This window comes from Candidatus Microbacterium colombiense, from assembly GCA_029203165.1.
GTDB classification, from domain to species: Bacteria; Actinomycetota; Actinomycetes; order Actinomycetales; family Microbacteriaceae; genus Microbacterium; species Microbacterium colombiense.
Genome location: CP119308.1, coordinates 2,803,074 through 2,917,658, shown reverse-complemented (window position 1 = coordinate 2,917,658; position 114,585 = coordinate 2,803,074). Strand labels below are relative to the sequence as shown.

107 protein-coding genes, 1 tRNA gene and 5 pseudogenes (2 of these 113 running past the window's edge) are annotated in these 114,585 nt (G+C 68.4%); 75 read left to right on the top strand and 38 right to left on the bottom strand.

Annotated features, from left to right (window positions below; genetic code table 11):
- Positions 1-10: the 3' portion of a PucR family transcriptional regulator ligand-binding domain-containing protein gene (locus P0Y60_14095; protein ID WEK60433.1), read on the top strand. Its footprint begins 1,535 nt before the window's first position; only the last 10 of its 1,545 coding nucleotides appear in the window; its start codon lies beyond the left edge, outside the window; it ends in the stop codon at positions 8-10.
- Between the two features lie 32 nt (positions 11-42).
- Here P0Y60_14095 and P0Y60_14090 read toward each other — a convergent pair whose 3' ends face one another.
- From P0Y60_14090 to P0Y60_14065, 6 genes are all read right to left on the bottom strand, one after another.
- Positions 43-1,437, bottom strand: a complete 1,395-nt coding sequence (locus P0Y60_14090) for an aspartate aminotransferase family protein (protein WEK60432.1) — start codon at positions 1,435-1,437, stop codon at positions 43-45.
- Positions 1,434-1,901, bottom strand: a complete 468-nt coding sequence (locus tag P0Y60_14085) for an Lrp/AsnC family transcriptional regulator (protein ID WEK60431.1) — start codon at positions 1,899-1,901, stop codon at positions 1,434-1,436. Before P0Y60_14085 ends, P0Y60_14090 begins: the two co-directional genes overlap by 4 nt.
- Before the next feature lie 87 nt (positions 1,902-1,988).
- Entirely contained in the window at positions 1,989-3,149 is a 1,161-nt protein-coding gene (locus tag P0Y60_14080) for an acyl-CoA/acyl-ACP dehydrogenase (GenBank protein WEK60430.1), read from the bottom strand.
- Positions 3,146-3,904, bottom strand: coding sequence for an alpha/beta hydrolase (locus P0Y60_14075; GenBank protein WEK60429.1), 759 nt, complete (start codon positions 3,902-3,904; stop codon positions 3,146-3,148). Before P0Y60_14075 ends, P0Y60_14080 begins: the two co-directional genes overlap by 4 nt.
- 44 nt (positions 3,905-3,948) lie before the next feature.
- Positions 3,949-4,848 carry a sugar kinase gene (locus P0Y60_14070; GenBank protein ID WEK60428.1) on the bottom strand — a complete coding sequence of 300 codons (900 nt, stop codon included), beginning with the start codon at positions 4,846-4,848 and terminating at the stop codon, positions 3,949-3,951.
- 17 nt (positions 4,849-4,865) lie between these two features.
- Positions 4,866-6,074 carry an MFS transporter gene (locus P0Y60_14065; GenBank protein WEK60427.1) on the bottom strand — a complete coding sequence of 403 codons (1,209 nt, stop codon included), beginning with the start codon at positions 6,072-6,074 and terminating at the stop codon, positions 4,866-4,868.
- Between the two features lie 391 nt (positions 6,075-6,465).
- Between P0Y60_14065 and nrdH the strand changes: the two genes are divergently transcribed.
- The 6 genes from nrdH to P0Y60_14035 all read left to right on the top strand — a co-directional run bounded on the left by nrdH (position 6,466) and on the right by P0Y60_14035 (position 11,955).
- Positions 6,466-6,699, top strand: a complete 234-nt coding sequence (gene nrdH / locus P0Y60_14060) for a glutaredoxin-like protein NrdH (protein ID WEK60426.1) — start codon at positions 6,466-6,468, stop codon at positions 6,697-6,699.
- A gap of 6 nt (positions 6,700-6,705) precedes the next feature.
- The gene (gene nrdI / locus P0Y60_14055; GenBank protein WEK60425.1) at positions 6,706-7,155 is read left to right on the top strand and encodes a class Ib ribonucleoside-diphosphate reductase assembly flavoprotein NrdI; all 450 of its coding nucleotides are present in this window, start codon (positions 6,706-6,708) and stop codon (positions 7,153-7,155) included.
- 20 nt (positions 7,156-7,175) lie between these two features.
- A complete protein-coding gene (nrdE, locus tag P0Y60_14050; GenBank protein ID WEK62928.1) occupies positions 7,176-9,296 on the top strand; it encodes a class 1b ribonucleoside-diphosphate reductase subunit alpha in 2,121 nt (706 codons plus the stop codon).
- 31 nt (positions 9,297-9,327) lie between these two features.
- A complete protein-coding gene (gene nrdF / locus P0Y60_14045) occupies positions 9,328-10,305 on the top strand; it encodes a class 1b ribonucleoside-diphosphate reductase subunit beta (GenBank protein ID WEK60424.1) in 978 nt (325 codons plus the stop codon).
- Between the two features lie 166 nt (positions 10,306-10,471).
- Positions 10,472-10,936, top strand: a complete 465-nt coding sequence (locus P0Y60_14040) for a hypothetical protein (GenBank protein ID WEK60423.1) — start codon at positions 10,472-10,474, stop codon at positions 10,934-10,936.
- Complete coding sequence (locus P0Y60_14035; protein WEK60422.1) at positions 10,933-11,955, top strand: hypothetical protein; 1,023 nt, start codon at positions 10,933-10,935, stop codon at positions 11,953-11,955. Before P0Y60_14040 ends, P0Y60_14035 begins: the two co-directional genes overlap by 4 nt.
- Before the next feature lie 2 nt (positions 11,956-11,957).
- Here P0Y60_14035 and P0Y60_14030 read toward each other — a convergent pair whose 3' ends face one another.
- On the bottom strand, positions 11,958-12,569 hold the full coding sequence (locus tag P0Y60_14030; GenBank protein ID WEK60421.1) for an NAD(P)H-dependent oxidoreductase: 612 nt from the start codon (positions 12,567-12,569) through the stop codon (positions 11,958-11,960).
- A 139-nt stretch (positions 12,570-12,708) separates the two neighbouring features.
- Between P0Y60_14030 and P0Y60_14025 the strand changes: the two genes are divergently transcribed.
- Positions 12,709-12,912 (top strand): hypothetical protein, encoded by a 204-nt coding sequence (locus P0Y60_14025; protein WEK60420.1) that lies wholly within the window; start codon positions 12,709-12,711, stop codon positions 12,910-12,912.
- A gap of 3 nt (positions 12,913-12,915) precedes the next feature.
- Here P0Y60_14025 and P0Y60_14020 read toward each other — a convergent pair whose 3' ends face one another.
- The 3 genes from P0Y60_14020 to P0Y60_14010 are packed head-to-tail and all read right to left on the bottom strand — an operon-like array spanning position 12,916 to position 14,385.
- Complete coding sequence (locus tag P0Y60_14020; GenBank protein ID WEK60419.1) at positions 12,916-13,518, bottom strand: GNAT family protein; 603 nt, start codon at positions 13,516-13,518, stop codon at positions 12,916-12,918.
- Between the two features lie 41 nt (positions 13,519-13,559).
- Positions 13,560-14,000, bottom strand: a complete 441-nt coding sequence (locus P0Y60_14015) for an ImmA/IrrE family metallo-endopeptidase (protein WEK60418.1) — start codon at positions 13,998-14,000, stop codon at positions 13,560-13,562.
- 7 nt (positions 14,001-14,007) lie between these two features.
- Positions 14,008-14,385, bottom strand: coding sequence for an XRE family transcriptional regulator (locus tag P0Y60_14010; GenBank protein WEK60417.1), 378 nt, complete (start codon positions 14,383-14,385; stop codon positions 14,008-14,010).
- 94 nt (positions 14,386-14,479) lie between these two features.
- Between P0Y60_14010 and P0Y60_14005 the strand changes: the two genes are divergently transcribed.
- The 4 genes from P0Y60_14005 (at position 14,480) to P0Y60_13990 (ending at position 17,156) form a co-directional block, all read left to right on the top strand.
- On the top strand, positions 14,480-14,716 hold the full coding sequence (locus P0Y60_14005) for a helix-turn-helix domain-containing protein (protein ID WEK60416.1): 237 nt from the start codon (positions 14,480-14,482) through the stop codon (positions 14,714-14,716).
- 115 nt (positions 14,717-14,831) lie between these two features.
- Positions 14,832-15,761: an aldo/keto reductase gene (locus P0Y60_14000; GenBank protein WEK60415.1), complete on the top strand. Its 930-nt coding sequence runs from the start codon at positions 14,832-14,834 to the stop codon at positions 15,759-15,761.
- A gap of 41 nt (positions 15,762-15,802) precedes the next feature.
- The gene (locus P0Y60_13995; protein ID WEK60414.1) at positions 15,803-16,174 is read left to right on the top strand and encodes a PLD nuclease N-terminal domain-containing protein; all 372 of its coding nucleotides are present in this window, start codon (positions 15,803-15,805) and stop codon (positions 16,172-16,174) included.
- 1 nt (position 16,175) lies between these two features.
- The gene (locus P0Y60_13990; GenBank protein WEK60413.1) at positions 16,176-17,156 is read left to right on the top strand and encodes a DUF1731 domain-containing protein; all 981 of its coding nucleotides are present in this window, start codon (positions 16,176-16,178) and stop codon (positions 17,154-17,156) included.
- Here P0Y60_13990 and P0Y60_13985 read toward each other — a convergent pair whose 3' ends face one another.
- On the bottom strand, positions 17,157-18,353 hold the full coding sequence (locus P0Y60_13985; GenBank protein ID WEK60412.1) for an ROK family protein: 1,197 nt from the start codon (positions 18,351-18,353) through the stop codon (positions 17,157-17,159).
- A 115-nt stretch (positions 18,354-18,468) separates the two neighbouring features.
- On the opposite strand from P0Y60_13985, the gene P0Y60_13980 reads away from it, so the two are divergent.
- Genes P0Y60_13980 through P0Y60_13940 form a run of 9 tightly spaced genes read left to right on the top strand, consistent with a single transcriptional unit; the run spans position 18,469 to position 28,451 of the window.
- On the top strand, positions 18,469-19,581 hold the full coding sequence (locus P0Y60_13980; protein ID WEK60411.1) for a Gfo/Idh/MocA family oxidoreductase: 1,113 nt from the start codon (positions 18,469-18,471) through the stop codon (positions 19,579-19,581).
- A 16-nt stretch (positions 19,582-19,597) separates the two neighbouring features.
- Entirely contained in the window at positions 19,598-21,082 is a 1,485-nt protein-coding gene (locus P0Y60_13975; protein WEK60410.1) for a GMC oxidoreductase, read from the top strand.
- A gap of 56 nt (positions 21,083-21,138) precedes the next feature.
- Complete coding sequence (locus P0Y60_13970; protein ID WEK60409.1) at positions 21,139-22,449, top strand: extracellular solute-binding protein; 1,311 nt, start codon at positions 21,139-21,141, stop codon at positions 22,447-22,449.
- 8 nt (positions 22,450-22,457) lie between these two features.
- The gene (locus P0Y60_13965) at positions 22,458-23,414 is read left to right on the top strand and encodes a sugar ABC transporter permease (protein WEK60408.1); all 957 of its coding nucleotides are present in this window, start codon (positions 22,458-22,460) and stop codon (positions 23,412-23,414) included.
- Positions 23,411-24,238: a carbohydrate ABC transporter permease gene (locus tag P0Y60_13960; GenBank protein ID WEK60407.1), complete on the top strand. Its 828-nt coding sequence runs from the start codon at positions 23,411-23,413 to the stop codon at positions 24,236-24,238. Before P0Y60_13965 ends, P0Y60_13960 begins: the two co-directional genes overlap by 4 nt.
- Positions 24,239-24,255: 17 nt before the next feature.
- The gene (locus tag P0Y60_13955; GenBank protein ID WEK60406.1) at positions 24,256-25,203 is read left to right on the top strand and encodes a sugar phosphate isomerase/epimerase; all 948 of its coding nucleotides are present in this window, start codon (positions 24,256-24,258) and stop codon (positions 25,201-25,203) included.
- A 30-nt stretch (positions 25,204-25,233) separates the two neighbouring features.
- Positions 25,234-26,193 carry a sugar phosphate isomerase/epimerase gene (locus P0Y60_13950; GenBank protein WEK60405.1) on the top strand — a complete coding sequence of 320 codons (960 nt, stop codon included), beginning with the start codon at positions 25,234-25,236 and terminating at the stop codon, positions 26,191-26,193.
- Positions 26,190-27,203, top strand: coding sequence for a sugar phosphate isomerase/epimerase (locus P0Y60_13945; protein WEK60404.1), 1,014 nt, complete (start codon positions 26,190-26,192; stop codon positions 27,201-27,203). Before P0Y60_13950 ends, P0Y60_13945 begins: the two co-directional genes overlap by 4 nt.
- Before the next feature lie 12 nt (positions 27,204-27,215).
- The gene (locus P0Y60_13940; protein ID WEK60403.1) at positions 27,216-28,451 is read left to right on the top strand and encodes an MFS transporter; all 1,236 of its coding nucleotides are present in this window, start codon (positions 27,216-27,218) and stop codon (positions 28,449-28,451) included.
- On the opposite strand, the gene P0Y60_13935 is transcribed toward P0Y60_13940, so the two are convergent.
- Together P0Y60_13935 and P0Y60_13930 are read right to left on the bottom strand one after the other, a co-directional pair.
- A complete protein-coding gene (locus P0Y60_13935; protein ID WEK60402.1) occupies positions 28,448-29,419 on the bottom strand; it encodes an NYN domain-containing protein in 972 nt (323 codons plus the stop codon). The genes P0Y60_13940 and P0Y60_13935 overlap by 4 nt on opposite strands.
- Entirely contained in the window at positions 29,412-30,419 is a 1,008-nt protein-coding gene (locus P0Y60_13930; protein WEK60401.1) for a Gfo/Idh/MocA family oxidoreductase, read from the bottom strand. Before P0Y60_13930 ends, P0Y60_13935 begins: the two co-directional genes overlap by 8 nt.
- Positions 30,420-30,525: 106 nt before the next feature.
- On the opposite strand from P0Y60_13930, the gene P0Y60_13925 reads away from it, so the two are divergent.
- From P0Y60_13925 to P0Y60_13890, 8 genes are all read left to right on the top strand, one after another.
- On the top strand, positions 30,526-31,935 hold the full coding sequence (locus tag P0Y60_13925) for an NtaA/DmoA family FMN-dependent monooxygenase (protein ID WEK60400.1): 1,410 nt from the start codon (positions 30,526-30,528) through the stop codon (positions 31,933-31,935).
- Between the two features lie 152 nt (positions 31,936-32,087).
- The gene (locus tag P0Y60_13920) at positions 32,088-33,722 is read left to right on the top strand and encodes a TIGR04028 family ABC transporter substrate-binding protein (protein ID WEK60399.1); all 1,635 of its coding nucleotides are present in this window, start codon (positions 32,088-32,090) and stop codon (positions 33,720-33,722) included.
- Positions 33,723-33,738: 16 nt separating this feature from the next.
- Entirely contained in the window at positions 33,739-34,725 is a 987-nt protein-coding gene (locus tag P0Y60_13915; protein ID WEK60398.1) for an ABC transporter permease, read from the top strand.
- Positions 34,722-35,615: an ABC transporter permease gene (locus P0Y60_13910; GenBank protein WEK60397.1), complete on the top strand. Its 894-nt coding sequence runs from the start codon at positions 34,722-34,724 to the stop codon at positions 35,613-35,615. Before P0Y60_13915 ends, P0Y60_13910 begins: the two co-directional genes overlap by 4 nt.
- Complete coding sequence (locus P0Y60_13905) at positions 35,612-37,240, top strand: ABC transporter ATP-binding protein (GenBank protein WEK60396.1); 1,629 nt, start codon at positions 35,612-35,614, stop codon at positions 37,238-37,240. Before P0Y60_13910 ends, P0Y60_13905 begins: the two co-directional genes overlap by 4 nt.
- The gene (locus P0Y60_13900) at positions 37,237-38,259 is read left to right on the top strand and encodes a putative FMN-dependent luciferase-like monooxygenase (protein ID WEK60395.1); all 1,023 of its coding nucleotides are present in this window, start codon (positions 37,237-37,239) and stop codon (positions 38,257-38,259) included. Before P0Y60_13905 ends, P0Y60_13900 begins: the two co-directional genes overlap by 4 nt.
- Positions 38,256-38,882 carry a CMD domain protein gene (locus tag P0Y60_13895; protein ID WEK60394.1) on the top strand — a complete coding sequence of 209 codons (627 nt, stop codon included), beginning with the start codon at positions 38,256-38,258 and terminating at the stop codon, positions 38,880-38,882. Before P0Y60_13900 ends, P0Y60_13895 begins: the two co-directional genes overlap by 4 nt.
- Positions 38,879-39,487 (top strand): alkylhydroperoxidase domain protein, encoded by a 609-nt coding sequence (locus P0Y60_13890; protein WEK60393.1) that lies wholly within the window; start codon positions 38,879-38,881, stop codon positions 39,485-39,487. The genes P0Y60_13895 and P0Y60_13890 overlap by 4 nt, the downstream gene beginning before the upstream one ends.
- A 52-nt stretch (positions 39,488-39,539) precedes the next feature.
- Here P0Y60_13890 and P0Y60_13885 read toward each other — a convergent pair whose 3' ends face one another.
- From P0Y60_13885 to P0Y60_13870, 4 genes and pseudogenes are all read right to left on the bottom strand, one after another.
- Complete coding sequence (locus P0Y60_13885) at positions 39,540-40,484, bottom strand: NADP-dependent oxidoreductase (GenBank protein WEK60392.1); 945 nt, start codon at positions 40,482-40,484, stop codon at positions 39,540-39,542.
- A 47-nt stretch (positions 40,485-40,531) separates the two neighbouring features.
- Positions 40,532-42,286 carry a DUF3418 domain-containing protein gene (locus P0Y60_13880; GenBank protein ID WEK60391.1) on the bottom strand — a complete coding sequence of 585 codons (1,755 nt, stop codon included), beginning with the start codon at positions 42,284-42,286 and terminating at the stop codon, positions 40,532-40,534.
- A gap of 37 nt (positions 42,287-42,323) precedes the next feature.
- Positions 42,324-42,746 (bottom strand): annotated as a pseudogene (locus P0Y60_13875) (oligonucleotide/oligosaccharide-binding fold domain-containing protein).
- Positions 42,747-43,294: 548 nt separating this feature from the next.
- Positions 43,295-43,612 (bottom strand): helicase-related protein, encoded by a 318-nt coding sequence (locus tag P0Y60_13870; protein WEK60390.1) that lies wholly within the window; start codon positions 43,610-43,612, stop codon positions 43,295-43,297.
- A 430-nt stretch (positions 43,613-44,042) separates the two neighbouring features.
- On the opposite strand from P0Y60_13870, the gene P0Y60_13865 reads away from it, so the two are divergent.
- The 9 genes and pseudogenes from P0Y60_13865 to P0Y60_13825 all read left to right on the top strand — a co-directional run bounded on the left by P0Y60_13865 (position 44,043) and on the right by P0Y60_13825 (position 52,198).
- Positions 44,043-44,414 (top strand): hypothetical protein, encoded by a 372-nt coding sequence (locus tag P0Y60_13865; GenBank protein WEK60389.1) that lies wholly within the window; start codon positions 44,043-44,045, stop codon positions 44,412-44,414.
- An 890-nt stretch (positions 44,415-45,304) separates the two neighbouring features.
- Positions 45,305-45,724: a hypothetical protein gene (locus P0Y60_13860; GenBank protein ID WEK60388.1), complete on the top strand. Its 420-nt coding sequence runs from the start codon at positions 45,305-45,307 to the stop codon at positions 45,722-45,724.
- Between the two features lie 9 nt (positions 45,725-45,733).
- Positions 45,734-46,570, top strand: a complete 837-nt coding sequence (locus P0Y60_13855; GenBank protein WEK60387.1) for an aldo/keto reductase — start codon at positions 45,734-45,736, stop codon at positions 46,568-46,570.
- Positions 46,571-46,643: 73 nt separating this feature from the next.
- On the top strand, positions 46,644-47,213 hold the full coding sequence (msuE, locus tag P0Y60_13850) for an FMN reductase (GenBank protein WEK60386.1): 570 nt from the start codon (positions 46,644-46,646) through the stop codon (positions 47,211-47,213).
- A 37-nt stretch (positions 47,214-47,250) separates the two neighbouring features.
- Positions 47,251-47,301, top strand: a pseudogene (locus P0Y60_13845) (hypothetical protein).
- Positions 47,302-47,365: 64 nt separating this feature from the next.
- Positions 47,366-49,063 carry a DUF255 domain-containing protein gene (locus P0Y60_13840; GenBank protein WEK60385.1) on the top strand — a complete coding sequence of 566 codons (1,698 nt, stop codon included), beginning with the start codon at positions 47,366-47,368 and terminating at the stop codon, positions 49,061-49,063.
- Between the two features lie 177 nt (positions 49,064-49,240).
- The gene (hisC, locus tag P0Y60_13835; GenBank protein ID WEK60384.1) at positions 49,241-50,317 is read left to right on the top strand and encodes a histidinol-phosphate transaminase; all 1,077 of its coding nucleotides are present in this window, start codon (positions 49,241-49,243) and stop codon (positions 50,315-50,317) included.
- A complete protein-coding gene (locus P0Y60_13830) occupies positions 50,314-51,702 on the top strand; it encodes an amino acid permease (GenBank protein WEK60383.1) in 1,389 nt (462 codons plus the stop codon). Before hisC ends, P0Y60_13830 begins: the two co-directional genes overlap by 4 nt.
- A 7-nt stretch (positions 51,703-51,709) precedes the next feature.
- Entirely contained in the window at positions 51,710-52,198 is a 489-nt protein-coding gene (locus P0Y60_13825) for an Lrp/AsnC family transcriptional regulator (protein WEK60382.1), read from the top strand.
- Between the two features lie 18 nt (positions 52,199-52,216).
- On the opposite strand, the gene P0Y60_13820 is transcribed toward P0Y60_13825, so the two are convergent.
- Positions 52,217-53,770 (bottom strand): phospholipid carrier-dependent glycosyltransferase, encoded by a 1,554-nt coding sequence (locus P0Y60_13820; protein WEK60381.1) that lies wholly within the window; start codon positions 53,768-53,770, stop codon positions 52,217-52,219.
- Between the two features lie 35 nt (positions 53,771-53,805).
- On the opposite strand from P0Y60_13820, the gene rsmI reads away from it, so the two are divergent.
- From rsmI to P0Y60_13770, 10 genes are all read left to right on the top strand, one after another.
- Entirely contained in the window at positions 53,806-54,627 is an 822-nt protein-coding gene (rsmI, locus tag P0Y60_13815; protein WEK60380.1) for a 16S rRNA (cytidine(1402)-2'-O)-methyltransferase, read from the top strand.
- A gap of 6 nt (positions 54,628-54,633) precedes the next feature.
- A complete protein-coding gene (locus P0Y60_13810; protein WEK60379.1) occupies positions 54,634-55,740 on the top strand; it encodes a LacI family DNA-binding transcriptional regulator in 1,107 nt (368 codons plus the stop codon).
- Between the two features lie 176 nt (positions 55,741-55,916).
- A complete protein-coding gene (locus tag P0Y60_13805; protein WEK60378.1) occupies positions 55,917-57,581 on the top strand; it encodes an ABC transporter substrate-binding protein in 1,665 nt (554 codons plus the stop codon).
- Entirely contained in the window at positions 57,578-58,558 is a 981-nt protein-coding gene (locus P0Y60_13800; GenBank protein WEK60377.1) for an ABC transporter permease, read from the top strand. Before P0Y60_13805 ends, P0Y60_13800 begins: the two co-directional genes overlap by 4 nt.
- Entirely contained in the window at positions 58,555-59,469 is a 915-nt protein-coding gene (locus P0Y60_13795; GenBank protein WEK60376.1) for an ABC transporter permease, read from the top strand. Before P0Y60_13800 ends, P0Y60_13795 begins: the two co-directional genes overlap by 4 nt.
- Complete coding sequence (locus tag P0Y60_13790) at positions 59,466-61,178, top strand: ABC transporter ATP-binding protein (GenBank protein WEK60375.1); 1,713 nt, start codon at positions 59,466-59,468, stop codon at positions 61,176-61,178. The genes P0Y60_13795 and P0Y60_13790 overlap by 4 nt, the downstream gene beginning before the upstream one ends.
- 18 nt (positions 61,179-61,196) lie before the next feature.
- Positions 61,197-62,366, top strand: a complete 1,170-nt coding sequence (locus P0Y60_13785) for a family 1 glycosylhydrolase (GenBank protein ID WEK60374.1) — start codon at positions 61,197-61,199, stop codon at positions 62,364-62,366.
- A gap of 48 nt (positions 62,367-62,414) precedes the next feature.
- Positions 62,415-63,956 (top strand): molybdopterin-dependent oxidoreductase, encoded by a 1,542-nt coding sequence (locus P0Y60_13780; GenBank protein WEK60373.1) that lies wholly within the window; start codon positions 62,415-62,417, stop codon positions 63,954-63,956.
- A gap of 39 nt (positions 63,957-63,995) precedes the next feature.
- Entirely contained in the window at positions 63,996-65,573 is a 1,578-nt protein-coding gene (gene metG, locus P0Y60_13775; protein WEK60372.1) for a methionine--tRNA ligase, read from the top strand.
- A gap of 3 nt (positions 65,574-65,576) precedes the next feature.
- Positions 65,577-66,449, top strand: coding sequence for a TatD family hydrolase (locus P0Y60_13770; GenBank protein WEK60371.1), 873 nt, complete (start codon positions 65,577-65,579; stop codon positions 66,447-66,449).
- Here the strand turns inward: P0Y60_13770 and P0Y60_13765 are convergent.
- Complete coding sequence (locus tag P0Y60_13765) at positions 66,428-67,693, bottom strand: MFS transporter (GenBank protein WEK60370.1); 1,266 nt, start codon at positions 67,691-67,693, stop codon at positions 66,428-66,430. The two genes, P0Y60_13770 and P0Y60_13765, sit on opposite strands and share 22 nt — an antisense overlap.
- A gap of 88 nt (positions 67,694-67,781) precedes the next feature.
- On the opposite strand from P0Y60_13765, the gene rsmA reads away from it, so the two are divergent.
- The 3 genes from rsmA to P0Y60_13750 are packed head-to-tail and all read left to right on the top strand — an operon-like array spanning position 67,782 to position 70,661.
- Entirely contained in the window at positions 67,782-68,651 is an 870-nt protein-coding gene (rsmA, locus tag P0Y60_13760; protein WEK60369.1) for a 16S rRNA (adenine(1518)-N(6)/adenine(1519)-N(6))-dimethyltransferase RsmA, read from the top strand.
- Positions 68,648-69,715 (top strand): L-glyceraldehyde 3-phosphate reductase, encoded by a 1,068-nt coding sequence (gene mgrA, locus P0Y60_13755; protein ID WEK60368.1) that lies wholly within the window; start codon positions 68,648-68,650, stop codon positions 69,713-69,715. The genes rsmA and mgrA overlap by 4 nt, the downstream gene beginning before the upstream one ends.
- 13 nt (positions 69,716-69,728) lie before the next feature.
- On the top strand, positions 69,729-70,661 hold the full coding sequence (locus P0Y60_13750) for a 4-(cytidine 5'-diphospho)-2-C-methyl-D-erythritol kinase (GenBank protein ID WEK60367.1): 933 nt from the start codon (positions 69,729-69,731) through the stop codon (positions 70,659-70,661).
- 162 nt (positions 70,662-70,823) lie between these two features.
- Here P0Y60_13750 and P0Y60_13745 read toward each other — a convergent pair whose 3' ends face one another.
- Positions 70,824-71,489: a DUF998 domain-containing protein gene (locus P0Y60_13745; protein WEK60366.1), complete on the bottom strand. Its 666-nt coding sequence runs from the start codon at positions 71,487-71,489 to the stop codon at positions 70,824-70,826.
- 320 nt (positions 71,490-71,809) lie between these two features.
- On the opposite strand from P0Y60_13745, the gene P0Y60_13740 reads away from it, so the two are divergent.
- The 4 genes from P0Y60_13740 (at position 71,810) to chvE (ending at position 77,043) form a co-directional block, all read left to right on the top strand.
- Complete coding sequence (locus tag P0Y60_13740) at positions 71,810-72,823, top strand: LacI family DNA-binding transcriptional regulator (protein ID WEK60365.1); 1,014 nt, start codon at positions 71,810-71,812, stop codon at positions 72,821-72,823.
- Positions 72,824-72,977: 154 nt separating this feature from the next.
- A complete protein-coding gene (gene gguA, locus P0Y60_13735; protein ID WEK62927.1) occupies positions 72,978-74,498 on the top strand; it encodes a sugar ABC transporter ATP-binding protein in 1,521 nt (506 codons plus the stop codon).
- On the top strand, positions 74,495-75,865 hold the full coding sequence (gguB, locus tag P0Y60_13730) for a sugar ABC transporter permease (GenBank protein ID WEK60364.1): 1,371 nt from the start codon (positions 74,495-74,497) through the stop codon (positions 75,863-75,865). Before gguA ends, gguB begins: the two co-directional genes overlap by 4 nt.
- A gap of 59 nt (positions 75,866-75,924) precedes the next feature.
- Positions 75,925-77,043, top strand: a complete 1,119-nt coding sequence (chvE, locus tag P0Y60_13725; GenBank protein ID WEK60363.1) for a sugar ABC transporter substrate-binding protein — start codon at positions 75,925-75,927, stop codon at positions 77,041-77,043.
- A 92-nt stretch (positions 77,044-77,135) separates the two neighbouring features.
- Here chvE and P0Y60_13720 read toward each other — a convergent pair whose 3' ends face one another.
- A complete protein-coding gene (locus P0Y60_13720; GenBank protein ID WEK60362.1) occupies positions 77,136-78,062 on the bottom strand; it encodes a hypothetical protein in 927 nt (308 codons plus the stop codon).
- Positions 78,063-78,106: 44 nt separating this feature from the next.
- Positions 78,107-79,555 carry a DUF222 domain-containing protein gene (locus P0Y60_13715; GenBank protein ID WEK60361.1) on the bottom strand — a complete coding sequence of 483 codons (1,449 nt, stop codon included), beginning with the start codon at positions 79,553-79,555 and terminating at the stop codon, positions 78,107-78,109.
- Positions 79,556-79,647: 92 nt separating this feature from the next.
- Between P0Y60_13715 and P0Y60_13710 the strand changes: the two genes are divergently transcribed.
- Positions 79,648-81,471: an ABC-F family ATP-binding cassette domain-containing protein gene (locus P0Y60_13710; protein WEK60360.1), complete on the top strand. Its 1,824-nt coding sequence runs from the start codon at positions 79,648-79,650 to the stop codon at positions 81,469-81,471.
- A gap of 138 nt (positions 81,472-81,609) precedes the next feature.
- Entirely contained in the window at positions 81,610-83,361 is a 1,752-nt protein-coding gene (locus P0Y60_13705; protein ID WEK60359.1) for a Na+/H+ antiporter, read from the top strand.
- Between the two features lie 12 nt (positions 83,362-83,373).
- Here P0Y60_13705 and P0Y60_13700 read toward each other — a convergent pair whose 3' ends face one another.
- The 3 genes from P0Y60_13700 to P0Y60_13690 are packed head-to-tail and all read right to left on the bottom strand — an operon-like array spanning position 83,374 to position 85,265.
- Entirely contained in the window at positions 83,374-84,315 is a 942-nt protein-coding gene (locus tag P0Y60_13700) for a pseudouridine synthase (protein WEK60358.1), read from the bottom strand.
- 19 nt (positions 84,316-84,334) lie between these two features.
- Positions 84,335-84,829, bottom strand: a complete 495-nt coding sequence (locus P0Y60_13695) for a MarR family transcriptional regulator (GenBank protein WEK60357.1) — start codon at positions 84,827-84,829, stop codon at positions 84,335-84,337.
- A 7-nt stretch (positions 84,830-84,836) separates the two neighbouring features.
- A complete protein-coding gene (locus P0Y60_13690) occupies positions 84,837-85,265 on the bottom strand; it encodes a GNAT family N-acetyltransferase (GenBank protein WEK60356.1) in 429 nt (142 codons plus the stop codon).
- Positions 85,266-85,349: 84 nt separating this feature from the next.
- Here P0Y60_13690 and P0Y60_13685 point away from each other — a divergent pair.
- From P0Y60_13685 to P0Y60_13655, 7 genes are all read left to right on the top strand, one after another.
- A tRNA-Gln gene (locus P0Y60_13685) sits at positions 85,350-85,421 on the top strand.
- Position 85,422: 1 nt separating this feature from the next.
- Complete coding sequence (glmU, locus tag P0Y60_13680; protein WEK60355.1) at positions 85,423-86,853, top strand: bifunctional UDP-N-acetylglucosamine diphosphorylase/glucosamine-1-phosphate N-acetyltransferase GlmU; 1,431 nt, start codon at positions 85,423-85,425, stop codon at positions 86,851-86,853.
- Positions 86,854-86,860: 7 nt separating this feature from the next.
- Positions 86,861-87,895, top strand: a complete 1,035-nt coding sequence (locus P0Y60_13675) for a ribose-phosphate diphosphokinase (protein ID WEK60354.1) — start codon at positions 86,861-86,863, stop codon at positions 87,893-87,895.
- A 96-nt stretch (positions 87,896-87,991) separates the two neighbouring features.
- Entirely contained in the window at positions 87,992-88,465 is a 474-nt protein-coding gene (locus tag P0Y60_13670; protein ID WEK60353.1) for an FMN-binding protein, read from the top strand.
- A 22-nt stretch (positions 88,466-88,487) separates the two neighbouring features.
- Positions 88,488-89,366, top strand: coding sequence for an FAD:protein FMN transferase (locus P0Y60_13665; GenBank protein ID WEK60352.1), 879 nt, complete (start codon positions 88,488-88,490; stop codon positions 89,364-89,366).
- 15 nt (positions 89,367-89,381) lie between these two features.
- Positions 89,382-90,956, top strand: a complete 1,575-nt coding sequence (locus P0Y60_13660; protein ID WEK60351.1) for a flavodoxin reductase — start codon at positions 89,382-89,384, stop codon at positions 90,954-90,956.
- 249 nt (positions 90,957-91,205) lie between these two features.
- Positions 91,206-92,036, top strand: a complete 831-nt coding sequence (locus tag P0Y60_13655; protein ID WEK60350.1) for a DUF559 domain-containing protein — start codon at positions 91,206-91,208, stop codon at positions 92,034-92,036.
- Positions 92,037-92,147: 111 nt separating this feature from the next.
- Here P0Y60_13655 and P0Y60_13650 read toward each other — a convergent pair whose 3' ends face one another.
- Together P0Y60_13650 and P0Y60_13645 are read right to left on the bottom strand one after the other, a co-directional pair.
- Entirely contained in the window at positions 92,148-93,635 is a 1,488-nt protein-coding gene (locus P0Y60_13650; protein ID WEK60349.1) for an ATP-binding protein, read from the bottom strand.
- Between the two features lie 47 nt (positions 93,636-93,682).
- Positions 93,683-94,411 carry a response regulator transcription factor gene (locus tag P0Y60_13645; protein WEK60348.1) on the bottom strand — a complete coding sequence of 243 codons (729 nt, stop codon included), beginning with the start codon at positions 94,409-94,411 and terminating at the stop codon, positions 93,683-93,685.
- Positions 94,412-94,609: 198 nt separating this feature from the next.
- On the opposite strand from P0Y60_13645, the gene P0Y60_13640 reads away from it, so the two are divergent.
- Together P0Y60_13640 and P0Y60_13635 are read left to right on the top strand one after the other, a co-directional pair.
- Positions 94,610-96,094 (top strand): ABC transporter permease, encoded by a 1,485-nt coding sequence (locus tag P0Y60_13640; protein ID WEK60347.1) that lies wholly within the window; start codon positions 94,610-94,612, stop codon positions 96,092-96,094.
- Between the two features lie 59 nt (positions 96,095-96,153).
- Entirely contained in the window at positions 96,154-96,879 is a 726-nt protein-coding gene (locus P0Y60_13635; protein ID WEK60346.1) for an ABC transporter ATP-binding protein, read from the top strand.
- Between the two features lie 72 nt (positions 96,880-96,951).
- Here P0Y60_13635 and gndA read toward each other — a convergent pair whose 3' ends face one another.
- Positions 96,952-98,400, bottom strand: coding sequence for an NADP-dependent phosphogluconate dehydrogenase (gene gndA, locus P0Y60_13630; GenBank protein WEK60345.1), 1,449 nt, complete (start codon positions 98,398-98,400; stop codon positions 96,952-96,954).
- 171 nt (positions 98,401-98,571) lie between these two features.
- Between gndA and P0Y60_13625 the strand changes: the two genes are divergently transcribed.
- Both P0Y60_13625 and P0Y60_13620 read left to right on the top strand, forming a co-directional pair.
- The gene (locus P0Y60_13625) at positions 98,572-99,630 is read left to right on the top strand and encodes a D-2-hydroxyacid dehydrogenase (protein WEK60344.1); all 1,059 of its coding nucleotides are present in this window, start codon (positions 98,572-98,574) and stop codon (positions 99,628-99,630) included.
- A 51-nt stretch (positions 99,631-99,681) separates the two neighbouring features.
- A complete protein-coding gene (locus P0Y60_13620; protein ID WEK60343.1) occupies positions 99,682-100,176 on the top strand; it encodes a gluconokinase in 495 nt (164 codons plus the stop codon).
- 10 nt (positions 100,177-100,186) lie between these two features.
- Here P0Y60_13620 and P0Y60_13615 read toward each other — a convergent pair whose 3' ends face one another.
- On the bottom strand, positions 100,187-100,312 hold the full coding sequence (locus P0Y60_13615) for a hypothetical protein (GenBank protein ID WEK60342.1): 126 nt from the start codon (positions 100,310-100,312) through the stop codon (positions 100,187-100,189).
- A gap of 224 nt (positions 100,313-100,536) precedes the next feature.
- Here P0Y60_13615 and P0Y60_13610 point away from each other — a divergent pair, with 224 nt between their 5' ends.
- Both P0Y60_13610 and pth read left to right on the top strand, forming a co-directional pair.
- Positions 100,537-101,145, top strand: a complete 609-nt coding sequence (locus P0Y60_13610) for a 50S ribosomal protein L25/general stress protein Ctc (protein WEK60341.1) — start codon at positions 100,537-100,539, stop codon at positions 101,143-101,145.
- 104 nt (positions 101,146-101,249) lie between these two features.
- Positions 101,250-101,831, top strand: coding sequence for an aminoacyl-tRNA hydrolase (gene pth, locus P0Y60_13605; protein WEK60340.1), 582 nt, complete (start codon positions 101,250-101,252; stop codon positions 101,829-101,831).
- Positions 101,832-101,853: 22 nt separating this feature from the next.
- Here the strand turns inward: pth and P0Y60_13600 are convergent, their stop codons facing one another.
- Together P0Y60_13600 and trpS are read right to left on the bottom strand one after the other, a co-directional pair.
- Positions 101,854-102,531 (bottom strand): hypothetical protein, encoded by a 678-nt coding sequence (locus P0Y60_13600; GenBank protein WEK60339.1) that lies wholly within the window; start codon positions 102,529-102,531, stop codon positions 101,854-101,856.
- Positions 102,532-102,555: 24 nt separating this feature from the next.
- The gene (gene trpS, locus P0Y60_13595) at positions 102,556-103,560 is read right to left on the bottom strand and encodes a tryptophan--tRNA ligase (GenBank protein WEK60338.1); all 1,005 of its coding nucleotides are present in this window, start codon (positions 103,558-103,560) and stop codon (positions 102,556-102,558) included.
- A gap of 75 nt (positions 103,561-103,635) precedes the next feature.
- Here trpS and P0Y60_13590 point away from each other — a divergent pair, with 75 nt between their 5' ends.
- From P0Y60_13590 to P0Y60_13580, 3 genes are read left to right on the top strand one after another with little or no spacing between them, the layout of a single operon-like run.
- Positions 103,636-104,295, top strand: coding sequence for an SRPBCC family protein (locus tag P0Y60_13590; GenBank protein ID WEK60337.1), 660 nt, complete (start codon positions 103,636-103,638; stop codon positions 104,293-104,295).
- Positions 104,292-104,972 (top strand): DUF4166 domain-containing protein, encoded by a 681-nt coding sequence (locus P0Y60_13585; GenBank protein ID WEK60336.1) that lies wholly within the window; start codon positions 104,292-104,294, stop codon positions 104,970-104,972. The genes P0Y60_13590 and P0Y60_13585 overlap by 4 nt, the downstream gene beginning before the upstream one ends.
- A complete protein-coding gene (locus P0Y60_13580) occupies positions 104,969-105,592 on the top strand; it encodes a DUF4166 domain-containing protein (protein ID WEK60335.1) in 624 nt (207 codons plus the stop codon). The genes P0Y60_13585 and P0Y60_13580 overlap by 4 nt, the downstream gene beginning before the upstream one ends.
- Here the strand turns inward: P0Y60_13580 and P0Y60_13575 are convergent.
- The 7 genes and pseudogenes from P0Y60_13575 to P0Y60_13545 all read right to left on the bottom strand — a co-directional run bounded on the left by P0Y60_13575 (position 105,586) and on the right by P0Y60_13545 (position 112,622).
- Positions 105,586-106,425, bottom strand: a complete 840-nt coding sequence (locus tag P0Y60_13575) for an exodeoxyribonuclease III (protein ID WEK60334.1) — start codon at positions 106,423-106,425, stop codon at positions 105,586-105,588. The two genes, P0Y60_13580 and P0Y60_13575, sit on opposite strands and share 7 nt — an antisense overlap.
- A gap of 10 nt (positions 106,426-106,435) precedes the next feature.
- A complete protein-coding gene (locus P0Y60_13570) occupies positions 106,436-107,644 on the bottom strand; it encodes a YihY/virulence factor BrkB family protein (GenBank protein ID WEK60333.1) in 1,209 nt (402 codons plus the stop codon).
- Positions 107,645-107,692: 48 nt separating this feature from the next.
- A complete protein-coding gene (locus tag P0Y60_13565; GenBank protein WEK60332.1) occupies positions 107,693-108,460 on the bottom strand; it encodes a succinate dehydrogenase iron-sulfur subunit in 768 nt (255 codons plus the stop codon).
- A gap of 2 nt (positions 108,461-108,462) precedes the next feature.
- A pseudogene (gene sdhA / locus P0Y60_13560) lies at positions 108,463-110,291 on the bottom strand (succinate dehydrogenase flavoprotein subunit).
- Between the two features lie 69 nt (positions 110,292-110,360).
- Positions 110,361-110,757: pseudogene (locus P0Y60_13555) on the bottom strand (succinate dehydrogenase hydrophobic membrane anchor subunit).
- A pseudogene (gene sdhC / locus P0Y60_13550) lies at positions 110,757-111,105 on the bottom strand (succinate dehydrogenase, cytochrome b556 subunit). Before sdhC ends, P0Y60_13555 begins: the two co-directional pseudogenes overlap by 1 nt.
- Positions 111,106-111,365: 260 nt before the next feature.
- The gene (locus P0Y60_13545; protein ID WEK60331.1) at positions 111,366-112,622 is read right to left on the bottom strand and encodes an FG-GAP-like repeat-containing protein; all 1,257 of its coding nucleotides are present in this window, start codon (positions 112,620-112,622) and stop codon (positions 111,366-111,368) included.
- Between the two features lie 59 nt (positions 112,623-112,681).
- Between P0Y60_13545 and P0Y60_13540 the strand changes: the two genes are divergently transcribed.
- Together P0Y60_13540 and P0Y60_13535 are read left to right on the top strand one after the other, a co-directional pair.
- A complete protein-coding gene (locus P0Y60_13540) occupies positions 112,682-113,797 on the top strand; it encodes a mannose-1-phosphate guanylyltransferase (GenBank protein ID WEK60330.1) in 1,116 nt (371 codons plus the stop codon).
- A 155-nt stretch (positions 113,798-113,952) separates the two neighbouring features.
- On the top strand, positions 113,953-114,585 hold the 5' portion of the coding sequence (locus P0Y60_13535) for a BMP family ABC transporter substrate-binding protein (GenBank protein WEK62926.1). 441 nt of this gene lie beyond the right edge of the window; only the first 633 of its 1,074 coding nucleotides appear in the window; the start codon lies at positions 113,953-113,955; the stop codon falls past the right edge of the window.

Genomic DNA, 114,585 nt, shown 5'->3' with positions numbered 1-114,585 from the left:
CCCCCGCTGAGCGAGGAGCCGTCGAGACGTGCGCGCGAGCGCCTAGAGCACCGACTGGGCGCGGGTCAGCACGTCGCGGAGGATCTGCTCGATCTCACGGAACTCCGGCTGACCGATCGTGAGCGGCGGAGCCAGCTGGATCACGGGGTCGCCGCGGTCGTCGGCGCGGCAGTAGAGACCGGCCTCGAACAGGGCAGGGGAGAGGAAGCCGCGCAGCAGTCGCTCGGACTCCGCGTCGTCGAACGTCTCCTTGGTCGCCTTGTCCTTGACGAGCTCGATGCCGAAGAAGTAGCCGTCGCCGCGCACATCGCCCACGATCGGGATGTCGAGGAGCTTCTCGAGCTCGGCTCGGAACAGCGGGGAGTTCTCGCGCACGCGCTGGTTCAGCCCCTCTTCGTCGAAGATGGCGAGGTTCTCGAGGGCGACCGCCGCCGACACCGGGTGACCGCCGAACGTGTACCCGTGGGGGAACGACACGTCGCCCTTCGAGAACGGCTCGTAGATGCGGTCGCTCACGATCGTGGCGCCGATGGGGGAGTATCCGCTCGTCATTCCCTTCGCGCAGGTGATCATGTCGGGCACGTAGCCGAGTCCCGTGCAGGCGAAGGTGTGGCCGAGTCGACCGAACGCGCAGATGACCTCATCGGAGACGAGCAGCACGTCGTGGCGATCGCAGATCTCGCGCACGCGGGCGAAGTAGCCGGGAGGGGGCGGGAAGCATCCGCCGGAGTTCTGCACCGGCTCGAGGAAGACCGCGGCGACCGTGTCGGCGCCTTCGAAGAGGATCATCTCCTCGATGCGATCGGCAGCCCAGCGCCCGAACGCCTCGATGTCGTCAGCGGGCCCACCCATCTCCGCCGCGCGGTAGAAGTTGGTGTTCGGCACGCGGAAGCCGCCGGGGGTGACCGGCTCGAACATCGATTTCATCGCGGGGATGCCGGTGATCGCGAGAGCGCCCTGCGGGGTGCCGTGGTACGCCACCGATCGGGAGATGACCTTGTGCTTGGTGGGCTTGCCCTGCAGCTTCCAATAGTGCTTGGCGAGCTTGAACGCGGTCTCGACGGCCTCGCCGCCACCGGTCGAGAAGAAGACGCGGTTCAGGTCACCCGGGGCCTCATCGGCGAGGCGGTCGGCGAGCTCGATCGCGGCGGGGTGCGCGTACGACCACAGTGGGAAGAACGCCAACTCCGACGCCTGCTTCGCGGCGGCTTCGGCGAGACGTCGGCGCCCGTGCCCGGCGTTCACGACGAAGAGCCCCGCGAGACCGTCGAAGTACTTCTTGCCCTTCGCATCCCAGATGTGGTGCCCGTCGCCCTTGACGATGATGGGCACTCCGGACTTCTCCATCGTGGACTGTCGAGTGAAATGCATCCAGAGGTGGTCCTTGGCCATCGCCTGGAGCTCGGCCTCGGATGCCTGCGTACGTTCGGTGCTCATCTGGTCCCCCAGTTGTAGAGCTGCTTCTGCAGCTTGGCGTATATGAAGGTCTCGGTGGAGAGGACCCCGTCGATGGGGCGGATCTTGTCGTTGATCAGGGCGAGCAGATCCTCGTCGTCCTCGCAGACGACCTCGGCGAGCACGTCGAAGGCCCCGACCGTGATGACGACGTAGTCGATGGCTTCGATCGCCGCGACCGCTTCGGCGACGAGCCGGGCATCGCCGGAGACGCGGATGCCGATCATGGCCTGCCGGTGGAAGCCGAGCTGCATCGGATCGGTCACCGCGACGATCTGCATGATGCCCGACTCGGTGAGGCGCTGCACCCGTTGGCGCACCGCCGCCTCACTGAGGCCGACGACGCGGCCGATGTCGGAGTAGGAGCGGCGCCCGTCCTCCTGGAGCAACTCGATGATCGTCTTGGACACCTCATCCAGCGTGGGATGTTTTTTCGACGCACTCATGGTGCGATCTTCGCACTCGAGACGTCGTTCAGCAACCGATTCCGCGCTTTGGGTTCTCTGTGCCTGCGGAATCGTCAGTGTGGGCGCTCAGGATTCGAGCGGCCCCAACCACGCACCGGCGGCGGTCGCGTGCGCGGATTCCGGGTCGGACGGATGGAAGGCCCCGGCGAGGACATCGCGATAGAGGCGCGAGAGTTCGTTCGCGGAGAAGTAGGAGCCGCCTCCGGCGACCAGCATGGCCTGATCGACCACCTGCTTCGCCATGCTGATCGCCCGGTGCTTGAGCCCAGACAGCAGCGTGAACCACCGTGCACCGTTGTCGGCCTGCTCGTCGACGTCCCGCGCGAGCGCGGCGATCTGGGGCGGAAGGGCGTCGTAGGCCAGCGCCATCTCCGCGATGCGCCAGCGGATGTCGGGGTCCTGGCTGTAGGCGGCCCCGGACTTCTTGGAGCGGCGCGCGTGCGCCGTCTCGACCGCGAGATCGAGCGCCCTCCGTGCGATCCCGGTGTAGACCGAGGCAAGCAGGATCTCGAAGACGCTGAAGATGCCGAACACGATCGGATCGGGGTTCGGCCCCGGATCGATCCGCCGGACGACATGCGCGGCATCCGCGATCGCGCCGTTCAACCGGGTGGTGCGGCTCTGCGTGCCACGCATGCCCAGGGTGTCCCAGTCGTCCGACGTGGCCACGGCGTCGGTGCGCTCGATGAACGCGAACACCAGCTTCGGGGCATCCGCGCTGGTGGTGTCGAGTCCGTGCAGCCCCAGCCGTGTCCACACCGGGGCGAGCGAGGTGAAGATCTTGGTGCCGGTGAAGGCGTAGCCGCCGTCGGCGAGAGGCACGGCATCCGTGTCGCTGCCGAACAGCACGAGGTCGTTGCCGCCTTCGCTGATACCGAAGGCGAAGACCTCGCCGGCGACGGCGCCGTCCTGCACGAACTCCAGGCCAGGTACGCCGCGGTCGGAGAACACCTTCGCGACGCCGGTCCAGACCAGGTGCATGTTGATCGCGAGGGCCGTCGCGGGCGCGGCGGCCGCGAGACGCTGCTGCAGGATCGCCGCCTCGGCGAGACCGAGTCCGGCGCCGCCGCGCTCGGTGGGCACGAGGATCGAGAGGTAGCCGGCTGCCCGGAGCTCGTCGAGATCCTGCTGCGGGAACGTGTTCTCGCGGTCATGCAGGGGCGCGCGCTCGCGGATGCGCTCCAGCAGCTCGTCGGAGAGATGGGCGGTGGGATCGAACGCGCTCACGCCAGAGCCTCCAGGAGTTGCCTGACGGATTCCTCGGGCTTGTCGCGGTGCAGGGAATGTCCCGCTCCGGCGACGATCGACATCGAGATCAGCGGGTTCGCCGCCAGCACCTCCGCGGCGAGGTCTCCGGTGAAGATGCTGTAGACCGCCGGGTCTGCCGCGATCACGTGCGTCGGCACCGTGAGAGCCGCGGCGGCCGCGCGCACATCCCACGGCTGGTTCTGCGCGCTGGTCTGCTCGACGGCCCAGGCGCTGGCTCGGAGCACGGCGTCGACCTTCAGCTCCTGGTCCTGCGGGTGCCAGTGCGGATGCTCCTGCTGCACGACCTCGAGGCGGGTGTCGGCGAAGGCGCGCTCCTGACTGCGGCGCACGATCCCCGCATCGCGGCCGTTCACATGGATCGCGGGATCGATCAGGATCAACCGGCGCGTCCACTCCGGAGCGGATGCCGCGGCCACCGTGCTCGCCGCACCGCCCAGCGAGTGCCCGATCACCGCGTCCCAGGTGTCGCCGTGGTGCGGCAGCGTCTCCACGAGGTCGGCACCGTACGCCGCGACCGAGTAGTCGACTGACCGCGGAGCGTCGCCGTGACCGCGCAGGTCGACCGCCGTCGCATGCCAGCCGGCATCGGCCAGCGCGTCTCCGAGACGCCACATCAGCGCGCCGGAAGAGCCGAGACCATGCACGAGAAGGGCGCGGCGGGGAGCCGAGGGGGAGCCCCAGGCGATGCGGGGCAGCAGGAGCGGTGCGGGCATGATCCCAGCCTACGACCGGGTGGGCGCAGCGGTCCCGGCCCGACTCAGTCGCGCGGGAGCGGGGGAAGGTCGGCCGCGATCGTCAGCACACGCTCGGCGGCCGCATGTCCTGTGGAGAGGCGTGCGGCGAGGTCGGCTCCGTCGAGCGTGGCGGCGAGGAACCCGGAGGCGAAGGCATCGCCCGCACCCACCGGCTCGACGACCTCGACCACGGGGGCGGGAACGAACACCGGCTCCGCGTCACCGTCGAAGGCGGTCGCCCCGACGTCGCCGTCCTTCACGACGAGCAGTGCGCAGTTCGGGAGGAAGGCGCGGATCGCATCGGGGGTCGCCGTGCCCCAGATGCGCTCGGCCTCATCGCGACCGACGAAGGCGATGTCGGCGGCATCCGCGAGTCGCGCGAGCGTCTCGGCCGCGTCCTCTCTGCTCCACAGCGGCCGCCTGTCGTTCACGTCGAACGACACGACCGCGCCGGCCGTGCGGGCGTCGACGTAGAGGCGGTCGACCATCTCGCGGCAGGAGACGGAGAGGGCGGGCGTGATGCCGGTCGTGTGCACGATGCGCACGCCCCGGAGCTGCTCGGCGGAGAGGAAGCCGGCAGCCATCTGCGCGGCCGCGGATCCGCGACGGTAGTAGTAGACGGCAGACGACTCGATACCCGGATCCTTGAACATGACCCCGGTAGGTGCATCCGTATCGCGCTCGACCCAGAGCTCGACTCCTCGTCGCTCGAGCTCCGAAGTGATCCGTGTAGCGATCGGATCGTCTCCGAGGCGGGACGCCCACACCGCTCGATGGCCGGCGGCGGTGAGACCGGCGGCGACGTTCGCCTCCGCGCCGGCGTGACCGATCGTCGCCGTCGCCGCGGAGGCGAGCGCGGACCCCGTCGGCGTGACCAACGCCATCGACTCGCCGACGCAGACCACAGCGGGCACGGCAGACATCGGAGTGTGAGGGGAGCTCATGAGGGAGTGACCGCCAGGGGTTCGGTGTCGGGATGGGGACTCGCATCGCGGTGACGCAGATCGGGGAAGGCGCGGACGAACACGATCGAGACCACGAGGCCGGCGGCAGCGAACAGTACGGCGGCGAGATAGGCACCGCGGGGGTCGGAGGCGTCGACCAGGAAGCCGGCGATCGCCGAACCGGCCGCGGCGCCGATGAGCTGTCCGGTGCCGGCCCAGCCGAAGGCCTCGGCGGTCTCGCTGAACTTCACGCTCGCAGAGGTGATCGCGAAGAGCACCGCGAGCGCCGGGGCGATGCCGATGCCGGCGAGGATCAGTGTGCCGCCGAGCCAGAAGATGTCGAGCGAGATCATGGTGAGGGAGAGCCCGACGGTGACGATCACCAGACGGCGTGCCATCGCCCACGGTCCGATCGGGATGTGCCCGAACGCGAGGCCTCCCGCGAGGCTGCCGAGGGCGAACACCGCCAGCACGATCCCCGCGGAGAGGCTGCCGTGCTCGAAGGTCGCGACGACGCCCACTTCGACCGCCGCGCACGCACCGATCAGCAGGAAGCCGATGATCGTGGCCATCATCACGGGAGGCTTGAGCACCACGGCACCCAGGCGGTTGCGGCTGCGGGGGATGCGCACGCGTCCGACCTCGGGCGCGAGGATGAACCACGCTCCGCCGCCGATGAGGATGATCGCGACGAGGATCAGCCCCTCAACGGTGCCGACCTGGGTCGAGACGAGAGTGATGACGACCGGCGCGAGGATCCAGATGATCTCCTGCAGCGAGGCATCCAGGGAGAACAGCGGAGTGAGCTGCGACGAGTTGACGAGCTTGGGGTAGATCGTGCGCACGGCGGCCTGCACGGGGGGAGTGGAGAGGCCGGCGACCATGCCGAGAGCCATGTAGCCGGGCACGTTCAGAGGGAGGAGGGCGAGACCGAGCACCGCCAGCACGCACATGCTCAAGGTCAGGGTGAGCACGCGGCGCATGCCCCAGGCGCCCATCCACCGGCTCGTGATGGGTCCGGCCACGGCCTGCCCGACGCTGGTGGCCGCGAGGACGAGTCCGGCGGCACCGTAGGAGCCGGTCTGCTGCTCCACATGCAGCAGGATCGCGAGCGAGGTCATGCCGTTGGGGAAGCGCGCCGTCAGCTGCGCCGCCATCATGCGCGCCACTCCGGGCGTGCGAAGGAGCTCCCGATATCCCGCCACCTCACAACGGTACCGGGAGCCGACGACAGGCGTCGAAGCGGACCGCGATGCGACACGCCGACGACACGCCGGAACGCAGTTTCCACAGGCAGTCGGATGTCGGAACCCCCCTCTATCGTGCCCCCTGTGGATGGATCGCTCACAGGCGTCTCCCAGCCGCGATTTCTCGCGGTTCGAGAGGCTCCCGATGAGCCCTCGACCTGTGGAAGAAACGGTGGAGAACCTGTGTTGTAACAGTGGAGAGCGGTGGAAAACTACACGGATGTAACTACTAGCCCTTGTGGTCGACCTCAATGTCCGTACCTATATGTAGTATTGAACTCCCGGCGGGGGTTGGCCGGAAACAGTCTGCTGAGAAGCGGGCCAGAGATTTGAGGGGAAGCCGAAAAAGATGTCGATCACGGTCTACACGAAGCCGTCCTGTGTCCAGTGCAACGCGACGTACCGCGCCCTGGATGCCAAGGGAATCGAATACGAGATCCACGACCTGTCGGAGGACCCGACGGCCCTGGAACAGGTCAAGGCGCTGGGCTACATGCAGGCACCCGTCGTCGTCACCGACGAGGACCACTGGTCGGGCTTCCGTCCCGACAAGATCAACGAGCTCGCGTCGCGTCTGGCGTGATCCGCCATGAGCGCCGTCGCGACCGCAGCGCCGCTCCTGGTCTACTTCTCGAGCGCGTCGGGTAACACCGCACGCTTCGTCGAGAAGCTCGGGCTTCCGGCCCGACGCATCCCCCTTCTCCGGCAGGAAGAAGCCCTCGTCATCGACGAGCCCTTCGTGCTGGTCACCCCTACCTACGGTGGGGGTGAGGGGCGCGGCGTCGAACGAGGGGCCGTGCCCAAGCAGGTGATCCGGTTCCTCAACGACGAGGAGAACCGGCGTCACATCCGTGGAGTCATCTCCGCGGGCAACACCAACTTCGGCGATTCCTTCTGTCTCGCCGGTGACATCATCAGCCGCAAGTGCAACGTGCCTCACTTGTATCGGCTCGAGATCTTCGGCACACAGGACGATGTTGATCGCGTGAGCGACGGATTGGAGCGACGGTGGGTACCGCAGTTGACGAGCAGGCAGTGACCGAACAGAAGGCGTTCAAGATGAACCCCGCATTCGAGGGCCTCGACTACCACGCCCTCAACGCGATGCTGAACCTGTACGACGCGAACGGGAAGATCCAGTTCGACGCCGACAAGCGTGCGGCTCGCGAGTACTTCCTGCAGCACGTGAACCAGAACACCGTCTTCTTCCACTCCCTCAAGGAGCGCCTCGACTACCTGGTCGAGAAGGAGTACTACGAGCCGGCCGTGATCGAGCAGTACTCGATGGAGTTCATCCAGAAGCTCAACGACCTCGCCTACGACAAGAAGTTCCGCTTCGAGACGTTCCTCGGCGCCTTCAAGTACTACACGAGCTACACACTCAAGACGTTCGACGGCAAGCGCTACCTCGAGCGTTTCGAGGACCGCGTCGTGATGACGGCCCTGGGCCTGGCGGACGGCGATGAGAAGCTCGCCATCGCGCTGGTCGAGGAGATCATCTCCGGCCGCTTCCAGCCGGCGACGCCGACGTTCCTCAACGCGGGCAAGGCCCAGCGTGGTGAGCTCGTCAGCTGCTTCCTGCTGCGCATCGAAGACAACATGGAGTCGATCGCCCGCGGCATCAACTCGGCGCTGCAGCTCTCCAAGCGCGGCGGTGGCGTGGCCCTGCTCCTCTCGAACATCCGCGAGGCCGGTGCGCCGATCAAGCAGATCGAGAACCAGTCCTCGGGCATCATCCCGGTCATGAAGCTCCTCGAAGACAGTTTCAGCTACGCCAACCAGCTCGGCGCACGTCAGGGTGCCGGCGCGGTGTACCTCAACGCGCACCACCCCGACATCATGCGCTTCCTCGACACCAAGCGTGAGAACGCCGACGAGAAGATCCGCATCAAGACGCTCTCGCTCGGTGTCGTCGTGCCCGACATCACGTTCGAGCTCGCCAAGAACGGCGAGGACATGTACCTGTTCTCCCCGTACGACGTCGAGAAGGTCTACGGCGTGCCTTTCGGTGACATCTCGGTCACCGAGAAGTACCGCGAGATGGTCGACAACCCGCGCATCAAGAAGACCAAGATCAACGCGCGCGAGTTCTTCCAGACCGTCGCCGAGATCCAGTTCGAGTCGGGCTACCCGTACATCATGTTCGAGGACACGGTGAACAAGGCCAACCCGATCAAGGGCCGCATCAACATGTCGAACCTGTGCAGTGAGATCCTGCAGGTGAACACGCCGACCACATACAACGACGACCTGTCGTACGACCAGATCGGCAAGGACATCTCGTGCAACCTCGGCTCGATGAACATCGCGCTGTCGATGGATGCCGATGACCTCGGCCAGACGGTCGAGACGGCGATCCGCGCGCTGAGCGCGGTGAGTGACCAGAGCCACATCCGCTCCGTGCGCTCGATCGAGGACGGCAACGACCGTTCGCACGCGATCGGCCTCGGGCAGATGAACCTGCACGGCTACCTCGCTCGTGAGCACGTCTACTACGGGTCCGAAGAGGGCATCGACTTCACGAACATCTACTTCTACACGGTGCTGTTCCACGCTCTGCGTGCGTCCAACAACCTCGCGATCGAGCGCAAGCAGGCCTTCGACGGCTTCGAGGACTCGACGTACGCGTCGGGGGAGTTCTTCGACAAGTACATCGAGCGCGCCTGGGAGCCCGAGACCGAGAAGGTCAAGGAGCTCTTCGCGGGTAAGCACATCCCGACGCAGGCCGACTGGGTGGCGCTGAAGTCGTCGATCCAGGAGCACGGCATCTACAACCAGAACCTGCAGGCGGTGCCCCCGACCGGTTCGATCTCGTACATCAACAACTCGACGTCGTCGATCCACCCGATCGCGTCGAAGATCGAGATCCGCAAGGAAGGCAAGCTCGGTCGCGTCTACTACCCGGCGGCGTTCATGACGAACGACAACCTGGAGTACTACCAGGACGCCTACGAGATCGGCTACGAGAAGGTCATCGACACGTACGCGGCGGCGACGCAGCACGTGGATCAGGGCCTGTCGCTGACGCTGTTCTTCAAGGACACCGCCACCACGCGTGACATCAACAAGGCGCAGATCTACGCATGGCGCAAGGGCATCAAGACGATCTACTACATCCGTCTCCGCCAGCTGGCGCTCGAGGGCACCGACATGGCCGAGTGCGTCTCCTGCATGCTCTAACCTGCTCACTGACTCGAGAAACGACGAAGACATGACACCCCCACAGATCAAGCTGGTCGACAGCGTGCAGGCGATCAACTGGAACCGCATCATCGATGACAAGGACCTCGAGGTCTGGAACCGTCTGGTGAACAACTTCTGGTTGCCCGAGAAGGTGCCGCTGTCGAACGACATCCAGTCGTGGAACACGTTGACGCCCGAAGAGCAGCTGCTGACCATGCGGGTCTTCACCGGCCTGACGCTGCTCGACACGATCCAGGGCACCGTGGGTGCGGTCTCGCTGATTCCGGATGCGATCACCCCGCACGAGGAGGCGGTGTACACCAACATCGCCTTCATGGAGTCGGTGCACGCGAAGAGCTATTCCTCGATCTTCTCGACGCTCGCGTCGACCAAGGAGATCGACGAGGCGTTCCGCTGGTCCACCGAGAATCCGAACCTTCAGAAGAAGGCTCAGATCATCATGGACTACTACCAGGGAGACGACCCGCTCAAGCGCAAGATCGCCTCGACCCTGCTGGAGTCGTTCCTGTTCTACTCGGGCTTCTACCTGCCGATCTACTGGTCGTCCAAGGCGAAGCTCACGAACACGGCCGACCTCATCCGCCTCATCATCCGCGATGAGGCCGTGCACGGGTACTACATCGGGTACAAGTTCCAGAAGGGGCTCGAGAACGAGACCGAGGAGCGTCGTCAGGAGTTGAAGGACTACACCTTCAACCTGCTCTTCGAGCTCTACGACAACGAGGTGCAGTACACGCAGGACCTCTACGACGGCGTCGGTCTGACCGAAGACGTCAAGAAGTTCCTGCACTACAACGCCAACAAGGCGCTGATGAACCTCGGCTACGAAGCGATGTTCCCCTCGACCGTCACCAACGTGAACCCGGCGATCCTGTCGGCGCTCTCGCCGAACGCCGACGAGAACCATGACTTCTTCAGCGGGTCGGGCTCGTCGTACGTCATCGGCAAGGCCGAGGCAACGGAAGACGACGACTGGGACTTCTGAGTCAGAGAGCCCCGTCGCGCGCATGATCGCGCGGCCGACGACACCCCCGAGAGACGCTGCGCAGGCAGCATCCTTCGGGGGTGTTCTCGTTCGGCGCCCCTCGCATCAGGCCACGTCCGGGCCTCCCCATAGACTGCGGGAATGCATGCAACAGGGGTCTATTCACGTGCCGATCACACGAGCTGACCTTCTCGAAGAGATGGAACGGGCGCTGGATCGCCTCGGTGTCGGATGGTCGGGATGGCCGGACAGCGTGACCGCCGAAGGCATGACGCCGCGTGATCAGCTGGTCGCGCTGCTGCTGATCATGGATGCGAGCCCCGAGCTCGTCAACGGGTGGCGCCACGGCACCACCGAAGACGTGCTGGTGCGCTCCCTGCCGCGCAAGAAGCTGATGAAGGGGAACGGCATGCCCGTCAACGTCCGGGGCGGTGACGCGCTCTTCTTCCGGAACAGACCGCATCCGCCCGAGCTCGCGCTCGGCGCGCTGGCCTGCGTGGCGGGTGATCGGCCGTCGGCCGTGTGGTGGCTCGAGGCCGCAGGCCAGGCGGTCGACCCGCTGTCGCACGCGCACACACAGGCGCAGATCGACTACTGGAAGCAGCGCATCGCCGACGAGCCGCCGGCATGACTGCGACGAACACCTCCGATGCCCGCATCGCGCGCAGCGTGGATCGGTGGTTCGTCCGCTATCCGCTGATCCTGGGTTCGACGCTGCTCCTGGCAGCGATCGGCTTCACGGTCGCCGGTGACGACCTCAGCTTCTTCCCCTTCCTGATGATGCTCGTGGGCGGGTGGTGCTTCGGCTTCGCCTTCGTCAACCGCACGATGGACATGGTTCCGGTGCGCGGCGGCGTCGTGCTGCACGTCGCCGTGGCGGTCGGGCTCGCCGCGCTCCTGGTGATCGTGCTGGAATTCGCCGGGGATATGCTCTCCACCTTCCCGGATGCGGCGCGCGCCGTGGTCGTCGTGCTCCAGATGGCCGCCATCCCGGCCGCCGGATGGATCTGGCTCGGTCTGTTGGCTCGTGTCAGCGACCTGTTCACGCGACGCGATGCGAAGAAACCCCCGCCTCCCGTGCCGCCGGAGTGGGAGCGCGACGAGACCGGTGACGGATCGATCGTGAAGTTCCCCGCGCTCGAACTGCGCATGCGGCGCCTCACGCAGATGATCGTGGTCATCGTCGTGGTGGCGGGAGGCGTGACCACAGCCCTGTTGATCGTGCTCGACGACGTCGTCATGCGCCTGGGGGCGCGCCTGGCCATCCTTCTCGTGGGGGTCGTGATCGCCCTCCCGGTGTACCTCGTCTTCACGGCCGTGCTCCGTCGACGGACGGCCTCGTGCAGTGTCGCCTTCGGGAACGACGAACTGCGTGTGACGGTGGGGGAGACGCTGCACGTCATCGCCTTCCGCGATCTGCAGCATCTGCGCTGGCGCTGCCGCAGCGACTATGCGCGCCTGGAACTGCGGGGCCCGGACGTCGACCTGTCGCTGGTCGCCGGCCTCGCGAAGCCTCCCGCCGGTTTCAGCGCCGAGCTGCCGGCTCTCCCGCGCCGTGTCTTCCGACGGCTGGAACTGGCCGGTCTGGCGATGACGAAGGAGCGGCGCGGTGAGGTCGTGACGTTCACGCGTGCCCCTGGCCCCGCCTGAGCTCAGCCGACGGGGTACTCCCGCTCACGCAACGAGCGGGCGAGGTGCGCGGCGTTGCGGGTCGCCGTCGCGATCGCGGACGCGACCTTCTCCGGCGTCTCGTCGAGATCCTTGTAGTCGGTGGTGTGCATCGCCTCACCGTTCCAGTACACGGAGGCCTGGGCGGGCACGGTGTACCCGACGTCGTTCAGGCACTGGAAGACGATGGCGGCGATGTGATGCGCGCCATCCTCGTTTCCCACGATCCCGGCGATCGCGACCTTGTCGAACAGGGTCGGCCGACCGCGCGCATCGGTCTCGCTCAACTCCGCGTCGAGCCGCTCGAGCACCCGCTGGGCGACACTGGAATGCTGCCCCATCCACGTCGGGGTGGCGAAGACCAGGATGTCGGCACCCAGCACCTTGCGCCGCAGCGCCGGCCACTCGTCGTCTCCGCCCATGTCGGCCTCGACGCCGGGGCTGATCACGCTGTCGACCGCACGCACCAGCTCACCCGTGACGCCGTGGTCGGCGAGGGCGGAGAGGAGCTGAGTCGCGAGCAGGTCGGAACTCGACTCCGCCGGCGACGGCTTCAGCGTGCAGGAGATGGCGAGCGCCTTCAGAGGAGTGTTCATGCGCCGACACAACCACGCCCGCGTCGCGTGGCACAGGGGGTTCCCTGCGCTCGCGGTCTGCGCTAGTCGGCGCCGCCCGCGACAGGTGTGCGACCCGCGGGCGGTACGCTAGAGAGCGGCCGCTACGACAGGAGACCCCGTGATCCTCAGCTTCATCTTCTTCATGATCCTCTTCCTCGGAGGCATCTACCTCATGGGCCTGGCGCAGTCGCTCGAAGACTTCCAGGCGATCGTGTTCACCGGCGGTCTGCTGATCACGATGCTGTCGCTCGCGTTCATGATGCGCCAGGGCGGCACCGCCACGCGTCGCTCGAACAACTGGTCGGGCAACGCGACCGACTGACGCTCAGGCGCGCCGCGCGAGGCGTGCCTCGAGGGTCGCCCTCACCGCCGGCCACTCCGGCTCGATGATCGAGAACTCGACGCTGTCGCGCAGCGCGCCGTTGCGATAGCGCGACATCGCCCGCATCACGCCGTCCTGTTTGGCGCCGAGTCGCTCGATGGCGGCGCGCGACTGGAAGTTCACCCACTGCGTGGTGAGCCCCACCCGGAACACCCCGAGCGTCTCGAAGGCGTGCTGCAGCAGCAGCAGTTTCGACTCGGCGTTCGTGCCGCTGCCGTGTGCCGACGGGCGGTTCCAGGTGTAGCCGATGTGCAGACGGGGCACATCGGCGACGATGTCGTAGTACGAGGTGAGACCGAGCACGCGTCCCGACGCATCGAAGGCCGTGAACGGGATCATCTCCCCGGTCTCGCGCAGCGCGATCCGGCGGGCGATCTCCGCCTCGACGCCGTCCGGCGCCGGAACGGACGTGTACCAGGCGGTCTTCCACAGATCTCCCTCCTCGACGGCCTCGATCAGCGCATCGCGGTGCGAGGTCTCGAGCGGTCGCAGCTCGACGAGTCTGCCGGTCAGAGTGACGGCGGCGGGGGAGACGAGGAAGGCCATGCGCCTATTCAATCAGGCGCTCCTCCCGGAGTTGTGGCGGCTCAGCCGGCCGTCACCCGATCGGCCCACTGCCCCGTTCCCATGCGCGGTGAGACGTAGGTGTTGTCGCCGATGCGCTGGAGCATCCTCCGGTAGGCGTCGACGAGTTCCACGGTCACGCCGAGCTCGAACGCGAGGCTCGCGCGGTGGGTGCCGCGGGCGGCTTCGGCGGCGGCGTACGACGCCGGTGTGATCAGGGCTCGGGCGGCCCACTCGTCGGCGCAGCGCTCCTGCCGGGCGCGCGTCTTCGGGTCGCGCGAGACCGTGTGCCCCAGCACGGCGTGCCCGAGCTCGTGGGCGAGCACGCTCGTGGTCGTGCGCACACTCATTCCCGGCGCGAGGCGGATCGTCGAGGACGTGTGGTCATACCCACCGCGCGTGGGACCCGTGCGTTCGACCAGGCGCAGACCGTTCTCCTCGACGAGTCGGAGGAGGTGGTCCATGGTGTCCCTACTGGTAGAGGTCGTCGGTGTCGCCCTCGTGGCCGACGCGGGAGCCGAAGGCGACCTCGGGGATATCTTCGCCGGAGCCTGTGACATCCCGGCGACGACGGAACGGGGTGAGCACGCCGGCACCCTGGTCGCTGTCGGTGCTCAACCGCTCCTCGGCCCGCTGGAGCAGCACATGGGGCGCGACCTTCACGGCGGCGCAGACGGCGTAGACCACGGGCACGGGGATCGAGCGCTTGCCGGTGACATAGTTGTCGAGAGCACTGCGGGCGATGCCGATATCGCGGGCCATCGCCGCGATGCTGCTCCCGGCTGCGCCGATCTCGCCACGCAACTGGCGTCCGACGGCGGCGTTGAACTCCTCGGAGGGTGTCTTCACACGTGTCACGATAGCACCGCTCCGTACCCAAGATGCCGTCATACTGGTCTGCTTTCCCCTTGCTTGTCGCCATGCGGGCGGATAGTGTCGACGTGTGACGACAGATGAGCGACAGCTGGTGGCAGTGGCGGTCGCGTCAGAACTCGATCGACTCGGTCAGTCCAAGCGTTGGCTGGCAGACCGATCGGGAATCGCCTACTCCACCCTGCGGCGCAAGATGCAGGCGAGCACCGACTTCACGGTCACTGAACTCGCCGCCATCGCGGCTGCGCTGGAGCTCTCCCCCTCCGTTCTGGTGCCGTCGCCGCGCGTGACGGACGCGTCTCCCTGACGCGCGCGTCCACGCAGGGGAAGGCAGGGGAAGGCGAACGACCGGGGGCGCCACTGGGGTCGCGCCTCCGGTCGACTCCCGCAGCCTCGCCCGGGCGGCGCGGTATCGTGGCGGCATGAAGACCGTTCCGTTCGGATCAACCACCGCGCCCGCCGTCATCGCCGGGATGATGCGCATCGACGACAAGGACGATGCCCACATCCGCACTCTCTACCGCGCGGCACGAGACGCCGACATCGACTTCTTCGATCACGCCGACATCTACGGCGGCAGTATGCACCACTGCGAGACCCGCTTCGCCGACGCGCTCCAGCTGAGCAGCGCCGAGCGCGACGAGATCGTCCTGCAGACCAAGTGCGGGATCGTGCCGTCGGAGGGGATGTTCGACTTCTCGTACGAGCACATCACCGCCCAGGTGGAAGGCTCGCTGCGGGCACTGCGCACCGACCGTCTCGACGTTCTCCTGCTGCACCGGCCCGACGCGCTGGTCGAGCCCGAGGAGGTCGCGCGCGCGTTCGACGAACTCGAGGCATCGGGCAAGGTGCGCGCGTTCGGGGTGTCGAACCACACCCCGCGACAGATCGACCTGCTCCGCACGGCCGTCACGCAGCCGCTCGTCGCGAACCAGCTGCAGCTGTCGATCACGCACGCACCGATCATCGCGCAGCCCATCGCGATGAACATGGTGGGGTCGGAGCAGAGCGTCGGTCGTGACGGCGGCGGGATCGTCGAGTACTGCCGCATCAACGGCATCACCATCCAGGCGTGGTCGCCGTTCCAGGGAGGATTCTTCACCGGAGTGTTCCTCGGCAATCCGGAGTATGCCGAGCTCAACGCGGTGATCGATCGTCTCGCGGCCGCGCATCAGGTCAGCGCCATCGCCATCGCGACGGCGTGGATCACCCGGCATCCCGCGAAGATGCAGGTCGTGCTCGGCACCACCACGCCGGAGCGGGTGCAGGACGCCGCGGCAGGCGCCGATGTCGAGCTCACGCGGGCCGAGTGGTACGAGCTGTTCCGCGCTGCCGGGCATCTTCTGCCGTAGTCACCCGGGCGCGGCGCTTCGGCGTCGTCTACCCTGAACTCATGCCGTTCCTGTTCTCGCTCCTCGTCATCGCCCTGATGATCGGTGCGCTGATCGACATCATCACTCGCGACGACTCCCAGGTGAAGCACCTGCCGAAGATGGTGTGGATCATCATCGTCATCCTGCTCCCGTTGGTCGGCAGTCTGCTCTGGTTCGGTCTGGGCCGCGAATACGGCAGTGAGGGTATCTCGATCCCGCGCATGCGCCGCGCGCCCCGTTCGGTGCAGACGGAGGTGCGTCCGGCGCCCCCCGTCGATGCGCGAACCACCGAGCAGCAGATCGCGGATCTCGATCGGGAGATCGAGGAATGGCGTCTTCGGCAGGAGATCGAGAAGCGCAAGGGCGAGCCCGACGGCCAGGAGAAGGCCTGAGATGGCGAAGCGAGCGGTCATCGGCGGCGGATCCGGGTTCCTCGGCTCGGCGTTGAAAGACGCCCTCGAAGCCGACGGGTATGCGGTCAGCGTCATCGGCCGGAACGGCCCCGACGCCCGGTGGGACGACTCGGACGCGATCCTGCGTCTCGTCGACGGGGCGGATCTGCTGATCGGCCTGGCCGGCAAGGCGATCGACTGCCGTTTCACCGATGCGAACCGCGACGAGTTCCTGCGTTCCCGGATCGACACGACCCGCGCCTTGCACGAGGCGGTCGAGCGATCCGCGGAACCGCCGGCCGTGTGGATGAACGCCAGCAGCGCCACGGTGTACCGCTACGCGCTCGATCGCCCGCAGACCGAGGCGGACACCGAGTACGACACGGGCTTCTCGCCCGATGTCGCGCTCGCCTGGGAGGACGAACTGTTCCGTGGTGAGCTCCCCGGCACGCGCCGCGTGGCTCTGCGCATCACGATCGTGCTCGGCGACGGTGCGGCGACCGACCTCTTCTTCCAGCTCGCGCGATGGGGCCTCGGCGGGCCGCAGTTCGACGGCTGGTGGTTCCCGCATCAGCGGTACCGCGGCATCGGTCCGCATCCCACCCAGCCGGACCAGCCGCTGGGACACCGCTCGCGCGGGCGGCAGAAGTTCAGCTGGGTGCACGTCGATGACCTGGTCGGCGCGGTGCGGCATATCCGCGACGATCCCTCGATCGACGGGCCGGTGAACATCTCGGCCCCGACGCAGAGCGACAACCGCGGGCTGATGGCGACGCTGCGGCGCGTTGTGGGCATGCCGTTCGGTCTTCCGGCGTGGCGCTTCATGCTCGAACCCGCGATGTGGGTGCTGCGCAAGGAGCCCGAACTGGTGCTCAAGAGCCGGTGGGTCGCCCCGCAGGTGCTGACGGATTCCGGGTACGAGTTCCGCTACCCCGAGCTGGAGCCCGCCCTGCAGGACGCGTGGCGGCAGCGCCGGGGATGATCAGCGCGACGCGGCGGTGACGCGCGCGTCGACGTTCGCGGGTGAGAGCACTTCGCGGGCGACCAGCACGGCTGCTCCGAGTACGGCGGCGCGTTCGCCCGTGGGCGATTGCACGATGGCCAGGTGCTGGGTGGCGAGCGGAATGGAGCGTCGGTACACGACCTCCCTGACGCCCGCGAGCAGGTGCTCTCCAGCGCGGGCGATGCTGCCGCCGAGCACGATCACGGAGGGGTTCAACAGATTGACGACCGTGGCCAGCACTTCGCCGACATCGCGGCCGGCTTGACGCAGCGCCTCGATCGCGGCGGCGTTGCCCGAGCGCACGAGCTCGACGACATCGTGGCTCGTCTCGGCGTCCGTTCCCTGCGCGCGCAGAGCGGCCGCGATCGCGCTGCCGCTGGCGAGGTCTTCGAGGTCGCGGTCCTCGTCACCGGCGTGCGGGGAATCTGGGGAGTGCGGAACGCGCACGTGGCCCATGTCGCCCGCCGAGCCCTGGGCGCCCCGCTGCAGCACGCCGCCGGCGATGATGCCGGCGCCGATGCCCGTGGCCACTTTCACGAAGATCAGATCGGTGGTCTCGGGGAAGCTCGCCGTCTGCTCGCCGAGGGCGAGCACGTTCACGTCGTTGTCGACCAGCACCGGCACATCGAAGGTCTGCTGCACGTAGGCGGGGATGTCGAATCGGTCCCACCCCGGCATGATGGGTGGGTTGTAGGGGCGACCGGAGGAGTGCTCGACCGGGCCGGGGACGCCGATCCCGACGCCGACGACCGGGATCCTGCTCAGGGTCGTGTCGTCGAGCAGTCCGCGGCCGTCCGCCACGACGCGGTCGAGCACGGCGACCGGGCCGCTGGCGATGTCGAGGTCGTGCGTGGTCGAGGCGAGGATGCGCCCGCCGAGGTCGGAGATCGCGACCGTCGCGTGCGATGCGCCGAGGTCGACGGCGAGCACGAGGCCTGCCCGCGGGTTGAAGGAGACGCGCGAGGGTGGGCGCCCTCCGGTCGAGGCCGCCTCGCCCGCGGGGATCACGAGCCCCGAGGCGAGCAGGGCGTCGACGCGAGACGACACGGTCGACCGTGCCAGACCCGTGAGGTGCACGAGGTCGGCCTTGGTGCGGGCATGGCCATCGAGGAGGAGCTGGAAGATCTCTCCGGCGCCGGTCGATGCGCCCCCGAAGTTGCGGTCGGCGTCGCTCATAGGGTCAGTAAACCACAGACCCTTTCGTTCTCTGTCGAGACAGATTCGACGACGGTAAATAAACTTCTGACGAATAAGTAGCAAAAGTATGCCGAGGTGTGTCAGAATCATCGACATGACAACGGACGTCACTGACACCGAGGTCGGAACGATCCGATCCGGCTTCCTCGGCGGGGGATTCATGGCACAGGTGCATAGCCGCGCGGCTCGCGCGGCGGGTGCCACCACGGCCATCCTCGCCAGCTCTCACCCCGACCGCGCCGCACAGGCCGCGAAGGAACTCGGCATCGACCGCGCAGCCCGCGACATCGATGAACTGCTGAGCGGCGACGCCGACATCGTGCACGTGTGCACACCGAACGCGACGCACACCGAGCTCGCGCTGCGGGTGATCGACGCCGGCAAGCACGTGATCTGCGAGAAGCCCCTCGCGACCAGCCTCGCCGAGGCTCGAGCGATGGCCCAGGCCGCGGCCGAGCAGGGGGTCGTCGCCGCTGTGCCGTTCGTCTACCGCTACCACCCGATGGTGCGCGAAGCCAGAGCGCGTGTGGCAGCGGGCGAGATCGGCGCGCTGCTCACGGTCGACTGTGGGTACCTGCAGGACTGGATGCTGCTGCCGGAGGATGACGACTGGCGTGCCACCTCGGCCGAGGGCGGTCCCTCGCGGGCCTTCGCCGACATCGGTTCGCACCTGTGCGATCTGCTCGAGTTCGTCGCGGGAGAGCGCATCGTCAGGCTCACCGCACGCACCCGTCGGGTGTACGACGAGCGCGGCGGCCACACCGTCACGAACGAGGATGCGGTGTCGATCCTGGTCGAGATGCAGTCCGGAGCCATCGGCACTCTGCTGATCTCGCAGATGGCTGCCGGGCGCAAGAACGCACTCACGCTCGAGCTCCACGGCTCCGAGTCGAGCATCCGCTTCGACCAGGAGCGCCCGGAGGAGCTGTGGATCGGCGCACGCGACGGCAATCGGCAGCTGTTCCGCGACCCGACGCACGCCCACCCCGGAGTCGCCCGGTTCTCCCGCGTGCCCGCCGGACACGGCCAGGGCTACCAGGACGCGTTCAACGGCTTCGTCGCTGACGCATACGCGGCCATTCGCGGCGAGGCACCGGAAGGCCTCCCGACTTTCGTCGACGGCGTGCGCGCCGCCCAGCTCACCGAGGCCGTGCTCGCCGCGGCACAGGGTGAGCGCTGGGTCGACGTGACCCCCGACCAGGTGTGAGCGAGAAGGAATCGACATGACAGACAACTACGACCTCGTCATCGTGGGATCAGGTCCCAACGGAGCGGTCATCGCGGCGCAGGTGCACGCCCAGAACCCGACAGCATCCATCCTCGTGCTCGAGGCGGGACGCGAGATCACGAGCATCGCGGGCGAGCACCTCGTCGAAGCCGACGAGAGTGCGCTGAACGCCTCCTACGAGGACCTGATGCGTCGGGCGCGGCAGATCGAATACGTCAAGGGTGCCGTCTCGATGAACGAGATCGACGGCGACGCCTGGCAGGCCGACGTACCCGGGGTGTTCCCCGCCGCGTTCTTCGGGCACAACTTCGCCGCGTTCCCCGGCGCGTCCGTCGCCTGGAACATCGGCGGGATGGGCGTGCACTGGACCGCGGCGACTCCCTGGCCCTACGCCGAAGAGGTGCCGGACTTCCTGCCGCGTGACGAGTGGGACGCCGATCTCGAGACGGCCCGCGGACTGCTGCGCACCTACGTCGGCCCGCTGCTGGAGAACCCGTTCACCGAGCCGATCTTCGAGGCCATCCGAGCGGCGGTCCCCAGCCCCGACCCCGAGCGCGAGTTCGGCTACATGCCCATGGCCGGTGTCGCGCACGCGGATCGCCCGTTCGCCCGCACCGGTCCCCGCGACATCGCCCCGTTCATCTTCGACGGCAGCGCGGAGAACGTCACCTTCCGCACCGGTGTCTTCGTGACCCGCCTCGAGCACGACGGCGCACGCGTGACCGGACTGGTCGCGAAGGACGTCGAGACCGGCGCCGAGAGCACCTTCCGCGGGTCCCAGATCCTGATCGCCGCCGATGCGCTGCGCACTCCGCAGCTGCTGTGGGCGTCCGGCATCCGTCCCGAGGCGCTCGGGGTGCGGTTGAACGAGCACGCCTCGATCGACGGCGACGTCGTGATCGACGCCGCCCGCCTCGGGCTCAGCGACGACGACATCCCGACCCCTCCGCCGGGTGAGCCGTTCATCGGCTCGTACTGGAGCCCCTCGATCGGGTCGGTGCGGCCCGCGCACGGACAGCTCATGGAGCGCGAGTTCGACGGCCGGCATGTGCTGGGCGTGGGCTGGTACTGCGCGACGGAGATCCGCCCGGAGAACCGGATCGAGTTCTCGGATGAGCTCACCGATCCGCTCGGCATGCCGCACATGACGGTGCACTTCTCCTACTCGGAGAACGACCTCGCCGAGATCCGCCGCACCATGGACGTGCAGCGTGCCGCCGCGAACGCGATCGGCGCCTTCCCCGACGGGGACTCCGAGATCCTGCCGCCCGGTGCTTCGCTGCACTACACCGGCACCGTCCGCATGGGACCGGTCGACGACGGCACGAGCGTCGTCGACACCGACGGTCGCGTCTGGGGCTTCGACAACCTCTTCCTCGCCGGCAACGGCGTGGTTCCCACCGCGTTGACCTGCAACGCGACGCTCACGGGAGCGACCCTCTCCGTGCGCATCGCCCGCGCAGTCACCGCCGCACTCTGAATCTGCACCACCCGAAGACCTGCACTACCCGAAAACACCACTAGGAGATGATCGCGATGCACACATACCCTTCCTCGCGACGCCGGGCGACGATGCTCGGAATCGCACTGGTCGCATCCAGCGCACTGCTGCTGACCGGCTGCGGACGCGGCGCTGACACGCCCGCCGCCGGCGGAGACGCGACCACGGTCGACGACAAGCCTGCGACCGGCACGCTCGAGATCTGGACGGAGGGTGCCGACGGCGCCGAGCTGCCGCAGATGTTCGATGAGTTCAAGAAGGACAACCCCGACGTCGAGATCAACATGACGCAGATCCCCGGCGAGGAGTTCGCGTCGAAGATGACCGCGGCGATCACCGCCGGCACCGTTCCCGACCTGATCTACTCGTTCACCGAGACGCAGGCCTCGTTGATCGCGACCGGGGGATTCGACCCGGTTCCCGACGGCCTGGTGAACAAGGACGACTTCTTCGAGGTCATCTGGGACAACTCGGTCTACGACGACGTCGCCTACGGTGTGCCGTGGTACGCCTACGCCGACATGGTGATCTACCGCTCGGATCTGGCCGAGGCCGCCGGCGCCGAGGCCCCGAAGGACTGGGACGGGCTGCGCACCTTCGGCGAGAAGCTCAAGGACTCCGGGGTCGAGTACCCGCTGGCCCTGTACGCGGCCTACGACGCCTACACCGCGCGTCAGCTGCTGACCTTCGCGAAGCAGAACGGCGGGGGCTTCATCTCCGACGACCTGTCGGAGTGGACGATCAACTCTCCGGAGAACGTCGAAGCGCTGGAGTACTGGTCCAGCCTCATCAAGGACGGGCTCGCCTCGCCGGACGGCCCGGCGTTCCTCGACACCGTCTCCTGGTCGTCCACCGGCAAGAACGCGGCGATCATCGACGGTGGCCCCTGGTTCGTCGGCTGGTTCGATGACGCCAACGGCGAGGGCTGGGCGGACGAGAACCTGTCGCTGTCGACCATGCCGGTCGGCCCCGACGGCGATGCGGCCACCACGGTCGGCGGCGGCAGCTGGTTCGTGCCCACGGACTCCGAGAACAAGGATGCCGCGTGGAAGTTCACGCGCTTCATGTCGGAGCCCTCGAGCCAGGTCGAATGGTTCAAGATCTTCAAGAACATGCCGGCCGTCAAGGCGGCGTGGGAAGACCCCGCGCTGACCGGTGACCGCCTCCTGGAGACCGTTCAGGCCGGCCTCGAGACCGGTGTCACCCTGCCCAAGGTCTCCACCTGGACGCAGGTCGGCACGGTCATCGGCGAGCAGATGGAGAAGGTCGTCCGCGGCGGAGTATCCGCGCAGGACGCGCTCGACGCGGCGCAGCAGCAGGCCGAGTCGATCGGGATGGGTAACTGACACCTGCCATGTCCACCACAGCGACTCGCACCATGGTCACCTCCGGGGCGTCTACCCGACGACGCCCCGGAGGCACCAGGAAGATGCGCGAGGGGAGCAGGGCGGAGACCACCACGGCGTGGCTCTTCCTCTCCCCGTTCCTCGCCCTCTTCCTGCTCTTCACCGCGATCCCCGCCATCCTGGCCATCGGCGCCAGCCTGACGGACATGACCGCGCGGGACATCCGCGACCCGCTGGGGGTCAACTTCACCGGATTCGAGGGGTTCGCGAAGATCATCGCGAACCCCGGGTTCCAGGGAGCCTTCTTCAACACGATCATGTTCGTCGTGCTGTGTGTTCCGATCAGCATGGGACTCGGCCTCGCGCTGGCGCTCATGCTCAACAACGGCATCCGACGCCTGAAGACGTTCTTCCGTGCGGCCGTGTACATCCCCGTCATCACCAACATCGTGGCGGCGGCAGTGATCTGGCAGTACGCGTTCTCGATCACCGGGCCGGTGAACTCCACGCTGGGCGACCTCGGCATCGGGGAGCCGAACTGGCTGGGGCAGCCCGGCTGGGCCGTGACCACCGTCGTCCTCATGGGCGTCTGGCGCACCACCGGAACGTGCATGATCCTGTTCCTCGCCGGTCTCCAGGCCGTGCCGGAGGAGATCTACGAGGCCGCCGCGACCGACGGTGCCGGAACCTGGCGCCGACTCTGGTCGATCACGCTGCCGCTCCTGCGCCCGACGACACTGCTGATCACCGTCCTCATGACGGTGTCGTTCCTGAACATCTTCGAGGAGCCGTACCTGCTGACGAAGGGCGGTCCGCTCGGCTCCACCAAATCGATCGCGGTCTGGGTCTACGAACAGTTCGGATTCGGGAACGTGTCGGCCTCGATGGCCGGATCCGTCCTGCTCCTCCTGCTCGTGGGCATCGTCGCGATCGTCCAGTTCCGATTGCTGAGGCCGAAACATTGAAGACTCTGTCTCCGTCGCGTCAGGCGCTGAACTACACAGCCCTCACCGTCGTCACCGTGTTCATGCTCCTGCCCTTCGTCTGGGTGTTCTTCGGATCCTTCAAGACGCAGGCGGAGTTCCTGGGCAACCCGGGGGCCTGGTTCCCTGAGTCCTTCCAGATCGACAACTACATCCAACTGTTCGCCGACCGCGAGTTCGGCACATACATGATGAACAGCTTCGTCGTCTCGGGCGTCGCGATCGTGGGCAACGTGCTCTTCAGCGCGATGGCCGGCTACGCCCTGGCGAAGCTGCGGTTCCGGGGGAAGAACTTCGTCTTCCCGCTCGTGATCATCTCGATGATCGTGCCGTACGTGGCGCTGTTCGTGCCGCAGTTCGTCGTGGTCGTGCAGATGGGACTCGTGAACTCGCTCGTCGCGATCATCCTTCCCGTGCTCATCCTGCCGCTGTGCGTGTTCATCATGCGTCAGTTCGCGCACGGTGTGCCGTTCGAGCTCATGGAGGCCGCGCGCCTGGACGGTGCGGGGGAGGGGCGACTGTTCTTCCGGATCTTCCTCCCGCTCACCGGCCCCGGACTCGCGACGGTGGCGATCCTGTCGTTCCTCACCTCGTGGAACAACTTCCTCTGGCCGCTCGTCGTCGCCCAGTCGCAGGACACCTACACGGCCCCGGTCGGTCTGTCCGTGGCATCCCAGGCATCCAACACGATCTCCTTCGGACTGCTGCTCGCCGGCGCCGTGGTCGTGCTGCTGCCGATCCTCATCCTCTTCCTCTTCCTCCAGAAGTACTTCATCCAGGGTGTCGCCACCGCGGGACTGAAGTAGAACCGAACGGACCCGTCATGCAGATGAAAGACCTGAAGTTCGCGCTCAACGCGATCCAGTGGATCAACGTCAAGGAGGACCCGACCGATCTCGACAGTGCGAGCCTGTGGCGCTTCGCGGATCCCTCGTTCGTCGCCGAGTACCCGCAGGTGCTCGCCGAGATCCGGGATGCCGGGTTCTCGGCCACCATGCTCGAGGTCCTCGACACCCAGACGCTGCAGAACTACGCCGCCATGGTGAAGGAGTCCGGCCTGGAGCTGGCCCCCGGCTACGTGCAGGTGCCGCTCGCGAGCGACCACGGCGGGCGCCTGGAGCGCGGATCGTTCGAGCGCATCCACTGGTTCGACGCGGTGCGCCGCAAGGCCGAGGAGTCGAACTACTTCGGTCTGCAGACCATCTTCCTCGCCGCGGAGGTCGACCAGACCGCGATCCGGTGGAAGAAGCCGGCCGTCGGGTACGACTTCTCGCAGGACCGCCTGGATGAGCTCACGGATCTGATCGACGAGGCCGTCGACGTGCTGAATGCGGAGGGCGTGCGCCCGGGCCTGCACAACCACGTCGGCACCTGGATCGAGACCGAGCAGGAGTACGAGCACGTGCTGAACAGCATCGACGCCTCGCGGTTGGGAGCATCCTTCGACATCGGCCACCTGGAATGGGCGGCCATCGACGCCACGCAGACCATCGCGAAGTGGGCGGATCGCGTGCAGGATCTGCACGTCAAGGACCTGAACCTGGACCTGGCCCGCCGCAGCCGCGACGAGGGGCTCAGCTACGAGCGTGCGACCGACCTGGGGCTCTACCTCGAGCCGGGCCTGGGACAGGTCGACATCGTCGGCGCCCTCTCGGCACTGCCCGACGGCTTCGGTGGATGGATCATCATCGAGGTGGACAGGGCGAGCATGGATCCGGTGGCGAGCGCCCGCCACACGGCGGCCTGGGTCGCCGACGTCACCGGTTCCTGAACGACAGACGGCGAAGGACGGAGCCCAGCGATGGCGCTGACACAGGATCATTTCTCACTCAACACGCTGCAGTGGATCACGGTCTCGCTCGGCGAGTCCACGGGCGAACCGGGAAGCGTGGGATGGGAGTTCGATCTGTCGAGCTTCCTGCCCAAGCAGCCCGTCATCCTCGGGCAGGTCGCCGAGGCCGGATACTCGTCGGTGATGCTCGAGGTGCTGCCCACGCAGACGCTGCAGAGCTACGCCCGCGTCGTGGCGGACTCGGGGCTCCGGCTCTCGCCCGGCTACGTGCACATCGGGCTTCCCGAGGAGTTCGACCGCGACCACTCCGGTGACGCCGAGTCGCACTTCCGCTGGTTCGACGGCATCCGCCGCCGGGCCGAGGAGACGACCTACATGGGACTCGACCGCGTCTTCCTCGCAGCCGATATGGCGCCTGGGCGTCCGCGGATCGATGACGCGGCCGCGATCGGTCACGCCTTCGACCGTGCGCGACTCGACCGGGTCGCGAACATCATCGGCGAGGCAGCCGAGGTGCTGAAGGCCGAGGGCGTGACGGCAGCGCTCCACAACCACGTCGGCACCTGGGTCGAGACCGAGGACGAGTACGAATACGTGCTCGACGCGATCTCGCCTTCTCTCCTCGCCGCGGGGCCTGACATCGGGCACCTGGCCTGGACCGGGGCGGATGTCGTGGCGTGGGTCGCCGCGCACGCCGACCGCATCTCCGACCTGCACGTGAAGGACATGGACCTGGCGATCGCGGCGGAGGCGCGCGCGACACACACGCCGTACTTCGACGTGATGAGTCGGCGCTTCTTCCTCGAGCCCGGACTCGGGGACGTGCCGATCGTCGACGCGCTCGCCGGGTTGCCGGATGACTTCGCCGGTGATGTGATCATCGAGGTGGACAAGCCGAGCATGGAGCCGTTCGCCAGCGCGAAGACCAGCTGGGCCTGGATCGCGGAGAACTATCCGAAGGGCGCATGATGACCAGCACGCATCCCGTCACCCTGTTCACGGGGCAGTGGGCCGACCTGCCGTTCGAGGAGGTGGCCCGGCTCGCCGCATCGTGGGGATACGACGGACTCGAGGTGGCGGCATCAGGCGACCACCTCGACCTGCAACGTGCCGACGAGGATGACGCGTACCTGGCATCGCGCCGGGAGATCCTCGACCGTCACGGGCTGAAGATCTTCGCGATATCGAACCATCTCGCCGGTCAAGCCGTGTGCGATGCGCCGATCGACTTCCGCCACCGGGCGATCCTGCGCGACCACGTGTGGGGCGACGGCGAGGCCGAGGGCGTGCGGCAGCGTGCGGCGGAGGACATGAAGCGCGCGGCGCGGGTGGCCCGCAAGCTCGACATCGACACGGTCGTGGGCTTCACGGGGTCGTCGATCTGGCCGTATGTGGCGATGTTCCCGCCCGTGCCCGCTTCGGCGATCGAGGCCGGGTTCGAGGACTTCGCCGCCCGCTGGAACCCGATCCTCGACGTGTTCGACGGCGAGGGCGTGCGTTTCGCCCACGAGGTGCACCCGGGGGAGATCGCCTACGACTACTGGTCGAGCGTGCGCGCCCTGGACGCCATCGACCACCGCGAAGCCTTCGGTTTCAACTGGGACCCCTCGCACATGATGTGGCAGAACATCGACCCGGTCGGCTTCATCGTCGACTTCGCCGATCGGATCTACCACGTCGACTGCAAGGACACTCGGATGCGTCCGCAGAACGGTCGCGCGGGTGTGCTCGGCTCCCACCTGCCGTGGGGTGACCCTCGGCGCGGCTGGGACTTCGTCTCGACCGGGCACGGAGACGTGCCGTGGGAGGACTCGTTCCGCGCTCTCGACGCGATCGGCTACACCGGCCCCATCTCGATCGAGTGGGAGGACGCCGGCATGGACCGACTGCACGGTGCTGCCGAGGCCGTCGGTTTCGTGCGGTCGCTGCTGTGGCCGAAGCCCACCGCGTCCTTCGACGCGGCCTTCAGCAATCAGTGAGGGACGTCGTTGATGCCGTCGTGGCGTGACCGTTTCACGCGCGAGGCGCTGACCCGGTCGTTCCAGGCGATGCGCATCCGCGACTACCGTCGCTGGAGCATCGCGCAGCTGTTGTCGGGCACCGGAGGTGCTGCGTCGCAGATCGCGATGGCCTGGCTCGTGGTCGAGCTCGGGGGCGACGGCATGGCGCTGGGTGCGGTCACGGCGTGCATGATGCTGCCCACGCTGATCCTCGGTCCGTTCATCGGCGGTCTCGTCGATCGGTACACACGCCGGTCGGTGCTGCTCGTCACCGCTGTCGCGCAGATGCTCGTCGCCGGAGCGCTGGCGGCGCTCACCTTCGGGGGAGTGCTCGAGATCTGGATGCTCGCGGCGCTCTCGCTCGCACACGGACTGGCGTTCGCCGCCGACAACCCCGCGCGGCAGCTGCTGGTGATGGACATCGTCGGACGAGAGCGGATGACCAGCGCCGTGAGCATGAACGAGGTGCTGATCAACGGCTCCCGCGTGCTGGGGCCCGCGATCGCCGGCATCCTGCTCGTGGTGTCGGACGCGGCCTGGTGCTTCGTCGTGAACGCGGTCGTGTTCATCCCCTCGATCTTCGTGCTGCTCTCGCTCCACCTGCGCTCTGCGGATTCGCCCGACACCGCCCCGGACGCGACAACCGACGTCCGCGTGCCAGGCGCGTGGCGCTTCGCGATGGGCACACCGGCTATCCGCAGCACCCTGTTGCTCGCGGTGTGCGCGGCCGCCTGCTACAACATCGCGGTGGTGATCCCGCTCGTCGTCGTCGACGTGTTCGGCGGCGACGGCGGCACCTATGGCGCGCTCGCCGTCGCCTTCGGCCTCGGTGCGCTGCCCGGCGCCTTCTTCTCGGCGACCGGACCGACGATGCCGCGCAGCGCGGAGGTGCGCGGCATGGCCGTCGCGATGGCCGCAGCCGTGATCTTCTCTGCCGTCTCGTGGACGCTGCCGATGCTGTTCGTCGGTCTCGCAGCCGTCGGCGCGGTCGTGATGTGGTTCATCGCCCGCGCCAACGCCTACGTCATGTTGACGACTCCCGCGCCGATCCGCGGGCGCGTGATGGGACTGTGGGCGATGGCGCTGCCCGGGTCGACCGTGGTGACCGGGCTCCTGGTGGGGTCGCTGGCCGACGCGACCGATCCGCGTCTCGCCTTCGCGGCCGTCGGCATCATCACGGCGCTCGCCGCCGCGCTCTCCTGGCGGGCCCTGCGCTCGACGCCCTAGTGTTCGCGCAGGCGCACGAGGCGTTCGTGCCCCGTCTCCTCGAGCTCGGTGATCGAGTCGCGCGACTTCAGGAAGTCGGAGAACGAGCGGTATCCGAGCGCCTTCTCGCTGAATGACGGATCCATGCGCCGCATGTGCGTCTTCACGGCCGAGCTGTGCAACCACTCGTCGGCATCGCCCTTGTCGTGGCCGAGGCGCAGCGCGCGCTCGAGCAGCTGGGTCGCCTCCTCCTGCTCGTCGAGCTTGGGCGGCTCGGCCTTGGCGGCAGCGGGCTTGGCCTTGGCCCGCGAGCGGGTCTTGGTCTTCGGCGCTTCGGCGACCGCCTCGGCCGCTGCGTCGGCGGTGGCTTCCGCGGGTGTCTCGACGACGGGCGTGGCGACCGGGGGAGCAGCCTTGATCGGGCGTACGACACCGGAGAGCGAGTCGTACGCCTCGAACTCGTCGCATGCGGCTGCGAGCGACTTCGCGGTGGAGCCGGCGACGCCGACACCGATCACGTAGCGGCCCAGACGCTTGCAGCGCTGCGCGAGCGGCACGTAGTCGCTGTCGCCCGCGACGATCACGACGTGCGTGAGATCGGGAAGACGGAACATGTCCTCCACCGCGTCGACCGCGAGACGGATGTCCGCACCGTTCTTCGCATAGGCGGCGGCGGGGAAGAGCTGCACAAGATCGACCGCGCGGGCGACGAGCTGCGAGCGATACACCGCGTTCACGGGAGAGGACCAGTCAGCGTAGGCGCGGGTGAGTACCAGGGTGCCGAAGGAGGCGGCGTAGTCGATGATCGCGCCGACCTCGATCATGGCCTGGCTGAGCCGCTCGGCGATCTCGGGGTCGTTCGGCTGCTCGGAGATGCGCTGGCGATCCTTCGCATAGGCGTTACGCCCGTGCACCCGGTCGTACCAGGAGATGACGATGTTGTCGAAGTCGAGATAGACCGCGACGCGGGAGTCGGTGACCTCAGCCATTGCCGGCATCCTCTCCGGGGTACCGCACCCCGATCTGTCGACGGATCTCGTCGAGCGCGCCCATGATCGCGACGCTCTCGGCGATCGGGAGCACATCGCCCTCCAGCAGTCCCTCGGCCACCAGGCGCTCGGCGGCGCGGGCTTCGTGCTCCATGCCGCGCCCCGCGGTCTCGGCGTCGATACGACCGTCGAACTCCTCGATCACGACGCCCTCGGGGTCGAGGACGCGCACCACCGACGGCGCCCAGAAGAAGCGCTCGATCTCGATGCGTGCCGCGGTGCCGAGGATGACGGCGGTGTTGGGGCCGGCGGCCCGTGACGAGGAGAGGCTGGTGGAGACCGCGCCGCCCTCGTGGGTCATGACCGTGGCGACCTCGGCGTCGGCGCCGGTCTCGATCAGACGCGCGACGCTGTGGATGCTGGTCGGTGCGCCCAGGATGTCCCAGATGAACGACAGCGGGTAGATCGCCAGGTCGAGCAGCGCACCTCCGCCGAGTTCGAGGGCGTTGAGGCGGTGCGTCGGGTCGGACGGCAGCAGCTGCGTGTGGTCGGCGCTGACCGCCCGGATCTCGCCGAGAGTGCCCTCCGCGATGATCTCGCGGACGCGCACCATGTGCGGCAGATACCGCGTCCACATCGCCTCGGTCACGAGCAGTCCGCGTTCGGCGGCGAGCCGCTGCAGGTCTTCGGCCTCGGCGCGGTTCAGCGTGAACGCCTTCTCGACGAGGACGTGCTTGCCGTTCTCCAGCGCCAGGCGTGCGTTCGCGTGATGCATCGGGTGCGGCGTGGACACGTAGATGATGTCGACGTCGGGATCCGTGACGAGCGCCTCGTAGGAGGGGTGCGCGCGCGGGATGTCGAAGCGTGCGGCGAAGGCGTCGGCCGATTCCTGAGAGCGGGAGCCGACGGCGACGAGGTCGAGCCCCGCCGTGCGCAGATCGGATGCGAAGGCGCCGGCGATGCCGCCGGTCGCGAGGATTCCCCAACGAAGACCAGTCATCCTCTCAGCGTAGGGGGTGCGACTCGTGTGTCGGACTGTTGCGCCGTGTGACCTGCGACTTCATGACGCTTCTCACCCGCGTCGGTGCACTCCTACCGTGACGGGCATGACCGAACCTCTCATCATCGGCGCCATGGTGCGCACGCTCGGCGCGTATCCCTCCGGCTGGCGACAGGACGGGGCCCACCGCGATCCCGCCGCTGACGCCGACATCCTGCGTCGTGTCGCGAAGGCGGGGGAGGATGCCGGGCTCGACTACCTGTTCTTCGGCGACTGGCTGGCGACCGGGCCGGATCTGGAGTTCCGCGATCCGTATCTGCTCGCCCGCATCGATCCTGTCAGCGCGGTGCTGTTCCTCGCGGGCATCACCTCGCGCATCGGTCTGATCGCGACGGTCAACACCACCTATGCCGATCCGTACACGACGGCGCGGTCGCTGGCCTCGCTCGACGTGCTCACCCGGGGGCGCGCCGGCGTCAACCTGGTCACCGGTGCCGAGCCGCGCGCCGCGGGCAACCACGGTCGTGATGCCCATGCCGACAACGAGAACCGCTACGACCGCGCCGAGGAGTTCGTCACGGCTCTGCGCCGGCTGTGGGACTCGTGGAGTGAGGACGCCTGGATCGCGGATGCCGAGCGAGGGGTGCTCATCGACCCCGACGGACTACGCCCCGCGGCACTCCAGGGCGCGCACTTGGGTGTCAGCGGTCCGCTCAATGTGGCGAGGCCGCCGCAGGGGCAGATCCCGATCGTGCACGCCGGCACATCTCCTCGGTCGCGCGCGCTGGCGGCGAGCGAGGCGGATCTCGCCCTGATCGCCGCGCCGACGCTCACCGACGCGATCGAGGTGCGCCGCGTCCTGCGGGCGCTCGCCGCCGATGCCGGTCGCGCCCCCGAATCGCTGAAGGTCATCGCTCCCGTGCTGCCCGTGGTCGCCGACACCGACGCCGACGCGCATCGCATCGTGGAGCGGCTGCTCGCCCTCGTGCCTCTCGCGGAGGGTCACCAGCGCGAGCGCACCGCCTTCCCGGCGAACCGCTCGGTGGCAGCCCTCGCGGACGCGTTCGCCGTTTCGGCAGACGACCCGCTGCGCGACGCCGCGTTCGACGACGAGGTCACCGCGGATCAGGCCTCGCGGCTCGGCGCGACCGGTGACGCGTTGATCGAAAGACTGGCGCGCATCGCCGGGCTCGGTGTGGCGACGCGGCATCCGCTCGCCTGGCGGCACCTCGTCGCGGCGCACGCCGTGCCCGCGGCGTTCGTGGTGGGCGGAGCGGCGACGATCGCCGACCACTTCGAGACCTGGCGCGACGAGGGTGCCGCTGACGGGTTCAACGTGCTCTCCGCCTTCCAACCGGCGCAGTTCGAGGCGTTCACCCGTCTTGCCGCGCCCGAGTTGCGACGACGAGGGCTGCTCGGCCGCGACGGCGAGACCCTGCGTGAACGGCTCGATCTCGGTCGTGCCCCTCTCGATCACGCCTCTACGGAATCGGCCCTCGTGACGGCAAGCGCATGACGTCGCGTGACGTCCGGAGTCGTCCGGTGTCCGGTGGCGACGGCCCGTGACGACACGGTCGCCTGGCGCTCCGCGCTCTCAATAACGTGAACCACACCGTGCACCACAGCATGACCCACACCCTGCATCCCAGCCCTTCAGGAGGCCCCCGCATGAACCGCCGCACCGTCCGCGCCGCAGCCGTCGTCCTCCCGCTCGTGATGGCGGCCGGACTCGCCGCCTGCTCCACCTCCCCGACCTCGTCGAATGCCCCGGCCGAGGGAGGCGACCCGATCACGGGTGGCACGCTCACCTACCTCGAGCACCAGGCGTACACGAACCTGTACCCGCCGCAGGCCGGGTTCTATCCGAACGGCGGCATCGTGAACAACATCGCCGCCCGCCTCACCTGGCAGAACCCGGAGTCGCTCGAGATCGAGCCGTGGATCGCGACGGACTGGACGGTGAACGATGACGCCACCGAGTACACCTTCAACCTGAAGTCCGACGTCACGTTCTCCGACGGCACCCCGCTCGACGCCGAAGCCGTGAAGAAGAACTTCGACACCTACGGCCTCGGCGATGCCGACCGCGGACTCACGGTGTCGGAGGCGATCAACAACTACGCCAGCAGCGATGTGGTCGACGAGGACACCGTGACGTTCCACTTCACGGCACCGTCGCCCGGTTTCCTGCAGGCGACGTCGACCATCAACTCCGGGCTGCTCTCGCCCGAGACGCTCGACGGCACGATCGAGGACTTCGGCGCGGGCAACGCCGAGGCGATCATCGGATCTGGCCCCTTCACCGTCACCGACGAGAAGCTCGGCACCGAGTACACGCTGACGACCCGCGAGGACTACGACTGGGCGCCGGACAGCGCCGACAACCAGGGTCGTGCCTACGTCGACGCCGTGCACGTGCTGGTCACCCCGGAGGACTCGGTGCGCATCGGATCGCTGCTGGCCGGTCAGGCCGACTACGTGCGTTACGTGCAGGCATTCGACGAGGACCGTGTCGAGAGCGCCGGGTTCACGCTCTACGCCCCGCAGACGCGTGGCGTGAACAACTCCATCGCGCTGCGCCCGGAGAACCCGCTGCTCACCGACATCCGCGTGCGTCAGGCGATCATCGCCGGCGTGAACGCGCAGGAGGTCGTCGACACCCTCTTCACCGAGAACTACCCGGTGGCGACCTCGGTGCTGTCCTCGCAGGCGGTCGGCTACAAGGACGAGTCCGCGCACTACGCCTACGACCCCGACAAGGCGACCGAGCTGCTCGACGAGGCCGGGTGGGTCGCCGGCTCCGACGGCATCCGCGAGAAGGACGGCGAGCGTCTGTCGATCACGGTGTACGAGGCGAAGCCGCAGCCGTTGTCGAAGCAGACCCTCGAACTCGTCGCCCAGCAGCTGGCGAAGATCGGCGTCGAGCTCAAGGTCAAGCCCGGCGACGCCGGCAGTGCCGCGGAGGACACCCGTGATCCGCTGAAGACAGGCTTCTACCACTCGATGGTCGGCCGCGCGGATCTCGACGTCATCAAGAGCCAGTACTTCACGAAGAACCGCGACGTGCTGATCTCGAAGGACGCGAAGCTCGACGAGCTGCTGCTCGCCGTCGCCTCCGAGCCGGACGCCGACAAGCGCATCGCCGCCTCGCAGGCCGTGCAGGACTACATCGCCGAGCAGGCGTACGTGATCCCGCTGTTCGAGGAGCCGCAGGTGTACGGCGCCGCCACCTACGTGCAGGGCGTCGCCTTCGAGTCGGTGGGTCGTCCGACCTTCTCCGGCGTGTGGCTCGCCGAGCACTGATGCACACGGATCACTGATGAGTTTCGTCCTCCGACGAGCCGGGCAGGCCGCGATCGTACTGATCGCGGCCTTCACGGCCACCTTCTTCCTGCTGCAGCTGCTGCCGGGAGATGCGATCCTGATCAAGTTCTCGGATCCGAGCCTTGGCCTGTCTCCCGACCAGTTGGACAGCATCCGCGCGTCCTATGGCGCCGATCTGCCCTGGTGGGAGCAGTACCTGCACGCGGGCCTCGGCTTCCTGGCCGGCGACTTCGGCTACTCGACCCAGTTCGGCACCCCGGTGCTGACGATGCTGGCGGAGGCGCTGCCCGCGACGCTCCTGCTGGCCTCGCTCGGCCTCGTCGTCGCACTGCTGATCGCGATCCTCATCGCCGGACTCTCCTCCCTCGCGCCGCTCGCGTGGCTGCGCGACGGCCTGCGTCAGGTGCCTGGACTGTTCGTGGCCGTACCGGTGTTCTGGCTCGGCATCCTGCTGATCCAGGTGTTCTCGTTCGGACTCGGCTGGGTGCCGATCGTCGGTGCGGATCCGGTGGCCGGCCTGATCCTGCCGGTGCTGACGCTCGCGGTGCCGATCTCCGCGCCGCTGGCCCAGGTGCTGGTGCGTGCGATCGACCAGGTGCAGGCGCAGCCGTTCATCACGGTCGTGCGGGCCAAGGGTGCGCCGCCGCTGTGGGTGCTCACCCGCTCGGTGGCCCGTAACGCGACGCTGCCCACGCTGACGATCGCCGGTGTGCTGTTCGGTGAACTCGTGGGCGGTGCGGTCGTGACGGAGACGGTCTTCGGGCGCACCGGCATCGGACGACTCACCGAGCAGGCGGTCTCGAATCAGGACATCCCCGTCCTGCAGGGCGTCGTGCTGCTCTCGGCGCTCGGGTTCGTGCTGATCAGCTTCGCGGTCGACCTCGTCACGCCGCTCATCGATCCGCGCCAGCGCCGCGTCGCGCGGGCAGCGACCCCGACCACCACCGCGAAGACGACGACGCTCCAGGAGGTGTCGGCATGACCGTCCCCGTTCTCACTCCCCGTCCGACCGCCGACGAGCAGGGTCCCGCGCCGATCGTGCAGGCATCGACGGCGCCGAAGCGCGTGCGCCGCCTGCGCGGAGGCTCCTGGGGTCTGTACCTCGCGGTCGCCGTCGTCTCACTCGCCGTGCTCTGGGCGATCATCCCCGGGGTGTTCGCCCCCGGCGACCCGCTGACGGGCACGCCCGCCGACAAGCTCCTGCCGCCCAGCGCCGCGCACTGGTTCGGCACCGATACGCTCGGGCGCGATCTGTTCGGCCGTGTCGTGCACGGCGCGGTGCACTCGCTGTCCGGAGCACTCATCGCCGTGACCGTCGGACTCGCACTCGGCACGCTGCTCGGCGCGATCGCCGGGGCGCTGGGCGGCGTCGTCGACGACGTGCTCATGCGCATCGTCGACGTGCTGCTGGCCATCCCCGGCCTGCTGCTCTCGCTGTCGGTGATCATCCTGCTCGGCTTCGGCACCGTGAACGCCGCGATCGCGGTGGGCCTCGGCAGCATCGCAGCCTTCGCCCGACTCATGCGCGCCGAGGTCGCTCGCGTACGACGCACCGAGTACGTCGAGGCGGCCTACGGCAGCGGCGCCACGTTCTTCACGGTGTTGCGTCGTCATGTGCTCCCGAACTCGCTCACGCCCATCGTCGCGCTCGCCGCCCTGCAGTTCGGCAGCGCGATCCTGGCGATCTCGACGCTCGGCTTCCTCGGCTACGGCGCGCCGCCGCCCACCCCGGAATGGGGTCTGCTGATCGCCGACGGCCGCAACTACATCGGCACGGCCTGGTGGTTGACCGCGCTGCCCGGGCTCGTCGTCGTGGCGGTCGTGCTGAGCGCGAACCGCATCAGTCACCGGATCGGAAGGGCGTCACGATGAGTGTTCTCGCCGTCAGCGACCTGCGGGTCTCGTATGCCACCCGCTCCGGGCCGCGCGATGTCGTGCACGGTGTCTCGTTCGAGATCGGCGAGGGCGAGACCCTGGCGCTCGTGGGCGAGTCGGGTTCCGGGAAATCCACCACGGCGCACGCGCTGCTCGGGCTGCTGCCCGCCGGCGGACGTGTCGAGGGCGGCAGCGTGCGGCTCGGCGACCTGGAGATCGCGGGATGGACGGATCGCGCCCTGCGCAGCATCCGTGGACCCGAGATCGGCCTAGTGCCGCAGGATCCGACCACCTCGCTCGACCCCGTGCGCACGATCGGTGCGCAGGTCGAGGAGATCCTCCGGCTGCACGGGCACCGCGACCGGCGCTCGCGGCGTGCACGGGCGATCGAGCTGCTCGACCGCGTCGGCATCGACGACCCCGACCTGCGCGCGCGGCAGTATCCGCACGAGCTGTCCGGCGGCATGCGCCAGCGGGTGCTGATCGCCACCGCGATCGCGCTGCGGCCGCGGCTGCTGATCGCCGACGAACCCACCAGCGCACTGGATGCGACCGTGCAGCGTCGCGTGCTCGATCTGCTCGACGAGCTGCGCCAGGAGGAGGGCACGAGCATCCTGCTGGTCACCCACGATCTCGGCGTCGCCGCCGACCGTGCGCAGCGCCTGGTCGTGCTCAAGGACGGCCGAATCGTCGAACAGGGATCGAGCGCCGAGGTGCTGGCTGCGCCGAGCGACGGCTACACGCGACAGCTCCTCGCCGACGCGCCGGCGTTCACGACCGGGTTCCGCCGTCCGGAGGCGCCCCCGTTCCTGCGGGATGCGGCCGCGGTCGCCGCGGAGAACCCCTTCGCGATTGTGGCCGAGGGTCTGGTCAAGGAGTTCTCCGTCGCAGGGCGGGAGCGGTTCCGCGCGGTCGACGACGTCTCGTTCCGTGTGCGGCGTGGCACCACGCACGCGCTGGTGGGGGAGTCCGGGTCGGGGAAGACCACCACGGCACGCCTCGTGACCCGCTTCCTCCGGCCGGAGGTGGGATCCATCCTGCTCGACGGTGACGATGTGACCGGCGCCTCAGGAAAGCAGTTGCGTGCGCTGCGGCGTCGCATCCAGCTCGTCTACCAGAACCCGTTCGCCTCGCTCGATCCGCGCCAGCAGATCGTCGACATCATCGCCGAGCCGCTGCAGAACTTCGGTGTGGGCTCGCGCAAGGAACGGCAGCAGCGCGCTCTCGCCCTGATCGACCGGGTGTCGCTCCCGGCGGATGTGGCACAGCGCACGCCGCGGGAACTCTCGGGCGGCCAGCGCCAGCGCGTCGCGATCGCCCGCGCCCTGGCGATCGACCCCGAGATCGTGGTGCTCGACGAGGCCGTGTCCGCTCTGGACGTGACCGTGCAGGCCCGCATCCTCGAACTGCTCACCTCGCTGCAGGACGAGCTCGGACTCACCTACCTCTTCATCTCGCACGACCTCGCCGTCGTGCGACGGATCAGCCACACGGTCTCGGTCATGCGCCGCGGCCGGATCGTCGAGGAGGGGATCACGGAAGAGCTCTTCCACGCCCCGCAGCACGCCTACACCAGGGAGCTGCTCGCCGCGGTTCCCGGACGAACGGAGGTCTCCCGATGAGCGCACCGTCCATCGCGTTCTTCACCCGCCTGCTCGACGATGCCGCCCCCGCGGAGCGCTACGCCCTCGCGACCGCGCAGATCCAGCACGCCGAGCGCCACGGCATCGGCCGGGCGTGGGTCGCCCAGCATCACTTCCACGCCGCGGAGGGAGGGCTTCCCTCGCCTCTGGTGTTCCTCGCCCACGTCGCAGCGCAGACCTCCCGCATCCGCCTCGGCACCGGCGTGATCACGCTCTCGATCGAAGACCCGGTGCGGGTCGCGGAGGACGCGACAGTGGCCGATCTGCTGTCGGGCGGACGCCTGGATCTCGGTCTCGGCAGCGGTGGTACGCCCTCGTCGTTCTCGCCGTTCGGAGAGGACGTACGTCACAAGGCCGCCACCTACGACCGCAAGCTCGGCGTGCTGCTCGACGCGCTGGGAGGGCGCGACATCGGCGAGGGCAACGCCCTCTACCCCGATGCGTCCACGCTCGACGAACGCATCTGGCAGGCGACGTTCTCGGCACCGGGCGGCCATCGCGCCGGCGTGCACGGTCACGGTCTGCTGCTGTCGCGCACGCAGCCTCGTCGCCCCGACGCCCTGCACGCCTCACTCGCGGACGTGCAGAACCCCATCATCGACGCGTACCTCGATGCCCTCCCCGGCGGCGTCGCCCCGCGGATCACAGCATCGCGCACTGTGTTCGTCGCCGACGACCGCGCCGAGGCGCTGCGGTTCGCCGAGGTGGGTCTGCGCCGCGCCGCCGAGGGCTTCCGCCGTCAGGGCCAGACGATCCCCGGCGACGACAGCATCGACGAGCTGATCTCCGCGCTCGACACCCACCTCGGCACGCCGGAGCAGGTCGCCGAGTCGCTCGCCGCCGACGCGACGCTCGCCCGCGCGACCGAGGTCGCGTTCCAGGTGCATTCGGTGGATGCTCCGCACGACCACGTACTGCGCTCCATCGAGCTCTTCGCCGAACAGGTCGCCCCGGCGCTCGGCTACACCGTGAACCCCACACTGAAGGAGAAGGCATGACACAGGACATCGTCGATCAGATCGCGGGGGTGACGCCGGAGCTCGACGCTCTGCGTCGTCGCCGCCCGGTGACCAGGGAGCAGCTGCAGGCCAGCTTCGACGCGCTCTTCCGCCCGGTCTCGGTGGAGCACGTGTCGCAGGAGGAGCGCGAGCTCGTCGCGGCGTTCGCGACCGCGCTCGGCGGGGGCGATGACGAGACGGCCGTCTTCTATGCGGATCGTGCGCGGCAGGCGGATGCGGAGCGGGCGAATGTCGTGCTCGCCGAGGCAGCGGCTGCGGCCGTGAGTGGACCGTTCGGCGCGTACACCGAGCTCGGACTGCAGCGGGAGAACACGGACGGGTCGCGCTACGTGCCCTCGGATGCCGTGACCGCAGCGCTCGGCGAACGCCTTGCCGCCGCGCTCGCGCACGCGCACCTGCTCGTGCTGCGCCCGCGTGAGGCGTCCGGCGCCGACCTCGGGCGGTTGTCGGCGGCCGGATGGTCGGCCGACGGCATCGTCACCCTGTCGCAACTGGTGTCGTTCCTCGCCTTCCAGCAGCGTGTGATCACCGGGCTGCGGGTGCTCGCTGCGGCGGGCTTGTCCGCGCACTCCGATTCCGACTCCGAGGAGGAGGCCGCATGAGCACCGCGAGCAGCGCGCTGCTGCACCACGACGCCCCGCACCCGCACGCGTTCACCCGCTCCGAGGTCGGCTGGGTGCCTCATCTCGCCCCACTCGCGGAGGACGAGCTCACGCCGCGGCACTATGAGGGACTCGTCGACGCGGCACGTGCGAAGAACGACTATTTCCGCCTGCTCGCCCGCGACCCCGAGGTGCTCAAGGCGCGCACCCTGGTCGACAAGGACATCTTCTACAACGTGGCGGAGGGCCTTCCCCGCGCGGATCGTGAACTCGCAGCCACCGCGGCCTCCCGACGCAACGGCTGCGTGTTCTGCGCCTCGGTGCATTCGCGCTTCGCCGCGCACTACAGCAAGCGCACCGATGAGGTGGATCAGCTTCTCGACGAGGGCGTCGGCGCCGATCTCGGAGAGCGGTGGAACGCGATCGTCGCGGCATCCGTCGCGCTCACCGATACGCCGAACGCCTTCGGTGAGGCCGAGATCACGCGGCTGCGTGCGATCGGTCTCGACGACCTCGAGATCGCCGATGTGATCCACGGCGCCGCGTTCTTCAACTGGGCGAACCGGCTCATGCTGTCGATCGGTCGCCCGGTCGCGCCCGCCTGATCACACCTCGTCGATCACGCCCGGGAGGTGTGATCACGCCCGGGGAGGGCGATCAGGGGACGAGGATGATCTTTCCCGAGGCGGCGCCGGACTCCATGAGCTCATGGGCCCGCGCCGCTTCGGCGAGAGGCAGTTCAGGCCCGAGGTCGATCGTGAACTCGCCCGCGGCGAGCAGATCGACGGTCGCGGCCAGAGCCTCGGCGCGCCACGCCAGCTCCTGCTCGGTGAGGGGCTGGGGAGAGCCGCCGGAGAAGGCGCGGATGCCGAACGATGCGGCGTCCGGGCCGCGCACGATGGTCGCGATGCGCTCGCGATCCTCGACGAGGGCGAGGGAGGTCTCGATGGCCTCGTCGGTGCCGGCGCCGTCGAGCGCGACCGTGACGGGGGAGGGCGCCGCGTCGCGCACGCGATCCAGCAGGCCGTCGCCGTACGCGACGGGGATCGCGCCGAGTTCTCGCAGCTGATCGTGCCGTGCGGGGCTGGCGGTGGCGATGACCGTCGCACCCCAGGCGACCGCGAACTGCACTGCGGCCTGCCCGACCGCACCGGAACCGGCATGCACGAGCAGCACATCTCCCGCGGTCACGCCCAGCGAGCGCAGTGCCTGGAATGCGGTGCCTGCGGGGATGCCGATGCCGGCGCCCTCCGCAGCGGTCACCGAATCGGGGAGCAGGACCACCTTCTCCGCCGTCACGCGCAGCAGGCTGGCGTAGGTGCCGATCGTGTCGCGGATCGCGACGCGATCGCCGACCGCGATGCCGTCGACGCCGGTGCCCACAGCCTCGACCACTCCGGCGCCGTCGTAGCCGACCGGACGCGGCTCGGTGATGGGCGGCGAGGGGCGCTTGCCCCCGCGGATCTTCGCATCGATCGGGTTCACGCCAGCGGCCTCGATGCGCACGACGAGCTCTCCGTCACCGGGAACCGGATCGGGGATCTCGCTGAGATGCAGGACGTCGGGGGAGCCGATTTCGGTGTAGACGATCGCGCGAGCCATGAGACGAGACTATCCGGCCCCGCCCTCTCAGGACCCGGCCAGCACCTTCAGGATCCGGCCAGCACCTTCAGGATCCGTTGCGGTGAGACCGGCTGCGCGGTACCGAGACGTTGCGCGAAGACGCTGATGCGGTACTCCTCGAGCAACCAGCGCGTCTCGACCAGCGCCGAGGAGGCGCCGGTGGGCAGCGGGATCGTGCCACCGGCATCCTCGAACGCCTTCGATATGCGCTCGAACTCGGTCATGCGGGCGCGATCCTTGCCCGGTTCGCTCGACAGCGTCTTCAGCCGCTCGAGCATCCCGGTCAGGTATCGGGGGTAGTGTCCGAGCCGCTCCACGCCCGCGGCCGAGACGAAGCCGGAGTGCAGGAGTCCAGAGAGCTGGGTGCGGATGTCGTTCAGCGGACCCAGCAGCGCCAGGGAGTTCTGCCCCTTGATCCCGCGTTCCACCTCGCGTGAGGTCGTGAGGATGCGGGCGACCAGCGAGACGCAGGCGAACAGTTCGTCGACGAGCACGGCCGAGACGGCATCGCGCACCCGCTCGAACCCGGCCTGGGTGCGGATGACGCCGCCCGGCTCCGTCCGCTCGATCACGGCGCGGGCGACCGCGGCGCGGCAGTCCTCGATCAGCGCTGCCGCCGACGAGTAGGGCGACGCGGCGAGTGCGAGCTTCTCCTGGCTGGTGAGGTGCTGCTGCACATACGACGAGGGCGAGGGAACGGCGAGCAGCACGAGGCGCAGCACGCCGTCGCGGGTCGCGGTGGCAGCGGCATCCGCCGTCGATTCCACGCGCACCGATGCAGTCTTGCCCTGGTCGACGATCGCCGGATACCCCCGCACCACACCGCCGGCCACGCGGGTGTCGAGCACCTCGGGCAGATCGCCGAAGGTCCACGCCGTCAACCCGTCCTGCTCGATCGGACCGCGGGCGGATGCGGCGGCGACCGATGCGGAGGCCTGCGTCGCCCCGCGCTGGCGTGGGGGAGCGGCGATCGAGCGCGCCACGCTGCTGCGCGCGCGATCCGAGAGCTGCTGCTGCAGGACCGTGAGGTCGCGCCCGGAGCCGGCTGTCCTCCCGCGCTCGTCCACGGCGCGGAAGTTCATGCGCAGGTGCGCCGGCACGCGATCGTCTTCGAATTCGGAGGCCGAGACGAGCTGGTTCGCCAGTGGCTGGATCAGCCGTGCCAGGGCTTCCTTCAGTGTGCGCGACGGCAGGCCGCCGTGCGTCTCCGGGCCCTCACCGTCGAGAGCCTCTCCGAACTTCTCCGCCCAGTCCGCGGCGGGAACCACATGCCGGCGGATCGCCTTGGGCAGCGCGCGCAGGAGTCCGGTGATGAGCTCGGCGCGCAGGCCAGGCACCTGCCAGTCGAACCCGCGGTCCTCGACCTGGGCGAGCAGGGCCAGCGGGATCACGACGCTCACGCCGTCGTCCTCGGCGCCCGGCTCGAACCGGTAGGCGAGTCCGAGCACCTGATCGCCCTGCGTCCACCGCGTGGGGAATTCGCTCTGGTCGGCGCGGTCCTGGTCGTCGACGAGGTCGCCCTCGCGCATCACCAGCAGCTTCGGCGTGGCCTGCAGCACCTCGCGCCACCACGACTCGAACGAGCGCACATCGAAGACCTCGGCGGGGATGCGTTCGTCGTAGAAGCGGTACACCGCCTCGTCGCCGGCCAGGATGTCGCGGCGGCGCTCGCGCTCCTCGAGCTTCTCGAGACGCTTGCGGAGCTCGCCGTTGCTGCGCCAGAACGCGCGAGACGCGCTTGTCGAGCCTGCTGGGATCCCACTCGCCCTCGACGAGTGCATGCCGGAGGAAGAGTTCGCGCGAGGCCGCGCGGTCGATGCGGGCGAACTGCACCCGCCGTCGCGGGATGATCTCCACGCCGAACAGCGTCACCTTCTCGAACGCGACGGCAGCGCCGGCATCCTTCGACCAGTGCGGCTCGGTGACCTGTCTCTTGGCGAGGTCGCCCGCGAGCGCTTCGGCCCACGCGGGGTCGATCGCGGCGACCGTCCGCGCGAACGTGCGCGAGGTCTCGACGATCTCGGCGGCCATGACGGCACGCGGCGACTTCTTGCGCAGCCCCGAGCCGGGGAAGATCGAGAACCGGATGCCGCGCGCGCCGCGGTATTCGGTGACGCGCCGCTTCGGATCCTTCGCGGGGGAGTGGCCTTTGCCCGCTGGCGCCGTGCGCTCATCGAGGATGCCGATCTGCGACAGCAGCCCGGCGAGGATCGACCGGTGGATCGCGTCGGGGTCGGCCACACCGTCGCCGTCGGCGATGTGCACGTGGGCGCCCGACAGCAGCGAGCGCAGCTGACGGTGCACGTCGAACCACTCGCGGACGCGCACGTAGTTGAGGTGCTCGGCGCGGCACAGGCGGCGGAACGCGCTCGAGCCCGAGCTCGCGCTGCTGCTCGCGCAGGTGGTTCCAGAGGTTGAGCAGGGTCAGGAAGTCGCTGGTCGGATCCACGAAGCGGGCGTGCAGCCGATCCGCCTCCTCGCGGCGCTCCTCGGGCCGCTCCCGCACGTCCTGGATCGAGAGTCCCGCGACGATCGCGAGCACGTCGCGGCGCGACGCCGTTGCGCCCGGCCTCGATCGAGCATGCGGGCGAAGCGCGGATCGATCGGGATGCGCGAGATGTCGCGGCCGATGCGGGTGAGCCGCGCGGCTGATCCGAGCCCGGGCGCGGGTCGACCGCTCCGAGCTCGGTGAGCAGGTCGAACGCCGCCTTGACGCCACGGGAGTCGGGAGGAGTGAGGAAGGGGAATGCGGTGATGTCGCCGAAGCCGAGCGACGAGCATCTGCAGGATCACCGAGGCCAGCGAGGTGCGCAGGATCTCGGGCTCGGTGAACTCGGGGCGCGCTCGAAGTCCTCCTCCGAGTAGAGGCGGATCGCGATGCCGTCGCTCGTGCGGCCCGCACGGCCGGAGCGCTGGTTCGCCGAGGCCTGCGAGATGGCCTCGATGGGCAGCCGCTGCACCTTGGAGCGGTTGCTGTAGCGCGAGATGCGCGCGGTGCCGGTGTCGATCACGTAGCGGATGCCGGGCACCGTGAGGCTCGTCTCGGCGACGTTGGTGGCGAGGACGACGCGGCGACGCACGCCTGCCACGCGGCTGCGCTCGAACACGCGGTGCTGGTCGGCGGCGGAAAGCCGGCCGAACAGCGGGAGGACCTCGGTCGGGCGAGCGGTCGTTCGCGTACGGCGCCGCGCACCGCGTCGGCGGCGTCGCGGATCTCCGCCTCGCCGGGGAGGAACACGAGCACGTCGCCGGGCGCTTCGCGGTCGAGTTCGCGCAGCGCCGTGACGATCGCGCGAGACCTCGTCCTCGGTCCCGGAGTCGGCCCTCGTCCGGTCTCCTCGACGTCGGTCCGCGTAGCGGATCTCGACCGGGTAGGTGCGCCCCGACACCTCGATGACGGGCGCGGGGTCGCCCGTCGGCGATCGGCGAAGTGCTGCGCGAAGCTCTGCGGGTCGATCGTGGCCGAGGTGATGATCACCTTGAGGTCGGGGCGTTCCGGGCAGGATGCGGGCGAGGTAGCCGAGCAGGAAGTCGACGTTGAGCGAGCGCTCGTGCGCCTCGTCGATGATGATCGTGTCGTACGCGCGTCAGGAGCCGGTCGCGGTGGATCTCGTTCAGCAGGATGCCGTCGGTCATCAGCGCGATGCGGGTCGCCTCCGAGACCTTGTCGGTGAAGCGCACCTTGTAGCCGACGAGCGTGCCGAGCTCGACCTGCAGCTCCTCCGCGACGCGCTCGGCGATCGTGCGCGCGGCGAGTCGGCGCGGCTGCGTGTGGGCGATGCGTTCGCGGCCGAGCTCGAGGGCGATCTTGGGCAGCTGCGTGGTCTTCCCCGACCCGGTCGCGCCCGGCGACGATCACGACCTGGTGGTCGCGGATGGCGTCGGCGATCTCGCCCCGGGCTGCGCTGACGGGCAGCTCCGGGGGATAGGAGATCACGGGGGTGGACATAGCCCTCCATCGTATGCCGGTATTCGCCCCCTACGATCATCGGGTGACCTGACGCACTTCGCCCCGTCCAGTGGTTCCGACGAATTCGGACGACCGCCGCGCATCCTCGGCCTCGACGTCGCCCGCGGCCTCGCGATCCTCGGCATGGCCGGCGCGCACATCGGTGAGACGCGAGCGCTTCGAGTGGCTCGACGCCGTCGACCTGGACCGACCTGGTGCACGGCCGCTCGTCGATCCTGTTCGCCGTGCTGGCCGGGGTGTCGATCGCTCTGATGACCGGGCGGCACGCGCGCCCGATCCCGGAGCGCATCCCGAGCATCCGGCTGAACCTGATCGGCCGGGGCGCCGTGATCTTCGTGATCGGCCTGGCTGCTGGAGATGCTCAACACGCCCATCGCCGTGATCCTCACGCTCTACGGCCTGCTCTACGTCGCCGTCATCCCGTTCCTGCGCTGGCGGGCCTGGCAGCTGCTCGTCGCTCGCGGCGTGCTCGCGCTCGTCGGGCCGGCCGCTGCTGGCGCTCGTCACGCGGTCGCGCTGCACCCCTACGGCGCCGGGATCGGCTTCGTGCTGTACGGCACGTATCCGATCACCGTGTGGATGGCGTTCGTCCTCGCGGGCATGGCGCTCGGCCGGTCTGGGATCGACCGCGTGCGCACGGCCGCGGTGGCCCTCGGCGTCGGCGTGCTGCTGGCGGGGTCGGGCTACGGCCTCGGCGCGCTCGGGTCGGCAGGGCACGACCGGCGGCGGACAGCAGCGCTTCAGTTTCCGGATCGAGCGCCTCCTCGTGGCGACAGCAGCTTCATTCCGGCGTCAGCTCGCATTCCGGCGACGGAGCGTCCGGCGCGGGGTGGGAGTCGTATCCTCAGGCGCTCGCGCGACCGATCCGCTGGGCTCGGCGGTCTCGCGCGTTCTCGCGGTGGATCCGCACAGCGGCGGCACGGCGGAGATCCTCGGCTCCGGCGGCTTCGCGCTCGCGGTGATCGCGCTGTGCGTGCTGCTCAGCCGTCCGCTGCGCTGGGTGCTGCTGCCGCTCGGTGCCCTCGGCTCCATGCCGCTGACGGCATACAGTGCGCACGTGCTCGTGATCATGCTGGTCTCGGGGCCGGCGGGCTATGTCACGAGCAACGCTGTTCTGGGCCGCCATGGCGCTCGGATTGGTGGTCGCCACGACCCTGTGGTCGATGTTCGTCGGACGGGGGCCGCTCGAACGGCTGGTCGGTCGGGCCGCGAAGGCGATGGCGGCCGTCCCTGTCATCACAGGTCGTAGGCTGAATTCATGACCATTCCTGCACTCGAACTGAACGACGGCAACACCATCCCGCAGCTCGGCTACGGCGTCTTCAAGGTGCCGGCGGCCGAGACGGAGCGCGCGGTGAGTGAAGCGCTCGCGCTCGGATACCGCCACATCGACACCGCCGCCATCTACGGCAACGAAGAAGGCGTGGGAGCGGCGATCGCCGCCTCCGGCATCGCCCGCGACGAACTGTTCATCACGACCAAGCTGTGGAACGACCGCCACCACGGTGACGAACCCCGCGCGGCGATCACCGAGAGCCTGCAGAAGCTGGGTCTGGAGAGCGTCGATCTGTACCTGGTGCACTGGCCGACGCCCGCGAAGGACGACTATGTGCACGCCTTCTCGAAGCTCGTCGAGCTGCGCGAGGCCGGCCTCACGCGCAGTATCGGCGTCTCGAACTTCCTCGTGCCGCACCTCGAGCGCGTGGTCGCCGAGACCGGCGTCGTGCCCGCCGTCAACCAGATCGAGCTGCACCCGGCGTACCAGCAGCGCGACGTCGTCGCCTGGTCCGACGAGCACGGCATCCGCATCGAGGCCTGGGGCCCGCTGGGCCAGGGGAAGTACGATCTGTTCGGCATCCCCGCCGTCGCCGATGCCGCCGCGGCGCATGGTGTCACCCCCGCGCAGGCGGTGCTGCGCTGGCACCTGCAGAAGGGCATCATCGTGTTCCCGAAGTCGGTGCGCGCGGAGCGCCTGCGCGAGAACCTCGATGTCTTCGGCTTCACGCTCACCGATGCCGAGGTCGCGGCGATCGACGCCCTCGACCCGCTCGACGGTTCTGGCCGCGTCGGTTCGCACCCGAACGACGTGAACTGAGCTCTCGGATCACACATGACGCCCCGTGTCGCTCTCCGCGACACGGGGCGTCGTCGTGGGTAGCGTCGAACACATGACAGCTCGCTATCGCGTCGTGGCCGTGTCGGGATCCCTGCACGAGCCGAGCAAGACCACCGCCCTCGTCCGCGCCATCGCCGAGGCGGTGGCCGAACGTGCCGAGGTCGACGTCGAGATCATCGAGCTGACCGACATCGGCCCCCGTCTCTCCGGCGCGCTGCGTCGCGACCAGCTGCCGCCCGAGGTCGAGGAGAAGCTCCAGGCCATCGAGGCCGCCGATCTGCTGATCGTCGGGAGCCCGGTCTACCGAGCCTCGTTCACCGGCCTCTTCAAGCACCTCTTCGACTTCGTCGGACAGTACGACCTGGTCGGCAAGCCCGTGCTGCTGGCCGCCACCGGCGGGGGTGAGCGCCACGCGCTGATCATCGAGCACCAGCTGCGTCCGCTCTTCGCGTTCTTCCAGGCGCTGACGCTGCCGCTGGGCGTATACGCGAGCGACACCGACTTCGACCGCTACGAGATCGTCTCCGACGTGCTGCGATCGCGCATCGCGCTTGCCGCGGAACGTGCTCTGCCCCTGGTCGGATACGCGGCCTCCCGACCGGTCGAGCTGCTGGTCGGCTGACCGCGCGAGAGTGCTCCCGGCGGCGTAGCGTGAGGGCATGACCAACCGGCTCGCCGACACGCTCAGCCCGTACCTCCGCTCGCACGCCGACAATCCGGTCGACTGGTACCCGTGGGGGACCGGAGGCGTTCGCCGAGGCGCAGCGCCGCGATGTGCCGCTGCTGATCTCGATCGGCTACTCGACCTGCCACTGGTGCCACGTGATGGCGCGCGAATCGTTCTCCGACCCCGTCACTGCGGGCCTCATGAACGAGGGGTTCGTCGCGGTGAAGGTCGATCGCGAGGAGCATCCCGACGTCGACGGCGCGTACATGGCGGCGGCATCCGCTTTCACGCAGAACCTCGGCTGGCCGCTCACCGTGTTCGCGACGCCGCGGGGCAAGGCGTTCTACGCCGGCACGTACTGGCCTCCCGAGTCGCGGGCGCCCCTGCCGTCGTTCCGCGAGGTGCTCGCCGCTGTCGGCGAGGCATGGTCACTCCGCCGGGCGCAGGCGGAGGAGTCGGCCGATGCCGTGACCGATGCCCTGCACCGTGCTGCGGAGACGACCCGCGCCGATCTGCCCGCGGCGTCGGCGATCGCGGCGTCTGCCGAGGCGATCGCTGCCCGCGAAGACGCCCGGTTCGGCGGATTCGGGGGCGCTCCGAAGTTCCCGGTCGCGACGACGCTGCGGTTCCTGCAGAGCCCGCTGGTGCGCCGTGAGTCACCGGATGCCGCGGCCGCCGCCGACCGGGCGCTCGTGGCCATGGCGGCCTCGGCCCTGCACGATGCCGATGGCGGGTTCTTCCGCTACGCGACGCAGCGTGACTGGACGGTGCCGCACTACGAGCGGATGCTGGTCGACAACGCGCAGCTGCTCGATGTGGCGGGGGACGCCGGCGACGCCGAGACCGCGCGGGGGATCGTGGAGTTCCTCCTCACCACGCTGCAGCTGCGGGGCGGCGGGTTCGGCGCCGGACAGGATTCCGAGTCGTGGATCGACGGCCGCCGCGATGAGGGTGGCTACTACCTCCGGCCGGTGTCGGAGAGGGCGGGGCTCGAGCCGCCCGCGGTCGACGGGAAGGTCATCACGGGGTGGAACGGGCTCGCGATCGCGGCTCTCGCCCGTGCGGGGGCACGCTGGTCCGAGCCCGCCTGGATCGAGGCGGCGGTGACTGCGGCCGACACGGTGCTGCGGGTCAACCGCGGCGCCGACGGCGAGCTGGTGCGCACGTCCCTGGGCGGCGAGGCCGCGGCTGCGGTGGCGACGGGTGCCGATCTCGCACTGTTCGCCGACGGCCTCTTCGCCCTCGCGGTCGCCACCGGTGAGGCGAGATGGGCGACGACCGCTCTGGAGGTGCTGGATCACGCGCTGAGCGGTGTGCGTCGCGATCCGCTGCTCACCGCGCACGGAATCGCCGCCGCGCCCGATCAGACCGACGGCGACCTGCCGTCTGCTTCGTCGGCGATCGCGGGTGCCGCGGTGTCGGCCTGGCTGCTGGGCGCGGGGGAGCGGTATCGCGAGCGGGCGGTGGCGCTGGTCCGCGACCAGGCCGGCCGCGCGGTGGATCAGCCGTTCGCGCACGGCACGCTGCTCCGCGTCGCGGCGAGGCTCGTCGATGCGCCGCGACAGATCGTGGTGGTCACCCGCGACCCGGCCGGTGCGCTGGCCTCGGCGGCGCGCGGCGCTGACGCAGATCTCGTCGCGGTCGTGACCCCCGCGCAGGCGCGTTCCTTCGCTGCGGCGGGCTTCGAGCTGTTCGAGGGGAAGGGCGATGCGTCCATCCAGGCTGAGGAGCTGGCTTACGACTGCCGCGCGTTCGTCTGCCGCCTGCCGGTGGCGGATCCGCGCGCGCTCACCCCAGAGCGCTGAGTCCGGCGACTGAGCACTCTGCACAGCATTTCGGCGGCGAAGCCCCAACGGCTGCGCGCGATGTGCATCAGCGACTGCACCGATTGCCCAGCCGCCCGCATCCGGTCTACTGTTCAGCAGTCGGCACCGCTCGGGTGCCGGATCCCACAGCTTCAGCACAGCAAGGATGCTCTGACGATGCCTCTCCCCACTCGCGCCGGCCTCGACGCCGTGCCCGCCTACCGTCAGGGCCGCTCGGCCCCCGCCGGTGCTTCCAAGCTCTCCTCGAACGAGTCCCCGCATCCGCCGCTGCCCTCGGTCACCGCCGCCGTGCAGGATCGCCTCGGCTCGATCCACCGCTATCCCGACATGAGCGCGGCGGCGCTGCGCTCCCGGCTCGCCGAGCGGTACGCCGTGGATGCCGCGCACATCACCGTCGGCGCCGGTTCTGTCGAGCTCGCCGCGCAGCTGATCCACGCCGTCGCCGGCGACGGAGACGAGGTCATGTTCGCCTGGCGCTCCTTCGAGGCCTATCCCTCGCTGGTCCGTATCGCCGGGGCGACTCCGGTGGCGGTTCCGCTGGACGCCGACCACGCGCACGACCTCGATGCGATGCTCGCCGCGATCACCCCGCGTACCCGGCTGATCTTCGTCTGCAACCCGAACAACCCGACCGGCACCGTGGTGGGTGCCGACGCACTGGAACGGTTCGTCGCCGCCGTGCCGCAGGACGTGCTCGTGGTGATCGACGAGGCCTATGTCCACTTCGATCGCACGCCCTACGTGGACGGCGAGCAGGGCGGAGCCGGAGTCGCCCTCTTCCGTCGGCATCCGCACGTCGCCGTGCTGCACACGTTCTCCAAGGCGTACGGTCTCGCGGGCCTGCGCATCGGCTACGCGATCGCGCCCGCCGAGGTCGCCGACAACCAGCGCAAGGTCGCCGTTCCGTTCGGCGTCACCGATCTCGCGCAGATCGCCGCGATCGCATCGTTGGATGCCGAGGACGAACTCGCGATCCGCATCGACGAGGTCGTCGCACAGCGCGACCGGTTGCACGGCCTGCTCACTGAGGCCGGGTGGCCGGCGGTGGTCTCCGAGGCGAACTTCGTCTGGGTCCCCGCCGGAGAGCGCACCGAGGATCTCGAGCGGCTTCTCGCCGAGGGCGGCGTGATCACCCGTGCCTTCTCGGGTGAGGGCGTGCGCATCTCGGCCGGGTCCGAGGTCGACATCGACCGGGTGGCAGCAGCCCTCGTGCGCACGGAGGTCGTCGCATGACCGACGTGCCCGTCACCACGACCACCACCCAGGGTCTGCATCCCGGCCTGACCCGCCGCCAGATCTCGATGATGGGCCTCGGCGGGGCCATCGGGGCCGGACTCTTCGTCGGTTCCGGGCAGGCGATCGGTCTGGCCGGTCCCGCCGTGCTGGTCTCGTATCTCGTCGCGGGCGCCATCGTCATCCTGGTGATGGCGATGCTCGCCGAGATGGTGGCCGCCCGCCCCAGCTCCGGCGCCTTCAGCTCCTACGCCCAGAAGGCCATGGGGCGCAGCGCCGGCAGCGCGGTGGGGTGGTTGTACTGGATCCAGCTCGTCGTGGTGATCGCCGCCGAGGCGACGGGCGCCGCCGGGATCGTCGCGGGGTGGGTGCCGGGCATCCCTGCGTGGCTCTGGGTGCTGATCTTCGTGGTCGCCCTCACCGCGGTGAACCTGTTCGGAGTGGGCAACTACGGCCGCTTCGAGTTCTGGTTCGCGGCCATCAAGGTCGCGGCGATCATCGTGTTCCTCGTGGTGGGCGTCTGCGCGATCGTGGGGCTCATCCCCGGGGTGCCGGCGACGGGCATCGGCAACCTGGTCGACAACGGCGGCTTCGCCCCCAACGGCATGACCGGCATCGCCGCGGCGCTGCTCATCGTCGTGTTCGCGTTCGGCGGCACCGAGGTCGTCGCGATCGCGGCCGCCGAGTCCGACGATCCGGCGCGCAACATCCGCCGCATCGTGCGCGAGGTGCTCGTGCGCATCCTGATCTTCTACATCGGTTCGATCTTCGTGATCGTGGCCGTGCTGCCCTGGAACGCGCCGGAGGTGCTCGACGGACCGTTCTCGGCGGTGCTGGCGACCCTGAAGGTGCCCGGTGTCGACCTGGTGATGTCGCTCATCGTCGTGGTGGCGCTGCTGTCGGCGATGAACGCCAACATCTACGGCGCATCCCGCATGGCCTTCTCGCTCGGCGAGCGCGGCCTCGCCCCGCAGGCGATCACACGCATCAGCGACCAGGGCGTCCCGTTCGTGGCGGTGCTGTCATCCGTCGCGTTCGGCTTCGTCACGGTCGGGCTCAACTGGGCGTTCCCCGATGTCGTGCTGCCGGCGTTGCTCAACGTCGTGGGCTCCACGCTCCTGGTCATCTGGACGGCGACCGCGCTCGCGCAGATCATCCTGCGACGCCGGGCCGACCGAGACGGCACCGAGATGCCGATGCGCATGTGGGGCTTCCCGTGGCTCTCCTGGGTGTGCCTGCTGCTGCTGGCCGGGGTGATCGTGCTCGCGATGTTCGACCCCGCCGCCCGCATCCAGCTGCTCCTGACGCTCGGACTCACGGCCGCGCTGCTCGTGGTCGCCCGTCTGACGCGGGGCAGGTCCCGCGCCGGGGTACCGGCGGAGTAGGCGACCCATGCGCATCGATCGCCTCGACGCCGAGCTCATCCGTCTGCTCACCGAGTCGCCCCAGCTGCCGCTGCTCGAGTGTGCGCGGCGCCTGGGCATCGCCCGCGGCACGGCCACGAGCCGCCTCGCCCGTCTGCACGAGGGCGGGGTGATCGAGGCGATCGTGCCGCGGATCGACCCGAGCGGCTTCGGCTACGGCGTGGTCGCGTTCTGCCTGGTCGAGATCGACCAGAAGGTCGGCCATGACGATGTCGCCACGGCTCTCGCCGACGCGGTGCCCGAGATCGTCGACATGCACACCGTCACGGGAGCCCACGACATGCAGCTGCGTCTGGTCGCACGTGACGCCACGCAGTTGCAGGATGTGCTCGACCGGGTGGCGCTGGTTCCGGGGGTGGCGCGCACGGCATCGTCGATCGCGATGCGCACGCACCTCTCGGGCCGGGTGCTGCCGCTGGTCGAGCATGTCGCGGGGGACGACCCGGTGACGCGGTGACACGGCATCGCGTGCGGGTCAGATCCAGCCGGGCAGCCAGTTGTGCAGGCGCCAGAAGTCGTACGGCACACTGGTGCCCGTCCACAGTGGCAGGAAGAACGCCGAGACCAGCACCACGAACGCCAGGAAGATGATCACGGTGCGCTCGCCGGACTGCCGGCGGTGCAACGGGTCTTCCCGTCGTCCGGCGATGATGCGCAATGTCAGGGCGAGGGCGATCACGAGGAACGGCACCATGACCACCGTGTAGAACTGGAAGATCGTGCGCTCGGGGAACATCAGCCACGGCACGTACGCGGCGGCGAGGCCGACCAGCGTGACGCCGATCTCCGGCCCGACCGGCTGCCGGCGCACCCATCCGCGCACGAGCAGGACGGTGAGGAAGACCGAGGCGGCGACGCCGGCGTACCAGATCAGGGGATTCGGGATCGCGGAGATCACCGCGATGCAGTGATCGACGCCGCAGGGAGCCGGATCCGAGCCCACCCAGACCGCCGTCGGCCGGAGCAGGAACGGCCATTCCCAGGCCGGGCTGGCATAGGGGTGTCCGCGGTTCAGTCCGACGTGGAAGCCGAGCATCGACTGGTGGTACTTCCACAGGGCGACCAGCGGGTTGGCATCGCTCCGACGGTCGTAGCCGCCCGCGGTGACGAACCATCCGGTCCAGCTGATCAGGTACACGGCGATCGCCGGGAACACCAGCAGCAGGAACGAGACCGGTCCCTGTCGCAGCGCCGCATCCGTCGGCCAGAGGACCACTCCGGCGCGGCGCCGTGCGAGAGCATCGGTCACGACGACGTACAGTCCGAACGCGGCGAGCACGTAGAGGCCCGACCACTTCACCGCGCACGCGGCACCCAGCGCCACGCCGGCCGCGATCAGCCACGGACGACGCCAGAGGATCGGCCCCCAGAACGGGTCGGGAGCATCGGGATCACGACGCTCGAGCAGGGGGATCGTGCGTCGCCGGTCGAGCAGTACGAAGATGACGCCGAGCAGGATGAAGAAGGTCAGGATGCCGTCCAACAGTGCGATCCGGCTCATCACGATGCTGAGCCCGTCGAGGGCGATCAGCGTGCCGGCGACCGTCGCGACCACGATCGAGCCGCTGAGCATCCGGCCGATCACGTACACCAGGAACACCGTGGCGGTGCCGAGGATCGCGGTCGTGAGTCGCCAGCCCGCGCTGTTCTCGGGGCCGCCCAGAGCCATGCCGAGCGCGATCAGCCACTTGCCGAGCGGCGGATGCACGATGAACGAGCCGAGGTCGGAGAGCGGAAGATCCTGCCCCGTGAGGAACGCGTCGTTCGCGCCCTCTCCCCAGGTGCCCTCGTAACCGAGAGTCCACAGCGACCACGCGTCTTTGACGTAGTAGGTCTCGTCGAAGGCCAGCTGGTGCGGATGGCCGATGCCGATCAGGCGCAGCACCGCGGCCAGCGCGGTGACGACGAGCGGGGCGAGCCAGCGGATCGACCGCCGCCAGTCCGGATCGAGCAGGATGCGGTCACGCAGCTGTCCGTATCGCGTCAGCCGCTCCTCGGGAGCAGGCAGCAGGGGGACGGGTGCGGTCACCGCTCCAGCCTAGACAACCCGCCTAAGCTGAGCGGGTGATCATCCTCGCTGCGACTCCGATCGGAAACCTCGGCGACGCCTCACGCCGCCTGATCGAGGTGCTCGAGAACGCCGAGGTCGTGGTGGCGGAGGACACCCGCACCACCCAGCGACTGCTCAAGGCGCTGGAGATCGAGAACCGTCCTCGGCTGATCGCCCTGCACGATCACAACGAGAAGCAGAAGGCCGGCGAGCTCGCCGCGCTCGCCGCGGAGACCGATGTCGTGGTGATGAGCGATGCGGGTATGCCGACCGTCAGCGATCCCGGGTACGGACTGGTCGCCGAGGCCGTCGCGCAGGGCGTCACGGTGACCGCGATCCCCGGGCCGAGCGCGGTGCTGATGGCACTCGCGATCTCGGGGCTCCCCACCGACCGTTTCACGTTCGAGGGTTTCCTGCCCCGCAAGCCGGGTGAGCGGCGCTCGGCGCTGCGAGCCGTGGCCGCAGAACCGCGCACCATGGTCTTCTTCGAGTCGCCCGCGCGTCTCGCCTCCGCCCTGGTCGACATGGGCGCGGCTTTCGGCGATGAGCGACGCATCGCCGTGTGCCGGGAGCTGACCAAGTTCTACGAAGAGGTGCGGCGCGGCACGGCTTCCGAGCTCGCCGCCTGGGCGGCTGAGGGCGTGAAGGGCGAGATCGTCGTGGTGGTCGAGGGTGCGGCTCGCCGCGACGCCTCCCCGGAAGACGCCCTGGCCCAGGTGCAGCAGCTCCTGGCCGACGGCATCCGGCTGAAGGATGCCGCATCCGAGGTGGCCGCCCTCACCGGACTCTCCTCGCGTGATCTGTACCAGGCGGCACTCGCGGCCCGAGCGAGGTGATGCCGGGTGCCGAAGACAGCCACGGTGTACGACGTCGCCGACCGTGCGGGTGTGTCGATCGCGACCGTGTCGCGCGTGCTGCGCTCGCCGGATGCCGTGCGTCCGGCCACCCGAGAACGCGTGATGGATGCCGTCACGGCGCTGGGTTATGTGCCCAGCGGCAGTGCGCGGGGGCTTGCCGAGCGGCGCACGGGCGTGCTCGGGCTGTACTTCCCCGGCTTCGACGCCGCTGAAGAGGCTCCGTCGTTCGACGTGCTGACCCCTGGCACCGGCGCGGAGAATCCGTTCACGGTCGTCCGAGACACCGCCGAACCGGGGGAGGAGCACCACACGCTGCTGTTCCTCGATGAGGTGCTGCGCGGCGCGGAGCTGGAGGCTTGGAAGCAGGGTTTCGTGCTGATGATCGGCGTCGGGCGTGATGACCCCTCCCGCGCGACGGTGCGCGACATGGCAGGCAAGGTCGACGGGCTGATGGTGCTCGCGGAGAGCGTGCCGGAGGAGGAGCTCGCGGGGCTCTCGCGTCGCATCCCCGTCGTGGTGCTGTCCGGTCCACCCCGTGGCGACCACTACGACCACGTGACCGTCAGCAATGCCGAGGCGATGGCGGAGTTGACGCGCCACGTGCTCACGCAGGTCGGCGATGGCGCGCTGGCCTTCCTGGCCGGCCCCGAGGACTCTCCCGACGGCGCGCAACGCTGGGACGGCTTCGCCACCGCGGTGGCGGAGGCGGGGCGCTCGCTCGATGACGTGATCCTGGCCAGGGGGGATTTCACCCGCGCCTCCGGGCGTCGTGCGGCGGAGGAGATCCTCGCGCGGGCCGTGCCGGCGGCGCTCGTGGCGGCGAACGATCAGATGGCACTCGGCGCGCTCGACGTGTTCCGCGCCGCGGGCCTGCGGGCTCCCGATGACGTGGTGGTGACGGGCTTCGACGGCATCGAGGCTGCTGCGCTTTCGCTGCCCCCTCTGACGACGATCCGTCAGCCCATGATCGACCTCGGGCGCGCCGCCGTGCAGGTGCTCGCCCGTCGTCTGGAGCGTCCGGATGCCGAACCGCTGGTGGTGCATCTGCCCCTGCAGATCCTGCTCCGAGAGAGCTCGCAGCGACAGGATTAGCGGGGCTGTGGCACCGTTCCCACGCCAGTGAGGGCAAGGGAATCGCGCCGACCGCCGCCTTGTCAAGGGGTTGCAAGGCAGAAATGTATGCGCTTACACTCGCTCATGCGGCATGGTCCGCAGGGTGTCCCGATCACGTGACGCCCTCCATGACAGAGATGACATGAGGTGGCAGGGTGGCGAAGACGCACATGCTCCGACGCTGGCGCAGAGCCGCGATCGTGGGGTTGGCGGCCGCGGCCGTGGTGCTCAGCGGATGCAGCATCCAGATCACATCGCAGCCCGATCCCTCGATCGGCGACGACACGATGCTCATCAACGCCGACCACGGGAATCCGTTCTTCACGCGGAACTTCAATCCGTACCTGACGAACACCCGCACCGCGTCGCGGTGGATCTACGAACCGCTGATCCTGGTCAACCCGCTCGACGGCACGCTCAACCCGTGGCTTGCGACCGAGTGGTCGCAACCCGACGCCCGCACGATCGTGATGACGATCCGCGACGACGTGCAGTGGAGCGACGGCGAGGACCTGACACCGGATGACGTCGCATTCACCTTCCAGTTGTTGAAGGACAACCCCTCGCTCGACATCAAGGGCGCCTGGCAGCATCTGGCGAGCGTCGAGACCGATGGCGACGACGTGATCCTGCATCTGCAGAGCGAGGACGCCCCTTCGCTCTCGATCCTGGGACTGACGATGATCGTTCCCGAGCACCTCTGGGCCGACGTGAAGGACCCAGGCACCTTCCGCAACGAGAAGCCGGTCGGAACCGGGCCCTTCGTGCTCGGCAACTACAACGACCAGCAGTACTCCATGGACAAGAACCCCGACTACTGGCAGGCCGACTCGATCGAGATCGAGCACATCATCCTGCCGGCGACGAACTCGCAGCTCGACACGGTCAGCCGCGGGTACGACTGGGCCTATGCGTTCATCTCCGACGTGGAGGGCACGTGGGGCGCGGCCAGCGAGCACAACGCCTGGTGGTTCCCGCCGGGCGGCGTCATCGCCCTGATGCCGAACCTCGAGGTCGCCCCGTTCGACGACGTCAACGTGCGCCGCGGCATCGCCCTCGCCCTCGACCGCGAGGAGATCGCCGAGACGGCCTCCGAGGGGTACATGCAGCCGGCCGGACAGACCGGACTCATCCTGCCCAACCAGGAGGAGTACCTCGATCCGTCCATCCCCGACGAGGGCATGATCACCCAGGACGCGGATGCCGCGCTCGCGGCCTTCGCCGAGGCGGGCTACACACTCGACGGCGATCGGCTGGTGGGGGAGGACGGCGAGCAGCTGGAATTCGCGCTCACCACGGCGAACGGCTTCACCGACTGGACCCGCGCGGCCCAGACCGTGCAGAGCCAGCTCGCGAAGGTCGGCGTGAAGGTCACACTCAAGCTCCCGCAGCCGGCGGGGTACCAGAGCGCGATCAGCAACGGCGACTTCGAGATGGCGATCGGCGGCATGGGCAACGGCGACGTCTACCAGGCCTACAACAACCTGCTCTCGAGTGAGTTCTACGTGCCGTCCGGCGAGGCGACGGCCAACAACTTCGAGCGCTACCGATCGGATGAGGCCGATGCGCTGCTGGCCGAATACCGCGAGACCGTGGACCCCGCCCGGCAGGGCGAGATCGTCCAGGAGCTGCAGGGCATCGTCTACGACGACCTGCCCGTGATCGGGCTGTACTACGGCGGCATCTGGGGGCTCTTCAACGATGCCAAGTTCACCGGCTGGCCCACCGCGGATGACCCGTACATGATCCCGCAGAACTACGACTCGGCACCGTTGATGATCTTCACCAAGCTCGAGCGAGTGAAGGGCGATGACCGATGAAGTATCTGCTGCAGAAGCTCGGCCTGTTCGTGCTCACCCTGTGGGCCGCCGTCACTCTGAACTTCTTCCTCCCGCGGCTCATGCCCGGCTCACCGGCGGATGCCGCGATCGCCAAGCTCTCGCAGAACGGTCCGGTCTCCGACGCGACGCGGGCGGCGATCGAGGCGCAGCTGGGCGTGCCGACCGGATCCATCTGGGACCAGTACGTCACCTACCTCGGTCAGGTCGCCCGGCTGGACTTCGGTGTCTCGTACACGTTCTACCCGCAGTCGGTGGCCAGCATGGTCTCGACCGCACTGCCGTACACGATCGGTCTGGTGGGCATCGTCACGGTGCTCGCGTTCGTGATCGGCACCCTGATCGGAGTGGCGGCCGCCTGGCGCCGGGGAACCTGGCTCGACACCCTGCCGACGCTGACCGGATCGTTCCTGAGCACCTTCCCCTACTTCTGGACCGCGCTGCTGCTGCTGTTCTTCCTGGGGTACGTGCTGCACTGGTTCCCCACGACCGGCTCGTACGCGGCGACGACGACACCGGGATTCACGGGCGACTTCATCGCCGACATCGCCCGGCACGCGGTGCTTCCCGCTCTGACGATCCTGCTCACGTCGCTCGGCGGATGGATCATCGGCATGCGCAACGCGATGATCAACACGCTCGGGCAGGACTACGTCACCTTCGCCGAGGCGAACGGTCTGCGCGGGCGCACGATCGCCCTGCGGTACGCGGCGCGGAACGCGATCCTCCCCAACCTCACCGGATTCGGGCTCACGCTCGGCGGCGTGGTGGGCGGATCGATCCTCGTCGAGCAGGTGTTCGGGTATCCCGGCATCGGATATCTGCTCTTCAACGCCGTGATCGGGCAGGACTACCCGCTCATGCAGGCGCTGTTCCTGATGATCACGGTCAGCGTGCTCATCGCCAACTTCCTCGTGGACATCCTCTACGGGGTACTCGACCCGAGGACTCGCCGATGACCTCCACCATGAACGTCAAGATCCCCGACGACCGCATCGCGTCGCCGAGTCCCTGGCGCGCGTTCGGCCGCATGGTCGGCACGCTGTGGTCCAACGGCAAGGCACGGCTGGGCCTGTGCCTCCTGGGCGCGTTCGTTCTCGTCGCCGTGTTCGCCCCGGTCCTCGCGCCCTACGGCCCCAAGGACAACGGATTCGAACGCAACGCCGATGCCTCGCTCGCGCACTGGCTCGGGACGACGGCTGCAGGTGAGGATGTGCTGAGCCAGCTCATCTACGGCGCGCAGATCAGTCTGCTCGTCGGTTTCGCCGCGGGCATCCTCTCCACGATCGTCGCCGTGCTCATCGGTCTGAGCTGGGGATACATGCGCGGCTTCGCCGGCGAGGTGGTGGGGTTCATCGTCAACCTGTTCCTCGTGATCCCCGGTCTCCCGCTCATGATCGTGATCGCCGCGTATCTGCAGAACGGCGGCATCCTGATGATCATCGCGGTGATCGTCGTCACCGGCTGGGCCTGGGGCGCGCGCGTGCTGCGCAGCCAGACGCAGTCCCTGCGCGGCAACGACTTCGTCACCTCGGCGCAGTTCTCCGGCGACAGCCGCGCGCGCATCGTCTTCCGCGAGATCCTCCCGAACATCACCTCGATCATCGCGGGCACACTGTTCGGCGCGGCCACCGCGGCGATCCTGGCCGAGGCGGGGCTCGAATTCCTGGGTCTCGGCGACTCCAGCATCGTCAGCTGGGGCACGATGCTCTACTGGGCGCAGAACTCCAACTCGTTGCTCACCGGGCAGTGGCTGCTGCTGTTCGCACCCGGTCTGTGCATCGCCCTGCTGGCCCTGAGCCTGACACTGATCAACTTCGGCGTGGATGGGATCTCCAATCCCCGCCTGCGAGAGGGGAAGGGCCGATGAACGCCATGGATGCGCGAGACGTGCTGCTGGAAGTGGACTCCCTCTCGGTCGAGTACGCCTCGCCCGGCGCGACCCCCGTGCGCGCGGTCGAGGACGTGTCGTTCACGCTGCGTCGCGGCGAGTTCGTGGGGCTGGTCGGGGAGTCCGGCTCGGGCAAGTCCACGCTCGGGTTCGCGCTCACCCGGCTGCAGAAGCCCCCGGCGAGGATCAGCGGCGGACGCATCCTGTTCGACGGCCGCGACATCCGCGAGCTGGATGCCGAGGAGCTGCGCCGTCAGCGGCAGGGCGGCTTCGCGATGGTGCTGCAGTCGGGCATGAATGCACTCAACCCGGTGCGCACGGTCGGCGCGCACTTCCAGGACGTCTTCGCCGCGCACGGGCATGTGCCCCGTGAGGCGAGGGATGCCCGTGCCCGCGAGCTGATCGGCAAGGTCGGGCTCGATGCCGAGGTGCTGGCGCGCTACCCCGGCGAGCTCTCGGGCGGCATGCGGCAGCGTGCCTCCATCGCGCTCGCGCTCTCCCTCGAGCCGCAGCTGATGGTGTTCGACGAGCCGACGACCGCGCTGGACGTGCTCGTGCAGCATGCGGTGATGGACACGATCCGTGACCTGCAGCGCGCCGAGCGGTTCACGGCGATCCTGATCAGCCACGACCTCGGCATCGTGCTCGAGGCCACGGATCGGGTGATGGTGATGCACGAGGGCCGCATCGTGGAGGACGCGTCCAGCCAGGACATCCTTCGCTCCCCGAAGGACGAATACACGCGGATGCTGCTCAGCCACTACGCCGATCCCCGCGCGAAGACGATCTCCATCCCGGGCTTCGTCGATCTGGGAACGCGGCGTCGCGAGGGCAGGAGTCGCACCGACGTCACCGAGACCGTGCCGACCGTGTCGCAGCGCGACACACGGCGGGCGGATGCCGCCGTGGTGCTCGAAGGCGTGTCGAAACGGTACCCGGCACCGCGCCGAGGGCAGGACGAGGTGACCGCGGTCGACGACGTGTCGTTCCGGCTGGAGCCGGGTGAGGCGCTCGCGCTCGTCGGAGCCTCCGGCTCGGGGAAGTCGACGATCGCCAAGCTCATCACGGGTGTCGAGAAGCCCACCTCGGGGTCGGTGCGGTTCGGCGACATGGATGTGGCCTCCCTGCGCCGGCACGGGCTGCGCGACCTGCGCAAGGACGTGCAGATGGTGTTCCAGGATCCGTACGCGGCGCTCAACCCGTTGCACACGGTCGAGTACGCCCTGTCGCGCCCGGTGCGCAACTACACACCGCTGCGTGGGCAGGAGGCCAGGGCACGCGTGCTGGAGCTGCTCGAGACCGTGGGCCTGACCCCGGTCGAGCAGTTCGCGGCGAAGTTGCCGCACCAGTTGTCGGGCGGTCAGCGGCAGCGCGTCGTGATCGCCCGCGCCCTCGCGAGCGATCCGCAGGTGCTGATCGCCGACGAGCCGGTGTCGATGCTCGACGTCTCGCTGCGCGCCGGTGTGCTCGCACTGCTCGAAGACCTGCGCGAGCGGTGGGGCATCAGCATGCTCTACATCACCCACGATCTGCTCAGCGCGCGACTGGTGACCGAGAACATCCTGGTGCTCAACGGCGGCCGCGTCGTCGAGCGCGGGGAGACCGCGCACGTGCTGCAGCATCCGGAGGATCCGTACACCGTCGAACTGCTCGATGCGGTTCCGAACCCTTCCCGAATCAGTCAGTAGAACGAGAGGAGAGCATTCGTGCTCGCATTTCCCGACGGCTTCCTCTGGGGCGCCGCGACCGCGGCCCACCAGGTGGAGGGCAACAACACGACCAGCAACTGGTGGGCCATGGAGCACGCTCCCGGCTCGCCGATGGTGGAGCCTTCGGGAGACGCCGCCGATCACTTCCATCGCTATCCGGAAGACATGGGTCTGCTCGCATCCGCGGGGCTGAACTCCTACCGGTTCTCCGTGGAGTGGGCGCGCATCGAGCCCGAACGCGGGTTCATCTCGCAGGCGTCGCTCGACCACTATCGCCGCATGATCGACACCGCGCAGGAGAACGGGCTCGACCCGACCGTCACGCTGATGCACTTCACGGTGCCGCAGTGGTTCCAGAAGGACGGCTTCTGGCGGGCGGATGACGCGGTCGATCTGTTCGCGCGCTACGTCGAGACGGTGCTGCCGATCCTCGACGGTGTGACCTACGTCTGCACGATCAACGAGCCGAACATCGCCGCGATGCTGGCCGGGGGAGAGGATGCGGCGAACCTCGTCGCCTACGGTCTCCCCAATCCCGACCTCGCGGTCGCCGACACCCTCCTCGACGCGCACCATCGCGCATCCGAGATCCTGCACTCGGTCTCGGGGGTGCAGGCCGGATGGACGATCGCGACCCAGGCGTTCCACTCGACCGGCGAGCCCGGCGCCGATGAGATGCTCGCCGAATACGGCGACCCCCGTGATCACTGGTATCTCGATCAGTCCGCCGGCGACGACTTCGTCGGTGTGCAGGCCTACACCCGCACCTTCATCGGACCGGAGGGACCGCGGCCCGTGAGCCCCGACGTGGAGACGACCCTCACCGGCTGGGAGTTCTATCCGGAGGCACTCGAGCTCGGCGTGCGCAGCGCCTGGGAGCGCAGCGGCGGCGTGCCGGTGCTCGTCACCGAGAACGGCATCGCGACGGCCGATGACACGCGGCGTATCGCCTACACGCAGGGTGCGCTGGAGGGGCTGCATCGCGCCATCTCCGACGGCATCGAGGTGCGGGCGTACCAGCACTGGAGCGCGCTGGACAATTACGAGTGGGCGAGCGGATTCGCGCCGACCTTCGGGCTGATCGGGTTCGACCGCCAGACGTTCGAGCGATCGCCGAAGCCGTCGCTGGCCTGGCTCGGCGAGGTCGCCCGCCGCAACGGCCTCTGAAGCGGATACCCCGCCCGCGCATGACCCGGGCGGGGTTACCCTCGGATGATGACGCATGCGACCCGCACGACGCGCGGTGACCGGCTCCGATCGGCCGCCGCCGGGCTGAGCGCCGCGCTCGTCGCGGTCGGGCTGGCCGAACTCACCGCCGCCGTGGTCGAGCCGAGCGCGAGCCCGTTCGCGGTGATCGGGGGCGGGCTGATCGATCTCGCCCCGAGCTGGGCGAAGGACACGGCGATCGCGCTGTTCGGCACCGGCGACAAGGTGGCGCTGATCACGGGAATCGCCGTGGTGCTGGTCGCCGTCGCCGCACTCGCCGGCATCCTCGAGTTCTGGCGATCCGGCGTGGGCGCGGTCATCCTCGGCGGCCTCGGCGCGCTTGCGCTGGTGGCGGCGATGCTCCGTCCAGGAGCGGGACCGTTCGCCTGGCTGCCAGGGCTCGTCGCCGGACTTGTCGCGGTCATCGCGCTGCGGCTGCTCGTCCGCCGACTGCGCCCGATCGCTGGGTTCGCCCCCGACCACGAGGACCGCCGCCGGTTCCTGCTCTGGACCGCCGGCACCGCGGCCGCTGGCCTGATCGCGCTCGCGGCCGGCAACGTCGCGCGCGGCGCGACTCGCTCGATCGATGCGGTCCGTGAGGCGCTGCGGCTGCCGAAAGCCGTCACGCCGGCGGCTCCCGTGCCGAGCGCCGCGGAGCTGGACATCTCCGGGCTCTCTCCCGTCGTCACTCCGAACCTCGAGTTCTACCGCATCGACACCGCACTGATCGTGCCTCGGGTCGACCCGGCGGACTGGTCGTTGCGCATCCACGGCATGGTCGATCGCGAGGTGCGTGTCACCTGGGATGAGCTGCTGGCGCTGCCGATGCAGGAGTCGTACGTGACGCTGGCCTGCGTGTCGAACGAGGTGGGCGGGTCGCTGATCGGCAACGCGCGCTGGTTGGGGCATCCCATCCGCGAGCTGCTCGCCCGTGCCGGCGTGCAGGCGGATGCCGACATGGTGCTGTCGACCTCCATCGACGGGTTCACCGCCTCGACCCCGCTGGAGGCGCTCACGGATGATCGGGATGCGGTGCTCGCGATCGGCATGAACGGCGAGCCCTTGCCGATCGAGCACGGCTTCCCGGTGCGGATGGTGGTGCCGGGGCTCTACGGCTACGTGTCGGCGACGAAGTGGGTCACCGAGCTGGAGGTCACCCGGTTCGACCGGGCGATGGGCTACTGGACGCCGCGCGGATGGTCGGATCACGGACCGATCAAGCTGCAGTCGCGCATCGACGTGCCCCGGGGCGGGCAGCAGGTCACCGCGGGCGATGCCGTGATCGCGGGAATGGCCTGGCAGCAGCAGGTGGGCGTGTCCGGGGTCGAGGTGCGTGTCGACGACGGTCCCTGGCAGCCTGCCGAGCTCGCCACCGCCATCTCGGCCGACACCTGGGTGCAGTGGAGCGTGCCGTGGCAGGCGGCCAGTGGTGCGCACACCATCGAATGCCGAGCCATCAGCGCCGACGGCGAGACCCAGACATCCGACCCGGCGGCCCCGGCGCCGAACGGTGCTCAGGGGTGGCATCGTGTCGAGGTGTCGGTGGCGTGAGCGCGTAACCACCGGCTGTGAGCCGCCTAGAATTGCTCCATGCCCGCTGGCGAATCGTTCTACATCACCACGCCCATCTACTACCCTTCCGACGTGCCTCACATCGGCCACGGGTACACGACGGTGGCCGTCGACACGCTCGCGCGCTGGCACCGCCAGGCGGGCGACGACACCTGGATGCTCACGGGCACCGACGAGCACGGGCAGAAGATGCTCCGTGCCGCGGCCGCGAACGGCGTGACCCCGCAGGAGTGGGTCGACAAGCTCGTCACCGAGAGCTGGTTCCCTCAGCTGCGGACGCTCGACGTCGCCAACGACGACTTCATCCGGACCACGCAGGAGCGGCACGAGGAGCGGGTCAAGAAGTTCGTGCAGGCCATCTACGACCGCGGCTACATCTATGCGGGCGAGTATGAGGCGCTGTACTGCGTGGGCTGCGAGGAGTTCAAGCCGGAATCCGAGATCCTCGACGGCACCGGTCCTTTCGAGGGACTGAAGGTCTGTGCGATCCACTCCAAGCCGCTCGAGCTGCTGCAGGAGAAGAACTATTTCTTCAAGCTGAGCGAGTTCCAGGACCGCCTGCTCGAGCTCTACAAGACCCAGCCCGACTTCATCCGCCCGGAGTCGGCGCGCAACGAGGTCGTCTCCTTCGTGCGTCAGGGGCTCAAGGACCTCTCGATCTCGCGCTCGGCCTTCGACTGGGGCATCCCGCTGCCGTGGGACGAGTCGCACGTGATCTACGTGTGGGTCGACGCTCTTCTCAACTACGCCACGGCCGTGGGGTACGGCGACGATGACGCCACGTTCGCGCGGCGCTGGCCCGCCTATCACGTGGTCGGCAAGGACATCCTGCGCTTCCACGCGGTGATCTGGCCCGCGATGCTGATGGCCGCCGGTCTCGAGGTGCCCCAGGGCGTCTTCGCGCACGGCTGGCTGCTCGTCGGCGGCGAGAAGATGTCGAAGTCGAAGCTCACCGGCATCGCACCGACGGAGATCACCGACGTCTTCGGTTCCGACGCCTACCGGTTCTACTTCCTCTCGGCGATCGCTTTCGGGCAGGACGGTTCCTTCTCCTGGGAGGACCTGTCGGCGCGCTATCAGGCCGAGCTCGCGAACGGCTTCGGCAACCTCGCCTCGCGCACGACCGCGATGATCGAGAAGTATTTCGAGGGCATCGTGCCCCCGGCTGCGGACTACACCGAGAAGGATCTCGCGATCCAGAAACTGGTCGCCGACGCGGCCTCGAACGCGGATGCCGCGATCGAGCAGTTCCGTATCGATGAGGCGATCGCGGCCATCTGGACCATCGTCGATGCGCTCAACGGCTACATCACCGAGAACGAGCCGTGGGCGCTCGCCCGCGACGAGGCCCAGCGTGCACGCCTGGGCACGGTGCTGTACACCTGCGCCGAGGGCCTGCGTGCGCTCGCGGTGCTGCTGTCGCCGGTGATGCCGCAGTCGACCGAGAAGTTGTGGGTCGCCCTCGGCGCGGCGGAGAGCCTCGGGCGTCTTCTGGACCAGCCGATCCGTGAGGCCGGAGCATGGGGCGTGTTGCGTCCCGGCACCAGCGTCAACGGACTCACCCCGCTGTTCCCGCGGGTGGAGTCCGCGTCCTGAGCCATGACCTACGTGCAGCAGAGGTCGGGTGACGGACGCAAGGATCTGCGGTATCCGGCGGCTCCCGAGCCGCTGGCCGTGGCGGTCTACGACAACCACGCGCACCTGGAGATCGTCGACGGCGAGGAGCCGCTGACGTTGACCGAGCAACTGGATCGCGCCGCGGCCGTCGGTATCGCCGGCGTGGTGCAGGCGTCGGGTGACATCGAGTCGTCGCGGTGGGCGGTCGAGGCCGCGGCATCCGACCCTCGTGTGCTCGCGGCGGTCGCGATCCATCCGAACGACGCCCCGGCGTACGCGGCGGACGGTCGGCTGGACGAGGCGATCTCGGTGATCGATGAGCTCGCCGCGCATCCGCGCACCCGTGCGATCGGCGAGACCGGACTCGATTTCTTCCGCACCGGGCCCGAGGGGTATGACGCCCAGTTCGCCTCGTTCGAGGCGCACATCGCGCTCGCCAAGAAGCACGGCATCGCCATGCAGATCCACGATCGCGATGCGCACGACGCGGTGCTGGAGACGCTGCAGCGGGTCGGGGCACCGGAACGCACCGTGTTCCACTGCTTCTCCGGCGATGACGTCATGGCCCGCGTCTGTGCGGATGTCGGCTACCACCTGTCGTTCGCCGGCAACGTCACCTTCAAGAACGCGCAGAACCTGCGCGATGCGCTGCACGTCACGCCGCTGGACCGGATCCTGGTCGAGACCGACGCCCCCTTCCTCACGCCCGTTCCCCTGCGAGGACGCCCGAATGCGCCCTATCTCGTGCCGATCACGGTGCGGTTCATGGCAGCCGAGCTCGGCATCGAGGTCGATGAACTCGCGGCGCGGATCGCCGAGAACACCCTCCGGGTCTACGGCTCCTTCACGGACTGATCGTCGCCGGAGACCGGTGTCGCACTCACGATCTGCGAGATCGGCTTCCACACGAACACCAGGGTGAGCGCCGCTCCGGCGAACGCGAACCACCAGGGACCCGTGAGACCCCAGACCTCGGCGATCACTCCGCCCAGCGCCTGTCCGATCACCATGCCGCCGAACACGCCCACCATGTTCACCGACGCGACCCGGCCCTGCAACGCCGGGGGCACGAGCCGCTGGCGCACGGTCGTCGAGATCGTGCCCCAGACGAACGCGTAAGCGCCGAAGGCGAACATGATCACGAGAGCGACCCACCCGGTGGTGGTCAGGGCGAATGCGAGGTGCATGAGCACTTCGAGCGACAGGACCACCCGCATCAGTGTCGCGAACGACACGTGCCGCTCCAGCCAGCCGAAGCTCACGGTCGCCAGCAGGCCGCCGATCGCCGACGCCGTCGTCAGGGCGCCGAAGCCGACCGCTCCCATGTTCAGGTGCTCGGTCGCGTAGAGCACGAGCACGCCCCAGGGCGCTGCCCAGGTCACGTTGAAGAGCAGGATGATCAGCACCAGCATCCGCACCGGCGGGTTGTGCCAGAGCCAGCGCAGTCCCTCGGCGATGTCGGTGTGCACCCTGCTCGTCCCTGCGCCGCCGTCACGCTCGGGCACGGGCGTGTGGGCCATGCGCGAGATCAGAACGACGGCGAGGCTGACGCACACGATCTCGAGCAGGAACGGCCACGCGGTGCCGGCGGCGAACAGGAAGGCTCCCAGCGGCGGCCCGGCGAACTGGTTCGCGACGAGATAGCCGGCCTGGAGCCGGGCGTTGCCGACGCCGAGGTCGGCCGGTTTCACGAGCATCGGCAGCAGCGTGCTGCCGGCGGTGTCGACGAACACCTCGGCCGTGCCGTAGAGGAAGGCGACAGCGAGCACGATCCAGATGGTGGCGGTGCCGGTGACGAGGAAGACGCAGAGCGCGGCGAGCACGACGGCGCGTGCGGCGTTGGCGAACATGACCAGTCGGCGTCGGTCGAAGCGATCCGCGATGGCGCCGGCGTGCAGACCGAACACGAGCCAGGGAAGGAACTGCAGGATCGCTCCCGAAGCCACCAGGATCGGCGACGAGGTCATCGACGCGATCAGCAGGGGAGCGGCGGCCAACGCCACTCCATCGCCGACGTTGCTCGTCCACGATGAGGCGAGAAGCCACCGGAAGTCGCGCCCCATGCGGCGCGGCGCGACGAGTTCACCGAGAGTGGGCATCACAGAAGACTACTGAGAGCCACGGACACCGGGCGACGGGGGAGCGCCGGGCGACGGGGGAGCGCCGGGCGTAGGGGAGAATGGAGGGATGACCGTCACCCTGCTCGGCGCCACCGAGATCCGCCGCCTCGCCGCCGAGCTCGACGTCACCCCCACCAAGAAGCTGGGGCAGAACTTCGTGGTCGATGCCAACACCGTGCGCAAGATCGTCCATGCCGCCCGCGTGCAGCCGGGCGAGCGCGTGGTCGAGGTCGGACCGGGACTCGGATCCCTCACGCTCGCCATCCTGGAGACCGGGGCCGCGGTCACCGCCGTCGAGATCGACCATCGTCTCGCCGCCCGGCTCTCGCAGACCGTCGCCGAGCACGGGGTGGACCCCGCGGCGCTCACGGTCGTCGATGCCGACGCCCTGCGCATCACGGAGTTGCCAGGAGAGCCGACGGTGCTCGTCGCCAACCTGCCGTACAACGTCTCGGTGCCCGTGCTGCTGCACTTCCTCGAGAACTTCGACTACCTGCAGCGTGGCGTCGTGATGGTGCAGGCCGAGGTCGCGGAGCGCCTCGCGGCGAAGCCCGGCTCGAAGATCTACGGATCTCCGAGCGTCAAGGCCGCCTGGTACGGCGAGTGGAAGCTCTCCGGCACCGTCTCACGGCAGGTCTTCTGGCCGGTGCCGAACGTCGACAGCCTCCTGGTCGGTTTCGATCGATCCGAGGGGGAGCGGGGCAGCGTCGACGAGAGGCGCCGCACGTTCCAGATCGTCGATGCCGCCTTCAACCAGCGTCGCAAGATGCTGCGCCAGGCGCTGTCCGGCCTCTTCGGCAGTTCCGCCGCTGCCTCCGAGGTGCTGTCGGCTGCCGGTGTCGCGCCGACCGCGCGCGGCGAGGATCTTACGGTAGATGACTATCAGCGCATCGCCCAGCACGCGCAGTCATCGCCAACGGCTAATCTGGCACCGTGACCGACTCCCCCCGCTTCAGCCCCCACGTTCCCGAACTGCACCGCCCGTACGCGGCCGATGAGAGCCGCTACCAGCAGTTCTCCTACCGACAGGTCGGTTCCTCCGGCCTGTACCTGCCGCCGATCTCGCTCGGTCTCTGGTGGAACTTCGGCGACAACATCCCGCTCGACAACCAGCGCGCACTGCTGCGCCATGCGTTCGACAACGGGATCAACCACTTCGATCTGGCGAACAACTACGGCCCGCCCTACGGCTCGGCCGAGAAGAACTTCGGCCGGATCTTCGCCGAGGACTTCCGCCCGTACCGCGACGAGCTCATCATCTCGTCGAAGGCCGGATGGGACATGTGGCCGGGCCCCTACGGCGACTTCGCCAGCCGCAAGTACATCATCGCCAGCGCCGAGCAGTCGCTGACCCGGATGGGACTCGACTACGTCGACATCTTCTATTCGCACCGGGTCGACCCCGTCACGCCGATCGCCGAGACCGTGGGCGCGCTGGACACGCTCGTGCGTCAGGGCAAGGCCCTCTACGTCGGCATCTCCTCGTACAGCGCGGAGCGCACCGAGGAGGCCGTGGCCGTCGCGAAGGATCTCGGCACCCCGCTGATCATCCACCAGCCCGCCTATTCGATCCTCAACCGCTGGGTCGAGGACGGTCTGACCGACACCCTGCAGGCCAACGGACTGGGCGCGATCGCGTTCACCCCGCTCGCCCAGGGTCTGCTCACCGACAAGTACCTCGGCGATGGAACGGCCGATCGCGCGCAGCAGCGCGGGTCGTTGCCGAGCGGTGCGCTGAGCGACGATGCCGTGACGACGCTGCGGGCACTGAACGACATCGCTCGCGAACGCGGTCAGTCGCTCGCCCAGCTGGCACTGCAGTGGACGCTGCGCAACCCCGTGGTGGCGTCGGCGCTGATCGGTGCGTCGCGCACCGAGCAGCTCGATGAGAACATCGCGGCCGTCAACGGTCCGGCCCTCACGACCGAGGAGCTGGCCCGGATCGACGAACTGGCGGGATCCATCGACGTCAACCTGTGGGCGAAGTCCTCGGAGCTGTGACGGTCACCGGATCATGAGCCTCTCCGCGTCCGCCGAGTCCGTGCATGTGCGCGCGCCGGGGAAGATCAACGTCTTCCTCGGTGTCGGCGGACGCCATGAGGACGGCTATCACGCCCTGGCGACCGTGTTCCAGGCGGTCTCGCTGTACGAAGACGTGATCGCCCGCCACGCCGACGACTATTCCTTGACGGTCTCGGGTGTCGATGATGTCGACAGCGTGCCCCTCGACGACCGGAACCTGGCGATGCGTGCGGCCAAGCTGCTCGCCACCGCGACGGAGTATCCCGGGGGTGTGGCGCTCGAGATCCGCAAGAGCGTTCCGGTCGCCGGGGGGATGGGCGGCGGATCGGCGGATGCTGCGGCTGCTCTCGTCGCGTGCGACGCGCTGTGGGGGACCGGTCTCTCGCCGGCACGCCTGCACGATCTGGCCGCACGACTGGGCGCTGATGTCCCCTTCGCACTGCACGGCGGCACAGCGGTCGGAACCGGGCGCGGCGATCAGTTGAACCCCGCTCTCGCGCGGGGACGCTTCGACTGGGTGCTGGTGACCAGTGAGCAGGGCCTGTCGACGCCGGTCGTCTACGGTCGCCTGGACGCGTTGCGCGAGGAAGAAGGCGCGCTCGCCGACGATCCGCCTCTGTCGCTCGACGTGCCCATCCCCGTGCTGCAGGCGCTTCGTGCGGGTGATCCGGCGGAGCTGGCCGACTCCTTGTTCAACGATCTGCAGGCTGCGGCGCTGTTCGAGCGTCCCGACCTCGCCGAGACGATCGACGAAGGCGTGCGCGCCGGGGCGCTGCAGGGGATCGTGTCGGGTTCGGGTCCGACGATCGCCCTCCTGTGCGCCGATCCTGACGTCGCCCTCGATGTGCAAACGGCACTGCGGCGTTCAGGGCGGGAAGCGCTGCATGTGCACGGCCCGGTGCCGGGCGCTCGCATCATCGGGTGACACAGGATCGGGTGACACAGAACAGAAGTCCGAGCGGGCAGCCCCTCTCGAGATTTCCAGTTCCCCAACCGGATTCTCGAGAGGGTGCGCCACAAGGGACGTGGCTGCTCTGCCTCACTGCGTTCGGCTCAACACCCCAGATGTTCAGCCTTGTAGCCCCAGCTACTGAATAGACGATAGCGCGAATTTGCTTGTCCCCCAAATGGGGGACAAAAAAAATTGCTGGGAGTTTGCTGAACGTTCGCGAACCACGGCGGGAGAGAGGGCGCGGAGCTGTGTTTCGAGCAGGTGCACCCACGTCAGGATCACGGTGAAACCGATCGCCTCGAAGAGCGTCAGGTTGATCATGCCCATGGTCATCGCCGCCATGCTGGTGATCATGAGCACGCCGGAGACGATCGCGAGCGTGTTCAACAAGCGCGAGAGCGTGCGCAGGAAGATGCGATGCACGATCAGCAGGCACGCAAAGGACGAGAGCATGAGCAGGGAGGCGTTGTCGTGCGCCGTCTTGTCGACCGACAGGGGGAACACCCCGATCGCGCCGAGGCTGATGCCCAGTGTGGCGACGAAGAATGGCACCACGTGCGATGCGCGACGATACGCGGCCTGCGCGTACATGGGTGAGCGGACGAGCCAGACCCTCATCATCACGGCCGACGCCGCGATCACGATCCCTGCCAGGATCAGCCCACCGTTGAACAGCGCGGCAGACAGGTCGCCGGTCATGCCGAGGCGACTGAAGTACAGCTCCCACCACTCGGGGTCGGTGGTGGTGAAAGTGGCTGCGAGGATGCCTGCGCACAGCAGGATCCCGGCAGTGAGGGTCATGGATACTCGTCGAGGTGAGCTCATGGCTTTTTCCTGTCGCCATACGCTCGACGGCCGGCCAGGACGAAGTTGAGTCCCTTCTCAGGCGAGCGTGTCATCGGGTGCGGCTCAGTAGATAGACCGCTGGGTAATTATCAGTGTAGCGACAACTTCCGGGTCACGACGGGTTTCTCATTTCGTTGGGAGTGACGCGGAGGTGAACACCCGGTGTGCACGAGACGGACGGACTGTGCCCCGGTCTGCGCGCAGAGATGCACATCTCTGCGTTCGGGATACATAATGAACTAACGATGTGACCGTGCACATGCAAGGAGGCTGCGATGTCCACCGCCTCTGAGCGCGCGCGGTTGCCGAGCATCCGCGACGTTGCGCGACTCGCAGGGGTATCGCATCAGACGGTCTCGCGTGTGCTGAACGATCACGCCAGCATCCGTCCGGAGACCAAGGCCAAGGTGCTCGACGCCATCGCCGTGCTCGACTATCGTCCGAACCTCGCCGCCCGGGCGCTGGTGACGAGCAAGTCGAACATGCTCGGCATCCTGTCGGCGACGATCGGCGAGTTCGGGCCGACGTCCTCGATCGCCAGCATCGAGGACGCGGCGCGCGAAGAGGGGTACTCCGTCTCGACGCTCAACCTCGCAGCGACCACGCCGGAGGCGATCGGCAGTGCCGTGCGACAGCTCGCCAGAGAGCAGGTCGACGGGATCGTCGTGCTCGCCCCGCAGGTGCGGGTGTTCAACGTGTTGCGCGGCATGGCCGTCGCCCTGCCCTTCGTCTCGCTGCAGACGGCGTCCGGGTCGGACGGTGTCAGCCTCTCGGCCGATCAGGTGGCGGGGGCGAGGGCGGCGACCGAGCATCTGATCGGGCTCGGCCACAGCGACATCCTGCACCTGGCCGGCCCGCAGGACTGGATCGAGGCGGAGTCGCGGATGCGGGGGTACCTCGATGCCCTGCGCGAGGCCGATCTGCCGACGTTCCCGCCGATCCGCGGTGATTGGTCCGCAGACTTCGGGTATTTCGCCGGGCAGGAGCTGTCGCGTCGGCGGGACTTCACCGCGGTGTTCGCGGCGAACGATCTGATGGCGATCGGCCTGCTGCACGGATTCCGTGACGCGAAGGTGAGGGTGCCGGAAGACATCAGCGTCGTCGGTTTCGATGACGTGCCGGTGGCCGCCCATGTGGCGCCGACCTTGACGACCGTGCATCAGGACTTCCCGGAGCTCGGGCGTCGAGCGGTGAAGATCCTGCTCGCCCAGATCCGGGGTGAGCAGGTGCCCGCGTTCGGTCCGCTCCAGACGACTCTGCGCGTGCGTGAGTCGTCCGGATCACGGTAACGACACGAAATCGCCGTCCGGACTTGACAGCGCCCCGTCCGCATTGGACGATGTTACAAATGTGAACGGTCACATCGAAGGTGACCGCACGTCGCGAGGAAGATCCGTGAGCACCACTGCAACGTTGCCGACCGTGTCAGGCCCGATCCTGGAGATGCGCAGCATCACCAAGGAGTTCCCGGGCGTCAAGGCACTCTCCGAGGTGTCGATCACCGTACGGGCTGGGGAGATCCACGCCATCTGCGGTGAGAACGGCGCCGGCAAGTCGACCCTGATGAAGGTCCTGTCCGGCGTGTACCCCGCCGGCACGTACGACGGAGAGATCCTGTTGTACGGCGAGGAGCAGCGCTTCAAGGACATCGCGGCCAGCGAGCAGGCCGGCATCGTGATCATCCACCAGGAGCTCGCGCTGATCCCCGAGCTCTCGGTCACCGAGAACATCTTCCTCGGCAACGAGATCCGCCGCTTCGGCCGGATCGACTGGCAGGCGCAGAAGCAGCGCGCGATCGAGCTGCTCGCCCGTGTCGGTCTGAGCGAGGACCCGGATGCACAGGTCAAGACGCTCGGTGTCGGCAAGCAGCAGCTCATCGAGATCGCGAAGGCGCTCAACAAGGACGTCAAGCTGCTGATCCTCGACGAGCCGACTGCGGCCCTGAACGAGAACGACTCGCAGCACCTGCTCGATCTGATCCTGGGGCTCAAGGCCAAGGGCATCGCGTCGATCATGATCAGCCACAAGCTCAACGAGATCGAGCAGATCGCCGATGAGATCACGATCATCCGCGATGGACGCACGGTCGAGACGCTCGACATCTCACGCGGCGAGATCAACGAGGACCGCATCATCCGCGGGATGGTCGGACGCTCGCTCGAGAGCCGCTACCCGGACCGCACGCCGGAGATCGGCGAGGTGTTCTTCGAGGTCAACGACTGGTGGGTGCAGCATCCGACCGTATCCGAGCGCATGGTCGTGAAGGGCTCGAGCCTCAACGTCCGTCGCGGCGAGGTCGTCGGCATCGCCGGACTCATGGGCGCAGGTCGCACGGAGTTCGCGATGAGCATGTTCGGCCGCTCCTACGGCACGTTCCTCTCGGGCACGATGATCAAGGACGGCGAGGAGATCGCTCTCCCGGACGTCGCAGCCGCGATCAAGCACGGGCTCGCGTACGTGAGCGAGGACCGCAAGGTGCTCGGCCTCAACCTGCTCGACACGATCAAGCGGGCCACCGTCTCCGCCAAGCTGTCCAAGATCGCCCGCCGCGGCGTCGTGGACCCGCGCGCCGAGTTCGCGATCGCCGAGCAGTACCGCAAGGCGCTGCGCATCAAGACCCCCTCGGTCGAAGAGGGCGTCGGCAAGCTGTCGGGCGGCAACCAGCAGAAGGTCGTGCTGGCGAAGTGGATGTTCACCGACCCCGACCTGCTGATCCTCGACGAGCCGACCCGAGGCATCGACGTCGGCGCGAAGTACGAGATCTACGCGATCATCAACGAGCTCGCCGCGCAGGGCAAGGGCGTCATCGTCATCTCCAGCGAACTGCCCGAGCTGCTCGGCATCTCCGACCGCATCTACACCGTCTTCGAAGGTCGGGTCACCGACTGCATCCCGGCCGACCAGGCGACACCCGAGGCCCTCATGCGCAGCATGACCTCCGCGACCCAGAAAGCATCCGCATGACCACCGAATCCACCACCGCGAAGCGCGGATTCCACTTCAAGGATCTCGGGAAGATGTTCGGGGGTGGACAGTCGACGCTGCGTCAGTTCAGCATCCTCGGCAGCCTCGTCGTCATCCTGGTCGTCTTCCAGTTGCTGACGTGGATCTTCAAGGGACAGGGTCTGACGCTTTCGTCGGGCAACCTGATCAACGTCGTCAACCAGTACTCCTACATCCTGATCCTCGCGATCGGCATGGTGATGGTGATCATCATGGGCCACATCGATCTGTCGGTCGGATCCGTGGCGGCGTTCACGGGCATCATCGTGGCGAAGGCCATGGCGGACTGGGATCTGCCCTGGCCGTTGGCCATCCTGCTCGGGCTCGGCGTCGGCGTGCTGGTCGGTGCGTGGCAAGGCTTCTGGGTCGCCTACGTGGGGGTGCCGGCGTTCATCGTGACGCTGGCCGGCATGCTCTTCTTCCGCGGTGCGAACCAATGGGTCGGGGACTCGCAGTCGGTGCCGGTGCCCGAGGGGTTCAAGATCATCGGCGCTGGTTACCTGCCCGAGCTCTCCTTCATCCCGGTGCCCTTCAATGTGCTGACCATGGTGCTCGCCCTGATCGGCGTCGCGTGGATCGTGGTTTCCGAGATCCGCCTGCGTCGGGCCCAGCGCAAGATGGGCTCCGAGATGGCGCCCAGCTGGGTCAGCATCACCAAGGTGATCCTGATCTCGGTCGTCATCCTGGTCGCCGGATGGCTGTTCGCCACCGGGCGCGAGGGAACCAGCTTCCCGATCTCCGGCGTGATCCTGCTGCTGCTCGTGATCCTCTACACGTTCATCACGAACAACACGGTGTTCGGCCGTCACATCTACGCGGTCGGTGGCAACCGCCAGGCAGCGCGCCTGTCGGGTGTCAAGGACCGCTGGGTCGACTTCTTCGTCATGATGAACATGTCGGTTCTCGCCGCCCTCGCCGGCATGATCTACGTCTCCCGCGCCACCGCCTCCGGCCCTCAGGACGGCAATGGCTGGGAGCTCGACGCGATCGCCTCGGTCTTCATCGGTGGCGCCGCCGTCTCGGGTGGTATCGGTACCGTCATCGGATCGATCATCGGTGGTCTCGTGATGGCGTTCCTCAATAACGGACTCGCACTGCTGGGTCAAGGCGCCGACGTGGTCTCGATGATCAAGGGCCTCGTGCTCCTGCTCGCGGTCGGCGTCGACGTCTGGAACAAGCAGCAGGGTCGCCCCTCGATCACCGGGTTCCTGATGCGTCGCTCCGACCGCAAGCAAGACCCCGCCCTCGAGACCTTCGACCCGAAGGCGAACTACCCCACAGGTCAGAAGTACGAAGCCCCCGCCGTCGACGAGACGCGCGGAAAGTAGGGGTCGAGCCGCGCGCCGCACGCGTGACGAGACCTTCACACACCAGAGAAAGAGATCACATGAAGAAGATTCTTCTGACGGCGACAGCGATCGTCGCCGTGGGCGCCTTCGCCCTCACCGGTTGCTCCTCGGAGCGCGGCGGTGACACCGGAACCGGTGGAGGGGAAGAGACCGCCAAGGGCTTCGCCGCTGACGCCACGATCGGTGTCGCACTGCCCGACAAGACCTCGGAGAACTGGGTCCTCGCCGGCCAGCTGTTCACCGACGGTCTCGAGAAGGCCGGATTCAAGGCTGACGTGCAGTACGCGCCGGCCAGCAACACGGTCGCCGAGCAGCAGAACCAGATCCAGGCGATGGTCACCGGTGGTGCGAAGGTCATCATCATCGGCGCGAAGGACGGCAAGCAGCTGTCGACGCAGGTTGAGGCAGCCCGCGACGCAGGTGTCACGGTCATCGCGTACGACCGACTGATCGAGAACACCGAAGCCGTCGACTACTACGTCGCCTTCGACAACTTCAAGGTCGGCCAGCTGCAGGGCCAGGCGCTGCTCGACGGTCTCGCCGAGCGTGCGGGCCACGAGGCTCCGTACAACATCGAGCTGTTCTCGGGTTCGCCGGATGACGCCAACGCTCCGGTGTTCTTCAACGGTGCGATGGACGTGCTCCAGCCGAAGATCGACGACGGCACGCTGAAGGTCGTGTCGGGCCAGACCGAGATCGCGCAGACGGCGACCGAGGGCTGGAAGCCGGAGAACGCTCAGCGCCGCATGGACTCGCTGCTCACCTCGTCGTACGGTTCCGAGACGCTCGACGGCGTCCTCTCCCCGAACGACACCCTCGCTCGCGCCATCATCACCTCGGTGCAGCAGGCAGGCAAGCCGGTTCCGGTCGTCACGGGTCAGGACTCCGAGGTCGAGTCCGTCAAGTCGATCATGGAGGGCGTCCAGTACTCCACGATCAACAAGGACACCACGCTCCTCGTCGAGCAGTCCATCAAGATGGTCGGCCAGCTCCAGAAGGGCGAAGAGGTCGACGTCAACGACACCGAGCAGTACGACAACGGCAAGAAGGTCGTCCCGGCCTACCTGCTCGAGCCGCTGATCGTCACGAAGGAGAACGCGCTCGAGGCTTACGCGAACGTGCCGAGCCTCCTCGAGATCGTGAAGTCGTTCCAGTAAGTCACGCATGACCCGCGAGGCCTCGTGCATCGCGGTGGACGAGCCGTCCGGACTCTCGGGTTCCGGGCGGCTCGTTCGTATTCAGGGCAGCGCTAGTACCAGACCGGGTCGTTGGGGTCGGGGGAGTCTGTGCCGTCCGCGTCGGTCATGATGTGGGCATTCGCGATCCACGACGTCAGATGTCGGTCGTGGAGGAAGTGAGGTCGCGGTGCGCCGAGGAGGTCGGGGTTCGCCACGACCTCCAGCGGCTCATCGCTCGCGAAGATGACCACGTTGCCGAGTGGTCCTTCGTCATCTTCTGGCTCTGCGTCGAGAACGACGGCGACGTGGGCGAACACCGAGCTCAGGGTGGCCGCCTGTCGCCGCGAATACTCGAACGGATGCCCGTCGAGCAGGTTCACCGCGACGATTCCCCCTGCAGCGGAGCGTGCGGCGACCCGGCGGTAGAACTCCTGACTGGCCACGCGATGCCGGATGACGGCGGCATCCCAGAGATCGACGACGGTGAAGGGGGCGTTCACCCACTCGGAGGCGACCGCGGCATCAACGATCGTTGCGGTCCCCGGCGCGGGGGAGGAGGATGCCGGCACCGGCGCTCGCTTCTCTTCCGGCAGCTCGGCGTCTGCGACCGCTCGCGCATCGCCGAAGACGACTCGCAGATCAGCGCTGGGAGGCAGAGGCAGCGCGGAGATCATGGCTGCGTAGAGGACGGGCTCGAACTCGACGACGAGTTGAGGTGAGCCGGTGCGCGTGGCCTCCACGTAGCGCGCCAGCGTGAGTGCGCCGGCTCCCAGATGCACGGTGAACAGCGGTGCGCCGGGCTCAGCCGCGGCGTCCATCACGCGGGCGATGTGCCGAGTGTAGGCGTACTCGAGGGTGGTGGGCTCGGTCATCCAGACGACCGACTGCGCGATTCCATCGACACTGAGTTCGTAGCGACCGCGCCGCCGTCTCGACTGCACCAGCTTCGCCTTGTGATCATCCAGTGAGAGCGAGAAGATCCGGCGATTCCATGGCACCCGTCGATCCTAAGCCGAGCGCGCCGGGGGGATCCCCGGGGTGGTCAGAACGGCACAAGTACTGACGCGGTGGTCTCGAACGCGGTGGTCTCGAACGTGGTGGTCTCTGACGGGGTGGTCTCGAACGGGGTGGTCTCGAACGTGGTGGGCTCGAACGGCGTGGGTGCGAACCGCACCGTGTTCTGTACAGGTGCCCGGTCGATGTATACGTCTCCTGTCGGGCTTCTCCATTCGAGAACGCCACCGCCCCTGTGCTCCACATGCCAGGGGGAGTGGTGCTTCATCATGTGATGTCGACGACAGAAGTGCGCGAGATTGTCTGCGCAGGTCGGTCCGCCGTCGGCCGCCGCATGATTGTGGTCGATGTCGCACTTTCGCGACGCAAGTCCGCACGCCGGGAATCGGCAGCGCTGATCCCTCGCGCGGAGATGGCGTTTCAGTTGATCGCCCGGCCGATATCGGTCGACGGCGAGCAACGCGCCGCTGATCGGATGGGTGAGCACCCGATCCCACCCGATCGCCGCCCCGGCGATCCTGCGCGCAGTGTCGACGTCGATCGGGCAGAGGCCGTCGAGCTCGGCCGGGGGCAGGTCGATGTGCGATCCGCGCGCGTCCATCAACGTCATGACCGGCACGGTCACCTCCACGCGCGCCCGGAAGGAGCCCAACAGTGCGTCGTCGGAGTCGTGTCCGTTCGGTGTGCCCGTGAGCACGAGATCTACGAGCAGATCCGCGCGGAGCTGGTCGACCGTCCGCTCGGCCGTGGGCATGTCTGCCCGCTCGTCCGCCTGCTCGTCCGCAGCGCTGTCAGCATCCATCGACGGCCGCTCCTTCGCGGCGCGGGCGTTCTCCGTGCGCACGCGGTGCGCCATCTGCGACAGGCGGTCGTACATGCCGTGGATGAGCGTCGATGGTCCGCGCACGCCCAGCTCCGACATCCCGTCATCGAGGTCGTTCACCCAGACCCGTCGATGCTCGCGCGCGTCGCGATGACGTTCGGTCAGCGATCGTGACCGGTACTGCTCGGCGATCCTGCGCGCATCGCGGCGCAGGCGGTTCGGCGACTCGGCCTCCGCGATCACGAGCACCGCATCGGCATACGCCGCGCGGTCGTGGGGATCATCGAGATGCGCCCCTGCCTCGACGATGACCCGCGCGTGTGCCGCGGTGATGCGCCCGGCGCCCTGCGCCGCCCACACATCCGGCAGATCCGTCACGAGGCGCGACGCCGCTGCCATCCGACGTTCGATCGTGCGATCGCTCATCCGTTGCGCGGCACCGATCTCGGCGGCCACCGCGCGCGTTGCCATGTCGCCATAGTCGGGATGGTTCGCCTGCCTGGCGATGTCGATCGCCAGCCGAGACGCCATCGCGAGCATGCCGTCTCGGGCGGCCAGCATTGCGCTGATGGTCTCTTCCGCAGCCTGTAGCCCGGCGACCAGATCGGCGAGCATCGCCATCTGGGAGTCGTTCGCATCGAGCAGGTCCGCCATGACCCCAGTCCACCACCACCCACCGACATTCGAATCTCTGCGCTGGGGTGCGGCGCCGACTCTCCGCGCCGCGCGACTACCCTGGAGGAGACATGGCACATCTTCTCGGGGCCGAGGCCCTTCATCTCGAATATCCCACTCGAATCGTCTTCGACTCCGTCACCCTCGGCATCGAGGAGGGCGACCGGATCGGCATCGTCGGGCGCAACGGCGACGGCAAATCGAGCCTGCTCGGGATGCTGGCCGGACGCAAGGAGCCCAACTCGGGTCGCGTCACCGTGCGCGGCGGCACCACGATCGGCGTGCTCGACCAGGCCGACACGCTCCCTGACGACCTCACCATCAGCGAGGCGGTCGTCGGCGACACCCCGGAGTACGAGTGGGCCGGCGACGCGCGCGTCCGCGATGTGATCGAGGGTCTGCTGAAGGATCTGCCGTGGGATGCCGAGATCGGCTCCCTCAGCGGTGGCCAGCGCCGACGGGTCTCCCTGGCGAAGCTGCTGACCGGCGACTGGGACGTGATCGCACTCGACGAGCCGACCAACCACCTCGACGTCGAGGCGGTCACATGGCTGGCCGGACACCTCAAGAAGCGGTGGGCGCCCAACTCCGGCGCACTCATGGTGGTCACGCACGACCGGTGGTTCCTCGACGAGATCTCCACCGAGACCTGGGAGGTGCACGACCGCATCGTCGAGCCCTTCGAAGGTGGCTATGCGGCCTACATCCTCCAGCGCGTAGAGCGCGACCGCATGTCGGCGGCGACAGAGGCGAAGCGTCAGAACCTCGCCAAGAAGGAGCTCGCCTGGTTGCGTCGCGGCGCCCCGGCTCGCACCGCCAAGCCGAAGTTCCGCATCGATGCGGCCAACGAGCTCATCGCCGATGTACCCGAGATCCGCGACAAGGTGTCGCTGCAGTCCCTCGCGGTGTCCCGTCTGGGCAAGGACGTCGTCGACCTGCTCGACGTGGGTGTGACCTACCCCGCGGCGGACGGCGGCGAGAAGGTCGTCCTGAAAGACGTCGAGTGGCGCATCGCACCGGGGGAGCGCACCGGCATCCTCGGCGTGAACGGCGCAGGCAAGTCCACGCTGCTCGGACTCATCTCCGGAACGGTGCAGCCGACGTCCGGCCGCGTCAAGCGCGGCACGACCGTCGTCGTGAAGACCCTCACCCAGCGCCTCGACGAGCTCGAGCAGCACTGGAAGGATCCGGTGCGCGTCGTGATCTCGGGCCTGCGCACCTCGTACACGATGGGCGCGGGCTCCAAGGCGCAGGATCTCACTCCCGGCCAGCTGCTCGAACGCCTCGGCTTCTCGTCCGCACAGCTCTCCACTCCGGTGAAGGACCTCTCGGGCGGTCAGCAGCGGCGCCTCCAGCTGCTGCTCGTGCTGCTCGACCAGCCCAATGTGCTGATCCTCGATGAGCCCACCAACGACCTCGACACCGACATGCTGGCCGCCATCGAGGATCTGCTCGACTCCTGGTCGGGCACGCTGCTCGTCGTCAGCCACGACCGCTACTTCCTGGAGCGTGTGACCGACCAGCAGTTCGCGATCCTCGACGGGCACCTGCGCCACCTTCCCGGGGGTGTGGAGGAGTACCTGCGCCTGCGCCAGCTGCAGGACTCGACCTCGGCGAAGGGGCAGACGGTCAAGGCCGCGACGGCCACCGCCGCACAGACGGCTACCGGTCTCGATGGCGCCGCGTTGCGCGCCGCGCAGAAGGAGGTCTCCTCCCTGGAGCGGCGCATCCAGAAGCTCACGCAGCAGGTGGATGCGGCCAAACAGGCGCTCGCGGAGCACGACCAGTCGGACTACACGGGTCTCGGCGCCAAGACGGCGGCGATCGCGGAGAAGCAGGGCGAGATCGAAGAGCTGGAGCTGCGCTGGTTCGAGCTCACGGAGCAGCTGGACTGAGGCCGGTCCCCCGCAGAGGGGGTCTGTTGTTCCCCCCTTCCTGGGAATACGGTGGCAGTGCGATGCGCTGTGCTCTGGGCGGGGCCTGACACCATCCGGTGTCGCACGGCACGATCCTGCGGCATCCGGGAGGTACATATGGAAGGTCTCGAGGTCACGGTCCTGCTGGGGCTCACGATCCTGGCCGGGGCGTTGCTCGCGCCGCGAGTGCGTCTCGCGCTGCCGCTCGTGCTGGTCATCTTCGGGCTCGCGCTGGGCTTCATCCCCGCGCTGCGCGAGGTGCAGCTGCCGCCCGAGACCGTGCTGCTGCTGTTCCTGCCGGTGATGCTCTTCTGGGAGAGCCTCACCACCTCGCTGCGGTCGATCCGCCGCGACTTCCGCTACATCCTGCCGATGAGCACGCTGCTGGTCGTGGCGTCGGCGTTCGCCGTCGCCGGGGTGGGCGTGCTGTTCGGCATGCCGTGGGAGATCGCGCTCATCCTCGGTGCCGCTGTCGCTCCGCCGGATGCCACGGCGGTCGCCGCCCTCGGACGCCTGCTCCCGCGGCGCATGTTCATGAAGCTCAAGGCCGAGAGCCTCACGAACGACGGAACCGCGCTCGTGCTCTACGCGATCGCCGTCTCGCTCGCCGTGGGTGGTCAGATCACCCCGTGGTCGGTGACCTGGACGGTCCTGGTGTCCTACATCGGCGGCATCGCCGCGGGCGCCGTGATCGCGGTGCTCGGTGCGCTCCTGCTGCGCCGCAGCGAGTCCACGGCGGTCATCAACGTCACTCTTCTGCTGATCCCGTTCACCGCGTTCCTGCTGGCCGAGATCATCGAGGCCTCGGGAGTGCTCGCCGTGGTGGTCGCCGGCCTGATCGTCTCCTACGTCTCTCCGCGGGTGACGACCGCCTCCTCGCGCCGGCAGTCCGACGCGGTGTGGCCGTTCGGCGTCTTCCTGCTCAACGGTGCCCTGTTCATCCTGATCGGTCTCGAAGTGCAGTTCGTGCTGCATGAGATCTCGGCCGCGGCGATCGGACGCCTCGTGCTGACCTCGCTCGCCGTGTGGGCGACCCTCGTCGTCGTGCGCTACCTGTTCCAACTGCTCAGCGTGCCGTTCCAGAGGACCACCGGCCCGCGCCCGCCGCGAGGACTGCGCTCGCGGGCCCGCGTCGTCTCGACCGTCGCCGGCATGCGCGGGGCGGTGTCGCTGGCGATCGCCCTCTCGGTGCCGACGACGCTTGCGGACGGTGCGTCAGGACGCGACGAGATCGTGTTCGTCACGGCTGGAGTGATCCTGCTCAGCCTGCTCGTGCAGGGGCCGTTGCTCCCGGCAGTGCTGCGCTGGGCGCGCATGCCCGTCGACCACGCCGAGCAGGAGGAGTACGAACTCGCCGAGCGTACGATCTCGGGGGCCGCGTTGGCCGCCCTCGACGACCTCGCCGTCGAGCACGGGGTCGGTCAGGAGGTACGCGACCGCGTGCGCAGCGAGGGCTATCAGATGCTCGAGCTCGCCAACGCCAAGACGCTCGCCCGCGAGCAGGCGCTGGTCGACTCAGAAGCAGAGGCGCTGGATGCGCTCCTCGACGAGCCGGACCCTTACGGCACCGACGGCACGGGCGCACCGGCTGCAGACACGTCGGTCGGCGGGGGAGGCGTGTCGGCGGTCGTGGAGGGCATGACGCTCCAGATGATCGCGACCTCGACCGATGTCGACGTGCTGCAGCGCTCGCCGCTTATCCGCCACGAAGAGCACACGCGGCTCAAGCTGGCGCTCCTCGACCGCAAGCGCGAGGTGCTGCTGGGTCTGCGCCGCACCGGCACGGTCGACGACGTCGTGGTGCGCCGTATCGCCGCACGCCTCGATCTCGAGCAGGTGCGGTTGCAGGGGATCGAGGAGTTCGACTGAGTCGACTCGCGGTCAGTCCCCGCGAGGGGCGTCCTGCAGGGCGAGGGTCGTGGTGAAGACGCGCTCCTCATCGCTCAGTGGATCGACGAACCGCAGCTCGCGCGCGAGCAGTTGCAGGGGCCGGGAGAAGTCGTCCGGGGCCTCCGGGCGCAACTCCGGGTAGAACGGGTCGTTGAGGATGCCGATGCCGAGCGCGGCGAGATGCACGCGGAGCTGGTGCATCTTTCCGCTGTGCGGGATGAGCCGCGTGTGGAGCACGTCGTGGTCGCTCCCGATCAGCTCGATCAGGGTCTCGGTGTTGGGCTCCAGGGCCGGATCCACGCGCACGCGCAACTCGCCGCGATGCTTGTCGATGTTGTTGCGATAGACCACCGGGAACGGTGTGCCGGTCACTGTGGGAGTCGCGGCATCCCATCCTTCCGGCAGTCTCGACACCGCCTCGTAGATCTTCGTCACCCGCCGGCTCTCGAACAGGTACTGGTACGCGCCGCGGGTCTCCGGGCGCACGGAGAACATCAGCAACCCCGCTGTCGCGCGATCCAGGCGATGGATCGGCGCCAGTTCGGGGATGTCGAGCAGCCGGCGCATACGGATCAGCGCCGAGTTCTGGAGGAACTTCCCTCCCGGCGTGGTCGGCAGGAAGTGCGGTTTGTCGACGACCACCAGGTCGTCGTCCTGATGCAGGATCTTCACCGTGACCGGGAGCTCCGTCTCCTCCGGCGGCTGACGGTAGTACCAGATGAACTCCTCGGCCCCGAGCGGGGTGTGCCGGCTGAGGGCGCTGCCGTCCCTCGCGACGATCTCGCCGCGGTCGAAGCGATCCAGCAGGAACTCGGGGTCGAGGTGGAAGAAGCGCTCGATCATGTACGCCGCGACCGTGGGCCAGGCGCCCGTGGTCGGCACGTGCAGGCGTGTGGCGCCGACGCCGTCGCGCACGGGCAGAGGAGAGGGCATGCCCATCAGACAGCGCCCCTCACGTGTCGAAGCTCAGGCTCAGCTTGCGCAGGAGCCCCGCGAGCCGTTCGCGATCGCCGCGCGACAGGGCCTGCAGCAGGTCGGCTTCGACGTCGACCAAGCGGGTGATGGCGGCATCCACGCGGATCCGACCGTCGTCGGTGAGCGTGACGAGCACGCTGCGGCCATCGGCCGGGTCGGCCTCGCGATGCACGAAGCGACGCCCGACGAGCCGGTCGATGCGGTTGGTCATGGTGCCGCTGGAGACGAGGGTCTGCTGCAGAAGCTGTTTGGGGGAGAGTTGGAACGGGGCACCGGCGCGGCGGAGAGCGGACAGCACGTCCCACTCCCACGGCTCCAGGTCGCTGCGACGGAACACGTCGCGACGGGCGCGATCCAGATGGCGCGAGAGCCGATCCATGCGCGACAGCACCTCGAGCGGGGAGAAGTCGAGGTCGGGGCGCTGGGTGTTCCAGGCTCCGACGATCCGATCGACCTCGTCCGTTGCGCTCATCCGTCCATTATCGCGTGCGCGGCGAGTCGGCGTCGGCGGCATCCGCTGGGACCAGCGCGAGCGTCATGAAGGTGCTGTGCGGATCGGGGAGGTACCGTCCGAAGGCGGCACACTCCTCGAACCCGGCTCGGGCGTACAGCGCGCGGGCCGGGACGAAGAAGTCCTGGCTTCCGGTCTCCAGCGAGATCCTCCGGACGCCGCGGGCCAGGGCGTCGGCGCGCAGGACCTCGAGCATCGACCGGGCCAGCCCGCGGCCGCGGTGCGACGGCGCGGTGCGCATCGACTTGAGCTCCTCGTGCCCTTCCTCGATCGCCGCGAGGGCTCCCGTGGCGATCGTCGAGCCGTTCTCCCGGGCGGCGAACAGGCGGACGCCGGGTTCGAGCAGCCGATCGAGGGGCAGCGCATGCTGGCTCTCGGGCGGCGCGGTGCCCCGCATGTCCTGGCCCGGTTTCGTGTGCGCGCCGGTGCGCGACCCGTGGCGTGGCAGAATTGACCAGCGGCCTCCTCGCGGATGCCGCGGTCCGCCGTGGTGTAATGGCAGCACGACAGCCTTTGGAGCTGTTAGGTCTAGGTTCGAGTCCTGGCGGCGGAGCATGACAGGGAACAACCTCGCCATCATCATCCTCGCAGCGGGTCAGGGCACTCGCATGAAGTCGAGGCTACCCAAAGTGCTGCATCCGATCGGCGGACGCCCGCTCGTCGGGCATGTGCTCACGACGGCCGCCGTGCTGGAGGCAGACCACATCGAGGTGGTCGTGCGCCACGAGCGCGACCAGGTCGTCTCCGTGCTGAGCAAGGACTATCCGGACGCGATCTTCATCGACCAGGACGACGTGCCGGGCACGGGTCGCGCCGTGCAGGTGGCGATCGATGCGCTCCCGGACGACTTCGACGGCGATGTGCTCGTGCTCTCGGGTGATGTTCCCCTGCTCGAGGCCACGACCCTTCGTGCGCTCGTCGCGGGCCACCGTGCCGCTGCGGCCGCCGCGACGCTGCTGAGTGCACGGTTGGATGACCCGAGCGGCTACGGCCGTGTCATCCGCGATGCCGACGGCGCCGTGCAGCGCATCGTCGAGCAGAAGGATGCGACGGCCGAAGAGGCCGCCGTCACCGAGATCAACGCCGGCGTCTACGTGTTCCGTGCTCCAGAGCTGCGCACCCACCTCGCCAGGGTCGGACAGGACAACGCACAGGGCGAGATGTACCTGACGACTGTCATCGAGCTGCTGCGCGGCGCCCACCAGCGCGTCGCCGCGGAGATCGCCGTCGACACCGCCTCGACCTTCGGCATCAACGACCGCATCCAGCTCGCCGAGGCCGGACGCGTGCTCAACGACCGCATCGTTCGCCACTGGCAGCGCGAGGGCGTCACCGTGATCGATCCGGCCACGACGTGGATCGACGACGACGTCACGCTCGCGCCCGATGTGACGATCCTCCCGAACACCCACATCCTGCGGGCCACCGTCGTGGGCGCCGGATCGATCATCGGCCCGGACACCACCCTGGTCGCGTGCGAGATCGGCGAGGACGCCAGCGTCCGTCGTACGGATGCCACGCACTCCGTGATCGGCACCGGCGCGACCGTCGGCCCGTTCTCCTACCTCCGCGCGGGCACGGTGCTCGGTGCCCAGGGCAAGATCGGCGCCTACGTCGAGACCAAGAACGCCGAGATCGGCGAGGGCAGCAAGGTCCCCCACCTCTCCTACGTGGGAGATGCCACCATCGGCCGGGGTGTGAACCTCGGTGCGAGCACGATCACGGCCAACTACGACGACGTGCACAAGCACCGCACCGTCATCGAGGATCAGGTGCACACGGGCTCGCACACGGTGCTCGTCGCGCCCGTTAGGCTGGGAGCCGGCGCGAAGACCGGTGCCGGTGCCGTCGTCCGCAAGGACGTCCCCGCCGGGGCCCTGGCCATGACCGTTGCCCCTCAGCGCAATGTCGAGGGCTGGGTCGAGAAGAACAGAGCAGGGACGGGTGCGGCGGACGCCGCAGCCAAGGAACGATCGGCGGAGTAGGCGGACCATGGCGCGCAAGAAGAAGACGGTCGATCTGGATCGCGACAACGGCGTGGCCCCGGGCCTCGTCGCCAAGACCAAGAAGCGACTCGTCATCGCGGGTGGGCGTTCGCATCCGCAGCTGGTCGCCGATGTCGCCGCATCGCTCGGCACCGAGATCGCCCCGACCGAGCACCGCACCTTCGCCTCGGGTGAGATCTACGCGCGCTTCGAGGTCTCGATCCGCGGCTGCGATCTGTTCCTGATCCAGACCTTCGGTGAGCCGGTCAACGAGTGGCTCATGGAGACGCTCATCATGATCGACGCCGCCAAGCGCGCCTCGGCCAAGCGCATCACGGTCGTCGCCCCGTACTATCCCTATTCCCGTCAGGACAAGAAGGGCCGCGGTCGCGAGCCGATCAGCGCCCGCCTCGTCGCCGACCTGCTGAAGACCGCCGGCGCTGATCGCGTCATGAGCGTCGACCTGCACGCCGCGCAGATCCAGGGGTTCTTCGACGGCCCGGTCGACCACCTGTTCGCCAAGCCCGTGCTGCTGGACTACTTCAAGCGCACGCTGAGCCCGGAGGATCGCGAGATCCTCACCGTGGTCTCGCCCGACATGGGGCGCGTCCGCGTGGCCGACACGTGGTCGGACAGTCTCGGTGCCCCGCTCGCGATCATCCACAAGCGTCGTGACCCGAAGGTCGCCAACCAGGTCTCCGTGCACGAGATCGTCGGTACCGTCGCGGGACGCACCTGCCTGCTCGTCGACGACATGATCGACACCGGCGGCACGATCGTGAAGGCGGCCCAGGCGCTCAAGGCGGCGGGTGCGCACCGAGTCATCGTCGCGGCGACCCATGCGATCTTCAGCGACCCGGCATCCGACCGGCTGCAGGACTCGTCGATCGACGAGGTGGTCATCACCGACACCATCCCGCTCACGGAATCGCGTCGGTGGGACAACCTCACGATCCTGCCGATCGCGCCGCTCCTGGCGCGCGCGATCCACGAGGTGTTCGAAGACGGGTCGGTCACGAGCATGTTCGGCGGCGACGCGTAGCCTGCTCATCGCCGAGCCACAGCCCGCGCATAGGCCGAATGCCTACGGTCGATTCAGCGACATACAGTCGTCTGATACCGAGCCGGGAGGACCATCATGATCCGCACGACCGTACCGACCTCTGTCCGCAAGGGCTCCGTCATCGTGGGGGTCGCAGGGCTCCTCGTCCTGGCCGGCTGCTCCGGGACCGCCGACGCGGAGGACACCGCGAACACCGGTGACACGGGAACGAGCACCGAGTCCTCCGATTCGGGCTCCGACGCGGCATCCGGCTCCTACACCGACGGCACCTACACGGCCGACGGCTCGTACCAGACACCCGAGACGGTCGAGGAGATCACGGTCACCCTCACGCTCGCCGACGGCGTCGTGACGGATGTCGAGGTGACCGGCGACCCGCAGGCCCGTGAGACCGAGCAGTACCAGGGCGCGTTCATCGACGGCATCGCCGCAGAGGTCGAGGGCAAGTCGATCGACGATCTGAACGTGAGCCGCGTCGCCGGCTCCTCGCTCACCAGCGGCGGGTTCAACCAGGCCCTCGACTCGATCAAGGAGCAGGCCGCCGCCTGAGGTCGGTGTCCGGCGTCTCGCGATGGCGATCTGGCAGTTCGATGCGATCGGCACCCGGTGGGAGATCGAGAGCGACGCGGAGCTGACGGCTGACACGCGCCGCACGGTCACCGCGGAGATCGAGAGGTTCGACCGCGAGTGGTCACGATTCCGCTCCGACTCGGATGTGACGCGACTCGGCAGGGAGGGCGGCACGATCGCGTCTGCGGATGTGGGTGTCATGCTCGATGCCTACCGCGCGCTCTCCCGAGCGACATCCGGAGCGGTGAACCCTCTGGTGGCGGCCAGCCTCGACGCTCTCGGCTACGACGCCGCCTACTCTCTCGTGCCGGGCACTCCGGTGGCAGCGGGGGAGTGGGAGCGACGCGTGACCTGGTCGGGTGTGTCCGCCGTCGCGGAGGGCCCCGCCCTCCTCGACGTCGGTGCGCTCGGCAAGGGACGGTTGGTCGATCTCGTGTTCGACCTGCTGGTGTCCGTGCCGGGAGGTCTGCTGGTGGATGCCGGTGGCGACATCCGCGCGCGCGGCGCCGCCTCGCGCATCGCCCTCGAGCATCCCTACGACGCATCCCGGGCGATCGGGGTCGCCACTCTGCACGACGGGGCGCTGTGTGCGTCGGCGATCAACCGTCGAGCGTGGGGTGACGGCCTGCACCACGTTCTCGATGCGCGCACCGGTGTGCCCGTGCGCACGTGGGCCGCCACGTGGGCGTTCGCCCTCGACGCCATGACGGCGGATGCCGTCGCGACGGCGCTCTTCTTCGACGGCGGTACCGAGCTCGCCGCGGACTGGGGTGTCGAGTGGGTGCGCATGTCGACCGACGGACGCGTGCAGCGCTCCGCCGCCTGCCCGGCCGAACTGTTTCTCGCCGGGGCGGCACCCGCCCCGCATCCCCGGAATTAGGGAAGAGTGGACCCCGTGATCACGTCATTCACCGCTGTGCGGCAGCGAGTCCTCGCCGTCCTCGGCAGCCTCTCGATGTACCGCCTCGTGCTGTTCTCGCTCATCGCTCTGGCGGTTATCGCGTTCGTGCTCTCGCTGCTCGGCGTGATCGTCTCCCCGACGCCGCTCGAGATGCTCGCCTCGTTCGTCGTGCTCGCCGTCGTCATCTCCGTCGTGGATGCCGCGGCCCAGCGCATCCTGCGTCTGCCGTGGCGTATCGAATCGTCGTTGGTCACCGCCTTCATCCTGCTGTTCGTGATGCGACCGGGACTCGAGCCGTCCGTGCTGCTGGGACTCGCCCTCGCCGGAGCGCTCGCGAGCCTGTCGAAGTATCTGATCGCGTGGCGGGGACGCCACATCCTGAACCCGGCCGCGTTCGGTGCGGCCGTGGTGTCGATCATCGGTTCTTTCGGGGCATTCGAGTGGCTGGGAACCTCGGCGTCGTGGTGGGTGGGTACACCGTCGCTCGCCCTCCCGGTGGCGCTCCTCGGCCTGGCCGTGCTGTGGCGCACCGAGAAGGTGCGCGTCGTGCTGCTGTTCGTGGTGATCGCTCTGGTGACGTCCGTCGTCCGCCAGCTCGTGCAGGCACAGCAGTTCGACGTGGCGTTCGACTTCTCCACCGCGCTGCAGTTCGCCCTGCTGCAGTCGCCGTTCCTGTTCCTGGGTGCCTTCATGGTCTCCGAGCCTCTGACCCTCCCACCGCGCCGGTGGCAGCAGCTCTGGGTCGCGGCACTGGTGGGCGTGCTCGCCGGGTGGCCGATCTCGGTCGGTGGTCTCTTCACGCTCGGGCAGGAGCGAGCGCTACTGATCGGCAACCTCCTCGCGTTCGCTTTCGCCCTACGTGGATCCGTGCGTCTCGTGCTCGAACGCCGCGCCTTCATCACCCCGACCGCACAGGAGCTGACCTTCCGCGCGAAGGGCAAGCTCGCCTTCCAGCCAGGGCAGTACCTCGAGCTCGATGTGCCGCACCACCGCCCCGATGCCCGCGGCACCCGTCGTGAGTTCAGCATCGTGTCCGCTCCGGCCGACCTGCCGACGTTGCGCATCGCCTACAAGAACGGCGATCAGCAGCATCCGTCCAGCTACAAGCGCGCGTTGGCGGAGGCGGAACCCGGGGCGACGCTCGCCGTGACCGGCACGTGGGGAGACTTCATCCTGCCCCGCGGCGAGACGCCGGTGCTCATGGTCGCGGCCGGGATCGGTGTGACGCCGTTCGTGTCCCAACTGCGTCAGCTGCAGGCGACCGGTGAGAAGCGCGACGTCGTGCTCGTGTACGTGGCGGCCGAGGCGGCGGAACTCGCGTTCCGCGACGAGCTCGCTGCGACCGGCGTGCGCACCGTTGTCTTCACACGTGACGAGCCGCTCGACCTGCCCGCGCACTGGACGTGGGCGCAGGGCTCGCGCCTCGACGCCGTGGAGCTCGAGCGCGCCGTGGGTGACCTCAGTGCGCGGCACGCGTTCATCTCGGGGCCGCCGCGGCTGATCGCCGACCTCGCACCCGCCCTGCAGAAGGCGCACAGCCTGACCACCGACGCCTTCGCCGGGTACTGACGCGCGCGTTCTGCAGGGAGTGGGCCGCGCGTTCTGCAGGGAGTGGGCCGCGCGTTCTGCAGGGAGACGGGCGCGCGTTCTGCAGGGAGGTCGGGGCGTTTTCGCCCGGCATCCTGCACTTCTCCCTGCGTCGTGAGCGCTGAGTCGTGAGCGCTGAGTCGTCCTGCACAGATGAGTGGCCCCCTCGCCCATCCACCGATCATGCGACCACGGTCATGGCGCGCGACTCGCGGCAGTGACGATGGACGGATGCTGACACCCGCACACCTCATCGCACATCAGGGCGGCATCATGCGCGCCGGCCGCCTGCAGCAGTTCGGGGTCAGTCGACGAGCGCTCGCCGCGGCGGTTCGCGGCGGATCCGTGCTGCGGGTGCGGGGCGGCGTCTTCGCGACGCGTGCCACCGCACCGGAACTCGTGGCGGCAGCAGAGCATGGCGGAGCTGTGACCTGCTCTGCTGCCCTGCGGTTGCATGGAGTCTGGGTGCTCGAAGACGACCCTCAGCTGCACGTCTGGCTCGGTTCGAGCGGACGGGTGCATCACGGCGACTGCACGTGTGTGAGTCATTGGCACGAGGGACGCACGGCGTTGGGACTCGCTCCGCTGTCGGATGTGCTTCTGCACGTGTACCGATGCCACGGGGCTGAGGCGTTCTTCACCGCGTTGGAGTCGGCCCTGCGGCAGCGCAAGCTGGGTTCACTCGCGCAGCTTCGCTCCCGATTGCCTGCGGGAGCACGCTGGCTCGTCGACTTCGCGCGCCGGGATGCGGACAGCGGGCTGGAGTCCCTGCTGCGGCTCCGGCTCCACCTGGTCGGCATCCGCCTGGACTGCCAGGTCGTGATCCCCACGGTGGGTCGGGTGGATCACGTGATCGAAGGGGTGCTGATCATCGAAGCCGACGGTGCGGAGCATCACGCGGGTGCGGGCAATCGCCACAGGGACCTGATGCGGGATGCGGCGGCATCCGCTCTGGGGTACGAGAAGCTGCGCTTCGACTTCGCGCAGATCCTGCATGAATGGCCACGGGTCCTCGCGGCCATTCGCGGCGCTCTCGTGCGAGCCGGGGTGCCCGTCGACTGAGGTGAGAGGCGAGCGAGTTGCAGGGAGAAGTTCTGGATGCAGGGAGGAACACCGGACGACGCCCTGCAGGACGCACGACTCCCTGCAGGACGAACAAGGGATGCCGCGCGATCAGGCCGTCGCGGAGTCGCCGCCGACGGTACCGATCTCATGGCCCCCGCGGTTCGCCGGGTTGATGGGCAGACGCACGGTGAAGGTGGTGTCTCCCGGCTCGCTGTCGACCGTGATGCGGCCGCCATGGCCGTCGACGATCGCCTTCACGATCGCCAGGCCGAGGCCGGAACCGCCGGTCTGGCGGGCGCGGGATGTGTCGGCGCGGGCGAAGCGGGCGAAGAGTTCGTCACGTACGCCGGGGTCGACCCCCGGACCGTTGTCGTGCACACGCAGCACAGCGTCGTCACCTTCGCGTCCGACGCTGAGCGTGATCACGGTGCCCGCCGGCGTGTGTGTGCGGGCGTTGGCGAGCAGATTCGCGACGACCTGATGCATGCGCCCCGCATCGCCGACGATGACGACCGGGTCGTCGGGGGCTTCGATGCTCCACTCATGATCGACCGCCGTCGGCCGCGCATCCGACAGGCTTTCGAGTGCGAGCTGGGTCAGGTCGACCGTGCCGTAGACGAGTTCCCGGCCCTCGTCGAGTCGGGCGAGCAGCAGCAGGTCCTCCACCAGCCGTGTCATCCGCAGCGACTGCGCCTGGATGCGCTCGAGCGACGACGTGGTGCCCTCGATCGCCTCGACGGGCTGCTGGATGCGCAGCGCACGCAGCGAGAGCTCCGAGTATCCGCGGATGGAGGCGAGTGGGGTGCGCAGCTCGTGGCTCGCGTCTGCGACGAATCGCCGCATCCGCTCCTCGTTCTTCTGGCGCGCGGCGAGGGAGGAGTTCACGTGATCGAGGAGCTTGTTCAGCGACGCGCCGACGAGCCCCGTCTCGGTGCGGGGGTCGGCTTCGGAATCCGGGATGCGTTCGGTGATCGTCACCTCGCCGCGGTCGAGGGGCTGATTCGCGACGCGGGTGGCGGTGGCGGCGACGGCGCGCAGCGGTCGCAGGCTCACGCGGATCGTGATCGCCGTGGTCAGGGCGAGCAGGATGAGTCCACCGATCGTCGCGAGAGCGATCACGGTCAGCAGGGTCGTGAGCTGGTTCTGGATGTCGTCGCGCGGAAGGCCGGTGATCACGACCACGTTGCCCGACGTCGAGGTGGCGGCGACGCGGTAGGAGCCGACCCCGTCGATGACGACGTTCGCGACATGGGCTCCGCTGAGTGCGGTGACGATCTGCGACAGCTGCGCGTTCGTCAGCGTCGTGCTGCTCGCGTCGAGGTCTCCGGGCGCGTTCGAGAAGACCACGCCGCTGGTACCCGTCACCTGGTTGGACACGACGAAGAGCAGTCCGGGGACCGGGCGGATGGGCGTGCGCAGAACGTTGTCTATCGTCGCCTGGCTCGGAGGAACCTCCTCGACCAGCGTCGCGAGGGTGCGGGCGTTCTGGTAGAGCTTCTGATCGAGCTGATCCTCCATGGTGCGGGTCAGCGTCGCGCTGGTGATGACGGCCACGATCACGAGGATGAGCGAGACGAATCCGATCACGGCGGTCATCAGCCGTGTCTGCAGGCTCATCGGACGCCGGGTCATCCCCGTGGGGCTCACTGCGGAGCCTTGATCATGTAGCCGACGCCGCGGACGGTGTGCAGCAGGGGAGTGCGCCCCGCGTCGATCTTCTTGCGCAGATACGAGATGTACAGCTCTACGACCGACGACTTGCCGCCGAAGTCGTAGCTCCACACGCGGTCGAGGATCTGCGCCTTCGAGAGAACGCGGCGCTCATTGCGCATGAGATAGCGGAGCAGCTCGAACTCGGTGGCGGTGAGGTCGATCTCGGTGCCGTCGCGCACCACCTCGTGGCTGTCCTCGTTGAGGGAGAGGTCGGCGACGCGGAGGATCGACTGACCGTCGTCGGCGGTCGCGTGGCCGGTGCGGCGGATGATGGCGCGAAGTCGCGCGATCACCTCTTCCAGGCTGAACGGCTTGGTGACGTAGTCGTCCCCACCGGCGGTGAGGCCGGCGACGCGGTCGCCCACCGCATCCTTCGCGGTGAGGAAGAGCACGGGCACGAGGCTCCCCGCCTCGCGCAGCCGCTTCAAGACGGCCATGCCGTCGAGGTCGGGCATCATGATGTCGAGCACCAGGGCATCCGGGTCGAACTCGCGTGCGACCTGCAGGGCTTCCATGCCGGAGGACGCGGTGCGGACCTCCCAGCCCTCCATGCGCAGCGCCATCGCGAGCAGGTCGGTGAGCATCTGCTCGTCGTCGACGGCGAGGATGCGCAGGGGCGAGCCGTCGGGGCGGCGCAGGTCGGGGAGATCGTTGCTCATGAAGCTATTCTGCGGAATCTCCTATGTTATTTCTATGGAGAACACTATGTCTTGTCTGTGAGTCGAGCTGACCTGCGGCGGACCCTGCACGAAGCGGGCGCGCATGCATAGGGTCCTCATCACGTGCGCCTCGATCCCGCATAAAGGCGCTCCCTAACGTCGATCCCGCCCCGCGATGTCCGCGGCAGAAGGAGAGAGATGTACGGAACATATCTGCGGCGCGAACTCGCCGGCCGCAAGAAGCAGACCCTGATCGTCGCGATCGGACTGGCGATCGCGATCGCCCTCGTGATCATCGTCAACGCCCTCACCGCCGGAGTGCGGGACGCGCAGACGCAGGCCCTCGAGTCGGTCTACGGCGTCGGCACCGACCTGACCGTCACCGGGGCGGCCACCGAGCCCGGAGAAGGCGGAGGGCCGCGCTTCGAGTTCGACGCCGACTCGGGCGAGACCGACGGCGACACGACGACCCTCAACCAGTCTTCGCTCACTACCGACTTCATGCGCGGGACTCTGGACGCCTCGGTGCTCGACACCGTGGCGTCGACCGACGGCGTCGCCGGCGCCGCGGGTGCGTTGGGCCTCACGAACTCCACGTTCTCCGGCGAGCTCCCCAGTGGTGGATTCGGTCCGCAGGACGGCGAGGACGGTGGCGAGGGAGGAATGCCGGCCGAGGGTCAGGCGCCTCCGCAGGGTGGCTCGGACGGCGCCGGTGGTGGCGCATTCGGGGTCGACTCGTTCTCGGTGCTCGGCATCGATCCCGCCGCGACGTCGGTGGGTCCGCTCGCCTCGGTGGAGGTCAGCGACGGGCGGGCGTTCGATGCTGATGACGCCGGATCGCTGGTCGCCCTCGTCGACAGCACGTATGCGACGACGAACGAGATCGCGGTCGGTGACACGATCGACGTCGCCGGCTCCGACGTCAAGGTGGTCGGCGTGCTCGCGTCCACCTCGGACGCCGCTGACACGGCATCCGATGTGTATCTGCCATTGGACACCGCGCAGCAGCTCGCCGGCGTCGACGACGTGATCTCCACCGTCTACGTGCAGGCTGATTCGGCCGCGTCGATCGACGCACTGCAGTCGGCGTTGTCCGACGAACTTCCCGATGCCACGATCACCTCCCAGTCCGAGCTCGCCTCCAGCGTGTCCGGTTCACTCTCGAGCGCCACCTCGCTCATCACCAACCTGGGTACCTGGCTCTCGATCATCGTGCTCGCGGTGGCCGTGCTGCTGTCCGTCCTCCTCACGCTCTCCGGTGTCGGGCGTCGCACCCGGGAATTCGGAACGCTCAAGGCGATCGGCTGGTCGAACGGCCGGGTGGTGCGCCAGGTCGCGGGCGAATCGATGGCGCAGGGACTGATCGGTGGCGCTGTGGGCCTCGTGCTCGGGATCGCGGGGATCGTGCTCATCAATGTGATCCGTCCGACCGTCGCCGCCACCACGGCCGGCGCGGGGCAGGCCGGGCCCGGAGGCGGCGGTGGACCGACCGGCGGAGGGGGCGGAGGAGCGATGTTCCAGACGCAGCAGGCGGCGGACATCGTGCTCCAGGCTCCGTTCACGCCGTGGGTGCTGGTCGCAGCCGTCGGACTCGCCGTTCTCGGTGGACTGATCGCCGGCGCGTTCGGCGGATGGCGTGCTGCACGACTGAGCCCCGCCGAGGCACTGCGATCGGTGGCATGAGCGCCGTGCGAGACGACATTCCAGAATCACTGACGAGATCAGACCACGAGGAGACCGAGATGACCATCGCCGATGTCGCGCCCAGCGCGCAGCACTCGACCGGGAGCACACCGCTGTACCGCGCAGCGGGCGTCACCCGTACCTACGCGCAGAAGGGGCGCACCGTGAAGGCGCTCACCGGTGTCGATCTGGAGATCATGCCGGGGGAGTTCGTCACGATCCAGGGCCCGACGGGAGGGGGCAAGTCGACGCTGCTGCAACTGCTCGGCGCACTCGACTCGCCCACCAGCGGCTCGCTCCTGCTCAACGGCGCCGAGATCGCGACCGCATCGGCGAAGGAGCTCGGGCGCATCCGCGCCGAGGAGATCGGTTTCGTCTTCCAGGGCTTCAACCTGATCCCCACCCTCACCGCTGCGGAGAACGTCGACATGGCGCTCGAGCCGATGAGGCTCGACAAGGCGGAGCGGGCACGACGGGTCGCGGAGGCGCTCGCCCACGTGGGTCTCGACGACCGCGGCGATCACCTCCCCACGGAGCTCTCCGGCGGACAGCAGCAGCGCGTGGCGATCGCGCGGGCGATCGTGAAGCGGCCGCGGGTGCTGCTTGCGGATGAGCCGACCGGAAACCTCGACGAGAGCATGCGTGACGAGATCCTCGCGCTGCTGCAGTCGCTGTGCGCTGAGGGCATCACGATGATCGTCGTGACGCACGACTCCGCCGTCGCACGCCGTGCGACGCGTCGTCTGCGGCTGTCGAAGGGGAGTGTGCAGGACATCACCCGCTGACATGCTCCGACGATGGCACAAGAGAGGGGGCCCGGCATCAGCCGGGCCCCCTCCGTGTTGTCCGTGATGGCGTCAGTGGGTGTCTTCGGCTTCGATCTCGGTACGGTCGCCGGACCACTGCGTGTGGAACGTGCCCGGCTTGTCGATGCGCTTGTAGGTGTGCGCACCGAAGAAGTCGCGCTGACCCTGCACGAGGGCGGCGGGGAGGCGGTCGGCGCGGATGCCGTCGTAGTACGACAGCGACGACGAGAACGCGGGGGCGGGGATACCGGCCTCAGCGGCGGCGATGACGACGCGACGCCAGGCGGCCTGGGCGCGCGTGATGGCCTCGGTGAAGTACGGGGCCGTGAGGAGCACCGGAAGCTCGGGAGTGGCCTGGTAGGCGTCGGCGATGCGGTTGAGGAACTGTGCGCGGATGATGCAGCCGCCGCGCCAGATCTTCGAGATCGCACCGAGGTCGATGTTCCAGTCGTACTCGGCGGCTCCGGCGCGGATCTCGTCGAAGCCCTGCGAGTAGGCGACGATCTTCGAGGCGTACAGCGCGAGCCGCACGTCTTCGATGAACGCGTCCTGATCCTCGACCTCGAATGCCTCGTCGGGCCCGGGGAGGGAACCGGCGACGGCGCGCTGCTCGGGGTGCGACGACAGCGAGCGAGCGAAGGTGGCCTCGGCGATGCCCGACACGGGCACGCCGAGCGCAAGCGCGGTCTGCACGGTCCACGCTCCGGTGCCCTTGGCGCCGGCCTGGTCGAGGATGACGTCGACGAGCGGCTTGCCGGTCTCGGCATCCACCTGGCGGAGCACCTCGGCGGTGATCTCGATCAGGTACGACTCCAGCTCGCCCTTGTTCCACTCGGCGAAGATCTCGGCGATCTCGGCGGGCGTCTTGCCCGTGCCGCGGCGGATGAGGTCGTAGGCCTCGGCGATCAGCTGCATGTCGGCGTACTCGATGCCGTTGTGCACCATCTTGACGAAGTGACCGGCGCCGTCATGGCCGACGTGCGTGACGCACGGCTCGCCCTCGGCGACCGCGGCGATGGACTTCAGGATGGGGCCGAGGGTGGTCCACGACTCGTCCGAGCCGCCGGGCATGATGGAGGGTCCGAGCAGCGCGCCCTCCTCGCCACCGGAGATACCGGCACCGACGAAGTTGATGCCGGTCTCGCGGACGGCCTTCTCACGGCGGATCGTGTCGGGGAAGTACGCGTTGCCACCGTCGACGATGATGTCGCCGGGCTCGAAGACCTCGACGAGCGAGTTGATCACGGCATCGGTCGGGCCGCCGGCCTTGACCATGATGATCGCGGTGCGCGGCTTCTGCAGCGAGTCCGCGAACTCCTGGTAGTTCGCTGCGGGGGTGAAGCCCGCCTCGGGGTGCGCGTCGAGAAGCGACTGGGTCTTCTCATAGCTGCGGTTGAAGATCGCCACCGAGTTCCCCTCGCGGCTGGCGAGGTTGCGGGCGAGGTTCGACCCCATGACGGCGAGTCCGACGACTCCGATGTTCGCTGATGCTTCGGGCACAGAAGGCTCCTCGATCGTGAAGAAGGGTTGCCTTCAGCGTATCGCTGTGTGCGGGGTCGGAGCGTCCCTGTGTCACGGAATGCGTCGTCGGTCGATCCATCCGGGGCGGAGGATGGCGATTCAGGCCTCTACGCTGGAAGGGCCGATCGACGTTCCCGAGGAGGATGCAGCGTGACGGAGTCCGAGAACAGGGTGAGAGTCGTCGTCGCCGTACCGCTGCGCGAGGAGCTCTGCCGGCTCATCGAGGAGCGCGAGCCGCGGCTGCAGGTGATCAGGGATCACTCGCTCTTGCCCCCGATGCGCGGGCCCGCCGATTGGTCCGGAGATCCCGCGTTCGCGCGCACCACGGCGCAGCAGGTGGCGTTCGACGAGATGGTCGATTCCGCGGACATCCTGTTCGGCATCCCCGATGTCGACCCGCATGCGCTCGCACGGACGGTCGCCGCCAATCCGCGGCTGCGCTGGGTCATGACGACGGCTGCCGGCGGCGGCAGCACGATCAAGGCCGCCTCTCTCGAGCGCGCTGATCTCGATCGGATCGTGTTCACGACCAGTGCCGGCGTGCATGGTGGCACGCTCGCGGAGTTCGCGGTGTTCGGTGTGCTGGCCGGCGCCAAGGGTCTCCCACGCCTCCTCGCCGATCAGCGCGACCGCGTGTGGCCTGATCGCTGGGAGATGCGGCAGATCGACGAGATGACGATCCTGGTGGTCGGACTCGGTGGGATCGGGTCGGAGTGCGCGCGTCGCTTCCACGATCTGGGTGCCACGGTGTGGGGCACGACGCGTTCCGGGGAGCCCGTGGACGGCGTCGACCGTCTCGTTCCTCTCTCGGATCTGGTCGATGCGGTACGTGAGGTCGACGCGGTGGTCGTCACCCTTCCCGGCACCGCGCAGACGCGCCATCTGATCGGCGCGGAGGTTCTCGCCGCGATCAAGCCGGGTGCGATCCTGGCCAACGTCGGTCGAGGCACCGTGATCGACGAGACCGCGCTGCTTCCCGCCCTCGACGACGGGCGGGTCGCGTTCGCCGCGTTGGACGTCTTCGAGCGGGAGCCGCTGGATCCGACGTCGCCGCTGTGGTCCCACCCGAGCGTCCTGGTGAGCCCCCACACGGCGGCGCTGAGCTCGAAGGAGGAGGAGCGCATCGCACGGCGCTTCGCCGACAACGCCACACGGCTGCTCGACGGAGAGGCGCTGCGCGCCGTCGTCGACACGGTCGAGTTCTATTGATGTCGAGTTCTACTGATCAGGCCGAGAGATGACGACAGGGTGGAGACAGCTGTGACACGGATCGTCGTGATGGGACCGAGCGGGTCGGGCAAGTCGACGGTCGGCCGTGCCCTGGCCGAGGCACTGGATGTGCCGTTCGTCGACGCCGATGACCTGCACCCGCTCACGAACGTGGAGAAGATGGCCGCGGGCATCCCGCTCGACGACGAGGACCGGATGCCGTGGCTCGGACTCGTGGGGACGGCGCTGAACGACGCCGATGAGATCGTCATCGCGTGCTCGGCGCTCAAGCGCTCGTACCGCGACGCGATCAGGCAGCGCGCTCCGCTGGCCTTGTTCGCCGAGCTCTCGGTGAGTCGCGCAGTGCTGGAAGAGCGGGTGCGTTCACGCGGCGATCACTTCATGCCGACATCGCTCGTGGAGTCTCAGCTGCAGGCCTGGGAACCCCTCGATGCCGACGAGGGCGGGATCCGCGTCGACGAGTCGGCGGACGTGGCGCAGGCGACCGAGATCATCCGCGCGGCTGTCCGGGCGCGGACCGTCTGACCCGCGCGGCTCAGTCCTTGCGTGAACCGCCGCGACCGAGTGAGAACAGGGCGGCGAACGACGTGACGGCCGCACACACCGTCATGAGTCCGATGACCCACAGGATCACGTGTGAGAAGAAGGCGCCGTCGAGCATGAGGTCTCCGTGATCTGCAGAAAAGGAACGGTGTTCTCAGCCTATCGGGTCATCCGGTACGATTGAGGCTGTACCTCGGCGAGGGATGCTTCTGCGCGTGCGCGAACATCCGTGATCGACGCGGCGAAGCAAGCCCGGTGGCTTTCCTCACGCGTCAGCGTTCGAGTTCACAATTCCAAGACCACCGCGCGGCGCCTTCGCTGCGTGTCCTGAAGGAGAACCTCATGTCTGAAGACACCAAGGTCCACGCCGAGCTCCGCGAGAGCTTCGGCAAGGGCTTCGCCCGCCGTCTGCGCGCTGCCGGCAAGATCCCCGCCGTCATCTACGGCCACGGCACCGAGCCGGTGCACGTCGCGCTGCCCGGCCACCAGGTCTCGCTGCTCTTGCGTCGCGCCAACGCGCTGCTGGAGCTCGACATCGAGGGCACGCCGCAGCTCGCCCTGGTCAAGGACGTCCAGAAGGACCCCGTGCACCAGATCATCGAGCACATCGACCTGCTGGTCGTGAAGAAGGGTGAGAAGGTCACGATCGACGTTCCCCTCATCGTCACCGGCGAGTCCGCTGCGGGCACGATCGTCAACCAGGACGCCAACACGCTCTCCATCGAGGCCGAGGCGACCCACATCCCGCAGAACATCGAGGTCTCGGTCGAGGGTCTCGAAGAGGGCGCGCACATCACCGCCGGAGACGTCGTGCTGCCCAAGGGTGCGTCGTTGCTGACCGAGGCCGACGTCCTCGTCGTCGCGATCTCGATCCCGGCCGAGCAGGACCTCGGCGAAGAGGGCGACGCCCCCGAAGACGAAGAGGCAGCCCCGGAGGCCGCCGCGGAGTGATCTCCGACAGTTTCACCGCAGAGGGGACGCGATCCGATCGCGTCCCCTCTGTCGTATCCTGACCGGGTCGCACGCACGGCCCGGCGCGAGAGGACGAGAGCAAGATGACATCGACTTGGCTCGTGGTCGGGCTCGGCAACCCCGGGCCCCGCTACGAGGCGACGCGGCACAACATCGGCCAGATGGTCGTGGACGAGCTCGCCTCACGCCGCGGCGAGAGCTTCCGTGAGCACAAGGGCGGCGCGCGCGTCGTCGAGACCTGGTTGCGTCCCGGTGCAGACAAGCTCGTGCTGGCGAAGCCGAACACGTTCATGAACGTCTCCGGCACTCCGGTGGCGGCGCTCGCCCGTTTCTACACGGTGCCGGCGGAGCAGATCGTCGTCGTGCACGATGAGCTCGACATCCCGTTCGACACCGTCAAGCTAAAGATCGGTGGAGGGCATGGCGGCCACAACGGGGTCCGAGACATCGCACGAGCGATCGCCACACCCGACTTCCCCCGAGTGCGCGTGGGCATCGGGCGTCCGGTCGGCCGTCAGGACCCTGCCGACTGGGTGCTCTCGCCGTTCGGCAAGGACGAGCGGGCGAACCTGCCGATCCTGATCGATGACGCGGCCGATGCGGTCGAACTGCTCATCTCCGACGGGCTCGTCGCGGCGCAGCAGAAGCATCACGCGCCGCGCTGAGCGAAGCGCGTGATGCCGGGCGTCAGCTGTAGAGGCCGGCTGTTCCGGCTGCGCCGCCGACAGTGAGGGCGACCAGCACGACGACGAAGAAGATCACCGGAGCGATCACTGAGACGATCAGCGCCGCGATGCCCTGCGCTCGTCCCTGGCGGCGTGCGATGGCCATGATCCCGATGACGATGGCCGCGATGCCGAGCACGGTGCCGGTCCAGAACGAGATCTCCGCCCAGAGCACCTGATCGCGTGCAGGCGACAGGAACGCGAGGGAGTCGAAGTCTTCGACCTGGGTCACGGCGCCCGGGATGCGGCGGCCGATCTCGTAGGTCGCGACTCCGACGACGAGCGGTGTCACGACGGCCGCGACGAGCGAGAAGATCAGCGCCAGGATGCCCAGCAGTCCTGAGCGGCGGGGTGCGACCTCGGGCGCGGAGTAGTCGCCGGTGGCCACGGCGTAGCCGCCGACCGGCACCTGGTATGCCCCGGGAGGAGCCTGGTAGCCACTCGGCGCCGACGGGTAAGCGGCCGCGGACGGGTAGGTGGGTGCCGCCGGGTACTGAGGGGTCGGGGGATACGGAGGGGCCGCAGGATACTGGGGCGCCGCCACAGGGTAGGCGGGCGCCGCGGGCGGAGGTACCGCCCCGAACGGTGCGGGCGGGGCGGGAACATCGCCGGACGGCGGGGGCAGCTGCGGATCGGTCACGCCCCCATCCTACGGGCGAGGTTCTCAGACGCGCCGGAGCAGACCGACCCTGTCGTAGACGGCGGAGAGAGTGGCATCGGCGACGGCATCCGCACGGGCGGCGTTCTCGGCGAGGATGCGGTCGAGCTCCGCCGGGTCGTCGAGCAGTTCCAGAGCACGCGCACGCACCGGGGCGAACTCCTCGACGACGACCTCCGCGAGGCCCTTCTTGAAGTCACCGTATCCACGGCCCGCGTATTCGTCTTCGAGTGCGGCGACCTGGCGGCCGGTCAGCGCGGCGTAGATCGTCAGCAGGTTCGAGACACCGGGCTTGGTCTCGCGGTCGAAGCGCACCGCGCCCTCGTTGTCGGTGACGGCGCGCATGATCTTCTTCGCCGACTTCGCGGGGTCGTCGAGCATCCACAGCACGCCCGCATCGCTCTCCGCCGACTTCGACATCTTCGACGTCGGGTTCTGCAGATCATAGATGCGCGCGGTCTCCTTCTGGATCACCGGGATCGGCACGGTGAACGTCTCGCCGAATCGCGAGTTGAATCGCTCCGCGAGGTCGCGCGTCAGCTCGACGTGCTGCTTCTGGTCGTCGCCGACAGGCACGACATCCGTCTGATAGAGCAGGATGTCCGCGGCCATGAGCACCGGATACGTGAACAGGCCCACGCTCGTGGCGTCCTGCCCGTAGCGGGCGGACTTGTCCTTGAACTGCGTCATCCGCCCGGCCTCGCCGAATCCGGTGATCGTGCTCAGGATCCAGGCGAGCTCTGCGTGCGCGCGCACGTGCGACTGCACGTACAGGGTCGACAGTGACGGCTCGATGCCGGCGGCGATGTACTGCGCTGCCGTGCGACGCGTCTTCTCACGCAGCTCGGCGGGGTTCTGCGCGACCGTCAGGGCATGCAGATCGACGACGGAGAAGTACGCGTCGTAGGAGCTCTGGAGGTCTCGCCACTGCAGGAGCGCGCCGATGTAGTTGCCGATCTGGAGGGAGTCGGCGGAGGGCTGCATTCCGGAATAGAGGCGAGGCTTGGTCACGGGATCAATCCTATGGCGTGCGAACCGCCGTGCTGATCGTCGGAGCCTTCCGCAGCCGCGTCTTACGCTGAGGGCATGATCTCCGACTCGCACGCCGCCCGCACCGGTCATCGCGCGGACACGGCACTCTACGTCGAGATCCTGATCCGCGCGCCACTGGAGACCGTGTGGCGTCTCACGCAGGATCCCGCATCGCACGTGCGCTGGGACGCACGCTTCTCCCTGATCGCGCCCGTGCGCGTGCGGGAGGATGGCGCACAGGAGTTCCGGTATGAACGCAGCCTCGCGGTGCACACGATCCGGGGGAGTGGCATTTCGCTCGGGACGAAGGAGGCGCCGTCCGGCGAACGCACGTCGGCTCTGGTGTTCGACACCGCCGACCCGCTGTCGCCGTTGGGACGCGGACGAGGGTACTGGCGCTACATCCCCACCGACGACGGCGTGCGCTTCCTCACCGGGTATGACTACGCGCCGGGCTGGGGGCGGCTCGGGAGCATCCTCGATCCGCTGATCACACGGAGGTTCGTGTGGTGGATGACGGCGTGGAGCTTCGACCGGCTCCGCCTCTGGGCGGAAGACGGCGTCGAACCGGAGCGGACGGGATGGTGGCGCTCCCTCCTGCCTGGCCGACGCCCTCGGGCGAGGGCAGGGCGGTGTCTGTCGCGTCCCCCGCAGAGACGGGCACGCACGATCATGGAGGATGCTCCGGCGAGCCTCGCGGAGATCAGCGCGTGAGCGCGGGGGTCTTCCAGCGTGCGCTCGGAGCAGACTTCGACCGGCTGCATCCGCAACTCCAGCGGCGGTTCGGCGTCGGTGTCGAGGCGGGTTACGGCTGCGTCGGCCGCGGCGTGATGACCGAGGTTCGGCGCGGACCGTGGTGGACGCTGCCGTTCCTCGCGATCGGCACGTTGCGCAACATCATGTTCCCCGAGCGCGGCCACGACATCGCCTTCCAGATCGACAACTACGCGTACATCGACAGTCTCGGCCGCGAGACCGTGACCTTCGTGCGCACCATGGATGTGCGACCGGGACGACGCCGACGCTTCGATGCGACCATGATCTACAGCGCTCGCCGACGACGAGTGGTCGACTACCTCGGCACGCACCAGCACCTGGCCGTGGACCTCGATCTCGCCGTCACCGATGACGGCGGGCTGCGGCTCTCCTCCGGAGCGCAGCGGTTCTACGAAGGACCGTTCGCCTTCCGGTTCCCGATGCTCCTGAGCGGTCGCGCGGCGCTCACGGAGCGCTTCGACGACGAACGGCAGTGCTTCGTGATCGATCTCGAGGTGCGCAACGATCTGTTGGGCTTCCTGTTCGGCTACCGAGGGTCGTTCACCTGCGAGTTCCTCGACGACGCCCCGGTGCCGGCGACCGTCAAGCCGTACCGCGAGGAGGCCCGGGAATGACGTCCCGCGGCGAGGTGTTCCTGGCCGCGCTCGGGGCGGAGGCCGAGCGCCTGCATCCCGAGATCCTGGCGCAGATGCGCGTGCATGCGGACCGAGATGACGTGGAGGGTGTCTTCACGGTCGCCGGCAGTCGTCTCGGACGCCTGATGGCGCTCACCCGCCCCGTCGTGGGGCCGGGCGTCTGCGTCACCCGCTTCGCCCACGATGTGCCGTTCGCGCTCGCCCAGACGACGGGAACCTCGCGGGCGGGTCGGCCGACACTCGACACCTCGCGGGAGTTCCGATTCCCCGGCACGACGCAGTACATCTCCGACCGGCTCACCGTCACCCCGCTGGCCGGCGTCGTGCACAACGCCCTGGGTGTTCGCGGACGGGTGGAGCTGCTGGAGGAGTGCAGCGTCACGGCTGACGGGCATCTGCGCATGCGCACCCGACGTGTCGCCCTGCGACTCGCCGGTCGTCGGCTCGTGCTCCGTGGACTCTTCGGCGTCGCCGTCGATCTCGAGGACGGGTGGGACGAGGCGCACCGGCGACGCACGATCCAGATGCGCGTGCGCAGCCCGCTGCTCGGGACGATCCTCGAGTACCGCGGGTGGTACCGCTACGCCGATCCTCAGTAGCTGTAGTCGACGACCACCGGCGCGTGGTCGCTCCAGCGCTGGTCGTACGCCGCTGCACGCGCCACGTGATACGACTGGACGCGCTCCGCCAGGGAGGGCGTCGCGAGGTGATAGTCGATGCGCCAGCCGGAGTCGTTGTCGAACGCCTGGCCGCGCATGGACCACCAGGTGTACGGCCCCTCGACCTCGCCGGCGAAGCGACGGCCGATGTCAACCCATCCCAATCCGGAACCGACCGTGCCGTCGACTCCGGTCACCTCGGTGCCGGCTTCTCCGAGGAAGCGGTCGAAGTACGCGCGCTCGCGGGGCAGGAAGCCCGCCTTCTTGCGGTTTCCCCGCCAGTTCTTGATGTCGAGCTCGCGGTGACCGACATTCAGGTCGCCGGTGACGAGCGCGAGTGCGCCATCGTTGCCGAGAGCACTCAGGCGTGGTCCGAACGCGTCGAGGAACTTCCACTTCTCGACCTGCTTGGGGGTGTCGGCCTCGCCGGAGTGCACGTACGCGCTGACCACGGTGAGCGGACGATCGCCCAGGAGGAAGTCGGCTTCGATCCAGCGCCCCTTCGAGTCGAAGTCCGCGTCGCCGAAATCGGTGCGCGATGCGAGAGCGGGGGTGCGGCTCGCGATCGCCACTCCCGCGCGCCCCTTCGCCGTCGCCTCGTCGTGCACGAACGTCCACCCGGGGAGAGCGGCCTCGAGATGCTCATCCTGGCCGCGCACCTCCTGCAGCGTGAGGACGTCGACATCGGCGGCATCGAGCCATCCGCTCATCCCGTTGCGGGCGGCCGCCCGGATTCCGTTGACATTGACCGAGGCGATACGCAGATGAGGCATGTGGACAAGCCTAACGAGAGCCGCCGACATCCCGGGCGGGGCGGTTCAGCTCCGAGAGGAGTCGCTGGGCGAGGGGTGTGGGGGGCTCGGCGGGCGGCGGGGGCGTCGCCTCGAGATGCGCGAGCTCCGCCTCCGCCGCGCGCGCCGCACGTCCCGCTGCCCACGCACGGTGCCACGGTGCGGTCTCGCGTGCAGCCCGCGCTTCCCGCACCCGGATGCGCGCCGCCGTCAGCAGGGCCTGATACTCGGCCGCACGTCGCTCCGCCTCCGTCTGGTGCAGGAGAGGGACGTCGCGGTCGCCGGCGGCGACCGCGATCCAGGAGGAGGCGACGAGCATCACTACGCCGTTGATGCGGAACCACAGCAGGAGACCGATGAAGATCGCGAACGTGGCGAGCAGCGGATTGGAGGGCGTGTAGCTCAGCAGGAAACCCGCTCCGAACTGCAGGATCGTCATCGCGCCGCCGCCGAGCAGCGCTCCGGGCCAGATGATCCGCCACGCCAACGACGTGCCCGTGAGGAAGCGCACCATGGCGGCCAGCGCGGCGGACAGCAGAGCGAACGAGACGACGATGGTGCCGATGTGGATGGTGAGATTGAGCCCGAAGGATCCGGCCTTCCAGCCCAGCAGGTCGAGCACCCAGTTCAGCACTCCGGCGCTGGCCGAGCTGAGCAGCGAACCGGCGATCAGGGCGACACCGAAGATCAGGGCGGCCAGGAGATCACGCGCCTTCAGAAGCACATAGCTGCGCCGATCCGGCGGCAGACCGAAGATGTCCCGCGTCGCGCGGCGGGAGAAGGTGACCCAGCCGATCGCCGTCCAGATCACGGTACCCAGCGCGATCAGGCCGGTGACGCTCAGCACGCCGGTGGTGTTCGCCGCGATCTCCTGCACCTGAGCGGGGGTGACCAGTCCGCCCGGTTCCTGGATGAGATGGGGGATGTAGCCGTTGATCAGGTCGATCAGCCCGTCGACCGCCTCGGTGCTGCCGCCGAGCCAGAGTCCGGTGATCGCGAAGGCGAGGTAGATGGCGGCGAAGATCGCGAACAGCGCCTGGTAGCTCACCCCGGCGGCGAGGAGGAATCCGTTGTGCTGCAGGAAGTGGCGCCACACGCGCACGGGGAACAGGCCCAGCGTGCGTTGGGTCAGGGCCGTCGCGCGCTCGACGGCGACATCGAGGCGACCGGCTTCGGGCGCAGCGCCGTCGGAATCAGACACGCCTCCACCCTATCCAAGGGCGGAGGCGTGTCTGACAGCGGGAAGAGCTCAGGGGCGGCCGCGCAGGACGGCCTGCTTGACCTCGGCGATCGCCTTGGTGACCTCGATGCCGCGCGGGCAGGCCTCGGAGCAGTTGAAGGTCGTGCGGCAGCGCCACACGCCTTCCTTGTCGTTGAGGATGTCGAGGCGGACCGCCGCGTTGTCGTCGCGCGAGTCGAAGATGAAGCGGTGCGCGTTGACGATCGCGGCCGGGCCGAAGTACTGTCCGTCGGTCCAGAACACGGGGCACGACGAGGTGCACGCGGCGCAGAGGATGCACTTGGTCGTGTCGTCGAAGATCTCGCGATCCGCGATCGTCTGCACGCGCTCCTTGCCCTTCTCCGGGACGGAGCTTGCGACGAGGAACGGCTGCACCTCGCGGTACGACGCGAAGAACGGCTCCATGTCGACGATGAGGTCCTTCTCCAGCGGCAGGCCCTTGATGGCCTCGACGTAGATCGGCTTCGAGATGTCGAGGTCCTTGATCAGCGTCTTGCAGGCCAGGCGGTTGCGGCCGTTGATGCGCATGGCGTCGGAGCCGCAGATGCCGTGCGCGCACGAGCGGCGGAAGCTCAGCGAGCCGTCGACCTCCCACTTGATCTTGTGCAGGGCGTCGAGCACGCGGTCGGTGGAGTAGAGCTCCACGTCGTAGTCGACCCAGTGCGGCTCGGAGTCCACCTCAGGGTCGAAGCGGCGGATGTTGAAGGTGACGATGAAGGACTGGATGCCGGTCTCTTCGGTCGTGTCGGCGGGGGCCTCGGCGATGGCGGTCGACATGCTCAGTACTTCCTCTCCATCGGCGGGTAATTGAACTCGCCCTGTCGTTCTTGGTGAACACGACGGGCTTCCAGTCGAGTCGGATGTGGTCGCCCGGGTCGGACGAGTGCGCGTCGCCCGTGAGGTACGCCATCGTGTGCTTCATGTACTTCTCGTCGTCGCGCTTCGGGAAGTCGTCGCGCATGTGGCCGCCGCGGCTCTCCTCGCGGTTCTGCGCGGCGTAGACGACGACCTCGGCGATGTCGAGCAGGAAGCCCAGCTCGACGGCTTCGAGCAGGTCGGTGTTGAAGCGCTGGCCCTTGTCGTCGACGTGCACGTTCTTGTAGCGCTCGCGCAGCTCGGCTGATCACGCCCAGCACGTGCTGGAGGGACTCGTGCGTGCGGAACACCTGCGCGCCCTTGTCCATCTCGTCCTGCAGCGCCTTGCGGAGCACCGCGATGCGCTCGGTGCCCTGGTTGTTGCGCAGGCCCTCGAGCATGTCGGACACGAAGGCGGCAGGGTTCTCCGGCAGGGGCACGAACTCGGCGGTCTTGACGTACTCGACCGCGTTGCGGCCGGCGCGCTTGCCGAAGACGTTGATGTCGAGCAGCGAGTTGGTGCCCAGGCGGTTGGCGCCGTGCACCGAGACGCAGGCGCACTCGCCCGCGGCGTAGAGGCCGGGCACGATCGTGTCGTTGTCGGCCAGGACCTCGCCGCTGTTGTTGGTGGGGATGCCGCCCATCGCGTAGTGCGCGGTCGGCATCACGGGCACCGGCTCGACGACCGGGTCGACGCCCAGGTACGTGCGCGCGAACTCGGTGATGTCGGGCAGCTTGGTCTCGAGGACCTCGGCGCCGAGGTGGGTGCAGTCCAGGAGGACGTAGTCCTTGTGCGGGCCGGCGCCGCGGCCTTCGGCGACCTCCTGGACCATGCAGCGCGCGACGATGTCGCGGGGTGCGAGGTCCTTGATGGTCGGGGCGTACCGCTCCATGAAGCGCTCGCCCGATGCGTTGCGCAGGATCGCGCCCTCGCCGCGCGCGCCCTCGGTGAGGAGGATGCCGAGGCCGGCGAGGCCGGTCGGGTGGAACTGGAAGAACTCCATGTCCTCGAGGGGGAGGCCCTTGCGCCACACGATGCCGACGCCGTCGCCGGTGAGGGTGTGTGCGTTCGAGGTGGTCTTGAAGATCTTCCCGAAGCCGCCGGTCGCGAAGATCACGGCCTTGGCCTGGAAGACGTGCAGCTCGCCGGTGGCGAGGTCGTAGGCGACGACGCCCGACGACCTGGGTCTTGCCGTCGGCATCCTTCACCGTGAGCAGGTCGAGCACGTAGAACTCGTTGAAGAAGTTGATGCCGAGCTTGACGCAGTTCTGGAACAGCGTCTGCAGGATCATGTGACCGGTGCGGTCGGCGGCGTAGCAGGCGCGGCGCACCGGCGTCTTGCCGTGCTCGGCGGTGTGGCCGCCGAAGCGGCGCTGGTCGATCTTGCCCTCGGGCGTGCGGTTGAACGGCAGACCCATGTTCTCGAGGTCGATGACCGCGTCGATGGCCTCCTTCGCGAGGATCTCCGCCGCATCCTGGTCGACGAGGTAGTCGCCGCCCTTGACGGTGTCGAAGGTGTGCCACTCCCAGGAGTCCTCTTCGACGTTCGCGAGCGCCGCCGCCATGCCGCCCTGCGCCGCACCGGTGTGGGAGCGGGTCGGGTAGAGCTTCGAGATGACCGCGGTCTTCGCGCCGGGACCGGCCTCGATCGCGGCGCGCATGCCCGGCGCCGCCGGCGCCCACGATGACGATGTCGAACTGGTGGTAGTGCACGCCGTCACGGACGACGGAATCCTGCGTCTCGGTAGTCACTTCTTCGTTAGCCTTCTTCTCAGTTCCGACCAGCGCGGCGCATTCGGTCCAGCAGGACCTGTCGGGCGTCACACCGAGGCACGGGTCGAACGTGAAGACCACGAGGGTGCCGAGCAGGATCAGCAGGCCGGCGGCGAGGCCGAGCGCCCACACGAGTGCCTTGCGGACCTTCGCGGTGGTGACGTAGTCGTTGACGATCGTGCGCATGCCGTTCGCGCCGTGGATGAGAGCGAGCCACAGCATCAGCACGTCCCACCACTGCCAGAACGGCGTGGCGAACTTGCCGGCGATGAAGGCGAAGTCGAGGGCGTGGATGCCCTCGCCGACCATCAGGTTGACGAAGAGGTGGCCGAAGATCAGCACGACGAGCACGATGCCCGAGGCGCGCATGAAGATCCAGCCCCACTTCTCGAGGTTGACGCGGCGCTGGCGGCGGACGCGGGGCGGCGAGAGTCTGCGCGGTCATCAGTGTCCTCCTCCGAAGCCGGCGAAGGCGAGCATGAGGTGGCGCGGCACGAAGCCGGCCATGATCACGACCCACACGGCGAGCACGCCCCAGAACAGCTGACGCTGGTACTTGGCGCCCTTGGACCAGAAGTCGACCGCGATGATGCGCAGGCCGTTCATGGCGTGGAACACGATGCCGGCGACGAGGACGACCTCGCCGAGCGCCATGATCGGGTTCTTGTACGTGCCGATGACGGCGTTGTACGCCTCCGGGGACACCCTGATGAGGGCCGTGTCGAGCACGTGCACCAAGCAGGAAGAAGAAGATGGCGACTCCGGTGATGCGGTGAAGCACCCACGACCACATGCCTTCGCGACCCCGGTAAAGGGTGCCGCGGGGGGTCTTGGACGTGGTTTCCGAAATCGACGGTGTCAAGCGAGCGCTTGTGGACACGGTCGTCCTCCCTGGATCGATGAGCGTCGGTCGCGTGCGCTGCGCTCGTCCAAGAGTGATCCTGTCGAAGTGTCAGGCATGCCCGATCGACGTCCATCCTATTCCTGTCAGAACACTGGGAGCGACGAAGGGGAGCCTAACTCCCGAGGTGCGGACAGGGCCGGCCGGGCGGATCAGCCGATCTGCCGCATCATGTCCCAGCCCGATCCGATCGTGCGTTTCGGAAGGAAGCCGCCTCGGCCGTTGCCGCCGTAGAGCACGAGCGTGCCGTCGGCGGTACGGGCGAGGATGTCCTGCGTGCCGTTGCCGTCGATGTCGCCGGCTCCGAAGATCGCCGTCATGGACTTCCAGCCCGTGCCGATCCGTGTGGCCTTGCCCCAGGTGCCCTTCCCGGTCGTCGGGTACAGCCACAGTGTGCCATCCGGTTTGCGGGCGATCACGTCGCCGCGGGCGTCGCCGTTGAAGTCGCCCGCATGGAACACGGCGGTCATGGCCTGCCACCCCTGCCCGATCTTCGTGCTTCCACTGATCCAGCCGCCACGTCCGTTCCCGCGGTAGAGCACGAGGTCGCCGTTGGGGCGCCGAGCGATCACGTCGGGGAACCGGTCGCCGTTGAAGTCGATTCCGCCGATCAGTTGGGAGAACCCGCTCCACCCCTTGCCGATCTGCGCGGGCGTTCTGAAGCCCCCGGCACCGTTGCCCGCATAGAGCATGAGGCGTCCGTCCGCCTCGGTGCGGGCGATGTCGGGGATGCCGTCGCCGGTGAAGTCCCCCAACGTGGTGAAGGGGCGGTCGCCCCACCCCGGCACGGCGGTGGTCATCGCGGAGAATCCGCCCGCGTTGTTCCCCGGATAGATGCTGAGGTCTCCGGTGTCGGTGAGCGCGAGGACGTCGGCGGCACGGTCGGACGTGAGATCGCCGGCACCACCGGAGAGCTTCTTCTGCGGTGAACCGATGCCGAAGATCTGCACCCAATAGGTCCGGTAGCACGAGCCCGTCGCATACCCCACGCCGAGTCCGGTGTAGCGCTTGTCGAGGATGTTGGCGCGGTGCCCGGAGGATGCCATCCATCCCGCCATCGCCGCTGCGGCGTCCTTCTGCCCTGCCGCGATGTTCTCGCCCGTGGCGACCCAGCCGTAGCCGGCCACCCGCGTGCTGCGCCAGGAGGAGGAGCTGTGCTCGAAGGTGCAGGATGCGGCCAGCTGCCGCGCCCACTCCGCGGCGGCCGCGTCGAGGGCGGCGTCGGAGACCAACGCGGGAACGCCCGCCTTCTGCCGCTGGGCGTTCGTGAGAGCGAACACCTCTCCGGCGGGGCCTCCGGCGGCCGAGGCGGCGACCGGAGCGAACAGTGCGGTGCCCAACGCGAGGACGAGTGCTGCGGCGATGGTTCGTCTGGGGGAGACGAACCGGCCTCTGGGGGAGTGGCGCATGGCACCGACCATATCGTCCGCCCTCGGTGCGTCGATGGCACCCGGATACGCTGGACGGTATGAGTGAGCCGATCGAGGACTTCTACGCCGTCATCCCCGCAGGCGGCATCGGCAGCCGGTTGTGGCCGCTCTCCCGTGCGGACGCCCCGAAGTTCCTGCACGACCTCACCGGTTCTGGGCACTCCCTGCTGCGCGACACGTGGGACCGCCTCGAACCGCTCACGGGTCCCGACCGCATCGCCGTCGTGACCGGTCGTGCCCACCGAGCAGCCGTCGAAGCCGAGCTGCCGGGAATCGCCGACCTCAACGTCTTCCTCGAGTCGGAGCCTCGCGAATCGGCCGCCGCGATCGGTCTCGCCGCCGCCGTGCTGCATCGCCGGAACCCCGACGTGATCATCGGCTCGTTCAGCGCCGACCATGTGATCCGCGGCACCCGTGTGTTCGAGTTCGCGGTGCGCGACGCCGTCGAGGTGGCCAGGGCCGGATACATCTGCACGATCGGCATCTCGCCCACCGAGCCGGCCGTCGGGTTCGGCTACATCAAGAAGGGTGTCGAGCTGGTCGTGGACGGTGCGCGCGAGGCCGCACTCGTGGAGACGTTCGTCGAGAAGCCCGACCTCGACACCGCGAGGGCCTACCTCGCCGATCGCAGCTACCTCTGGAACGCCGGCATGTTCATCTCCCGGGCGAGTGTGCTGCTCGACGAGCTCGCCGAGAATGAGCCCGAGCTCCACGCCGGGCTGATCGAGCTCGCCGAGGCCTGGGACGATCGCGAGCGCCGGGGCCCCGCGGTCGACCGGATCTGGCCGCGGATCAAGAAGATCGCCATCGACTACGCCGTGGCCGAGCCCGCGGCGCGCCGCGGACGCCTCGCCGTGGTGCCGGGGCACTTCGACTGGGACGACGTGGGCGATTTCGCCTCGTTGACCAAGCTGATCACGAACGGGCGCAAGAACGATCTCGCCGTGCTCGGGCCCAGGGCACGGGTGCTGTCGGATGCCGCCAGCGGAATCCTGGTGAGCCAGACCTCCCGGGTGATCAGCCTGGTCGGCGTCAAGGACATCGTCGTGGTCGACACTCCCGATGCGCTGCTGGTCACGACGGTCGAGAATGCGCAACGTGTGAAGGGCGTCGTCGAGTCGCTCAAACTCAGCGGGCAGGGCGACGTGCTCTGATGAGCAGGGCTCGGTGCTCATCGGCGCTGTTGATTCCAGGTTGGTAACCATTCGCCCGCGCAAGGGGCGGCGGTGTGCGCGATCGACGAAACAGTAGGTAACTTTGATCGATCCGCGAGGGCCGCGGTTTCGTTGAGGGAGGCACTGAGTTGACCATCTCCACCACCAAGAAGCTGCTCGGCGCGACCATCGCCGCGGGCGTCATCTTCGCACTCGCCGGCTGTGGCCAGGCGCCGACCGAAGCGGGCGGCTCCGACGCCCCCGCCGCGTCCGACTTCACCGCGTGCATCGTCTCCGATGCCGGTGGCTTCGACGACAAGTCGTTCAACCAGCTGTCGTTCGAGGGCGCTCAGAAGGCCGCAGACGAGCTCGGCGCGACCTTCAAGAAGGCCGAGTCGAACGCCGAGACCGAGTACGGCCCCAACATCGACAACATGGTCTCCGAGGGCTGCAACGCCATCGTCTCGGTCGGCTTCGCTCTCTCGCAGGCGACGGTCGATGCGGCCAACGCCAACACCGACACCGACTTCATCCTGGTCGACGACGCCGGAGGCGACGCCAAGCCGGACAACCTGAAGCCGCTGCTCTACAACACGGCTGAGGCGGCGTTCCTCGCCGGGTACCTCTCCGCCGGTTACTCGACGACCGGTAAGGTCGGCACGTTCGGTGGCATGGAGTTCCCGACCGTCACGATCTTCATGGACGGCTTCAAGCAGGGCGTCGACTACTACAACGACGAGAACAGCGCTGCTGTCCAGGTCATCGGCTGGGACGGCAAGACGGGCTCC

Bases quoted from the DNA above. Each gene is read 5' to 3' on its own strand.
- P0Y60_13635 (WEK60346.1), top strand. From the start codon at position 96,154: ATGACCATCGCCGATGTCGCGCCCAGCGCGCAGCACTCGACCGGGAGC.
- P0Y60_13695 (WEK60357.1), bottom strand. From the start codon at position 84,829: ATGAGCGCAACGGACGAGGTCGATCGGATCGTCGGAGCCTGGAACACC.
- P0Y60_13825 (WEK60382.1), top strand. From the start codon at position 51,710: ATGCGCATCGATCGCCTCGACGCCGAGCTCATCCGTCTGCTCACCGAG.
- P0Y60_13770 (WEK60371.1), top strand. From the start codon at position 65,577: ATGACCTACGTGCAGCAGAGGTCGGGTGACGGACGCAAGGATCTGCGG.
- P0Y60_13575 (WEK60334.1), bottom strand. From the start codon at position 106,425: ATGCCTCATCTGCGTATCGCCTCGGTCAATGTCAACGGAATCCGGGCG.
- P0Y60_14000 (WEK60415.1), top strand. From the start codon at position 14,832: ATGAAGACCGTTCCGTTCGGATCAACCACCGCGCCCGCCGTCATCGCC.
- P0Y60_13615 (WEK60342.1), bottom strand. From the start codon at position 100,312: ATGCTCGACGGCGCCTTCTTCTCACACGTGATCCTGTGGGTCATCGGA.
- P0Y60_13955 (WEK60406.1), top strand. From the start codon at position 24,256: ATGCAGATGAAAGACCTGAAGTTCGCGCTCAACGCGATCCAGTGGATC.
- chvE (WEK60363.1), top strand. From the start codon at position 75,925: ATGAAGAAGATTCTTCTGACGGCGACAGCGATCGTCGCCGTGGGCGCC.
- P0Y60_13745 (WEK60366.1), bottom strand. From the start codon at position 71,489: ATGACCCTCACTGCCGGGATCCTGCTGTGCGCAGGCATCCTCGCAGCC.
- P0Y60_13665 (WEK60352.1), top strand. From the start codon at position 88,488: ATGGCGATCTGGCAGTTCGATGCGATCGGCACCCGGTGGGAGATCGAG.
- P0Y60_14020 (WEK60419.1), bottom strand. From the start codon at position 13,518: ATGGCCTTCCTCGTCTCCCCCGCCGCCGTCACTCTGACCGGCAGACTC.
- P0Y60_13975 (WEK60410.1), top strand. From the start codon at position 19,598: ATGACAGACAACTACGACCTCGTCATCGTGGGATCAGGTCCCAACGGA.
- P0Y60_13670 (WEK60353.1), top strand. From the start codon at position 87,992: ATGATCCGCACGACCGTACCGACCTCTGTCCGCAAGGGCTCCGTCATC.
- P0Y60_13855 (WEK60387.1), top strand. From the start codon at position 45,734: ATGACCATTCCTGCACTCGAACTGAACGACGGCAACACCATCCCGCAG.
- P0Y60_13715 (WEK60361.1), bottom strand. From the start codon at position 79,555: ATGGCGGACCTGCTCGATGCGAACGACTCCCAGATGGCGATGCTCGCC.
- P0Y60_13895 (WEK60394.1), top strand. From the start codon at position 38,256: ATGACACAGGACATCGTCGATCAGATCGCGGGGGTGACGCCGGAGCTC.
- P0Y60_13580 (WEK60335.1), top strand. From the start codon at position 104,969: ATGACGTCCCGCGGCGAGGTGTTCCTGGCCGCGCTCGGGGCGGAGGCC.
- nrdH (WEK60426.1), top strand. From the start codon at position 6,466: ATGTCGATCACGGTCTACACGAAGCCGTCCTGTGTCCAGTGCAACGCG.
- P0Y60_13750 (WEK60367.1), top strand. From the start codon at position 69,729: ATGAGCCTCTCCGCGTCCGCCGAGTCCGTGCATGTGCGCGCGCCGGGG.
- P0Y60_13890 (WEK60393.1), top strand. From the start codon at position 38,879: ATGAGCACCGCGAGCAGCGCGCTGCTGCACCACGACGCCCCGCACCCG.
- nrdE (WEK62928.1), top strand. From the start codon at position 7,176: ATGAACCCCGCATTCGAGGGCCTCGACTACCACGCCCTCAACGCGATG.
- P0Y60_13985 (WEK60412.1), bottom strand. From the start codon at position 18,353: ATGAGCGACGCCGACCGCAACTTCGGGGGCGCATCGACCGGCGCCGGA.
- P0Y60_13610 (WEK60341.1), top strand. From the start codon at position 100,537: ATGTCTGAAGACACCAAGGTCCACGCCGAGCTCCGCGAGAGCTTCGGC.
- P0Y60_14035 (WEK60422.1), top strand. From the start codon at position 10,933: ATGACTGCGACGAACACCTCCGATGCCCGCATCGCGCGCAGCGTGGAT.
- P0Y60_13650 (WEK60349.1), bottom strand. From the start codon at position 93,635: ATGACCGCCGTGATCGGATTCGTCTCGCTCATCCTCGTGATCGTGGCC.
- P0Y60_13790 (WEK60375.1), top strand. From the start codon at position 59,466: ATGAACGCCATGGATGCGCGAGACGTGCTGCTGGAAGTGGACTCCCTC.
- P0Y60_13930 (WEK60401.1), bottom strand. From the start codon at position 30,419: ATGACTGGTCTTCGTTGGGGAATCCTCGCGACCGGCGGCATCGCCGGC.
- P0Y60_13590 (WEK60337.1), top strand. From the start codon at position 103,636: ATGATCTCCGACTCGCACGCCGCCCGCACCGGTCATCGCGCGGACACG.
- P0Y60_13915 (WEK60398.1), top strand. From the start codon at position 33,739: ATGAGTTTCGTCCTCCGACGAGCCGGGCAGGCCGCGATCGTACTGATC.
- P0Y60_13640 (WEK60347.1), top strand. From the start codon at position 94,610: ATGTACGGAACATATCTGCGGCGCGAACTCGCCGGCCGCAAGAAGCAG.
- P0Y60_13900 (WEK60395.1), top strand. From the start codon at position 37,237: ATGAGCGCACCGTCCATCGCGTTCTTCACCCGCCTGCTCGACGATGCC.
- msuE (WEK60386.1), top strand. From the start codon at position 46,644: ATGACAGCTCGCTATCGCGTCGTGGCCGTGTCGGGATCCCTGCACGAG.
- P0Y60_13910 (WEK60397.1), top strand. From the start codon at position 34,722: ATGACCGTCCCCGTTCTCACTCCCCGTCCGACCGCCGACGAGCAGGGT.
- P0Y60_13940 (WEK60403.1), top strand. From the start codon at position 27,216: ATGCCGTCGTGGCGTGACCGTTTCACGCGCGAGGCGCTGACCCGGTCG.
- metG (WEK60372.1), top strand. From the start codon at position 63,996: ATGCCCGCTGGCGAATCGTTCTACATCACCACGCCCATCTACTACCCT.
- P0Y60_14085 (WEK60431.1), bottom strand. From the start codon at position 1,901: ATGAGTGCGTCGAAAAAACATCCCACGCTGGATGAGGTGTCCAAGACG.
- rsmA (WEK60369.1), top strand. From the start codon at position 67,782: ATGACCGTCACCCTGCTCGGCGCCACCGAGATCCGCCGCCTCGCCGCC.
- P0Y60_14075 (WEK60429.1), bottom strand. From the start codon at position 3,904: ATGCCCGCACCGCTCCTGCTGCCCCGCATCGCCTGGGGCTCCCCCTCG.
- P0Y60_13880 (WEK60391.1), bottom strand. From the start codon at position 42,286: ATGCACTCGTCGAGGGCGAGTGGGATCCCAGCAGGCTCGACAAGCGCG.
- P0Y60_13705 (WEK60359.1), top strand. From the start codon at position 81,610: ATGGAAGGTCTCGAGGTCACGGTCCTGCTGGGGCTCACGATCCTGGCC.
- P0Y60_13905 (WEK60396.1), top strand. From the start codon at position 35,612: ATGAGTGTTCTCGCCGTCAGCGACCTGCGGGTCTCGTATGCCACCCGC.
- P0Y60_13950 (WEK60405.1), top strand. From the start codon at position 25,234: ATGGCGCTGACACAGGATCATTTCTCACTCAACACGCTGCAGTGGATC.
- P0Y60_13780 (WEK60373.1), top strand. From the start codon at position 62,415: ATGACGCATGCGACCCGCACGACGCGCGGTGACCGGCTCCGATCGGCC.
- P0Y60_13935 (WEK60402.1), bottom strand. From the start codon at position 29,419: ATGGCTGAGGTCACCGACTCCCGCGTCGCGGTCTATCTCGACTTCGAC.
- P0Y60_13565 (WEK60332.1), bottom strand. From the start codon at position 108,460: ATGTCGACCGCCATCGCCGAGGCCCCCGCCGACACGACCGAAGAGACC.
- gguA (WEK62927.1), top strand. From the start codon at position 72,978: ATGCGCAGCATCACCAAGGAGTTCCCGGGCGTCAAGGCACTCTCCGAG.
- nrdF (WEK60424.1), top strand. From the start codon at position 9,328: ATGACACCCCCACAGATCAAGCTGGTCGACAGCGTGCAGGCGATCAAC.
- P0Y60_13690 (WEK60356.1), bottom strand. From the start codon at position 85,265: ATGCGGGGCACCGCGCCGCCCGAGAGCCAGCATGCGCTGCCCCTCGAT.
- P0Y60_13740 (WEK60365.1), top strand. From the start codon at position 71,810: ATGTCCACCGCCTCTGAGCGCGCGCGGTTGCCGAGCATCCGCGACGTT.
- P0Y60_13945 (WEK60404.1), top strand. From the start codon at position 26,190: ATGATGACCAGCACGCATCCCGTCACCCTGTTCACGGGGCAGTGGGCC.
- P0Y60_13965 (WEK60408.1), top strand. From the start codon at position 22,458: ATGTCCACCACAGCGACTCGCACCATGGTCACCTCCGGGGCGTCTACC.
- P0Y60_13710 (WEK60360.1), top strand. From the start codon at position 79,648: ATGGCACATCTTCTCGGGGCCGAGGCCCTTCATCTCGAATATCCCACT.
- P0Y60_14030 (WEK60421.1), bottom strand. From the start codon at position 12,569: ATGAACACTCCTCTGAAGGCGCTCGCCATCTCCTGCACGCTGAAGCCG.
- P0Y60_13990 (WEK60413.1), top strand. From the start codon at position 16,176: ATGGCGAAGCGAGCGGTCATCGGCGGCGGATCCGGGTTCCTCGGCTCG.
- P0Y60_13675 (WEK60354.1), top strand. From the start codon at position 86,861: ATGGCGCGCAAGAAGAAGACGGTCGATCTGGATCGCGACAACGGCGTG.
- P0Y60_14070 (WEK60428.1), bottom strand. From the start codon at position 4,848: ATGTCTGCCGTGCCCGCTGTGGTCTGCGTCGGCGAGTCGATGGCGTTG.
- nrdI (WEK60425.1), top strand. From the start codon at position 6,706: ATGAGCGCCGTCGCGACCGCAGCGCCGCTCCTGGTCTACTTCTCGAGC.
- P0Y60_13800 (WEK60377.1), top strand. From the start codon at position 57,578: ATGAAGTATCTGCTGCAGAAGCTCGGCCTGTTCGTGCTCACCCTGTGG.
- gguB (WEK60364.1), top strand. From the start codon at position 74,495: ATGACCACCGAATCCACCACCGCGAAGCGCGGATTCCACTTCAAGGAT.
- P0Y60_13795 (WEK60376.1), top strand. From the start codon at position 58,555: ATGACCTCCACCATGAACGTCAAGATCCCCGACGACCGCATCGCGTCG.
- P0Y60_13925 (WEK60400.1), top strand. From the start codon at position 30,526: ATGACCGAACCTCTCATCATCGGCGCCATGGTGCGCACGCTCGGCGCG.
- P0Y60_13700 (WEK60358.1), bottom strand. From the start codon at position 84,315: ATGCCCTCTCCTCTGCCCGTGCGCGACGGCGTCGGCGCCACACGCCTG.
- P0Y60_13885 (WEK60392.1), bottom strand. From the start codon at position 40,484: ATGGCTCGCGCGATCGTCTACACCGAAATCGGCTCCCCCGACGTCCTG.
- P0Y60_13540 (WEK60330.1), top strand. From the start codon at position 112,682: ATGAGTGAGCCGATCGAGGACTTCTACGCCGTCATCCCCGCAGGCGGC.
- P0Y60_14015 (WEK60418.1), bottom strand. From the start codon at position 14,000: ATGGACCACCTCCTCCGACTCGTCGAGGAGAACGGTCTGCGCCTGGTC.
- P0Y60_13545 (WEK60331.1), bottom strand. From the start codon at position 112,622: ATGCGCCACTCCCCCAGAGGCCGGTTCGTCTCCCCCAGACGAACCATC.
- pth (WEK60340.1), top strand. From the start codon at position 101,250: ATGACATCGACTTGGCTCGTGGTCGGGCTCGGCAACCCCGGGCCCCGC.
- P0Y60_14090 (WEK60432.1), bottom strand. From the start codon at position 1,437: ATGAGCACCGAACGTACGCAGGCATCCGAGGCCGAGCTCCAGGCGATG.
- P0Y60_13995 (WEK60414.1), top strand. From the start codon at position 15,803: ATGCCGTTCCTGTTCTCGCTCCTCGTCATCGCCCTGATGATCGGTGCG.
- P0Y60_13980 (WEK60411.1), top strand. From the start codon at position 18,469: ATGACAACGGACGTCACTGACACCGAGGTCGGAACGATCCGATCCGGC.
- glmU (WEK60355.1), top strand. From the start codon at position 85,423: ATGACAGGGAACAACCTCGCCATCATCATCCTCGCAGCGGGTCAGGGC.
- P0Y60_13765 (WEK60370.1), bottom strand. From the start codon at position 67,693: ATGCCCACTCTCGGTGAACTCGTCGCGCCGCGCCGCATGGGGCGCGAC.
- P0Y60_13655 (WEK60350.1), top strand. From the start codon at position 91,206: ATGCTGACACCCGCACACCTCATCGCACATCAGGGCGGCATCATGCGC.
- P0Y60_13920 (WEK60399.1), top strand. From the start codon at position 32,088: ATGAACCGCCGCACCGTCCGCGCCGCAGCCGTCGTCCTCCCGCTCGTG.
- P0Y60_13830 (WEK60383.1), top strand. From the start codon at position 50,314: ATGACCGACGTGCCCGTCACCACGACCACCACCCAGGGTCTGCATCCC.
- P0Y60_13645 (WEK60348.1), bottom strand. From the start codon at position 94,411: ATGAGCAACGATCTCCCCGACCTGCGCCGCCCCGACGGCTCGCCCCTG.
- P0Y60_13970 (WEK60409.1), top strand. From the start codon at position 21,139: ATGCACACATACCCTTCCTCGCGACGCCGGGCGACGATGCTCGGAATC.
- hisC (WEK60384.1), top strand. From the start codon at position 49,241: ATGCCTCTCCCCACTCGCGCCGGCCTCGACGCCGTGCCCGCCTACCGT.